We start from the raw sequence: 111,048 nt of genomic DNA, 5'->3' as shown, positions 1-111,048 counted from the left end.
AGCAAGTGATCCGCCACTGGAACCAAGGAGCTGCCCGATGACCGGTCCACGCCTGCTCCGTCTCAACCTCGAGGTCCAGCAGATCGGCCATGCGATGGACTTCTACGCCGAGGGCCCTCGGGACAACCCGCTCTGGTTCGTCGAGGAAGGGACGATCTACACGCCGCCGGAAGGGTAGGCGGCAGGCAGCGGAGAGGATGCCTCTTCCAAAATTGGAATTCGTCTGCTTGGCTCGCGGTCATGCACGCGCGCCTCTCCATCGTAGCCGCTTCGTTTCGCAGCCTTCGCTCGCGGAACGATGCCTGCCACGTGCGACGGGTCGTGACTCTTGTGACTTTTGGCACCGGATTCGTCGCAACGGGTCGTGACTCTTGTGACTTTTGGATATCCGCTGGGCCCTTTGCGGAACGGGATGCGATCCCATGAGCGACGGGACTGATCCAAACGACGTCGCAGGAGAGACGATCGCCTATCGCCGCTGGGCAGCGCCGATTGCCGAGGCGGCGGCGGTGCTGCTGCCGCTCTGCCGCGCCGCGTTCGGCGAGTTCGACGACGCCTATCTCACCGATCGCCTGCGCGGGCTCGAGGATCCTGACCTGTGGCTCGCCGAGAGCGCGGGCGGCGCGGTGGGGTTCAAGCTCGGCTATCGGCGGGGCGCCGCGCTGCTCTATTCCTGGCTCGGCGGGGTCGCCCCGGAAGCGCGCCGCCACGGTGTCGCCTCGGCGCTCATGAAACGCCAGCACGCCGGCGCGCTCGCGCAAGGCTTTCGCTTTGTCGAGACGCGCACCCGGTCCGCCAACAATGCGATGCTGATCCTCAACCTCCGCCACGGCTTCCGCGTCGTCGGCCACGAGATCGACGCGCGGGGCATCCCCGTCGTCACGCTGCGCAAGGACTTACAATGAACGACATCGACGCCCGCTTCGTCACGCGCGCCTATGAGCTCGCGCTCGAATCCTTCGAGGAGGGCGGCTGCCCGATCGGATCGGTGATCGCGCGCGGCGATACGATGCTCGGCGAGGGCCACAACCAGCGCGTCCAGCAGGGAGACCCGATCGCGCATGGCGAGATGGATGCGCTGCGCAACGCCGGGCGGCAGAAAAGCTATGCCGGCACCACGCTCTACACCTCGCTCAGCCCCTGCATGATGTGCGCGGGCACGATCGTCCAGTTCAAGATCCCGCGCGTGGTGATCGCCGAGAACACGAGCTTCGGCGGCAACGAGGCGTTCCTGCGCGACCATGGCGTCGAAGTGGTGATCCTCGGCGACGCGCGCTGCATCGAGCTGATGCGCCGCTTCGTCGCCGAGCGGCCCGAGCTGTGGAACGAGGACATCGCCGAGGATTGATGCTAGCGACCGGGGGCAATCGAGGAGAGATGTTGATGCGCGGACTTGCACTGCTCGGCCTGTTCCTCGCGCCCGCGCCGGCGCTCGCCCAGGCCGAGATGCCGCCGTTCGAGGAATGGCAGCAGAATGGCTGGGACGTCTACCGGATGGACGACGACCCCGTCGACTGCTGGATGGCGCGCGACTTCGGCGACGGGCGCGACCTCACCTTCTCGGTCGACCAGACCAACAACCAGATCTACGTCACCGTGAGCAATTCGGCCTGGGGCGAGTTCGCCAAGGACAAGCAGTTCGCGATGCAGGTGGCGTTCGGCACCTATTCGGGCAGCGACAAGGTGCTCGGCACCGACGAGCCGCGGCTTGCCTATTTCGCCGAGGATGCGCTCGCGACCTTCCCCAAGCTGATCGCCGCCAGCGCGATCGCCGTCACGATCGAAGGCGGCAAGACGCTGAACACGCCGCTCGATCCCGAGGCGCTGCGGCAGTTCCAGGCCTGTGCGGCGAGCATGGGCGGGATCAACAGCAAGCCCGAGGCGGAGTGAGGGATTGGCCCGACGGCTCCGACCAAATAATCACGTTTAAAGTTCAAGCCCGGAGTGAATCCCGCTCCGCCACGTGCGCGCGCCAGTCGCCGCCTGGGACGGCAGGGCCGGGGGAGGGGTTGGAATAGACCCACACGCGGTGCCCTCCGCGCGTAACTGTCTCGACGCGGGGGTATTCCTCGCCTTCGAAGTCGTCGAGCAGCGCGAGCAGTTCGGGATCGCTCGCTTCGAAGACCTCGCCGAGGATCCAGTCCGAGCCGCCGAGCACCGCGCCGGGATAGTCGCCGAGGTCGACCAGCGTCCCCGCCACCGCATCCTCGCCGAGGAAGCGCGCGCGGCCCTCGACCAGGCCGTGGTTGCTCTGGCCCCGCACCAGCGAGCCGTAGAAGAACAACAAGGTCATGCGCGTTTGCGGGCGAGCAGTGCGTCGAGGCTCCAACTGCCGCCGCCGGCTGCCGCCAGGTAGAGGAAGATGAAGCAGAACAGAACCGCGCCTTCGCCGCCGTTGGCGAGCGGATAGGGGCCCGCCTGGGCATGGACCCACCAATAGGCCACCGCCATCTCGCCCGAGAGCAGGAAGGCGAGCGGGCGAGTGAGCAGGCCGGCCACCAGCATCGCCCCGCCGATCGTCTCGAGCAGGCCGAGCGGCAGCGTCAGCGCGTCGGGCGAACCGAGTGCCTTGGGGAAGTGCCATAGCTTGGACGTGCCATGCTCCATGAAGGTGAGCCCGGCGGCGATGCGGAGCAGGCTGAGCAGTACGCCCGACCAGCTCGGGGGGATAGGCATGGAAAAGCCTCCTCTCCTGGGGGTAGGGAGAGGAGGCTTCCACGCCTCGGCAGGCGGGTCAAGCTGGGGGGAGGAGGCTTGACCTCAGTCCGTGGTTGCCGGGGCCTTGCCGCGCAGGGCGTCGAGGCTCCAGGCACCCGGTCCCGCCGCGGCGAAGTAGAGGAAGATGAAGGCGTAGAGCATCGCCGCCTCGCCGCCGTTGTTGGCGGGGAAGAAGCCTTGCGGCGCATGGAACATGAAGTACGCCACCGCCATCTGGCCCGACAGGATGAACGCCACCGGCCGAGTGAACAGGCCGAGCAGGATCAGCGTACCGCCGACGACTTCGAGCCAGGCTGCGACGATCAGCAGCGTCGGCAGCGGCCCCGGCATCGGGAAGGCGGGGAAGCCGAGCAGCTTGGAAGTACCGTGCTCGATAAAGCCGAGCGCGACGATGATGCGCAGCAGGCTGCGGAGATGCGTGGTCCAGGTCGAAGGAATGGGCATGTCGTGTCTCCCTTTCGTGTTGGGCGGAAGGTCGTTCGTTTCGTGCCCGCTATCAACCCGCCACGGCGAAACCCATGGTTTCCGCTGCTTGCCCGATCGGATGCGATCGTTTCCCGTCGCGCGTCAGGCGACCGCGGTCAGCCTTTTGGTGAAGCCCTTGCCGGGGTCGCCATTGTCCGGAAGCGTCGAGACATTCTCGACGCGGGCCAGAGCCGGCCCCTCGCGGCAGGCGTCGACGAGCGCGCCCAGCGCCTCCTCGTCGCCGTCCGCGAGGATCTCGACGCGCCCGTCGTTGAGGTTCCGCACCCAGCCCCTGAGGCCCAGCCCCTTGGCGGTGCGTACGGTCCAGTCGCGATAGCCTACTCGCTGCACGCGACCCGACACGAGGATACGCTGTGTCGTCATTGCCCGCTCTCTCACTCGGAAAAACGCCCCTGTCGCCGTGCAGGATAGCATTGCATGCAGATGACGCATCCCGGCCTAGGCGTCGGTTCGCCGCGCTTCAAGGGTAAGTGATCGCAATCACTTCATAGTCGCGCTCGCCCGCCGGCAGGGCGACGCGGCGGATGTCCCCGATCCCCGCGCCCCGCAGCGCGCGGGCGAGCGGCGCGTTCCAGCCGACCATGCCCTTCGCCGCATCGGCCTCGTCGTCGCCGACGAGGGTGAGCGTGCGGTGGTTGTCGTCCTCGTCGGCGATGGTGATGGTCGCGCCGAAATAGACGCGGTTGCGGTCCTCCTGCCGCGTCGGATCGACGACCTTGGCGGCCTTCATCCGCTTCGAGAGCCAGCCGAGCCGCCGGTCGATTTCGCGCAGCCGCTTGCGGCCGTAGATATAGTCGCCGTTCTCCGACCGGTCACCGTTGCCCGCGGCCCAGGAAATCGTCTCGACCAGCGCGGGGCGCTCGGTGCCGAACAGCGCGTCATACTCTGCTTTGAGCGCGGCATAGCCGGCGGGAGTGATATAGTTGGGGCGGTCCATTGGGTTAGCCTCTACCCCTAATCGTCATCCCGGCGAAAGCCGGGACCCAGGGCTGCAAGCGATGTCCTTCGCAACCCTGGGACCCGGCTTTCGCCGGGATGACGGCTATGGCGTAGTGTAAGTGATCAGCCTGCCGCCAGCACGCGATCGTCGAACAGGCCGAACATCAGCGTCGAGGCATAGAAGGCGACGGCGCGGTCGCGGGGCATGGTGTTGGCCCATTTGCGCATGTCGAAGGCGGCGTTCTGCAGCGCCATCAGTGCCTGCGACGCGACCAGCGGGTCGATCGCGCGGATCGAGCCCTCGGCGATGCCGTCCGACAGCATGCCGGCGAAGCGCCGCGCGATGCGGTTCGAGCGATCGATCATCGTCGAGCGGACGAAAGGCGGCAGGCCGGACAGCGCAGTGGTGCGCAGCAGCGGCCCGCGCTCGGAGAATTGCACGTCGAGCAAGGTCGCCACCGTGCTCGCCAGCTGGTGCCAATGGCCGCCGGACAGCTCGAGCGCGAGGCGCTGGGCATCGGCGAGGATGTCGAAGCTGCGCTTGTAGCAGGCGATCACCAGCTCGTCCTTGGCGTCGAGATGGTGGTAGAAGCTGCCCTTGGTGACGTTGAGCTCGCTCGCGATCTTCTGGACCGAAGCGCCGCGATAGCCGAGCTCGTTGATCAGCCGCGTCGCGGCGAGCAGGAAGGCCTCGCGGCCCGGCTCGGGCTCGTCATGCTCGAGGTCGAGCAGGGTCGGCGCCCAGGCGTCGCCGGGGACCGCGATGCCGTGCGCGAACACGTCCATCAGCCGCGCCTCGACGCGCGGATATTCGTCGATCTCGTAGCGGGTCAGCCAGGCCGGCAGCCAGAAGGCGTTCTCGAGCAGCACGTGCGCGCGGGCCCCATGGAGGTCGGTCTCGGCGCGGCCGGCGGGTTCGCCCCAGAGCGCTCGGGTCTTGCGGAAGATCTCGCGCCAATGGGTGAGCAGGCTGGTGCGGATCGGCCCTTCCATCGCGCGCAGGTCCGAGAGGATCGCGAAGTCGCGCTCCTCGCCGCGGCGGATGCGCGCGAGCCGCGCCATGTTGCTCGACAGGAAGCGCTCGACCCGCGCCTGCGGCGTCGCTTCCTCGTGCGCGGCGTCGAGCATCGCGTCGAGCCGGCCGAGCGTATGTTCGAAGGCGGCGGCGGCAAGGTCTTCCTTGCGCTTGAAATAATAAGTGACGCTGGTGGTGTTGAGCCCGACGCGCCGCGCGACGTCGGCGAAGGTCATGCCCTTCGCGCTCTGTTCGTTGATCGCGTCCGCGGCCGCGGCGAGGATTGCGTCGCGCTTGGCCCGGAACCGCTTTGTCGAACGATCGGATTCAATCTGGCCGGGCAAATTCATGGATGACAGCTTACCCATTTCGGTTTGATCCCAAAGCAGTTTTTTACCGATTTTCGGGACAGTCCGGCACAAGCGAAAAGGGCGGCCATGCCCCTTTACCGAAAAACCGGTACGCTCTAAGCCGCGAGTCCGAAGCGAGCAGGAGAGGCATTGTCATGGACTTCACGCTGACCGAGCGCGAGACCTATTTCCGCGACCGCGTGAAGGCCTTCATCGACACCCGAATCCGCCCGCGCGAAGCCGATTTCCGCGCCGAGGCCGAGAGCGGCGAGCGCTGGAAAGTCAACCGAGTGCTCGAGGAGGTGAAGGCCGAAGCCAAGGCGGCCGGGCTGTGGAATTTCTTCATGCCGCCGCATTCGGGGCAGGCTCATGTCGACGACAGCTTCGAGTTCGAAGGGACGCAGCTCAGCAACCTCGAATATGCGCTCTGCGCCGAGGAGATGGGGCGGATCGGCTGGGCCTCCGAGGTGTTCAACTGCTCGGCGCCCGATACGGGCAACATGGAAGTCTTTCATCGCTACGGTACGCTGGCGCAGAAGGAGGCCTGGCTGCGCCCGCTGATGGAAGGCGAGATCCGCTCGGCGTTCCTGATGACCGAGCCGGCAGTCGCGAGCTCGGACGCGACCAACATCGAGACGCGGATCGAGCGGGACGGCGACGATTATGTCATCAATGGCCGCAAATGGTGGTCCTCGGGCACCGGCGATCCGCGCTGCAAGATCGCGATCCTGATGGGCAAGACCAATTTCGAAGCCGCGAAACACGCCCAGCAGAGCATGATCCTGGTGCCGCTCGATGCGCACGGCGTCACGATCAAGCGGATGCTTTCGGTTTTCGGGTATGATCATGCGCCGCACGGGCACGGCGAAGTGATCCTTGAGGATGTCCGCGTGCCGGTGGAGAATCTGCTGCTCGGCGAAGGGCGCGGGTTCGAGATCGCGCAGGGGCGGCTCGGGCCGGGGCGCATCCACCATTGCATGCGCACGATCGGCGTGGCGGAAGAGGCGATCGAAGCAATGGCCAAGCGGCTCGTCAGCCGCGTCGCCTTCGGCAAGCGCATCTCGGACCATTCGATCTGGGAGCAGCGCATCGCCCGCGCGCGGATCGACATCGAGATGACGCGGCTGCTGTGCCTCAAGGCCGCCGACATGATGGACAAGGCGGGCAACAAGGCGGCGCAGCTCGAGATCGCGATGATCAAGGTGCAGGCGCCGACGATGGCGCTGCAGATCATCGACGATGCGATCCAGGCGCACGGCGGCGCGGGCGTGTCGAGCGACTTCCACCTCGCGCACGACTGGGCGGGGATCCGGACGCTGCGGTTGGCGGACGGGCCCGACGAGGTACACAACCGCGCGATCGCTCGGGCGGAGTTCGGGAAGTACGCGGACTTCAAGGCGGACCGGGTGAGCAGCGGGGATGTAGGCGTCTCTCGTTAGGGCGTCATCCCGGCGAAAGCCGGGACCCAGAACCACAAGCGATGCCCTCTGCAACCCTGGGTCCCGGCTTCCGCCGGGATGACGTAGAAGAGGTAGGATGAAAGCAGCAGTTCTCCACGAAGCCGGCAAGCCGCTCTCGATCGAAGAAGTGGCGGTCTCCGCCCCCGGCCCGCGCGAAGTGCTGATCCGCACCGCGGCGGTGGGGGTGTGCCGATCGGACCTGCACTTCGTCGACGGCGCCTTCCCGCACCCCATGCCCACCGTCCCCGGACACGAAGCCGCGGGCGTGGTCGAGGCAGTGGGCGAGGGCGTCGCGCACATCCGCCCCGGCGACCATGTCATCACCTTCTTCACCGTCTTCTGCGGCGCGTGCGAGATGTGCGTCAGCGGCCGGCCATCGCTGTGCATCGATCCCTCGACCCGCCGTCCCAAGGACGCCGCGCCGCGCCTCAGCCTCGCCGACGGCACGCCGCTGGCACCGTTCCTCAACCTCTCCGCCTTCGCCGAGCAGATGCTGGTGCACGAGAACGCCTGCGTCGCGATCAGCAAGGACATGCCGCTCGACCGCGCGGCGCTGCTCGGCTGCGCGGTGATCACCGGCGCGGGGGCGATCTTCAACGACAGCCGCGTGCGCCCCGGCGAAAGCGTCGCGGTGATCGGCGCCGGCGGGATCGGGCTCGCCGCGATCAACGCGGCGAAGATTGCCGGCGCGGGGATGATTCTGGCGATCGATCCGGTGCCGGAGAAGCGCGCGCTGGCGATGAAGATGGGCGCGACGCACGCGCTCGACGCCGGCGCCGAGACGCTGGCCAAGGACGTGCTCAAGCTCACCGGCGGCGGCGTCCATTATGCGATCGAAGCGGTGGGCCGGCCGAACACCGCCGAGCTCGCCTGGACGATCCTGCGCCGCGGCGGCACCGCGACGATCCTCGGCATGATCGCGCCGGGCGGCAACGTCAGCCTGCCCGGTCCGACCTTCCTGACCGGCAAGAAGATCCAGGGCTCGCTGCTCGGCTCCACCCGCTTCCCGATCGACATGCCGCGGCTGGTGCAGATGTACCTCGACGGGCTGCTCGACCTCGACACGCTGGTCGCCGAGCGGATCGCGCTCGAGCAGGTCAACGACGCGTTCGACAAGCTGCGCCAGGGGGACAGTGTGCGTTCGGTGATCGTCTTCCCATGAGCGACCTCGACGAGGCCCGGCTCGCCGCCTGGATGGACGCGCATGTCGAGGGGTTCTCGGGGCTCTCCGCGGTCGAGAAATTCTCCGGCGGGCAGAGCAACCCAACCTATCGGATCGACGCGGCGAGCGGGTCCTATGTGCTCCGCCGCAAGCCGTTCGGGCCGATCCTGCCCTCGGCGCATGCGGTGGAGCGCGAGCATCGGCTGATCGCGGCGCTGCATCCGATCGGCTTCCCGGTCGCACGACCCTATGGACTCTGCGAGGATCCGGAGGTGATCGGCGCGCCCTTCTACATCATGGAGATGGTCGAGGGCCGCACGCTGTGGGACGGCGCGCTGCCGGGCATGATGCCAGCCGAGCGCACCGCGCATTACAATGCGATCGTCGACACGCTCGCGGCGCTGCATGCGGTGGATTACGAGGCGGTGGGGCTGGGCGATTACGGCAAGCCGGGCAATTATTTCGCGCGCCAGGTCGAGCGCTGGTCGAAGCAATATCGCGCGAGCCAGACCGACGACTTGCCCGAGGTCGACAGGCTCATCGAGTTCCTGCCGCAAACGCTCCCCGAGCAGACGCGCACCTCGATCGTTCATGGCGACTTCCGGATCGACAACATGATCTTCGCGGCCGAGGGTCCCAGGGTGCTCGCGGTGCTCGACTGGGAGCTGTCGACGCTCGGCGATCCGCTCGCCGACTTCTCCTATTTCCTGATGAGCTGGGCGACCGAGCCCGAGGGCCGCTCGGGCGTGAAGGGGCTCGCCGGGCCCCAGACGGGCATCCCGACGCTCGAGGCGATGGTCGAGCGCTATTGCGCCGCCACCGGCCGCGACGGCGTGCCGCAGCTCGACTGGTATTTCGCCTACAACCTCTTCCGGCTCGTGGGGATCGTCCAGGGGATCAAGAAGCGGTTGATCGACGGCAACGCTTCCTCGGCGCAGGCGGCGAAGACGGTCGAGCGGTTGCCGGGGCTGGTTGCGGCGGCGTGGGGGTTTGCACAGAAAGCGGGAGCGGAATGATGCGCTTTTCGGGCAAGTCGATCATCGTCACCGGCGCGGGCTCGGGGATCGGGCGGGCGAGCGCGCGGCTGTTCGCGGGCGAGGGCGGGTCGGTGCTCTGCGCCGACAAGTCCGACGCGGTGCACGAGACCGCCGAGCTGATCGCCATGACCGGCGGCACCGCGCAGGCGCTCCAGATGGACGCGGGCAGCGAAGCCGATGTCGAAGCCGCGGTTGCGCGCGCCTGCGCGGCGTTCGGCGGGCTCGACGTGTTCTTCGCCAATGCCGGGATCGCCGGGGGGATCGACAGCATCTTCGAGCAGAGCGTCGAACTCTGGACCGACGTGCTCCGCGTCAACCTGATCGGCCCCTTCCTCGCGATCAAGCACGGTGCGCCCAGGATGGTCGAGCGCGGCAGGGGCGCGGTGATCTGCACCGCGAGCGTCGCCGGGCTGCGCTCGGGCGCGGGCGGGGCAGCCTATTCGGCATCGAAGGCGGGCGTGATCAACCTCGTCCAGACCGCGGCGCAGCAGCTCTCGGGCTCGAACGTGCGGGTCAATGCGATCTGTCCCGGGCTGATCGAGACCGGCATGACCCAGCGCGCGTTCGACTATGCGCGCGAGAAGGGCGTCGAGGAAAAGATCGGCCGGCTCAACCCGCTGCGCCGCGCAGGCGTGCCCGACGAGATCGCGCAGGTCGCTGCTTTCCTCGCCTCGGATGAAGCGAGCTACGTCAACGGCCAGGCCTGGGTGGTCGACGGCGGGCTTTCCTCGAGCCATCCGGTGACGCGGCAGGAGTTCGGCAAGACCGCGGTTTGATTGACTTGGGCACGATGGTGCCGGATCATCCCCCTCGATCAGCTGGGGAGAGGATCATGAAGACGTTCCATCGCATCATCATCGGCGCCTTGTCGCTGCTGCCCGTGCCGGCGCTCGCGCAGGACCTCAACGACGCCGAGATCGTCGTGACCGGCGCGCGGCGCCAGATGGACGGGTTCGACGAGAGCCGGCCGGTGGTCGGCCTGCGCCGCGCTGCCGATTTCGCGATCGTCGACGTCCGCATCGTCGGCGACACGCGCGACGGCGACAAGCGCCGCGCCGAAATCCTGAACACCGTGAAGAGCGCGATCGAGCTCGCCGCCAAGTCGGGCATCGACCTGGCGACCGCGAACGACGAGATCGTCGAGCCGCTGACGCTCGCCAATTACCGCAACCTGCCGATGAGCAACGACAACCGGCCCGACACCAATGCGACCAGCTTCCTCGCCAAGGTGCGGCTGGGCAACGGCGTCGACGGGGCGGCGGCGCGCGACCGGATCAGGAAGTTTCTCAAGGCGATTCCGCTCGACGGCCGCGCCGAGGTCCGCGGCGACGAGGACGATCTGACGCTGTCGATCGTGGGGCCCGACAAGTTCCGCGGCGAGATCCTCGACATCATCGCCACCGACGCCAAGGCGATCGCGGCGCGGCTGGGGCCGGACTATGGCGTCGAGGTGCGGGGGCTCGACCGGCCGGTGGAATGGTCGCGCGCGGGGCTGACCGACGTGTTCCTCTACGTGCCGTACAACATGGTGGTGCGGCCCAAGTAACTCAGCTGGACGGCTCGCGCAGGCGGATCAGCCCCTCCTGCGCGGTGCTTGCGACGAGGCGGCCGTCGCGCGTGTAGATGCGGCCGCGGTTGAAGCCGCGCGAATGGCCCGACCAGGGGCTGTCCGTGGTGTAGAGCAGCCAGTCGTCGAAGCGAAAGGGCTCGTGCAGCCACACGGCATGGTCGAGGCTCGCGGTCTGGACATTGCCGGTCATCCAGGTGACGCCGTGCGGCAGCATGCAGGTGCCGAGCAGCATCATGTCGCTGGCATAGGCGAGCATCGCGCGGTGGAGCGCCGGCTCGTCGGGGAGCGCTGCGGCGACCTTGAACCAGCCGTGCTGGACGGGCGCCTGCTTCTCGGGCGCGAACCAGCTGCGCGGGGCGCAGGGACGGATCTCGATCGGCCGCGCGCGCAGGAAGAAGCGGCGGAGCTTCTCGGGCACCTGCTCGCGGATCTCCTCGCGCAGGTCGCGGTCCGAGCGGAGGTCCTCGGGCGGCGGCACCTCGGGCATGTCGGCCTGGTGGTGCAGCCCCTCGGCCTCGCGCTGGAACGAAGCGGCCATGTTGAGGATCGGCTGGCCCTTCTGCATCGCGATGATGCGGCGCGTGGCGAAGCTCCGCCCCTCGAAGTCGCGGACGACGCGGTAGATGATCGGATGATCCTCGTCGCCCGGCCGCATGAAATAGGCATGGAGCGAATGCGCCGCCTTGCCGTCCTCCACCGAGCGCTGCGCCGCCTGGAGCGCCTGGGCGATCACCTGCCCGCCGAACACGCGCCCCACTCCGCCGGGCTGGCGCGGGCCGCGGTAGAGGTCGGTGTCGAGCTCCTCGACCGTGAGCAGGGCGATGAGCTGGGCGACCAGCCCCTCGGGCGTCTCGGCGCGCTCGGGCGGATTGTCGGCAGCCATCAGTATCCCGCCGACCTCGCCAGGCTGTCGGCGAGGAAATTGCTGTCGCCAAACAGTTCGGCGAGGACTCGGGCGCGTTTCATATAGAAACCGATATCATATTCGTCGGTCATGCCGATACCGCCGTGCATCTGGATGCCTTCCTGCACCGCGAGCGTGGTGGCGAGCCCGGTCATCGCCTTGGCGACCGCGACGGCTTCCTCGGCGTCCTCGCCGGCGTCGAGCAGCTGCTGCGCCTTGAGCGTGGCGGCGCGGGCGATCTCCATCTCCGAATAGAGGTGCGCGGCGCGGTGCTGGAGCGCCTGGAACGAGCCGATCGCGACACCGAACTGCTTGCGTTCCTTGAGATAGCTGACCGTCATGCTCATCGCGCCCGAGCCGACCCCGAGCAGCTCGGCCGATGCGCCGGTGCGCCCCGCGGCGAGGATGCGGGCGAGGACCGCGCCGCCGTGGTCGACTTCGCCGATCACGGCATCGGCGTCGAGTTGGACGTTGGCGAAGGCGATGCGCGAGGCAATGCTCGAATCGGCGAGGCGCTCGGGGGTGACGTCGACGCCATTGGCCTTGGGGTCGACCGCGAAGATCGTGGCGCCGCCCGCAGTCCTCGCGGAGACCAGCAGCAGGTCGGCGACATGCGCGTGGTGGACGAACTGCTTGGCGCCCGAGAGGGTGAAGCCGTTGCCCGAGCGCGTGGCGACGGTGGTCTCGGGCGCGGCGGTGAACTTGCGGCCCTCGTCGAGCGCGATCGCGGCGACGCTCTCGCCGGCGAGGATGCCCGGGTACCAGCGCTCGCGCGCGGCGCTGCGGTCGAGCGCGGCGACGGCGGCGACGGCAGTGGCGAGGAAGGGCGAGGGGGAGAGGTTGCGCCCGATCTCCTCGAGGACGACGCCCGCCTCGACATGGCCGAGCCCGAGGCCGCCCTCGGCCTCGGGGATGAGGATGCCGGTGAAGCCCATCGCTGCGAACTCGCGCCAGAGGTCGCGCGAGAAGCCGGTCGCGTCGTTCGCGTCGCGCAAGTGGCGGAGGTGGGCGACGGGCGCGTTCTCGGCGACGAACTCGCGCGCGGTGTCGCGGAGGAGCGATTGGTCTTCGGTGAGGTAGAGGGGCATGGCCGCTTCTCGCTTCGTCAGGAGGGCAGATCCAGGATCCGCTTGGCGATGATGTTGAGCTGCACTTCGCTCGTGCCGCCCTCGATCGAATTGGCCTTGGTCCGCAGCCAGGCGCGCGGGGCGGCGCCGTGGCTCGAGCGGTCGGACTCCCATTCGAGCAGGTCCGATCCGCCCGCGGCCATCAGCAGCTCGTGGCGGGTCTTGTTGAGCTCGGTGCCGTAATATTTCATCATCGAGGGCTGGGCCGGGTGCGCCTTGCCGGCCTTGAGCTCGTCGATGAACTTCTCCGAGCACGCCGCGAACGCTCGCGTGCGCACCTGGAACAGCGCGATCTGCGCGCGGAGCACCGGGTCGACCCCAGCGCGCGCCGCCTCGACCAGCGGATCGGCCCCCGCCGCCAAACCGAAGCCCGAGATCATCTCGCGCTCGTGCCCGAGGAGGTATTTCGCGACGTCCCAGCCCTTGTTGAGCTGGTGGACGAGGTTGCCCTTGGGCACCTTCACATTGTCGAAGAAGGTCTCGCAGAAGGGCGAATAGCCGCTGATCAGCAGGATCGGCCTGGTCGAGACGCCTTCGCTCGCCATGTCGAACAGGAGGAAGCTGATACCTGCCTGCTTGGTGGTCTTGTCGGTGCGGACGAGGCAGAAGATCCAGTCGGCCTCGTCGGCATAGCTGGTCCAGACCTTCTGGCCGTTGACGAGGAAATGGTCGCCCATGTCCTCGGCCGAGGTCTGGAGTCCTGCGAGGTCCGAGCCGGCGTTGGGCTCGCTATAGCCCTGGCACCAGCGGATCTCGCCGCGCGCGATCTTCGGGAGATGCTCGAGCTTCTGTTCCTCGGAGCCGTATTTGAGCAGCGCAGGCCCGAGCATCGAGATGCCGAAGCTGTTGAGCGGGTTGCGCGCGTTGATGCGCTTCAATTCCTCGCGGAGGATCTTGGTCTCGGCCGGGCTGAGCCCGCCGCCGCCGTATTCCTTCGGCCAGTCGGGCACGGTCCAGCCGCGTGTGCCCATCCGCTCCATCCATTGCCGCTGCTCGGACGAGGCGAAGACGAAGTTGCGCCCGCCCCAGCAGGCGTCCTTCTCGCTGCGCATCGGCTCGCGCATCGCGGGCGGGCAGTTGGCTTCCAGCCAGGCGCGGGCTTCGGCGCGGAATTGGTCGAGGTCTTCGGTCATTGATCAACCTCCGTCATCCCGGCGAAAGCCGGGACCCAGAGTTGTAGGGGACACCGCTTGTGACTCCTGGGTCCCGGCTTCCGCCGGGATGACGAGTGAAGGGAGGCGCGATCAGCCATTTTTCGCTTGCGGTTACGACGTGAACCGCTCGCCCTTCTCGGCCTTTTCGCGGAGCAGGTCGGCGACCTTGAAGCCGTGCTTCTCCAGCCCCGCGACGATCTTCTTCAAGCCCACCGTATCGGCCCAGAACATCGGACCGCCGCGGTACGGCGGCCAGCCGTAGCCGTAGATCCACACCACATCGATGTCCGACGCGCGCTGCGCCATGCCCTCGGCGAGGATCAGCGCGCCTTCGTTGACCATCGTGTAGAGCGTCCGCTCGACGATCTCCTCCTCGGTCACCTCGTGCTGGGTGGCGCCGCTCTTCTTGCGGAACTCGTCGATGATCTCGGCCACGCGCGCGGAGGGCGTCGGGTTGCGCTTCTCGTCGTAATCATACCAGCCCTTGCCGGTCTTCTGGCCCCAGCGGCCTTCGGCGGCGAGCGCGTCGCGGATGTTCTCGATGCGCGTCGGATCGCGGTGCCAGCCGATGTCGACGCCGGCGAGGTCCGACATCTGGAACGGCCCCATCGGCATGCCGAAGTCGACATGGACCTTGTCGACCTGCGCCGGGGTCGCGCCTTCCATCAGCAGCTTCATCGCCTCGACCTGGCGCGGCTCAAGCATGCGGTTGCCGATGAAGCCGTGGCACACGCCCGCGACCACGGCGACCTTCTTGATCTTCTTCGACAGGTCCATGACCGTTGCGAGCACGTCCGGCGCGGTCTTGGCGCCGCGGACGACCTCGAGCAGCTTCATCACGTTCGCCGGCGAGAAGAAGTGCATGCCGAGCACGTCCTGCGGCCGCGAGGTGGTCGCGGCGATCTCGTCGACGTTGAGGTAGCTGGTGTTCGACGCGAGGATCGCGCCCGGCTTGGCCAGCCCGTCGAGCCTGGTGAAGATCTCCTTCTTCACGTCCATGTTCTCATAGACCGCCTCGATGATCAGGTCGCAGTCGGCGAGCGCCGAGAAGTCGAGCGTGGGCGAAAGCAGGCCGATCGCCTTCTCGACCTGCTCGCCGGTGAGGCGGCCCTTGGCGGCGGTCGCTTCATAGTTCTTGCGGATGATGCCGGTGCCGCGGTCGAGCGCTTCCTGCGCCATCTCGACGATGGTGACGGGGATGCCCGCCGACAGGAAGTTCATCGAGATGCCGCCGCCCATCGTGCCCGCGCCGATCACCCCGACCCTGGCGATCGGGCGCAGCGCGATGTCGTCGGCGATGCCGTCGATCTTCGAAGCCTTGCGCTCGGCGAAGAAGATGTGGCGCTGCGCCGCCGACTGGACGCCCATGACGAGCTTCATGAAGCCCTGGCGCTCGAGGATCACGCCGTCGGCATAGGGCAGCGTCGCGGTCTTCTCGAGCAGGTCGATGATCGCCGCGGGGGCCTCATAGCCGCGGAAGCGCTTGGCGTTGGCCTTGCGGAAGGCTTCGAAGTCCTCGGGCGTGGCGGCGACATTGCCCTGGCTCGCGCGCGGCAGCGGGCGCTTGTCGGCGACTTCCTGCGCGAAGGCGATCGCATCGGCGAGCAGCTCGCCCTCGGCGATGCGATCGACCAGGCCCGCTTGCTTGGCCTGCGCGGCCGAGATCGGATCGCCCTTGGTGGTCATCTCGAGCGCGAGCGCGATGCCGGCGACGCGCGGCAGCCGCTGGGTGCCGCCCGCGCCGGGGAGGATGCCGAGCTTGACTTCGGGCAGGCCGATCTTCGCCGAGGACACGGCGATGCGATAGTGCGAGGCGAGCGCGACTTCGCAGCCGCCGCCCAGCGCGGTGCCGTGGATCGCGGCGACGACCGGCTTGTCGAGCGCCTCGATCTGGTCGACGAGCATCGGCAGCGGCGGATCGATCATCGGCTTGCCGAACTCGGTGATGTCGGCGCCGGCGAAGAAGGTCCGGCCCTTGCAGGCGATCACCACGGCCTTGACGCTGTCGTCGCCCGCGGCTTCCTGGATGCCGGCCTGGAGCCCCTGGCGCACCGCCGCGCCGAGCGCGTTCACCGGCGGATTGTCCGAGAGGATGACGAGCACGTCGCCATGGCGTTCGGTGGTGATGGGGGACGTCATTGGGTCTCTCCTGGTCTCGAATTCATCCGTCATTCCGGCGAAAGCCGGGACCCAGGGCCACGCAGGACATCGCCCGCGACTCCCGGGCCCCGGCTTTCGCCGGGGTGACGGCTAAGTGGATAGGGCCGAATAGATCAGCGTCTTCAATTCGCGCCGGATCGTGAAGGCGGTCGAGGGGCTCACCTGGGTCATGAACACCATGGTGATCCGCTCGACCGGATCGACGAAGAAGGCGGTCGAGAACATGCCGCCCCAGTAGAATTCGCCGACCGAGCCGGGGATCATCGTCTTCGCCGAATCGGTGGTCACGGCGAAACCCAGCCCGAAGCCGACGCCGGCGTTGGTCGTCTCGCTGAACAGCGAGGTCGACATCGAGGCGAGATCGCCGCCGCCGGGCAGATGGTTGGCGGTCATGAGGTCGATCGTCTTGCGCGAGACGAGGCGGACGCCGCCCAGGCTGCCCTTGTTCAGCAGCATCGTGCAGAAGCGGTGATAGTCGAGCGCAGTCGAGACCAGCCCGCCGCCGCCCGATATGTTGCGCGGGGGCAGCCGCCACAGCGACTCCTCGGCGCGATCGAACATCACGCGGCCCTTGCCCGGCACCAGCGTCCAGCAGTCGGCGAGGCGATGGACCTTGTCCTCAGGGACCACGAAGAAGGTGTCGTCCATGCCGAGCGGCGCGAAGATGCGCTCGCGGAAGAAGTCGCCAAGCCCCTGGCCCGAGACGCGCTGGACCACCGCGCCGAGGATGTCGGTGGAGACCGAATAGTTCCAGGCGGTGCCGGGCGAGAATTCGAGCGGCAGCTTGCCCACCGCAGCGACGAACTCGTCGAGCGTGAGATTGTCGTACCAGTTCTCGAGCTTGCCCTCGCGATGGGCGGCATCGATGTTGCTGCGCTGCTGGAAGCTGTAGGTCAGCCCCGAGGTGTGGCGCAGCAGGTCGATCATCCGCATCGGCTCGGCCGGAGCCTTGGTGAGGAAGGGCACCCCCGCGCCGCCGCCGTTGAACACGCCGACGTCCTTGAACTCGGGGAGCACCTGCTCGACCGGGGTATCGAGCCCGACCTTGCATTCCTCGACGAGCATCATGAACGCCAGGCTGGTGACCGGCTTGGTCATCGAGGCGATGCGGAACAGCGTCGTCTCGTCGACCTTCATGTCCGAATCGGCGCGCGCCAGGCCCTGGTGCGAGAAATGGACGACCTCGCCCTCATGCGCGACGAGCAGCTGGGTGTGCGGCAGCCGGCCGGTGTCGAGGTAGCGCGCCTTCAGATAGGCATCGATCCGCGCGAGGCGGGCAGCGTCGAATCCATGGTCCTCGGGACGGGCTGGCAACATCGGAGACACATACCCCATTTTCGAATCGTTCGGCCACAAGTGCCGGCGCGCGGCGCCTTTCCTATTGCCTTGAGCGCGCCATGAATCAACATTAGTTCGAAAGCAACCGAGGAAGCCGGGGGCAAACCCGAGTTTCGACAACGGAGAGCGAGACCCAGTGCCGACAGCGACTCCCGAACCGATCGTCCCCATCGATCCGGCGTGGCCGGCCATGTCGCATGACCAGGTGAAGGCGCTGCTCACGGCACCGGGTGCCAGGTTCGAGACCGAGACGGTGGAGATCCGCGGCGTGCCGACGCGGGTGTGGAAACAGGCGCCGCCCAGCCTCCGCGTGCTCACCCAGCTGGTGCGGGCGTACGGCGAGCGCGATTTCACCGTCTACAAGGACGAGCGCGTCACCTACGAGGCGCATTACCGCGCGGTCTGCCATTTCGCGGCGAAGCTGCGCGAGGCAGGGGTGGGGAAGGGCGACCGCGTCGCGCTGGCGATGCGCAACCTGCCCGAATGGCCGGTGGCGTTCTTCGCGATCGTGAGCATCGGCGCGATCGCGGTGCCGCTCAACGCCTGGTGGACCGGCAGCGAGCTCCAATATGCGATGCTCGATTCGGGCGCGAAGCTGCTCGTCGTCGACGGCGAGCGGCACGACCGGCTCAAGCAATGCTATGACAAGCTGCCCGCGCTCGAGAAGGTGGTGGTCGCGCGCGGCCGCGGCGAGATCGAGGGCGCGAGCCGGCTCGAGGTGCTGATCGGCACCTCGAAGGACTGGGGCTCGCTTCCCGACATCGGCCTGCCCGACGTCGAGGTGCTGCCCGACGACGAAGCGACGATCTTCTACACCAGCGGCACCACCGGCCACCCCAAGGGTGCGCTCGGCACGCACCGCAACTTCGTCACCAACATATTGTCGAGCGGCTATACCGCGGCGCGCGCGATGCTGCGCCGGGGCGAGATCCCGCCCGAGATGCCGCCGCACAAGGTGGTGCTGCTCGTGATCCCGCTGTTCCACGTCACCGCCTGCAGCGCCGCGATGATGACGGTGATCGCGGCGGGCAGCACGATGGTGTTCATGCACAAATGGGATCCCGTCCTCGCGATGGAGATCATCCAGCGCGAGAAGGTCAACCAGACCGGCGGCGTGCCGACGATCGCCTGGCAGCTGCTCGAGCATCCCGAGCGCGGCAACTACGACCTCTCGACCCTCGACACGATCGCCTATGGGGGAGCGCCCTCGGCGCCCGAGCTGGTCAAGCGCATCTACGAGGAGTTCGGCGCGCTCCCCGGCAACGGCTGGGGGATGACCGAGACCACCGCGACCGTCACCCAGCATTCGGCCGAGGACTATCTGACGCGCCCCAACAGCGCCGGCCAGCCGGTCGCGCCAGCGGACATCAAGGTGATGGACGTCGATGCGACGCGCGAGCTCGGCGTCGGCGAGGTCGGCGAGCTCTGGGCGCGCGGGCCGATGATCGTGAAGGGCTATTGGAACAAGCCCGAGGCGACCGCCGAGACGTTCGTCGACGGCTGGGTGCGCACCGGCGACCTCGCGCGGATCGACGAGGAGGGGTTCCTCTACATCGTCGACCGGGCGAAGGACATCGTGATCCGCGGCGGCGAGAACATCTATTCGAGCGAAGTCGAGGACGTGCTCTACGCGCACCCGGCAGTGACCGACGCGGCGCTGATCGGCGTGCCGCACAAGACGCTGGGCGAGGAGCCCGCCGCGGTGGTGCACCTCGCGCCGGGGAGCGAGGCGAGCGAGGCCGAGCTCCAGGCCTGGGTGCGCGAGCGGCTCGCGGGGTTCAAGGTACCGGTGTCGATCAAGTTCGTCCCCGAGACGCTGCCCAGGAACGCCAACGGCAAGATCCTGAAGCGCGAGCTGAAGGCGATGTTCGCAGGCGAGGGGGTCGCTTAGCTCAACCCATCTCAAAGCCGTCATCCCGGCGAAAGCCGGGACCCAGGGCAGCAAGCCACATCGCCCGTGGCCCTGGGTCCCGGCTTTCGCCGGGATGACGACCGAGGAGCCAAACCCTAGAACCCTCCCTTGATGGACTATGCAGCGATTCTCGGCGCGATCGAGCGCGCGATGGGCCCGGCGCCGCGCCGGATCGGCTGGTTGCGACGGAGCTGGCGGATGCGCCCGCCCGCGTGGCTCGCGCAGGACAGCGATATGCAGGCGCTGTTCGAGAGCCAGGATGCGCTGCTCAGCGAGGGCCGGCTGGCGTGGGGCGTGATCGTCCAGGCCAACCGCATCCTGTTCAGCACCGAGGGCGCCGGCGGCAAGCTCAACGCGCCGGCCGACGCGCTCTATTCGCTCGACCCGGCGAGCCTCGCCGATCCCGAGCCGATGTTCGAGACCGCGCACGCGCTCTACAGCTTCAAGGAACGCTATCCCTACGACCCCGAGCTCGTCGCCTTCGGCGCGCTGCTCGCGGACGAGATGCTGCGGAAGCGCGGCATCGCGATCCCCGAGCGGCTGAGCCCGGCGTACCCCACGCTGATGACGTCGATCTTCGTCGACCGGAAGCATTTGCCCGACGGTATCCTCAAGTCGGCGCCGCTGCCGTTGCTGGTGCTCCCGGAAGTGACCGACCAGATCATGATCGCGCCGTGCCGCTTCTGGCCGGGGGAATTCCGGGAGATGTGGGGCTAGGGGCACCCACGGCCATGACGCGGTAACAGTACCGTTACGGCACGAGACGCCGCGTCGCTCGCCCGCTATGCTCGCGCAGGGCAAGGCGGGGGAATCGATGAGCCAGGACGATGCGCTGCGGGGCGTTTCGGCGGTGGAGCGGGCCGAGATCGAAGCGATGCTCTCGCATCACGCAGAGGACGAGGGCGAGGCCGGGACGCCCTATCCGCGCTCCGGGCCCGTCAAGCGGCTGCTGCGCGCGCTCGCCTGGCTGATCTGCCTCGGCGCGATCGGCGTGATCGGCTGGCACTGGGCCGCGCTCGGCACCATCCCCGACACGCCCAACGACGGCGTCCACGCCCCGCTGGTCCTCACGCTTGCGCTGGGAGGGGGCGGGGTGCTGCTGCTCCTCCTGTTCAACGGCAAGTGGCAGCGCGGCCTCCTGTTCCTGGTCGGGCTGGGGCTGCTCGGGCTGTGCGGGCTCTCGATGCGCTGGATCGATTCGTCGCGCGCGGGCGTGCGCGAGCATTGGGCGGGGCTGGAGCGTCAGGTGGTCAAGCTGCCTGGCGACCTCTGCTACCGGCTCGGCGTCGACGCCTTCGAGCTGCGCGGCGCCGGCCCCGCTCGCTTCGTCTACAAGCGCGGGACCTGGCCGAGCGCGTTCAGCGACCTCGAGTTCCGCCGCTATTTCTTCTCCGACGCGCCGCTGCGCACCACCGCCGACGGCTGGAATTGCCCGGCGCGCGATTGATCCCGCGCGCCGGGCTCGACCTCATTTGGGTGCGAGCGCAAAGTCGACGTTTACGCTCACCTGCTGCGTGCTCGTCCCCGCCATCACCGGCGGCGCGACCGGAGCCGCCGCCACGCGCGCCTGATCCATGGCTTCATACGCCGCCATCGGCGGGAGCGGCACCGTGACGCCGCCGACATCGCTGATCCGCAGCACGCGCGCGACCTTCATCCCCGCCGCCTGGGCATAGGCCTCCGCCCGGGCGCGCGCGGCCTTGTAGGCGGCGGCATAGGCGCTGCGCCCGCTCGCCTCGGGATCGGCGATGCTGAGGTTCGGGCCCCACATCACATTGACGCCCGCCTGCGTCGCCGCGGCGATCGCGGGGCCGGCCTTGGCGACGTCGCGCACGCGCACCTCGACGACGTTGTTCGCTTCGAACTTGCCCTTGTTGGGACCCCAGTCCTGGCGCGCGACGGTGAGCTGGCGCGTCTGGACATCGGCATCGGTGACGCCCAGCGCCTTGAGCGCGGCCATCACCGCCTGCATCTTGGCATTGTTCGCCGCAGTCGCGGCCTGGGCGTCGGCGCCGATCGAGGAGACGCCGATCTGGAAGCGCGCCTGGTCCGGCGTGGTATCGGCCTGGCCGGTGGCGCTGACCTGGAGCAGCACTTCCTCGGGCCGCACCCCGCGCGGATCGGGCCGCGGCGGCGCGCAGGCCGCGAGCACCACCAGCGGCGCAAGCGCGAGCCAGGGCTTGAGCAAATGACGCATCCTCTCCTCCTCGGGTTGTTTCGAGAGAGATGATACATTGTATCGGAAGGATGTCACTGTCCAACCACCGACCGAACCCCCCGCGACCATCCTTCGAGCCGCGTCTCGCGAACCCGCGCGTCCATCCCCGGCTCGAACGTCGTCCCCGCGCCGCGCATCGCCGAAGCCGCCTCCAGGTCCGCGAACCACCCGCAGCCCACCCCCGCGAGCATCGCCGCGCCCAGCGCGGTCGTCTCGGCGAACGCCGGCCGGTCCACCGGGATCCCCAGGATGTCGGCCAGGTCCTGCGCGATCCAGTCGTTGGTCACCATCCCGCCGTCGACGCGCAGCCGCCCCCAGTCCGCCCCATCGGCGGCGAAGGCAGTCTTCAAATCGTGACTCTGGTGCGCCTGTGCCTCGAGCGCCGCGCGGACGATATGCGCCCGCCCGGTCGCGAAGCTCAACCCGGTGATCGCCGCGCGCGCCTCGGGCTCCCACCAGGGCGCGCCCAGCCCCGAGAGCGCCGGCACCAGATAGACCCCGCCGTTATCGGCCACCGAGCGCGCGATCGCCTCGGTCTCCTGCGAGGTCGCGATCAGCTTCACCGAATCGCGCAGCCATTGCACCAGGCTGCCCGCGACGAACACCGAGCCTTCGAGCGCATAGGTCCGCCGTCCGCCGAGCTGCCAGAGCACGGTGGCGAGCAGCCGGTTCGACGAGCGCGGCTGGCGGTTGCCGGCATTGGTGAGCACGAAGGCGCCGGTGCCATAGGTGCCCTTGGTGTCGCCGGGCGAAAGGCACGCCTGGCCGACCGTCGCTGCCTGCTGGTCGCCGGCGAGCCCGCAGATCGGGATCGGCGCGCCGAACAGCCGCGTCTCGCCGAAGCGGCCCGCGCAGTCGACGATCTCGGGCAGCGCCTCGCGCGGCGCGCCGAACAGCTCGATGAGGCCATCGCTCCACGCGCCCGAGCCCAGGCCCATCAGCAAGGTGCGGCTGGCGTTGGTCGCGTCGGTGATATGAAGCCCGCCCCGGTTTTCGTTGGCCGTCAGCTTCCACACCAGCCAGCTCTCGATCGTGCCCACGGCGAGCCGGTCGCCCGCTTCGGCAAGCTGCGGCCAGTTCGCCATCGCCCAGCCGATCTTGGTGCCGCTGAAATAGGGGTCGAGCAGCAGCCCGGTGCGTGCCTGGACGCCGGGCTCCTCGCCCTGGTCCTTGAAGTCGCGGCAGATCGCGGCGGTGCGGCGGTCCTGCCACACGATCGCGGGTGCGAGCGGCTCGCCGGTGGTGCGGTCCCAGAACACCACCGTTTCGCGCTGGTTGGTGATGCCGATCGCGGCGATCCGCTCGGCGCCGCCCGCGCGCTCGACCATCGCGGCGGCGCAGGCGAGGGTGCGCTCCCAGATCTCGGCGGCGTCATGCTCGACGAGGCCGGGGGCGGGATAATGCTGGGTCAGCTCGCGCTGTTCGGTGGCGAGGCAGCGGCCGTCGGGCGCGAACAGCATCGCGCGCGTGGACGTGGTGCCTTCGTCGATGACGAGCAATGCCTCTCCCATGCGCGCGAGGCTAGCGCGCGCGATGCGGTTGGGGAAGCGGGCGCGGAGTCTGTTTGGGAATGCGCCTCATGGCGCATGGCGGTGCCGGCCCACTCCCCCGCCCGGCCACCCAACGCCAGGGTATTCTATGGGTGGCCGGGCGGGGGAGTGGGCCGGCACCGCCTCGAAACGCGCTCTTTCGCGCGTTTCGCGAACAGGCGTTCAGGGTTGTGAAAATTTCCAACAGTTCCCCTCTTGTTCCGTGAGAACATTTCACGTACACGCTGTTCACGGCATTGAACGAACAGTGGACATCCACTAGCGGCGAGGGCATCGACATGGCGGCTTCTCTCAAGGTGATCGACAACAAGATGGCAGCTCCGAACAACGATCGTCAGAAGGCGCTCGACGCCGCGCTCGCGCAGATCGACCGCGCCTTCGGCAAGGGCAGCGCGATGCGGCTGGGCTCGAAGGAGGCGATGCAGGTCGAGGCGATCTCGACCGGGTCGCTGGGACTCGACATCGCGCTGGGCGTCGGCGGGCTGCCGCGCGGGCGCGTGATCGAAGTCTATGGGCCGGAGAGCTCGGGCAAGACGACGCTCGCGCTCCACGTCATCGCCGAGGCGCAGAAGAACGGCGGCACCGCGGCCTTCGTCGACGCCGAGCATGCGCTCGATCCGGTCTATGCCAAGAAGCTGGGCGTCAACATCGACGAGCTGATCGTGTCGCAGCCCGACACCGGCGAGCAGGCGCTCGAGATCACCGACACGCTGGTGCGCTCGAACGCGATCGACGTGCTGGTGGTCGATTCGGTCGCGGCGCTGGTGCCGCGGGCGGAAATCGAGGGCGAGATGGGCGACAGCCATGTCGGCCTGCAGGCGCGCCTCATGTCGCAGTCGCTGCGCAAGCTCACCGGCTCGATCAGCCGCTCGCGCTGCATGGTGATCTTCATCAACCAGCTGCGCATGAAGATCGGCGTGATGTACGGCAATCCCGAGACCACCACGGGCGGCAATGCGCTGAAGTTCTACGCCTCGGTGCGCCTCGACATCCGCCGCACCGGCCAGATCAAGGACCGCGAGGACATCATCGGCAACACCACCCGCGTGAAGGTGGTGAAGAACAAGGTGGCGCCGCCGTTCAAGCAGGTCGAGTTCGACATCATGTACGGCGAGGGCATCTCGAAGATCGGCGAGATCCTCGATCTCGGGGTCAAGGCCGGGCTGGTCGAAAAGTCGGGCTCGTGGTTCAGCTACGACAGCGTCCGCATCGGCCAGGGCCGCGAGAACGCCAAGACCTTCCTCAAGGAGAATGCCGACGTCTGCAACCGGCTCGAGGCTGCGATCCGCGGCCGCACCGCGCAGGTCGCCGAGGAGATGATGGTCGGCGGCAGCGAAGGCGACGACGACGAGCTTTGAGGCGCGAGCCGCTGCTGCCCCTCGGGGTGGTGTGCGGCTTGTGATGACCGCCGGGCAGGGCCCCGGGTGAACGATGTTCGCAACGTTCGAGCTCAAGACTTTCGGCCGCGCGCGCCGTTCGCGATGCGGTCACGGGACCAGCTCCCATCGGGAGGCCCGGCGCGCTTTGTCGCCGGGGCCTTTCCGGCGTTCGCGGGAGGGCGGCGGGGCGGAAAGGATAGCGGAGGCTGCGGCCTTTGGGACGTCTTTGCCTTTCTAGCCGTCATCCCGGCGAAAGCCGGGACCCAGGGTTACGAAGCGCACCGCTCGCGGCCCTGGGTCCCGGCTTTCGTCGGGATGACGGCGGGAGTGGGCGCTCGCGCCAGACTGGAGAGATAGCCGTTCGGCCGTATGTCGCGTCGACAGGAACCGGGAAACCTCCCCCGGAAACCGCGCAAAGCGACCGCTTTTCCGCTTGCAGCCCGGGCCGACTTGTTCGACTCCCACCCTGGGAGAGCGGCATGAGCGGCGACGATAGCGAAGCCCGGGTCGAGCGTTTCATCGCGCGGTTTGAGCCCGGGCTGGCCGATCGTGTTCGCGCCGCCCGAGCCCGGCTCCGCAGCCGTTTCCCGGGCGCGTTCGAGCTGGTCTACGACAATTACAACGCACTCGCGATCGGCTTCGCCTCGACGCCGAAGACCGCCGACGTCGCGATCTCGCTCGCGGTCTATCCGCGCCGGGTGCTGCTCTATTTCTATTACGGCGCCTCGCTCGCCGACCCGCACGGGCCGCTCGAGGGCGAGGGGCGGCAGGGCCGCTACCTCTGCCTCAAGGACGTCACCCAGTTCGACGACCCCCGCGTGCACGAGCTGCTCGTCGCGGCCGAGGCGCACGGCCGCTCGCCGACGCCCGAGGGCGCAGGCGGAGGCGCGGGCCACGTCATCATCAAGTCGGTAGCAGCGCGCCAGCGCTCGCGCCGCCCGCAAGGAGAAGCCGCATGATCACCGTCCACCATCTCGAGAATTCGCGCTCGCAGCGCGTACTCTGGCTGCTCGAGGAGCTCGGGCTCGACTATGAGATCGTCACCTACAAGCGCGATCCCAAGACGATGCTCGCCCCGCCCGAGCTGCGCCGCGTCCACCCGCTCGGCAAGTCGCCGGTGATCGAGGACGGCGGGATCGCGATCTCGGAGACCGGCGCGATCGTCGAATATCTGGTCGAGAAGGCCGACGGCCGCTTCGGCCCGGCGGCGCATCGCGACGCGGTGCTGCGCTACCGCCATTTCCTCCATTATGCCGAGGGTTCGCTGATGCCGCCGCTGTTCGTCACGCTGGTGCTCAGCCGCGTGCCGCTGTTCGGCAAGGCGGCGCAGAAGCGCTTCCGCCCGATGGTCGACGTCCATCTCGACTATGTCGAGGGCGAGCTTGCCCAGCGCCCCTGGTTCGCGGGCGACGAGATCAGCGCGGCGGATGTGATGATGAGCTTCCCGCTCGAAGCCGCGGTCGCCCGCGCCGGCGCCACCGAAGGCCGCCCGCACATCGCCCGCTGGCTCGAAACGATCCACGCCCGCCCCGCCTATCAGGCCGCGCTCGCGAAAGGTGGGCCCTATGCCTATGCGTGAGTGGGCTTGAGTTCGTTCTGCAAGGACGATGTCGATCCGGCCTGGGAGCCGGTCCCCTGGGATTGTGCCGAGGCGGAAGCGGACCGGCAGGCGCTCGGCTTCGGCCGGCGCGCGGGGCTGGCGATCGACTGGCGCCGCGTACCCTGGAGCGACTTGCCGCCCGAAGGCGTCTTCGGGCTCGACCGCGAGCGATTGTCGCGCGCCGACGTCCAGTATTTCGCGAGCCTAGCGGGGGAGGAACTGCTGCTCATCGAGAATGTCTGGTCGGGCTGGCCCGATCCGCCGCCCTGGGGGCTGATGTCGCGCCAGATGGATGGGGCCGCTGGCGCCTGGTCGCATTGGGGGCATTTCCGCGACTTGCCCGCGGCGTGGCGGCTGCCCGCCGCGGACGAAATTGGTTGGCGCGGAGACGCGGAGACGCAGAAGGGTTGAACTCGCTCGGCGCGAATGCGCCGCTCGATCAGCGGCATCCGCTCGGCCGGAAGGATCGAAGCCGCTGACGCGGAGACCCCCTCTCTGCGTCTCCGCGCGATCAAATCCCTTCAACCTTCGCGCGGAACTCCTTCAATCCTTCCCCGCATAGCCCGCGAAGCTCTCGGCATCGTCCGCGGGCCCTTCGGGCATCGGCGCAACCGCCGGCTCCGCTTCCTGCGGCGCGTCCAGCTTGCCCTCCCAGCGCGCCACCACCACGCTTGCCACCGCATTGCCGATCACGTTGGTCGCGGTACGTCCCATGTCGAGGAAGTGATCCACCGCGAGGATCAGCAGCACCCCCGCCTCGGGGATGTTGAAGTGCGAGAGCGTGCCGGTGATCACCACCAGGCTTGCGCGCGGCACGCCGGCGATGCCCTTGCTGGTGATCATCAGGATCAGCAGCATCTGGATCATCGTCGCGAGGTCGAGGTGGATGTTGTACGCCTGCGCGATGAAGATCGACGCGAAGGTCATGTACATCATGCTGCCGTCGAGGTTGAACGAATAGCCGAGCGGCAGCACGAAGCTCGCGATCCGCGGCGGCACGCCGAACCGGTCGAGCGCGTCGAGCGTGCGCGGATAGGCGGCTTCGGACGAGGCGGTCGAGAAGCCGAGCAGGATCGGGTCGCGCAGGTAGCGCAGCAGCTGGCCGGTCCGCCCGCCGACAACGAAGAAGCAGGCGAGCAGCAGCACCGCCCAGAGCGCGAAGAGGCCGAGATAGAAGCTCGCCATGAAGAAGGCGAGGTCGCCGACCACGCCGATGCCCTTGGTCGCGAGCACCTTGGCGACGGCGCACATCACCGCGACCGGTGCGAACAGCATCACATAGCCGGTGACGGTGAGCATCACCGCCACCAGCGACTCGAGCCCGCGGACCAGCGGCGCGCCCTTCTCGCCGACCGCGGCGAGCGCGCCGCCGAAGAAGAGCGAGAAGATGACGAGCTGAATAATGTCGTTGTTGGCCATCGCGTCGATCGCGCTGGTCGGCACGAGGTGGACGAAGAATTTCGCGGCGTCGAAGGCCTCGACGCCCGCGCTCTCGCCGGCAGGCGGCGGCGGCAGGTTGAGACCGACGCCGGGGTGGAGCAGGTTCACGAAGACGAGGCCGAGCGTCAGCGACACGAGGCTCGCGCAGACGAACCAGCCGAACGCCTTGAGCCCGACCCGCCCGACCGCGCCGCCGCCGCCCATGTGCGCGATCCCGCACACCAGGGTGGAGACGACCAGCGGCGCGATGATCATCTTGATCAGGTGGAGGAACATTTGGGTGGGGATGTCGAGCCAGTAGCCGATGTCGGCGAGCGCCTTGGTGCCAGCGCCGCCGCCGTCGTCGAAATGCGCATGCAACGCCCAGCCGCCGAACCCGCCGACCAGCAGCCCGGCGAGAATGAACCACGTCAGTCGCTTGCCCAACCCACATCCCCCAATGCTTATCTCGAAACAGCCAAGGGGATTGTGCGCGCGCGGTCAAGGACCGTATCGATGAACCGGGCGGCGCGACGCTGCCGCGGGGAGGGGATCATGATGCTATCCATGGCATTGGCGCTGGCGGCGGCGCAGCAGGCGCCCGAGATCGCGATCACGCCGGTCTCGAAGGACCGCTACGCCGCCGTCATCGGCGACTATCCGGTCGAACAGCGCGACGCGGTGACCGCGCGGATGATCGCGGCGGGGGCCGAACGCTGCGGCAAGCTCCAGGTCCGCTGGGGGCGCTTCAGCTTCGACACCGGCTACACTCCGGACGGCAAGCAAGTGATGCACAATTACCGTCAGGCGTTCAGCTGCATCGATCCGGCGACCGATCCCTACAAGCCGGTAGCGGCGGACTGGAAGGCGAGCGACAAGGACAATGCCGACGCGCTCGCCTTCGCCCAGCGCTACATGGCGGTGTTCGATGCCGCGGACGCGGCCAAGGGCATCCCGATGATGGAAGCGATGCTCGAAGTCGACAAGCCGACCTGGCTGGCGCAGCCGATGCAGCTCAAGGGCAAGATCGGCACCGGCTCGCGGAGCTTCAAGGGGCCCTTCTGGCGGCTGAACCCCCAGGGCGCGTCGCATCCCGGCGCCTATGCGGTGTTCGTCTTCAGCGGTACCTATTCGGCGCTCGCCGCGCATTGCGGCGCGCTCGTGCTCTATCGCGACGGGCCGGGGGTCTATCACGTCTCGCAACAGAATGTGGTGGCGATCAGCAAGGCGAGCATCGCCGCGGGACAAAACACCGAGGCGACCGCGGCCAAGGCCTGCGAAGGCTATTGATCGCACGCGCCTGACAGGGGAGGGACACGCCATGATCATCGCCTTGCTCGCGCTCGCGCTGCAGGACGCGGCGCCGATGCCGATCACCGTCACGCAGCAGCCCGGCGGTGACTGGGCGATCGGGCTCGCGCCCTTCGACGAACGGCTGCTGCCGCTCGCCAGGCTGGTGGTCGAGCGCAAGGCGGCGGAAGTCTGCGGGAGCCAGTCGGTGATCTGGGGGCACCTCGGCTACACCGGCAACATCCGCACCCAGCCGACGCAAGTCATGGACTATCGCCAGCTGATGCGCTGCGCCCCGATGAACGCTGCCGCCTTTCCGCCGGCGCCCGAGGGCTGGCAGCCGAGCAAGGCCGACGTGGCGGGCGCGACCAAGGCGTTCGAGGCCTTCTACGTCGCGCTCGACGCCGGGCAGTATGAGCGCGCCGCGGCGATGTTCGAGGCGCAGACCGCGGCGCACCTCGATCCCTGGATCGCCGAGGAACGCAACAAACATTGGTCGCTCGGCAACGGCAGCCGCAAGGTGACCGGCATCCAATGGGTGCCCAATCCGACGGGTGCCCCGCATCCGGGCGTCTATGTGCGGCTCACCTTCGCCGGGGACTTCGAAGGCGCGCCGGTCTATTGCGGGGCGATGACGCTGTACCGCACGCCCGGCGGCGCCTTCGCCGTCGCGGGCAACCGCGAGCATGTGCTCCCCGTCGGCGAGCATCCCGATGCGGCGCGGATCGCCGAATATCGCGCCAATTATTGTGAATAGGACCGCCCCGATGCCCAGCCTTTCCCGCCGCGGACTGATCGGCGCCGCCGCGACCGCGCCGCTGCTTTTCGCCGGCGCCGCGCGGGCTGCCGATCCCGAGCTGCCGAACCTCGCCGCCGGCACGCAGCCGATCGGCGCCGAGGAGCGCAAGGCCCGGCTCGCGCGGGCGCAGGCGCTGATGGCGAAGCACGGGATCGGCGCGGTGCTGATCGAACCGGGCTCGTCGCTGGTCTATTTCACTGGGGTAGAATGGTGGCGCAGCGAACGGCTGACCGCAGCGATCCTGCCGGTCGAGGGCGATCCGTGCATCGTCACGCCCTTCTTCGAGGAGCCCTCGGTGCGCGAAACGCTGGGCGTGCCCGCCGAGGTGCGCGTGTGGCAGGAGGACCAGGACCCGCTGGCGATCACCGCGGGGTTCCTGAGGGATCGCAAGCTTGCGGGCAAGCCGGTGGGCGTCGAGGAGACGGTGCGCTGGTTCGCGGTCGAGGGGCTGCAGCGCGCGCTGCCGGGCGTGAGGATCGTCTCGGCGAACCCGGTGGTGCGCGGCTGCCGGATGGCGAAGACCGCGCCCGAGCTCGCGCTGATGCAATGCGCGACCGACATCACCATCGCCGCTTATCGCTGGACCGCGCCGCAGATCGCCGCGGGGATGACGCCGGCCGAGATCGATGCGCTGATGACTGCGGCGACGCGCAAGCTGGGCGGCGAAGTGGAGTTCAACCTGATCCTGCTCGGCGAGGCCTCGGCCTATCCGCACGGATCGCACCAGCCGCAGCGGGTGACGCCGGGGCAGGTCGTACTGATGGACTGCGGCTGCACCGTCCACGGCTACCAGTCCGACGTGTCGCGCAGCTTCGTCTTCGGCGAGGCGAGCGCGGAGCAGCGCAAGGTATGGCACACCGTCCGCCAGGGCCAGCAGGTCGCGATCGAGGCGGCGCAGCTCGGCGTGGCGGCGGGACATGTCGACGATGCGGTGCGGCGCTATTACGTCAGCCAGGGGTTCGGGCCCGACTACAGGCTGCCCGGGCTTTCACACCGCACCGGCCATGGCATCGGGCTCGACGGGCACGAGCCGGTGAACCTCGTGCGCGGCGAGAAGACCTCGCTGGCGGAGGGGATGTGCTTCTCGAACGAGCCGGGGATCTACCTGCCGGGCAAGTTCGGCATTCGGCTGGAGGATTGCTTCCACATGACGGCGGCGGGGCCGACGTGGTTCTCGACGCCGCCGTCGTCGATCGATGCGCCGTTCGGGTGAGGTTCGTCCGACCCAGCCGTTATCCCAACTAGCCGTCACCCCAGCGAAAGCCGGGGCCCAGGGCAGCGAGCGCCGTCCTCCATAACGCTGGGTCCCGGCTTTCGCCGGGATGATGGTCGAAGTTTGCTAACCCGCCAGTCGATTCAGCGATGCCGTCGAACCAACCCATCCTCGCCGCGCCGCCGCGCCATCCGACCGAGCCGCCTTCGCGTCCCCTAGCTTCGCCTGCACCTGCGCTCGGATCGTGAGCGCCACGGGGTCATTCGGGCGGTACGCGAGCGACTCGTCGATCGCGGTCAGCGCTTCCGCCGCCTTGCCCTCGGCCAGCAGCGCCGCGGCCAGGTCGCGGCGGACGGGGTACCACCAGATCGGCGGATCGGAGAAAGTCGAGAGCGGCTTGGCCTCCTCGATCGCCGCGGCCCGGCCGAACAGTTCGGCGGCGCGCGCCGGCTTGCCCTTGAGCATCGCGAGCCGCCCCGCGATCGTCAGCCGCGCGACCTTGGAGAGCGGCGCGCCGAGCTTGAACAGGCTGTCCCCGGGCAGCCGCGCGATCAGCCTGCCCTCGCGCCTGGTGCCCTCGACGTCGCCCAGCGCGGCATGAGCCTCGGCACGGGCATAGTGCCAGAGCGCCTGCGCACCCTGGTTCTTCGGCCCCGGATCGGCGAGCGCGAGCAATTCGTTCGGCGCGAAGCGAGCGAGCGCGACATAGGATTCGCCGAGCACCACCTGGCGGAACGGATCGAGTTCGCCGGTGCGGCCCGCCATCGCCACCACCGGCCGGGCGAGTGCGAGCGCCGCGGGCCCGTCGCCCGACATCAGCGCGCCGCCGAGCCCGAAATGGACGTTGTGTGCGTGATAGGTGAGCTGCCACACGCCGTCCTCGCCGGTGAGCTTTAGCCGCTTGGCATTCTCCAGTCCGATCGCGACTGCGCGAACGTTCGAATTGGCGGCGTCCTGGTAGCGGCCGATCCAGTAATAGGTGTGCGAGGGCATGTGGACGAGGTGGCTCGCCGCGGGAGCGAGGATCGCCAGCCGGTCGGCATAGGGTTCGGCGCGCTTGGGATAGCCGGCGCCTTCGGTGGCGTGGATGTAGAAGTGGATCGCAGGGGTATAGTCCGGGTTGCGCTTCAGCACCGCCTCGAGCAGCGCGACCGGATGGGCCATGCTGACCGCATCCCAGCTGTCGCCCGCCGCGACCATCAGCGCGTCGGCGGCGATCACCTGGATCGCGTCTTCTCCGGTATATTTCGCCGCGAGCCGGTCCATCGCATCGGCGAAGGCGCGGTTGCCTTCGCCGGGCTTGCCGACGTAGCGGAGCACCAGCGCGGCAGTGAGGTCCTGCTCGAGCTGCGGTCCGCCGGCGGCGAGCTTCTGCGCTTCGGCGGCGGTCTCGGCGAGCTTCTTCTGGACGTCGGGCTCGATCCCATAGTTGATCGTTGGGCCCGAGGCCCAGGCTTCGCCCCAGGCGCACATCGCGCAGTTCGGATCCCGCCGCCGCGCTTCGCCGAAGGCGGCGATCGACGCCTTGTGCGCGAAGGCGTGGGCGAGTTGCATGCCGTTGGTGAAGAAGGCCTGTGCCTCGGGGTGCACCGTCCGCACGGCGAAGCCACCCGCGCCATAGCCGGGAAGGATTGCCGGCCGTTCCTCCGCCGTCGAGTCGTCGCCGCAGAGGTGCGCGGCGACCAGCGCGGCGATCGAGACGCCGGGCGCCGAGGGCAGCGGCCCGGCCGAGGCGAGGAGAATGGCGGCAGGAACGGCAACGAGGCTGCGCATGTCGATAACCCCCCAAGGTCCTGCCGCTCTAGCGCCGTGCCGCCTGGGACACCAGTTCGATCGGCTTGATCGAAGTGTTTCGCTTGAGTGTGGCAGCCTCCACAACTAAGTCGGCGCGATGACATCGACCAACGACATCCGCCGCTCGTTCCTCGACTATTTCGAAGGCCAGGGACATGCGCGCGTGCCGTCGGCGCCGCTGGTGCCGCACAACGATCCCACGCTGATGTTCGTCAACGCCGGCATGGTGCCGTTCAAGAACGTGTTCACCGGCCTCGAGACGCGCCCCTATTCGACCGCGGCGAGCTCGCAGAAGTGCGTCCGCGCGGGCGGCAAGCACAACGACCTCGACAATGTCGGCTACACCGCGCGGCACCACACCTTCTTCGAGATGCTCGGCAATTTCTCGTTCGGCGACTATTTCAAGGAACAGGCGATCACCCACGCCTGGACGCTGCTGACCAAGGAATGGGGCATTCCGGCGTCGAGGCTGACCGCGACGGTCTATCACACCGACGACCAGGCCTTCGACCTCTGGAAGAAGATCGCCGGCCTGCCCGAGGAGCGGATCATCCGCATCGCCACCAAGGACAATTTCTGGGCGATGGGCTCGGACGGTCCGTGCGGGCCGTGCTCGGAGATCTTCTACGATCACGGCGACCACATCTACGGCGGCCCGCCGGGCTCTCCGCAGGAGGATGGCGACCGCTTCGTCGAGATCTGGAACCTCGTGTTCATGCAGTTCGTGCAGGAAGCCGACGAGATCATCGGCGACCTGCCGCGACCGAGCATCGACACGGGCATGGGGCTCGAGCGCGTCGCCGCGGTGCTCCAGGGCGTCCACGACAATTATGATACGGACACGTTCAAGGCGCTGATCGCCCAGTCGGGCTCGCTCACCGGCACCGCGACCGACGGCGACCACAAGGCGAGCCATCGCGTGATCGCGGATCACCTGCGCGCCTCGGGTTTCCTGGTGGCGGACGGCGTGCTGCCCGCGAACGAGGGCCGCGGCTATGTGCTCCGCCGGATCATGCGCCGCGCGATGCGCCACGCGCATCTGCTCGGCGCCAGGGAGCCGCTGATGCACCGGCTGGTGCCGAGCCTCGTCTCCGAGATGGGCCAGGCCTTCCCCGAGCTCCAGCGCGCCCAGCCGCTGATCGAGGCGACCTTGCTCCAGGAGGAGACGCGCTTCCGCCAGACGCTGTCGAATGGTCTCCGCCTACTCGACGAAGCCACCGCCGGCATGGCCGAGGGCGACACGCTCCCAGGCGCTACGGCGTTCAAGCTCTACGACACCTTCGGCTTTCCCTATGACCTGACCGAGGATGCCCTGCGCACCCGCGGACTGCAGGTCGACCGCGCCGGCTTCGACGCGGCGATGGCCGAGCAGAAGGCCAACGCCCGCGCCGCCTGGAAGGGATCGGGCGCCAAGGCGAGCGAGGAAGTCTGGTTCGACATCGCCGAGGAATTCGGTGGCACCGAGTTCACCGGCTATGTCTCGACCGAAGGCGAGGGCCAGGTGCTCGCGCTGGTCAAGGACGGCGCGCGCGTCGCGAAGGCGGCGGCGGGCGACGAGGTGGTGATCCTCACCAACCAGACGCCCTTCTACGGCGAGAGCGGCGGCCAGATGGGCGACGCGGGGACGATCACCACGGAGAAGGGGTTGCTCGCGGTGGTGAGCGACACGTCGAAGCCGCTCGGCCGGCTGCATGCGCACCATGCGGCGATCGAGACGGGCGAGATCGCGGTGGGCGATCCGGTGCACCTCACCGTCGACGCCGAGCGCCGCGACCGCATTCGCGCCAACCACAGTGCGACGCACCTCGTCCATGCGGCGCTGCGCGCGCGGCTGGGCGGGCATGTGACGCAAAAGGGCAGCCTCGTCGCCGCCGACCGCTTTCGCTTCGATTTCTCGCATCCCTCGGCGCTCAGCCCTGAGGAGATCGCCGACGTCGAGGTCGCGGTGAACGCGCAGATCCGCCACAATGAGATCGTGACCACGCGGCTGATGGCACCCGACGACGCCGTCGCCGCGGGGGCGATGGCGCTGTTCGGCGAGAAATATGGCGACGAGGTCCGCGTGCTCTCGATGGGTGTCGGCGAGGATGCATCCTATTCGGTCGAGCTCTGCGGCGGCACGCATGTCGAGGCGACGGGCGACATCGCGCTGTTCAAGATCGTTTCGGAATCGGCGGTATCCTCGGGCGTGCGCCGGATCGAGGCATTGACCGGCGAGGCCGCGCGCCTCTGGCTGGTCGCGCGTGACGAGCGGCTGCGCGAAGCGGCAGCGGCGCTCAAGGCCTCGCCCGACGAGGTCCCCACGCGCGTCGCGGCGCTGGTCGAGGAGCGGCGCCGGCTCGAGCGCGAGCTGGCCGACGCGAAGAAGGCGTTGGCGATGGGCGGCGGTGCAGGTGCCGCGGCCACGGGCCCCGCGCAGGTCGCGGGGGTGAACTTCCTGGGGCAGGTGCTGGACGGACTCGAGGCCAAGGCACTGCGCGGCGCGGTCGACGAGGCCAAGGCGCGGATCGGCTCGGGTGTCGTGGCGCTGGTCGCGGTCAACGAAGGCCGCGCTTCGGTCGCGGTCGGCGTGACCGACGATCTGGTCGGCGAGCGAAGCGCGGTCGAGCTGGTCAAGACGGCGGTGGCAGCGCTCGGCGGCCAGGGCGGCGGCGGCCGGCCCGACATGGCGCAGGGCGGCGGCCCCGAGGGCGAGAAGGCGCAGGACGCGCTGGCGGCGATCCGCCAGGCGCTCGAAGCGCAACCGGCCGCGGCTTGAACCTACCCATAGCCGGGGTTCAGAACCACGAGCGACGTCCGCCTTGACCCTGGGTCCCGGCTTTCGCCGGTATGACGGCGCGGGCGTGGGGACTTATCGCCCGTTTGGAAACTCGCTCGTTCGCGAGTTTCCAAACGGGCTCTTAGCCCGCCGGAACCGGCGTCGGCCTGGGGCTGGGTGCGGGCGTCGGCAGCTTGCCGCCGAGTTCCTTGAGTCCCACCGACGGCATCGATGGCGCGGGATCGCCCTTGCGGCGGACGCCGGCGAGCGGGCTCGGTTCCGAATCGGCCAGCGGCTTGGGCGCGTCGGCGAGGCGCGGAGGCAACTGGGCGTCGGCGAGCGGCTGGGCGCGCATGCACTGGACCGGGCTCGGGCGCGGGAAAAGCGCGCAGTTCCACAGCGCCTTGGCGAAGCCCTGGTTCTGGTCGCGCAGATAGCTGAACGACATCGTCGCGACCTGGTAGCTGTTGAGCGGCAGCTTGTTGGGCGTGTTGGCGCTCTCGGTCCAGGCCATGAACTTGCAGCGCACGCGCTCGCCGCAGGTGCGCACCGCGAGGCTGGCGAAGCTCTCGGCGTTCATTCCCTTGGGCAGCGTGACGAGGAAGCTGTCGTCGTCGGCACCGGTCGCCTTGGGTACGACGCTGTCGGGGATCGATTCGGGATCGATAGCGGTCGCTGCAGCACCAGCGGCGAGCAGGGCCTCGGGATCGCCGCTATGGCTCGGCGAAAGCTTGGCCATCAGCGGGACGTTGGGCTCCTCGCCGGTGTAGGCGCGGGTGAAGGCGGGGGGCGTGCCCCACCAGCCGGTCCAGCGAAAGAAGAGATGCGTGTGCACCGCGCTGATCTTCTCGAGGCTCGCGCTCCAATAGGGCACCACCCAGTCGGTGTGGTAGTGCGTCGCGAGACCGACGACCTTGTCGACCGAACCGTTGAGCGCGAGCCGGGCGACCGCGCGGGCGCGTTCCCAGGCGGCCTGCGAGGGGCTGTAGCGCAGCATCGAGCCGTCGCAGCTGAAGGTGAACTGGCAGCCGGTGGTGCGCTCGGAGCCCTGGAAGACGACGCCGCACACGGTCTTGGGGAAGGCGGGGTGGCGGGTGCGGTTGAGCACGACCTGCGCGACCGCGCGCTGGCCTTCGGCATCGTCGCCCGCCTCGTAATAGACCGCGGCGGCGAGGCAATCGGTGGCGCGCGCCTGGCTGTCGGCCTCGCCGAAGATCTTGAAGGCGCGCGCCGGAAGGTTCGGCTCGGTCGAGAAGGGGATCGAGGCGTTGATCGCGCGCGCGTCGTCGGGGTCGACCGCCTGGAGCTGGACGGGCTCGACCGTGGGGATCTCGGTCTTGGGCACGACGCGGGTCGGGAGGACGATGCGCGACCGGTATCTGGCCGGGGGCGGGGCACGGTTGACCAGCACGACCGGCAGCGCGATCGCGAGCACGGCGATGAGCGCGAGCGCAACCTGCACGCCGCGCGGCAGCCGGCGTACGGCGTCGAGGCCGCGGCGGAACTGCTGCGGGACCTGCGCCAGATAGGCGGCCAGTCGGGCGGGAGGCGTGGTCGAGGCGTTCATCGGAGGGCGCCGCCCATAACGCAGAACGGCGCGGGTGGGAACCATGGTGGTTCGCGGCGTGTGGGACAGGTGTGATTAACTACAGGCGACACCAACCTGGCCCTCTCGCGCCTTCGCGGGAGAGGAGGGGCCCGCCGCCGGAGGCGGTGGGAAGTGAGGGTCTTCTTCTTTCTGGCTAAGCCCGAAGAAAGAAGAAGATCCTCACCCAACCCTCTCCCGCGAAAAAGCGGGAGGGCCAGGAGAAGTAAGAGAAGTAGAGCCTACTTGTCCGGCCAGAACCCCGTGGCTTCGCACAGGTCCCAATTGTCCGAGCTCTTCAACCGGCACGTCGCGCTCGACGTGCCGCTGCACAGCTTCACTTCGCGCTGGTAGCGCTTGTAGCAGCTCTCCACCGCGACCGTGCCCGCGGGCACCGCCGCCTGGACCGCCTGCAGCATCTGCTGCTTGGCCGGTACGGTGGCCGTGGCTGCCTTGGCCCCGGACTTGCTCTCGATGTTGCCGCTGTTCGAGCCGCCGCCAAACGCCAGCGGCCACCCAAGAAAGATCGCCAGCATCACGCTGACGCAAATCATCGCATTGCGCACCTGAGTTCCCCCCGGAAAGCTCGGTGAATTTCCCCGACTCGCGAAGTCTAACCCGAATCAGGAACGCGCGCCAGCGATTCAGCTCTCCGGAAGGAAGTCCGGAACCGACAAATAGCGCTCGCCTGTATCATAATTGAACCCGAGCACGCGCGAGCCCTCGGGAAGCTCGGGAAGCTTCTGCGAAATCGCCTGCAGGGTAGCGCCCGAGCTGATCCCGATCAGCATGCCTTCCTCGCGCGCGGCGCGGCGCGCCATCTCCTTGGCCGCGCCGGCATCGACGCGGATTACCCCGTCGATCGCGTCGGTGTGGAGGTTGCGCGGCACGAAGCCTGCGCCGATGCCCTGGATCGGGTGCGGCGAGGGCTGGCCGCCCGAGATCACCGGCGACGCCTCGGGCTCGACCGCATAGACCTTGAGCCCCGGCCAGACCTTCTTGAGCGTCTCCGCCACGCCGGTGATGTGCCCGCCGGTGCCGACGCCGGTGATGATCGCGTCGATCGGCGTGCCGGCGAAGTCGGCGAGGATCTCCTGCGCGGTGGTTCGGACATGGACGTCGATGTTCGCGGGATTGTCGAACTGCTGCGGCATCCAGGCGCCGGGGGTGGAGGCGACGATCTCCATCGCGCGCTCGATCGCGCCCTTCATCCCCTTCTCGCGCGGCGTGAGGTCGAAGGTGGCGCCATAGGCGAGCATCAGCCGGCGGCGCTCGATCGACATGCTCTCGGGCATCACCAGAATGAGCCGGTAGCCCTTGACCGCCGCGACCATCGCGAGGCCCACGCCGGTGTTGCCGCTGGTCGGCTCGACGATGCAGCCGCCGGGCTTCAAGTCGCCCGACTTCTCCGCCGCCTCGATCATCGACAGCGCGATGCGGTCCTTGATCGAGCCGCCGGGATTGGAGCGCTCGGACTTGATCCACACCTCGGCGTCGGGGAAGATCTTGCCGATGCGGATGTGGGGCGTGTTGCCGATCGTCTCCAGAATCGTGTTCGCCTTCATCACGCAGCCTCCTTCTCGTGGGTTGGGCCCGGTTCCTCGGGCAGCATGGGGGGATCGAATGTCTTCGCCCGGCGGATCACCGGGAAGAGGAAGGTCCAGAGGACCGTGACCAGGATCGCGCCGCCGCCGCCGATCAGCACCGCGCCGACCAGGCCCGCGGCCGAGGCGAGGAAGCCCGATTCGGCTTCGCCCAGCTCGTTCGAGGCGGAGATGGTGAGCTGCGACACCGCGCCGACGCGGCCGCGCATGGCATCGGGGGTATAGAGCTGGACGAGCGACTGGCGGATATAGACCGAGAACATGTCCGCCGCGCCCGCCACCGCGAGCGCGGCGAGGCTGAGCGGCATCCAGCTGGAGAGACCGAAGGTCACCGTCGCGGCGCCGTAGACCAGCACCGCGGCGAGCATCTTGGGTCCCACCTGGGTCTTGATCGGGCGGAAGGAGAAGAACAGCGCCACAATGCCCGCGCCAACCCCGGGTGCGGCGGTGAGCATGCCGAACTCCGAGGGCCCCACCTTCAGGATGTCATGCGCGTAAACTGGAAGCAGCGCGCTGGTGCCAGCGAGGAAAACAGCGAACAAGTCGAGCGTGATCGTGCCGAGTACCATCTTGTTTTGCCACACGTAGATGAGCCCGTCGACAATCTGGCGCAGTGGGTGCCGCGTGTCGGCATTATGAGTGCGGGGCACTGGGCCGATCAGGACCAATGCAACGAGCGCGATCCCAAACAGCCCTGTCGCGACGAAATAGGGAGTGGCCGGCGCCAGAGCGTAGATGGTACCCGCGGCCGATTGGCCGACGATCGAGCCGACCTGCCAAGAAATGGCGCTGAGCGCGATCGCGGCGGGAAGGCTCTCCCGAGGCACGAGATTGGGGGCGAGCGCGCCGAACGCAGGGCCGGCAAAGGCACGGCCGATGCCGAGGAGGACCGCAACGCCGAACAGCACCGGCAGCGACATCGCACCCGCTTGCGTCACCAGTGCGAGGATCAGCGCGCAGGCAAGCTGGAGCGACACGGTGACGCGCGTGATCCAGCGCCGGTCGAACCGGTCGGCGACATAGCCGGTGATCGGCGTGGTGAGGAACAGCGGGATGAACTGGAGCAGCCCGATCAGCCCGAGCTGCGCCGCGGCGAGGTGCGGCGGCATCGTCTGGCGCGCGATCGTGTAGGTCTGCCAGCCGATCACGATGATCATGCCGTTCTGCGCCAGCGTCATCGCGAGACGCGCCGTCCAATAGGCGCGGAAATTGGCGATGCGGAACGGGTGGATCGACGTGTCGGACATGTCCGGGGCGCTCTAGGCGCTCCGCTTCGTCCCACGCAATGGCGGAAGCGCTTTGGCGCAATAAACTTTCGTGCAATTCACGAGGCATTCGACTCGGGAGTGAGAGGAATGCGTAGGCTTCTGCTGATGGGTGCGGCGCTGGTGGCGCTGGCGGGATGTTCGGGCGGCGGCGGCAGCGGCCCGCAAGACAAATGGTCGGTGTTCCGCGACCATGCGATCGAAGGCTGGTTCCAGGTCGACCCGCAGTTCGCGGTCTACCAGGGCCGTCACGACTTCGACGGCAAGCTGCCCGACTTTACCGAGGTCGGGCTCAAGACCCGCGCGACCTTCCTCCACAACCTCGTCACCAAGGCCAAGGCGTTCAACGGCCTCAGCGCCGACGATGCCTTCGAGCGCGACTATCTGGTGAAGGTGGCGGAAGGGCAGCTCTTCTGGCTCGAGGAAGCCGACCAGCCGCACAACAACCCGGCCTTCTACCTCGGCTCGCTCGATCCCAACACCTATCTCACGCGCGAATATGCCGCGCCCGAGGTGCGGGCGAAGGCGCTCACGGCCTTCTTCCGCGCGGTGCCCCAGGCCGCCGCGGCGATCCGCGCGAACCTGAAGAGCCCGCTGCCCGCGAGCTTCATCAAGCGCGGCACGATCGGCTTCGATGGCTATGCCGACTTCTACAAGGGCGACGCCGTGAAGGTGTTCGCCGGAGTGAAGGACGAGGCGCTCCAGAAGGACCTCAGGGCCGCCGCCGATGCCGCCGCCAAGGCGATGGCCGACCTCTCGGCCTGGCTGAAGTCGCAGGAGAAGACCGCCACCCAGGGCTTCGCGCTGGGGCCGGCGAAATTCTCGCGGATGCTGCTCGCGACCGAAGGCGTCGATACGCCGCTCGACCAACTCGAGGCGGTCGGCAAGGCCGATCTCAAGCGCAACCAGGACGCGCTCGCCGCCGAATGCGCCAAGTTCGCGCGGGGCAAGACGATCGTCCAGTGCACCGACCAGGTGAACGCGCTCAAGCCCAAGGGCGGGCCCGTCGCCGCGGCGACCCAGCAGATCCCCGAGCTGCGCGACTTCGTGACCAAGCACGACCTCGTCTCGATCCCCGGCACCGAGCAGGCGCTGGTGCGCGAGAGCCCGCCGTTCAACTGGTCGAACGGCGCCTACATCGATCCGCCCGGACCCTTCGACAAGGGCATCCCCTCGATCTACTATATCGCGCCGCCGGATCCGAGCTGGGATGCGGCGAAGCAGCTCGCCTATATCCCCTCCGAACCCAGCCTGCTCTTCACCACCGTGCACGAAGTGATGCCGGGGCATTTCCTCCAGTTCCTCCATTCGAACCGTTCGAAGTTCCCGATCGGCCGCATCTTCGTCGGCTATGCCTATGCCGAGGGCTGGGCGCATTACAGCGAGGAGATGATGTGGGAGGCCGGGCTCGACGCAGGCAATCCGGCGATGCACATCGGCCAGATCTCCGAGGCGCTGCTGCGCGACTGCCGCTTCCTCTCGGCGATCGGGCTGCACACCCAGGGCATGACGCTCGAGCAATCGGTGAAGATGTTCCGCGAGCAATGTTATCAGGACGAGGGCAATGCCGAGCAACAGGCCGGGCGCGGCACCTATGATCCGGCCTATCTCAACTATACGATGGGCAAGCTGATGATCCGCAAACTGCGCGAGGACTGGACCGCGCAGCACGGCGGGCGCCAGGGCTGGAAGGCGTTCCACGACCAGTTCCTGAGCTATGGCGGCCCGCCGATCCCGCTGGTCCGCCAGCAGATGATGCGGGAGGCGACGCCCAAGGCGGTGTTCTAGGGAAGCCCGGCTCCTTCGATTGATCGCATTCAAGGAACCCGCGGGCGCGCTCGCGGGTTTCTTTCGGGTACGAAATCAACCGTATGGAGAGTGTGTCATGGGTAAGGGAATCCTGCTTTGGCTGATCGGCGTGCCGATCCCGCTGATCATCCTGCTCCTGATCTTCTGGCATTGATCAAGGCGTTGCGGCCGGCTTTTCGACCCGAAAGGGGAAAGGAAAAGCCGGTCAACGCCCTTGCTGCACCGCACCATGCATCCTATGATCGGATCATGTACCGCAGTGATCCGACGACCGAGACCATGACCGCACCGACCGGCCCCGCGCCCTTGCTCTTCGAGGCCATCGCCACGAAGCGTTGCGTGGAGGCGACCTACAATGGCGGGCATGTCGTGCTCGCGCCGCACGTCGCCTTCGTGCGCCATGGCGACCTGTTCGCCGGCGCGATCACGATCGAGCGCGACGGCAATCCCCCGCGCGAGGAGAAGATCGGCATCTTCAAGCTCGATGGCCTCGTCGACCTCAAGATCTCCGAGCGGATCTTCGGCCGCAGCCCGTTGTTCGACCCGCGCGACCCGCGCTTCGCCGACTCCACGCTGATCGCCGCCGAGGCCTGAAAAAGCGAAACGCCGCGCGGGTTTCCCCGCGCGGCGCTCCCGTGTTCCGGCCCGTTTAGCGGCAGCGGACCTGGTTCTGGTTCTGCTCGACCGACTTGCCGACCACCGCGCCGATCGCCGCGCCGAGGATCGTGCCGACCGCCCGCGAATGGCCGCCGTCGATGACGTTGCCGAGCACCGCGCCGGTCGCGCCGCCGACGATCAGGCCGGTGGTGCCGTCCGAGCGCTTGCAATAATATTGGCCGTCGCGGCCGCGGTAGACGCGATCGTCGGCGCCGAGCACGCGCTCCTGGTACTGTGGGCCGGTGCGATAGTAGCGGCTGGGGTCGTAGCTGCCTTCGTCGCGGTCGTCGTAATAGCCGCCGGGGCCGCCGTTATAGCCGCCGGGACCCTGGTAGCCGCCCGGACCAGGATAGCCGGGGCGCGGGCCGGGGTTCTGCGCACGCCAGGCGCGGTAGCGGTCGAACTCCTGCTGGAAGATCTCGTACTCGCGCTCGAACCGCGCCTGCGCGTCGTAGAAGCGCTGTTCCTCGGGCGCGACGTAGCGATAGTCGCCGCGCTGGGCAGCGGCAGGCGTCGCGGCCACGAGCGCACTCGCGGCAGCCAGCGCCGCGGCGGTGAGGGCGGGGAAGCGTTTCATTGGAGTTCTCCTCTTTGGGTTCGGCACAGGATGACGCGCCGGGGTGTGCCCCGGTTCCGTCATTGTTGCTGAAGCGTTTCTGAATGACCGGATGACGACGGGTCAATTGACCCTTTGGAGGGATTACGCGATGGAATGTAGACTGGCCCGGAATGGATCGGCTTGAAGGCTGTTGCGGCCTCGGTTCCTTGAACCGTTTCGGAGGTTTCCCTAGTCTGGAGTATCTTCACGGGAGCATCTCATGGGCGAATTCAAGCGGCTGAGCATCGAATTGCCGGATGAAATGGCCGAGGCTGTGCAGGTGCGGGTGGCTTCGGGGCGCTATGCCAACGAGAGCGAAGTGATCCTGGCCGGGCTTATGGCGCTGGCCGTGGAGGAGGCGGATGCTGCGCTCGACGAAGATATCCATGAAGATGTCGAGCATTGGCTACGGACCAAGGTCGCGGCAGTCTATGACGAGTGGAAGGCAAATCCTTCGGGCGGGATTACGATAGAGGAAGTGCGCGAAACCCTCCGGCAAGGACGTGAACGCGGCCAAGCCAAAGCGTGAAACAATATCGCGTGACCTCCGCTCAGCGGCGGTCGATGATCTTGAATCAATCGAAGCCTATATTGCGGAGCAGTCGTCGGCAGATATCGCCGAAAGCTTCGCTGAGGCAATCGTCGAGCGATGCTTCGAGCTCGACTATTTCCCGCTTCGTGGAGCGCCCCGCGACGATATCCGGGCGGGCGTCCGAACTATCCCTTTTCGCCGATCGGTGACGATCGTCTATGTCGTGCAGGAACCGGACGTTGCCATCCTTGGCATATTCTATGGCGGTCGGGACATCGGCGCGCTGATGGTGGAACGCGACGTATAGCTAAGTCTCCACCGTCACAAAACTGTCCATCACCCGCTTCCGCCCGGCCGTCTCGAACTCGATCTCCAGCTTGTTGCCTTCGATCTCGACGATCTCGCCATAGCCGAACTTCTGGTGGAACACGCGCATGCCGAGCGACAGGTCGCTCCGCGGCTTGGCGCCGAAGCTCACCGCACTCGCGCGGCTCTCCAGCACTCGCGCCGGCTCGCGCGAGAAGGTCCGCGCCGTATAGCCGCCGCCCGGGTTGCTCAGGTCCACTCCCGCCGCGCGTTGCCAGCCCGGGCCGCGGCCCGTTCCGCGCGACACGTCCGCGAACGGGTCCGCCCGTTCGGACCAGTTCGCGCGCCACAGGCTCTCGCCGCCCGACATCGTCGACTCTTCCTCGATGTGTGCGCCCGGCAATTCGGCAATGAAGCGCGAGGGGAGCGACGAGGTCCATTGCCCGTAGATGCGCCGGTTGGCGGCGTGGAGGATCACCGCCTGCCGCCGCGCGCGAGTGATCGCGACATAGGCGAGGCGACGCTCCTCCTCGAGGCTCGCGAGTCCGCCCTCGTCGAGCGCACGCTGCGAGGGGAAGATGCCTTCCTCCCATCCCGCTAGGAACACCGTGTCGAACTCCAGCCCCTTGGCGGCGTGGATCGTCATGATCGTCACCTTGGGCTCGTCGGCGTTGGCGTCGTTGTCCATCACCAGGCTGACGTGCTCGAGGAACGCGCCGAGCGTCTCATATTCCTCCATTGCGCGGACGAGTTCGCTGAGGTTCTCGAGCCGGCCCGCGGCCTCAGCGGTGCGATCGGCCTGCCACATCGCGGTATAGCCGCTCTCGTCGAGGATCTGGCGCGCGAGCTCGGGATGGGGGAGGTTCTCGCCCATGTCGCGCCAGCGCGCGATGTCGATCACGAGGTTGCCGAGCGAACGCCGCGCCTGGGGCGTCAGCTCGTCGGTGTCGAGGATGCGCGCGCTCGCGGTGGTGAGCGGCACGCCCTCGGCGCGCGCAAGCTGGTGGACCTTCGCCAGCGCCTTGTCGCCGAGCCCGCGCTTGGGGACGTTGACGATCCGCTCGAAGGCGAGGTCGTCCGCCGGCTGGGCGACGACGCGGAGATAGGCGAGCGCATCGCGGATCTCCTGACGCTCGTAGAAGCGGAAGCCCCCGACGATGCGATAGGGCAGGCCGATCGCGATGAACCGGTCCTCGAACTCGCGCGTCTGGTGCTGCGCGCGCACGAGGATCGCGAACCTGTCGAGCTTCATCCCGCCGCGCTGGAGTCCCTCGATCTCCTCGCCGACGCGACGCGCTTCCTCGGGGCCGTCCCACACGCCGAGCACGCGGACCTTCTCACCCCGGTCGTGCTGGGTCCACAGCGTCTTGCCGAGCCGACCGGCGTTGTTGGCGATCACCCCAGAGGCGGCGGCGAGGATGTGCGGGGTCGAGCGGTAATTCTGCTCGAGCCGGATCACCTTGGCGCCGGGGAAGTCCTTCTCGAACTTGAGGATATTCTCCACCTGCGCGCCGCGCCACGAGTAGATCGACTGGTCGTCGTCGCCGACGCAGCAGATGTTCTTGCGCTCCTGCGCGAGCAGGCGGAGCCAGAGATACTGGACGCTGTTGGTGTCCTGATACTCGTCCACCATGATGTACCGGAAGCGCTGCTGGTAGGTCTGGAGGACGTCGCGATTGCCCTTCAGGATCGTGAGGACATGGAGGAGAAGGTCGCCGAAGTCGCAGGCGTTGAGCGCCTTCAGTCGCTCCTGATAGGCCGCGTAGAGCGCGCGGCCCTTGCCGTTGGCGAAGCTCTCATTGTCGCCGGCGTCGAGGTCGGCGGGAGTCTGGCCCTTGTTCTTCCAGCCGTCGATGAGGCCGCCCAGCTGGCGCGCGGGCCAGCGCTTCTCGTCGAGGTCGGCGGCGGTGATCACCTGCTTGAGCAGCCGCAGCTGGTCGTCGGTGTCGAGTATGGTGAAGTTCGACTGCAGCCCGACGAGCTCGGCATGGCGGCGGAGCATCTTGGCGCCGATCGCGTGGAAGGTGCCGAGCCAGGGCATGCCTTCCACCGCATCGCCGACGAGCCGACCGACGCGCTCGCGCATCTCGCGCGCGGCCTTGTTGGTGAACGTGACCGCTAGGATCTCGCTCGGATAGGCGCGGCGCGTCCACAGCAGGTGGGCGAGGCGCGCGGTGAGCGCGGCGGTCTTGCCCGTGCCGGCGCCGGCGAGGACGAGCACCGGGCCGTCGACGGTGAGCACGGCGTCGCGCTGGGGGGCGTTGAGGCCCTGGAGATAGGGGGCGTCGGAGACGGGGACTTCGGGCTCGGACATCTGCGAACAGTTAGGGAACGTGCGCGTCAGGGGCAAGCGCCAAGGCCGGTTGCCCGGCGGCGGCGTTCTGGGCATGGTCCCGTGCGGCAACAGGGGAGTGGGCGATGCGGATGCGGGCGATGGGGTTGGCGGGCGCGGCGGCACTGCTGTGCGCGGCGGGGCCCGACAAGGTCGACATGGCGGCGCGCATCCTACCGGCACCGGCCACGCCCGGCGAGGCGGTGAAGCCCTTCGTCAAGGTGGATCACCGCAGCGTCGCCATCCTTCACGTGCGCGTGATCGACGGAACCGGCGCCGCGCCGCTCGAGGACCGGACGGTGCTGATCGCCGCGGGCAGGATCGCCGCGGTGGGCGGCGCCGAAGTGCCGCTGCCGCATGACGTCCAGGCGATCAACGGCACGGGCATGACGCTGATGCCCGGCATCGTCGGCATGCACGACCACCAATATTACATCGCCCGGCCCAACCTCGACGCCGCGGGGCACAGCGAGCCGCCGCTGATGGTGCCGCAGATGGCGTTCAGCTCGCCGCGGCTCTATCTCGCCGGCGGCGTTACGACCTTGCGCACCACCGGCAGCGTCGAGCCCTATACCGACCTCAACATGAAGGCGGCGATCGACCGCGGCGAGCTTCCCGGCCCGCACATGGACGTCACCGGTCCCTATCTCGAAGGCTCGGGCAGCCCCTTCCTCCAGATGCATCCGCTCAAGGACGCCGAGGACGCGCGGCGCACGGTCGACTTCTGGGCGGACCAGGGCGTGACGTCGTTCAAGGCCTATATGAACATCACCCGCGCCCAGCTGAAGGCCGCGATCGATGCGGCGCATGTGCGCGGGATCAAGGTGACCGGCCACCTCTGCTCGGTGACCTATCCCGAGGCGGCGGCGCTGGGGATCGACAATCTCGAGCACGGCTTCTGGGTCAACACCAGCCTCGACCCCGGCAAGCAGCCCGATGTCTGCCCGGAGAGCGACGGCGGGCCGACGCTCAAGGCGATGACACCCGGGAGCGACGCGGCCAAGGAACTGATCGCCATATTGGTGGCGCACAAGGTGGCGGTGACCTCGACGCTGCCGGTGTTCGAGACGAGCTCGCCTAACTACCGGACGCTGCCGCCGCAGCAGCTCGCCTTGATGTCGCCCGAGGCGCGTGCCGACTATTTCTACGTCCGCACGCTCCAGATGAACGCGTCGCCTGTGCGCAAGGCCGAGCGCGCGGCGCTCTGGGCCAACGAGCTGGCGATGGAGCGCGCCTTCGTCGATGCCGGCGGCCTGCTGATCGCCGGGCCGGACCCCACCGGCGCGGGCAACGTCCTCCCCGGCTTCGGCGACCAGCGCGCGATCATCCTGCTTGTCGAGGCGGGTTTCACGCCGCTGGAGGCGATCCGCATCGGCACGCTCAACGGCGCGACCTATTTAGGGCTCGATGCGCGGATCGGCTCGATCGCGCCGGGCAAGGATGCCGATCTGGTGCTCGTGCGCGGCGACCCCTCGAAGCAGATCGGCGATATCGCCAATGTCGTCACGGTGTTCAAGGACGGCGTCGGCTACGACCCTGCAGCGTTGCTCGCGAGCGTCAGCGGGCGCTACGGACAATATTGACCGACGATCGATGACGATGAGATCGCGACCGTAATGGAAATGTCATCAACCTGTCACACCTGACGGGCAGGTGCGGCGATGTCATGGCGACCCTAGCACTGGACCAGGCGCCGTCGGGAGAACCGACGAGCAGCCCCCGCTTCGAATATCGGACTCATCCTCTCGCAAAACTGCTCTTCGCGCTGATCCTGATCGGCGGGCTGGCGTTCGCCGGCTGGAGCGTGATGACCGACACCGCAGGGGTCGGCGAGCAGCTGGCGGTGGGTGTCTTCGCCTTCCTCGCGCTCGCGCTGATGATCGCGCTGGGCTTCGAGTTCGTGAACGGCTTCCACGACACCGCCAATGCCGTGGCGACGGTGATCTACACCAATTCGATGCCCGCGCATTTCGCCGTGGTCTGGTCGGGCTTCTTCAACTTCCTCGGCGTGATGGTGTCGAGTGGCGCGGTCGCCTATTCGATCATCACGCTGCTGCCGGTGGACCTGATCCTCAACGTCGGCTCGGGCGCCGGCTTCGCGATGATCTTCGCGCTGCTCCTCGCGGCAGTGCTTTGGAACCTCGCGACCTGGTACGTCGGCCTGCCCAACAGCTCTAGCCACACGCTGATCGGCTCGGTGCTGGGCGTCGGCTTCGCCAACCAGCTGCTAACCGCAGGATCGCGCGGCGGCACCGCGGGCGTCGACTGGAGCCAGGCGACCAAGATCCTCACCGGCCTCTGGATGGCGCCGCTGATCGGCTTCTTCGCTGCGCTGCTCCTGCTGTTGGTGATGCGCGTCGTGCTGCGCAATCCCAGGCTTTACCAGGCGCCGATGCCCAACACGCCGCCGCCGACCGGCATCCGTTCGCTCTTGATCTTCACCTGCACCGCCGTTTCGTTCAGCCACGGCTCGAACGACGGACAGAAGGGCATGGGGCTGATCATGCTGATCCTGATCGGCTGCGCGCCGACCGCCTATGCGCTCAACCGCACGCTGCCCGCGAGCGCCACGCCGGCCTTCGTTGCAAGCGCGAGCAGCGCCAACGCCGCCTTCCAGGCGCATGCGCCGGGCGTGACGATGACGCCCGATGCCGCGCGGACCGTGCTCAAGGGCGCCCTGCAGCAGCGCAAGGCCGAAAGCGCGCAGGCGATCGGTGCGATGGGGGCGCTGTCGGCCGATCTGTCGAAGCGCGTCGAAGGCTATGGCTCGCTCAGGGCAGTGCCGGCCGAGGCGACTTCGAACGTGCGCAACGACATGTACCTCGTGCTCGACACGATGCGGCTCGCCACCAAGAACCCGGGCACCTTCGACGACGCCGAGAGCGCGGCGCTCAAGGATTACCAGGGCAAGCTCGAGGCGGGCACGCGCTTCATCCCGCAATGGGTGAAGATCGTGGTGGCGCTGGCGCTGGGGCTGGGCACGATGATCGGCTGGAAGCGGATCGTCGTCACGGTCGGCGAGCGGATCGGCAAGCAGCACATGACCTATGGCATGGGCGCTTCGGCCGAGCTGGTCGCGGCGGGGACCATCCTGGCGGCCGACCAGTTCGGCCTGCCGGTGTCGACCACGCACATCCTCTCCTCGGGCGTCGCGGGCGCCTCCGTCGCGAGTGGCGCGGGACTGCAGGGTCGAACCGTGCTCCAGCTCGCCGCGGCCTGGCTGCTCACGCTGCCGGTGGCGATGGCGCTCTCGGGCGGGCTCTACTGGCTGATGCTCACGCTGGTGCAGCTCAGCGGGCACTGAGGCCTATTCGGCCACAGCATAGCCATCAGTGGGCGAGACCCAGGCGACGCTCTGCTTCATCTCCGGGTGCAACAGCCCGTTGACCGTCACGTTCGCCGTGACGCCGGGGCCTTCGGTCCCATCGATGAAGCAGCGGCGTTTGCCCGAGAGCTCGCTCAGCCGCGTGACCAGCCGCCCGCGGATGGCGTTGGCCTCTAGCGCGGTGGCGGGTTTGTCCTCGACATAGAGCTTGCCCGCAAGGAAGTCGTCGACCCGCACGATCGAGCAGACCGCATTGCCCTGTACCTCGCCGCTGATCTTGTAGACGATCATCACGCGCGGCTCGATGATCCCCGAGACGGTCGCCTCGAAGCGGCCGTCGTCCTGCACCCTGAAGCGGACGATCGAGCTGCAATTGTGCCGCGCGACATCGGGATCGATGCAGCGGACCCTCCCCGCGCGCGCGGGGGCGAGCGGGTCGTCCGTCGGCGCGTCGGCGGTCTGGAGCGCGGCGGCGGCGAGCATTGCGAACGCTTCGAACATCACATCATCCCCTCGCTCAACGGCTTACATCCCCAGCGTATAGCCGTCCTCGGGTTTCACCCAGATCAGCGGCTGGTTGAGCTGCTCCATCGGGGCGCCGTCCATCGTCACCTGGCTGAGCAAATGGTCGCCCTCGGGCACCAGCAGGCTGCACGCCTTCTTGCCGAACAGCGGCGCGACGAAGCCGTTGAGCTGCGGCCGGATCGCGCCCTCGACATCGGCGGGGGCGGGATTGCCGTCGAGCTTGAACACCGCGTTGTCGAAGGTCTCTGCCTTCACGACCGAGCAGAGCGCCTTGCCTTCGAAGCTCTCGTCGTCGGTGATCTCCATCGTGATCAGCGGCTGGGGCGCGATCATCTGGGTCGAGACGCTCGTCACCTTGCCGCCCGCGCCGAAGCTGTAGCGGGTCATCGCCGCGCAGGTCTTCTTCTCGACATTGGGGCGGACGCACTGGAGCTGGCCGGCGCGGGCAGGGGCGTAGGGATCGTCGGCGGGCGCGGCGGCACCGGCGGCGAGCAGCAGCAGGGCTTCGATCATGGGGTCTCTCCTTCGGCGATCGGCTCTGCCTGACGAACACGGCGGAATCGCGGCTCGCGCTCGAGATTCGCGGCTTCCTTGATCGTCTTGCGCATCGCGTCGCGCTCTTCATGGATCGAGGCGATCACCGGACCCACCGCGATTCCGAGGTCCACGAGCAGCGCCTCGGAGAGCTGGAGCGCGCTCTCCAGCGTCTCGGGCACCGCATCGGTCGCGCCGGCCTTGTAGAGCTCGGCGGCATGGGCGGTATCGCGCGCGCGGGCGATGATCGGGATGTGCGGCACCCAGCCGCGCACGCGCCGCGTCAGCCGCACGGTTAGCACGGGATCGTCCATCGTCAGGATCAGCGCCTTGGCATGGCCGAGGTTGAGCCGGTCGACAAGTTCGCTGCGCGTCACGTCGCCGAACAGCACGCTATAGCCTTCGCGCCGCGCGGCGTTGACGTTGTCGATATCGGCGTCGACGCCGAGATAGGGCAGGCCATGGCGCTTGAGCATGTCGGCGACGGTGCGGCCGACGCGGCCGAAGCCGATGACGACGGTGCCCAGGCTCTCGCGGCCTGGCTCGGTCTCGCCAGGCTGTTCGCCCTCGTTTCGCTCGATCCGGCGCGAGATCAGCCGGCCCGCGGTGGCGAGCAGCGGCGTGGCGGTGAGCCCGATCGCCGTCACCGTGGTCCAGAAAGCGACGGTGCCGGGCACGATCAGCCCCACCGCGCCCGCGACGCCAAGCACGATCAGCGTGGTCTCCGACGGGCTCGCCATCAGCACGCCCGTCTCCGCCGCTGTGCCGGCGCGTGCACCGGAGAGGCGGAGCAGCGTCATCGTCACGCCCGCCTTCACCGCCATCACCAGCACCGTGGCGCCGAGCAGCGCCCCCCATTCCTTGAGCACCATGTTGAGGTCGAGCCGCATGCCCACGGTGATGAGGAACACGCCGAGCGCGAGTCCCTGGAAGGGCTTGGTGATCACGTCGACTTCGCTGTGGTACTCGGTCTCGGCGATCAGCAGCCCGGCAATCAGCGCGCCGACGATCGGCGAGAGGCCCGCGGCGCTCGTTGCCAGGCTCGCGACGATCACGGCGAGCAGGCTGGCGGCGAGGAACAGCTCGGGGCTCTTGGTGCGCGCCGCCTGGGCGAACATCTTCGGCAGCAGGAAGCGCCCGCCGACGTAGAGCACCGCCACCGTCGCGATCCCCGTCAGCGCGGTCAGGCCCAGTTGGCCGAACCCGCCGTTGCTGCCGGGTCCCATCGCGCCGAGCACGAAGATGATCGGCACCAGTGCGAGGTCCTCGAACAGCAGCATCGAGAAGGCGGCGCGGCCGACCGGGCTCTCGGTCCCGGCGATCGGCACCACCAACGCAGTCGAGGAGAGTGCCAGCGCGATGCCGAGCCCGAACGCCCCGCCGGCGCTCAGGCCGGTGAGGTAGAGCGTCGCGGCTAGGATCAGCCCCGCGCCGAACAGTTCCGCCGCGCCGACCCCGAACACCAGCGTTCGCATCGACCAGAGCCGCTTGAACGACAGCTCGAGCCCGATCGAAAAGAGCAGCAGGATGATGCCGAATTCGGCGAAGGGCTCGATCGAATGCGGGTCCGAGATGGTGACGTAATAGAGCCAGGGCGCGTGGCTCACCAGCGACCCCAGCCCGGCGGGCCCGACCAGCGCGCCGACCAGGATGAACCCGATCACCGGGCTGATCCGGAAGCGTGCGAAGGCCGGGATGACGATTCCCGCGGCGCCCAGAATCACCAGGGCGTCGCTGAATCCACTGTTTGCTAGTGTCGGCATGACGGCATTAAAGCGGCTCGGGACGCGAATGTCATGGGGTAGATGTGACAAAGACCCAAGTTTGCATCGTCGCCGGCCGGCCGGCGCGAGGCTTGGACGCCATCCGCTCGAGCGCGGCAATGCAGCGGACCTAAGATGGCGCGCGGTTTCGGTCGCTGAGCGGCGGGTGATCGCTACCCCCGAACCGGCACCCTGCAAAAGCCGGGAAGCAAAGCTGCGGAGGACGTCGCCCGCAGCCCTGGGTCCGGACTCTCGCCGGGATGACGGGATGGATTGGTTCAAGAGGCTGTCGCCCTGACGCCCGAGCAGCGCGTCCGCCCCGAGGTACAGCTCGAGTTCGGGTCAGCAGCCGCCAGCGCCTTCTGGCCTTGGCGGGATGCAACCGCCCGTCCGGCCGATCGAGCCGGCTCGTCGCAAGCCGTGCATCGGCCTTGGCGAGCATCGCGCGCCCGTCGCCACCGGGATCGGCGTTTCGGAATAGAGCTGGTACCGCCCGATCGCGGCCTGATGGCGAAAGGCCGGCAGCCGGGGCGTGTAGAGACGTTGGCGACGCAGGCGACGGCTCCGAGCAGGGCCGCCGAGCCGATGCGCCGCCAGCGCGACGTCATTACTGCCAGCTGCCCATCGCGGTCTCGAGGTTCTCGCGGATCGCCTCGAAGAACTGCTCGGTGGTCATCCAGGCCTGTTCGGGCCCGATCAGCAGCGCGAGATCCTTGGTCATCTTGCCGCTCTCGACGGTCTCGACGCAGACCTTCTCCAGCGTCTCGGCGAAGCGCGTCACGTCGGGCGTGCCGTCGAACTTGCCGCGATACTTGAGGCCGCCGGTCCAGGCGAAGATCGACGCGATCGGATTGGTCGAGGTCGCCTTGCCCTGCTGGTGCTGGCGATAGTGGCGCGTGACGGTGCCGTGCGCCGCCTCCGCCTCGATCGTCTTGCCGTCGGGCGACATCAGCACCGAGGTCATCAGGCCGAGGCTGCCGAAGCCCTGCGCCACCTGATCCGACTGGACGTCGCCGTCATAGTTCTTGCAGGCCCAGACGAACTCGCCGTGCCACTTGAGCGCCGAGGCGACCATGTCGTCGATCAGGCGGTGCTCGTAGACGATGCCGGCTTCCTTGAACTGGTCCTTGAACTCGGTCTGGTAGACCTCCTCGAAGATGTCCTTGAAACGGCCGTCATAGGCCTTGAGGATCGTGTTCTTGGTCGAGAGATACACCGGCCAGCCGAGGTTGAGGCCGTAGTTCATACTCGAGCGCGCGAAGTCGCGGATCGACTCGTCGAGGTTGTACATCGCGAGCGCCACGCCGGCGTCCTTGAACTTGTAGACTTCGCGGTCGATCGTCTCGCCGTTGTCGCCTTCCCAGACGAGGCGGAGCTTGCCCGCGCCGGGCACCTTGAAGTCGGTCGCGCGATACTGGTCGCCGAATGCGTGGCGGCCGACGACGATCGGCTTGGTCCAGCCCGGGATCAGCCGGGGCACGTTCGAGATCACGATCGGCTCGCGGAAGATCGTGCCGCCCAGGATGTTGCGGATCGTGCCGTTGGGCGACTTCCACATCTCCTTGAGCCCGAATTCCTCGACGCGCGCCTCGTCGGGCGTGATCGTCGCGCACTTCACGCCGACGCCATATTCCTTGATCGCGTTCGCCGAATCGATCGTGATCTGGTCGTTGGTCTCGTCGCGCTTCTCGATGCCGAGGTCGTAATATTTGAGGTCGATGTCGAGATAGGGGAGGATCAGGCGTTCGCGAATCCATTCCCAGATGATCCGGGTCATCTCGTCGCCGTCGATTTCGACGACCGGGGTCGCTACCTTGATCTTCGCCATATGCTCGCTTCCGTGAGAGGGGAGGGGTTTGCCGGTGCCTCTAGGGGCAAGGGGCGAGGGGGGTCAACAGGGTGAAGCGGCAATGACGAACGCAATTGCACGTGCCGACAGCTGGAAGACGCTTCCCTTCGGCGAGCTGGTGCCGATCGACTGGCGGCGCAGCTTCACCGCGGCCGAGCGCGTGCGGCTCGAAACGGGGCTGGTGCCCGAGGCGATGGAGGATAAATGGTTCATCTATTGGGACGCGCCGAGCCTGTTCCTCCACCGCAGCTGGACCGGGCTCGGGGTGTTCCGCGTCGACCTGGCGCCGGTGGGCGATGGCGCCGAAGTGGTCGCGGCCTGGCGCATGGCCGATCCGCCGGCCGAGGACCTGGCCTATGAGGCGCGGCTGCTCGACTTCCTGATCGCCAACCTGCTGCTGCGCGAGGGCAAGCCCTTTCCAAAGCCCGAGGGGCTGAGCGAGCCGATGCCGGGCGTCTATCAGCATGTCGTCTCGGGCACCGGCTACCCCGAGGCGCCGCCGCCCGCGCGCGCCCGGCGCCCGTGGTGGCGATGGTGGCGCTGAGCGGTCAGAGAGCTTTGCGGAAATAGACGACGCGCTCGGTCTCCTCGAAGCCGGCGGCGGCGTGGAAGCGGTGGCTTTCGACATCCTCGACCAGCGCGTCCGAGGCGAATTCGATGCAGCCCTGCGCACGGCCCCAGACAGCGACCCCGTCGACCAGCGCGGAGGCGAGGCCCTGGCGGCGATGCGCGGGCTCGACATGGATGCCTTCGAGGAAGGCGACCGGCGAGGTGTCGCAGCCGTTGACATAGTCGCGGCGGATCGCGGCTTCGGCGAAGCCGGCCGCGCTGCCGTCCGCGGCGCGAGCGATCAGCACCAGCGTGTCGGGCGCACCGAGCGCTTCCGCCGCTTCGTCGCGAAGGTCCTCGGCCGAGGCTTCGTCGCCCCAGAGCGCGTGGCGCATACGCGCCCAGTCGTCGAGGTCTGCGGGTGTGGCGGGGGCGATGTCCATGCGCCGACGTCTAGGAAGGCGAAGGCGCCATGGCTAGACGAGTAAGGCGGCGCGGGAGGGAATCGTGCGGAAGCGGTGGTACGGGTTCGGCGCGTTGGGGCTGGCGGCATTGGTGCTCGCGGGTGCCTGGGCGTTCGGCGAGATGACCGTGCGGCCGACGATGGCCGAAGTCGCCCCGGCCGACCCGCCGGCGCGCGACTTCAAGCTGACCGCGTCGGACGGCGTCTCGATCGCCGCGACCTATCGGCCCGGGCGGCGGCCCGACGCGCCGGGGGTGCTGATCCTCCACGGCAATGGCGCATCGCGCGGCTCGGTGGCGCGGAACGCCGAGTGGCTTGCGAGGCAGGGCTATGCCGTGCTGACGATCGACTTCCGCGGCCACGGCCAGTCGAGCCCGCATCGGAAGAGCTTCGGTCTGTTCGAGAGCCGCGATGCCGCGGCTGCCTTCGCCTGGCTCAAGCAGCGCCAGCGTGGCGCGAAGGTCGCGGTGATCGGCATCTCGCTCGGCGGCGCGGCGAGCCTGCTGGGCGACGCGGGCCCGCTTCCCGCCGACGCGCTGGTGCTCCAGGCGGTCTATCCGGACATCCGCCATGCGATCCGCAACCGCATCGCCGCGATCGCCGGCGGGTTCGCGGGCTGGGCGGGCGAGCCGCTGCTCAGCTACCAGTCGCTGCCGCGCTATGGCGTATGGCCGGCGCGGATCTCGCCGCTCGAGGCGCTACGGCGGTACCACGGGCCGGTGCTGGTTATTGGCGGCGGGGCGGATCGCTACACCCTGCCGGAAGAGACGCGCGCGATGCTCGACGCCGCGCCGGGCCCCAAGTCGCTGTGGCTGGTGCCGGGGCTGGACCATCGCGGTATCTCGGCGACCGGCACGCCCGACTATGGCGCGCGGCTGCTGCGCTTCCTGTCGGGCACGATCGGAGTGGCTTAGGGGTCGAATCGCATCGACCGCGTTTTTTCCGCTCTGCCGCCAGCATAGCCCGTCATGCTGAACTTGGGCGTGCCATCAAGTGCCGAACGGGTTTCGCTGCTTCCTGCGGCTGTCATCCCGGCGAAAGCCGGGACCCAGGGTTACGAAGGACGTCGCTTGCGGCTCTGGGTCCCGGCTTTCGCCGGGGTGACGATTCAGGAGGCGCTCCTCCCTCGCGGCCCGCTTTTCAGAGAGCGTCCCTGATGACACGCCCTTGCTTCAGCATCCAACCTTTCCTCCGGGCGATGTCGCCCGCGGCGAGTTGGAGCCTGAAACAAGTTCGGGGTGGAGGTTCCTCGAGTTGCGCGCGCCTTCAACCCGAAGATCGCCACGCCAAAGCAGCCGGCTTTCGCCGTTGAAAGTCCGACAGGCCCTATTCGCCGATGCGGAACACGACTTGCTCCCCGTCGCCCACGTCTTGCAACTGCTGGTGGATCGAACCGGTCATCCCCAGCCATTCGCGCGACGGCGCTACCCAGAGATTGTCGACGTCATAGGTGCCGCCCTCGAACACCGGCAGGATCGTCGCGGCATAGCATTGCCCGGGCCCCGGCCGCTTGCCGGCGGCGTCTCGTCGAGCTCGAACGCCAGGTCCGCCCATCGCAATGCCATGCCTTCGTCCTCGCCTCGATTGCGGACTCGATCATCGGCCCGGTCCAATTGTGTTGCAAGCAGGACACGGCTAGAGCCGCGCGATGGCATCGATCGACAAGCCCCCCGTCGGCACTTCGACGGTCAAGTGGCGCTTCCCCGAAGTGCACACCGAAGGGCGCAAATACGTCATGATCGCTGCAGCGATCGCCCTGGCCAGCCTGTTCGTGTGGGATTTCATCACCTGGCCGCTGATCGGGCTGACGATCTGGGTCGCCGCCTTCTTCCGCGATCCGGTGCGCGTGACGCCGACGGGCGAGGGGCTGATCATCGCGCCCGCCGACGGGCTCGTGACGATGATCGAGCGCGTCGCACTGCCGCGCGAGCTCGCCGGCGACCATGCATTGGGCGATAAGCCGCGCGTGCGCGTTTCGATCTTCATGAGCGTGTTCGACGTCCACATCAACCGCACCCCGATCAGCGGCACGATCCGCCATGTGATCTACGTCTCGGGCAAGTTCCTCAACGCCGATCTGGACAAGGCGAGCGAGGAGAATGAGCGGCAATATTTCGTCGTCGAGGACAAGAACGGCCTCCGTATCGGCTTCACCCAGATCGCAGGGCTGGTCGCGCGGCGAATCCTGAGCTTCGTCAAGGCGGGCGACATGGTGGTGCGCGGCCAGCGCATCGGCCTGATCCGCTTCGGCAGCCGGCTCGATGTCTATCTGCCCGAAGGCTATGGCTGCCAGGTCGCGCTCGGCCAGCGCACACTCGCTGGCGAGACGGTGATCGCCGCCAAGGGCGCGGCGAACGTCGGCGGCGTCGCGCAGTGAGGTGCGGAATGCGGGGCCTTGGGTGAGACGACCTCGATGAGACGCCCAAGCCCTGTCGACCGCCGCCGCCGGTTCAGGCGCCGCGGCGAGCGCGGGATCCCGCTGCGCGCGATCGCGCCCAACCTCGTGACCGCGCTCGCGCTCTGCGCCGGGCTCACCGCGATCCGCTTCGCCATCGCCGGCGAGTGGCAGACCGCGGTGCTGATGATCCTCATCGCCGGCGTGCTCGACGGGATCGACGGCCGCATCGCGCGGATGATGCACGGCGAGAGCCGCTTCGGCGCCGAGCTGGACAGCCTGTCCGACGCGATCGCCTTCGGCGTGGCCCCCGCGATGGTGCTCTACCTCTGGTCGCTCGAGAGCGTGCCGCGGCTCGGCTGGCTGCTTGCGCTCGTCCATGCGCTATTCTGCGCGCTCCGCCTCGCGCGCTTCAACGCCCAGATCGACCTCGATCACCAGCCGCACAAGTCGGCGGGCTTCCTCACCGGAGTTCCCGCACCGCTCGGCGCGCTGACCGCGATGACGCCGATCTACTTCTGGATCTGGACCGGCCGGCCCGAGTTCCGCGATCCGCTGCTCGTCGCGCCGTGGATCGCCTTCACGGCGATCCTGATGATCTCGAGCTTCGCGACCTGGTCCGCCGCGTCGCTTCGCCTCCGCCAGCGCATCCGCTTCGAGGCAGTCGCGGTGCTGGTGGTGGTCGCCGCCGCGATCGTCTCGGCGCCCTGGCCGACGCTCGCGGTCGCTTCGCTGCTCTACCTCGCGACGATCCCGCTCAGCGTCCGCGCCTATCGCCGCGTCAGGCGGCAATCCGGAGCGACGGGCGACCCTGGCCCGCCGCCGGAGTAGGAACGCTCCGCGCGCCGGCGCGGGGCCTGGGCGGCAGCTCGGCACCGATCGCCGAGTCATAGCCGAGCAGGAAGGCGATCCGCCCGAGCCTCGGCCGGATCGTTGCGAACATCGTCCAGAGCGCGAAGCCCAGCACCGTGAGGAAGAACATCGTTCCCGCAATCGCCGCCATCGCCCTGGCTCCATCAAATCCAACAGACGTCGATCGTCCGCCGATGGACCGTTTATGTTCCGTTCATGTTCCAACTGTCAAGACAGAAGCGGAACAAAAAACGAATATTCCGCCATCACCGCGATTTCGCAGTCCTTGAACCGCGGTCGTCCCCACGCCACATCCCGCATCACGGGCTCTTGCCTTTTGCGTCGACCGGCGCTAACGGCGCGCCCTCAACCCGCATGGGAAGCATCATAACCCGGTGTTCCGGCCGCTGAGCGGCGCACGGAATTCCCGCTTCCCAAAGGCACAACCGGAAGGAGTTATCCCTATGGCGGCACCCGTCGTCACCATGCAGCAGCTGCTCGAATCGGGCGCGCACTTCGGTCACCAGACCCATCGCTGGAACCCGAAGATGAAGCCCTACATCTTCGGCGACCGCAACGGCGTCCACATCATCGACCTGTCGCAGACCGTGCCGCTGTTCGCGCGCGCGCTCCAGTTCGTCAGCGACACCGTCGCCGCGGGCGGCAAGGTGCTGTTCGTCGGCACCAAGCGCCAGGCGCAGGAAGCGATCGCCGAGGCCGCGTCGCGCGCGGGCCAGCACTATGTCAACCACCGCTGGCTGGGCGGCATGCTCACCAACTGGAAGACGATCTCGCAGTCGATCAAGCGCCTCAAGGCGCTAGAGGAGCAGCTCTCGGGCGACACGCACGGCCTTACCAAGAAGGAAGTGCTGAACCTCACCCGCGAACTGGACAAGCTCAAGCTCTCGCTGGGCGGCATCCGCGACATGGGCGGCGTGCCCGACATCATGTTCGTGATCGACGCGAACAAGGAAGAGCTGGCGATCAAGGAAGCCAACACGCTGGGAATCCCCGTCGTCGCGATCCTCGATTCGAACGTGTCGCCGGACGGCATCGCCTTCCCGGTCCCCGCGAACGACGACGCGAGCCGCGCGATCCGCCTCTATTGCGAAGCCATCGCGATCGCCGCGACCCGCGGCGGCAACGAAGCGCGCTACATGAGCGGCGCGGACTTCGGCGCGGCCGAGCAGCCGCCGGTCGAGGAAGCGTTCGAGGCTCCGGCTCCTGTCGCCGAAGCCCCGGCTCCGGCCGCGGCTGCGGAGCCTGAGGCGCCGGCCGCGGCGACCGAGCCCGAGACGGCCGAGGAAGGCGAGCGCCAGCTCGACGCCTGATTCCGTCACGAACTCGTAATCGGGGCGGGGCAGGGCAAATCGCACTGCTCCGCCCGACCTTTTGACTGAGGAATAGAGAAATGGCCGAGATCACTGCATCCGCCGTGAAGGAACTGCGCGAGCGCTCCGGCGCGGGCATGATGGACTGCAAGAAGGCGCTGATCGAGACCGACGGCGAGATGGAAGCGGCGGTCGACTGGCTGCGCACCAAGGGCCTCGCCGCCGCCGCCAAGAAGTCGAGCCGCACCGCCGCCGAGGGCCTGGTCGGCGTCGCCGTCGCGGGCACCAAGGGCGTCGCGGTCGAAGTCAACTCGCAGACCGACTTCGTCGCCAAGAACGAGCAGTTCCAGTCGTTCGTCCGCGACGTGACCGCGCTGGCGCTCGAGAAGGGCGACGACATCGACGCGCTCAAGGCGACCCCGATGGCGCAGGGCGGCACGGTGGAAGAGGTGCTGACTTCGAACATCGCGACGATCGGCGAGAACCAGGTGCTCCGCCGCGCCAAGGCCGTCTCGGTCGCGAACGGCGCGGTGATCCCTTATGTCCATAACGCCGCGGCCCCCGGCCTCGGCAAGATCGGCGTGCTCGTCGCGCTCGAATCGGACGCGGGCGTCGACGTGCTCGAGCCGCTGGGCAAGCAGATCGCGATGCACATCGCCGCGCAGTTCCCGCTGGCGCTCGACGAGACCGGCCTCGACCCGCAGGTGCTCGAGCGCGAGCGCGCGATCGCCACCGAGAAGGCGGCCGAGAGCGGCAAGCCGGCCGAGATCATCGAGAAGATGGTCGACGGCGCGGTGAAGAAGTTCGCCAAGGAGAATGCGCTGCTGAGCCAGCCCTTCGTGATCGACGGCAAGACCCCGGTCGCCGACGTCGTCGCCAAAGCGGGCAAGGACGCGGGTTCGCCGATCGTGATCAAGGACTATGTCCGCTTCCAGCTCGGCGAAGGCATCGAGAAGGAAGAGAGCGACTTCGCGGCGGAAGTCGCTGCGACGGCGGGGCTGAAGAAGTAAGCTTCGGTTCCTTCGGGATATAAGACGGGCGCGGTCGCTTCGGTGGCCGCGCCCGTTTTCGTTCTCGGGTAAACCTCGACCACCTATCAGCCGCCATCCCGGCTTTCGCCGGGATGGCGGCTGAGGGGAGCAGGCGAGGGCCTGTGCCCTCAATGCAGCTCGGTCCGCTCGGGCCCGTCGATATCGATCGTCCCGAACGGATCGCGCTCGACCAGTTCGGCGACATGGTCGTACACCTTGGCATTGTCGCGCATCTGCTCGCCGAGCGCGGGGTTCTGTTCGGCGACGTTGCGGAAGAAGGTCGCGGCATCATGGAGCAGGCGGGCGGCGAGTTCGACATTGCTGGTCATGCCGACATACTGCCGTCCCCTTCCGTTCATGCAACCGTGAGGATCGGCGCCGAAGTGCCGCGGCGGTACGATCCTGCCGTGCGAAACCGCGGGACTGCATCGAAAAACCACCGGCACTTCGAAGCTTCCGCGCTTGGCATCGCAGTGCCGCGCCTCTAAGGTCCCGGCCGCTTCCCCACACCCGCAAGTTGGCTCGATGACTTTCCCAAGCTTCAAACGCATTCTCCTCAAGCTCTCGGGCGAGGTCCTGATGGGGCAGGGCCAGTTCGGCATCGACCTCGACACGTGCGAGCGCATCGCCGGCGAGATCAAGGCGGCGCATGACGGCGGCCTCGAGATCTGCATGGTCGTGGGCGGGGGCAACATCTTCCGCGGGCTCGCCGGCGCGGCGCAGGGAATCGAGCGCGCCTCGGCCGATTACATGGGCATGCTCGCCACCGTGATGAACGCGATCGCGATGCAGAACGTGCTCGAGAAGATCGGCGTGCAGACGCGCGTCCAGTCGGCGATCCCGATGGCGAGCGTGTGCGAGCCTTATGTCCGCCGCCGGGCGATGCGGCACATGGAGAAGGGCCGCGTGGTGATCTTCGCCGCCGGCACGGGGCTCCCGTTCTTCACCACGGACACCACGGCTGCATTGCGGGCGGCCGAGATGAATTGCGACGCGCTGTTCAAGGGCACCTCGGTCGACGGCGTCTATGATGCCGATCCCAAGAAGGTGGCGAGCGCGAAACGCTACGACACGCTGAGCTTCGATCGCGTGCTTGCCGACAACCTCAAGGTGATGGACGCCTCCGCGGTCGCCCTCTGCCGCGACAACGACATTCCGATCGTCGTGTTCAACATCCGCGAGCCCGGCAACCTCCAGTCGGTGCTGCGCGGCGAAGGCACGTCCACGATCGTCCAGAACGAACTCGAACACGCCTGACCAACGGGCGAACGCAGGAAGAGAAAGGAGAGCCGGAAAATGGCCGCCCCTACCTATGACAAGGCCGACCTCGAGCGCCGCATGCACGGTGCGGTCGAGGCATTGAAGCACGATCTCGGCGGCCTGCGCACCGGCCGCGCCAACATCTCGCTGCTCGATCCGGTGACGGTCGAGGTCTATGGCTCGCAGATGCCGATCAACCAGGTCGCGACCGTGTCGGCGCCCGAGCCGCGGATGCTCTCGGTGCAGGTGTGGGACAAGTCGAACGTCGGTTCGGTCGACAAGGCGATCCGCTCGGCGGGCCTCGGGCTCAACCCGATCATGGACGGCCAGACGCTGCGCCTGCCGATCCCCGACCTGACCGAGGAGCGCCGCAAGGAGCTGGCGAAGCTCGCGAGCCAATATGCCGAGAAGGCGCGGATCGCGGTGCGCAACGTGCGCCGCGACGGCAACGACAATCTCAAGACCGACGAGAAGAAGCACCTGATCAGCGAGGACGAGCGCAAGCGCGCCGAGACCGAGGTGCAGAAGCTCACCGATTCGACGATCGCCGAGATCGATGCGGCGGCGTCGGCGAAGGAAAAGGAAATCCTCGGCAAGTGACGCATGCGTCGCCCTTCAATCCTGCCCGTCACCCCGGCGAAAGCCGGGGCCCAGGGCCACGGGCGACGCAGCTTGCTGCCCTGGATCCCGGCTTTCGCCGGGATGACGACTGGTTTTTGATGCGCGCCAGGGGAGCCTGCTGACCATGGCGGCCAAGGCCAAGCCCGTGCCGGTGCCCAGCGTGGTGCCGCGCCACGTCGCGATCATCATGGACGGCAACGGCCGCTGGGCGAAGGCTCGCTTCCTGCCGCGGATCGCCGGGCACAGGCAGGGTGTCGAGGCGGTGCGGCGCATCAGCCGCGCGGCGCGCAGCTTCGGGATCGAAGTGCTGACGCTCTACGCCTTCTCCTCGGAGAATTGGCGGCGGCCTGAGGAAGAGGTCCGCGACCTGATGGGCCTGCTCCGCCACTTCCTCGCCGCCGAGCTCGACGAGCTGGTGTCCGAAGGGGTGAAGCTCAAGATCATCGGCGGGTGGCGGATGCTTTCGCCCGACATCGTCGCGCAGCTCGAGGGCGCGATGGCGCGGACAGCGGACAATCCGGGGCCGACCCTGGTGATCGCGCTCAACTATGGCGGCCAGGCCGAGATCATCGCCGCGACGCAGGCGCTCGCCGAACAGGCGCGCAGGGGCGAGATCGACCCCGCCGACATCGACGAGGCTCGCTTCGAGGCTGCGCTCGAGACGCAGGGCCTGCCGCCGCTCGACCTGCTGATCCGCACCTCGGGCGAGCAGCGCCTCTCCAACTTCCTGCTCTGGCAGGCCGCCTATGCCGAGCTGCTGTTCGTCGACGCGCTCTGGCCCGATTTCGACGAGGCCAAGCTGGGCGAGGCGCTCGAGCAATATGCCCGCCGCCAGCGCCGCTTCGGAGGGTTGTGAGCAAGAAGCCGTCGGACCTCGCGACGCGTCTCGGAGTCGCCTTCGCGCTGATCGCGCTGGCCTTTGCCGCGCTCTGGTTCGGCGGGTGGATCTTCTGGGGGCTGATCTCGGCGGTCGGCATCCTGATGCTCGTCGAATGGGGCGACATCGTCGGCGCCGACCAGGCGCAGCGGCAGATCGCGCAATATGCGGTGACCGTGCCCTTCGCGCTGCTCGCGCCCGCGGCGGCGGGGCCGAGCTTCTTCGTGCTCGGGCTGCTCGGCGCGGCAGTGGCGTTCACCGGCGCGGTGACACGGCGCGGGCGGCTCGCCTGGGGCGTCGCCTATGTCGGGCTGCCGGTGATCGCGCTGGTGCTGCTGCGCAGCCATCCCAATGGGCTGCTGCTCACCTTCTGGGCGATGGCGCTGGTCTGGGCGTGCGACAGCGGCGCCTATTTCGCCGGCCGCGCGATCGGCGGAGCCAAGCTCGCGCCGCAGATCAGCCCGAACAAGACCTGGGCGGGATTCATCGGCGGCGTGGTCTCGGCGACGGTGTTCGCCTTCGCGCTGGTGCTGCTCTTCGCGCTGCCGGTGGCGCTCGCGGTCGCGACGCCCTTCCTCGCAGTGCTCGCCCAGCTCGGCGACCTCTACGAGAGCCATCTGAAGCGCCTCGCGGGCGTCAAGGACAGCGGCAACCTCCTCCCCGGCCATGGCGGGCTGATGGACCGGCTCGACGGGCTCGTCGCAGTCGCGCCGGCGGCGGCACTTCTGGTATTGGTGTTCGCGTGAAACGCGTGACGATTCTCGGAGCGACGGGCTCGGTCGGCAGCTCGACGCTCGACCTGGTCGAGCGCCGGCCCGAAGCGTTCGACGTGATCGCGCTCACCGCGAACTGCGACGTCGACAAGCTCGCCGCCGCGGCGATCCGCACCAACGCCCGGCTCGCGGTGGTCGCCGACCCGACCTGCCATGCCGCGCTGAGCGAGCGGCTGGCGGGGACGGGGATCAAGACCGCCGCAGGTCCCGACGCGGTGTGCGAGGCGGCGCGGCTCGGCGCCGACTGGACGATGGCGGCGATCGTCGGCACCGCCGGGCTCGAGCCGGTGATGGCCGCGCTCGAATGCGGCGGAACGGTGGCGCTGGCCAACAAGGAAGCGCTGGTCTCGGCCGGCGCGGTGATGACCGCCGCCGCGCGCGAGCACGGTACGACGCTGCTCCCGGTCGATTCGGAACACAATGCCGTGTTCCAATGCCTCGACCGCACCGCTCCGAAAGGCGTGCGGAGGATCATCCTCACTGCGAGCGGCGGCCCGTTCCGCGAGACTCCCCTCGACGCGATGCGCACCATCACGCCGGCGCAGGCGGTGGCGCATCCGAACTGGTCGATGGGCGCCAAGATCTCGGTCGATTCGGCGACGATGATGAACAAGGGGCTCGAGCTGATCGAGGCGCTGCACCTGTTCGCGGTGCGCCCCGACCAGCTCGACGTGCTGGTCCATCGCCAGTCGGTGATCCATTCGATGGTCGAATATATCGACGGCTCGGTGCTCGCCCAGCTTGGCACGCCCGACATGCGCACCCCGATCGCGCACACGCTTGCCTGGCCCGAGCGGATGGCGACGCCGTGCGAGCCGCTCGACCTCGTGGCGGTGGGCCGGCTCGACTTCGAGGCGCCCGACTTCGTCCGCTTCCCGGCGCTCGCGCTCGCGAAGGACGCGCTGGCGGCGGGCGGGGCGCGCCCGGCGATCCTCAACGCCGCGAACGAGGTGGCCGTCGCAGCCTTCCTTTCGGGCCGGCTCAACTTTCTTGAAATTGCCGCAATCGTTGCCGATACGCTGGCTCGCTATGACCCGGCCGCTCCGGAAAGCCTCGATGCAGTGCTGGCGATCGACGCGGAAACCCGGCGGATCGCAGGCGAGCGAGTGAAGGACTGCGTAGTTTGAGCAATTCCCCCGGCCTTTTCCTCACGATCCTGGCGTTCGCGCTGGTGATCGGGCCGCTCGTCTTCGTCCATGAGCTGGGCCATTACCTCGCCGGCCGGCTGTTCGGCGTGAAGGCAGACGAATTCTCGATCGGCTTCGGCCGCGAGGTGGCGGGCATCACCGACAAGCGCGGCACGCGCTGGAAGTTCGCCTGGCTGCCGCTCGGCGGCTATGTGAAGTTCGCCGGCGACATGAACCCCGCGGGCCAGCCCTCGGCCGAATGGATGGCGCTGCCCGCCGAGGAGCGGGCGAAGACCTTCCAGGCCAAGCCGCTCTGGCAGCGCGCGATCATCGTCGCGGCGGGGCCGGTCACCAACTTCCTCGTCGCGATCCTGATCCTCGCGGGCTTCGCCTTCGCTTATGGCATCAACGGCACGCCCTCGATGGTCGGCAAGATCGAGCCGGGCAGCGGCGCGGCGGCGGCCGGGCTCAAGCCGGGCGATCAGATCACCGCGCTCGGCGGGCGCGGGGTCGAGACTTATGGCGACATGGTCCGCTTCACCCAGCTGCGCCCCGGCGAGACGGTGACGGTCGACCTGGTGCGGGGCGGCGCGCCGATGCAGCTCCAGGCGACGATCGGCACGCGCGTCGAGCGCGACAATTTCGGCAACGTCTACAAGATCGGCCAGCTGGGCATCCACGCCTCCAGGCCGGTGCTCAGGCAGGTGAGCCTGATCGAGGCGCCGCTGGTCGGTCTGCGCCAGACCGGCGAGATCGTCCGCATGACGATCGACGGGCTCGGCCAGATCCTCACCGGGCGCCGCTCGGTGAGCGAGCTCGGCGGCCCGCTCAAGATCGCGCAGGTTTCGGGACAGAGTCTCGCGATGGGACCCGAGCAGTTCGTGTTCCTGATTGCGCTCATTTCGATTAATCTGGGATTCATCAACCTATTGCCAGTCCCCGTGCTGGATGGCGGCCATCTGCTGTTCTATGCGATCGAGGCAGTGCGGCGCCGGCCGGTGGAGCCGCAGGTGATGGAGTGGGCGTTCCGCGGCGGGCTCGCGGCGATACTGGCGTTGATGCTGTTCGTGACGCTCAACGATCTTGGCGCGTTCGGCGTATGGAAAAATCTGGCCGGGTTGATCGGCTGATGCGGTTGAGGCAGGGCGTTTCGGCGCCGAGGCACGCAACCGAGAATGATGGCTTCCGACTGGGGTGGGATGGTGACTGCGAAGAATAGCAATTTGGGCGCGCGCGCCACGGCAACCCTGCTCGCGGGAACCGTTCTCTCCGCGGGGATCGCCGCGCCGGTGATGGCGCAGCAGGCCGCTCCGGCGCCTGCCGCCACGCCGACTCCGGCCGCACCGTCGACGACGACGGTCGTGCCCGTGCCGGTCGCGCAGCAGACGCGCGTGGTGAAGACGCTGCGCGTCGAGGGCTCGCAGCGCATCGAGCCCGAGACGGTGCTGAGCTACACCAAGCTCCGCGTCGGCGACACCTACACCAACGAGAGCGTCGACCAGGCGATCAAGGACCTCTACGCCTCCGACCTGCTGGCCGACGTGGAGATCACCGGCGTCGAGGACGGCAACCTCGTCATCAAGATCCGCGAGAACCCGGTGATCAACCGGGTGATCTTCGAGGGCAACAAGCGCCTCAAGCAGGACAAGATCGACAAGGAGGTCAAGCTCCGGCCCCGCCAGATCTTCACGCGCACCGCGGTCCGCGCCGATGTCGCGCGCATCATCGAGCTCTATCGCCGCCAGGGCCGTTTCGCCGCCACGGTCGAGCCCAAGATGGTCAGCCTCGACCAGAACCGCGTCGACGTGATCTTCGAGATCCACGAGGGCGCGAAGTCCAAGGTCCGCCAGATCAACATCATCGGCAACGAGGTGTTCTCCGACGGCAAGCTGCGCGGCGAGATGGCGACCAAGGAAGCGCGCCTCACCACGATCTTCAGTTCGAATACCAGCTACGACCAGGATCGTCTGGCCTATGACCAGCAGAAGCTGCGCCAATTCTACCTGACCGAGGGCTATGCGGACTTCCGCGTCGTCTCGGCGGTGGCCGAGCTGACGCCGGACAAGAAGGACTTCATCATCACCTACAAGGTGGAGGAAGGCCCCCGCTACAAGTTCGGCGACATCACCGTCGACAGCGCGATCCGCGACTTCGACGACAAGAAGCTCGCCGAGCGGCTGATGATCAAGAAGGGCGACTGGTACAATGCCAAGCTGGCCGAGGATGCGATCGATTCGCTGAGCGAAACCGCAGGCCTCTACGGCTATGCCTTCGCCGACGTGCGCCCCGAGTACCAGCGCGACAAGGAAGCGCTGACGATGGGGATCAACTTCCACATCGCCGAAGCGAACCGCACCTACGTCGAGCGGATCGAGATCACCGGCAACACGCAGACGCAGGAAAAGGTGATCCGCCGCGAGATGCGCGTGGCCGAAGGCGACGCCTTCAACACCTTCCTGGTCAAGCGCTCGCAGGACCGCATCAACAGCCTCGACTTCTTCCAGGACAAGTTCGAGATCGAGCGCAAGGAAGGCTCGTCGCCCGACCGCATCGTGCTCGCCGCCAACGTGGAGGAGAAGCCGACCGGCTCGCTCTCGCTTTCGGCGGGCTTCTCGAGCCTTGAGCGCTTCATCATCCAGACCTCGATCCAGCAGCGCAATTTCCGCGGCAAGGGGCAGGTGCTCTCGGCCTCGGTCGATTATTCGACCTATTCCAAGTCGGTCGAGCTGGGTTTCACCGAGCCCTATCTGTTCGACAAGAACATCGCGCTCGGCGGGACGATCTTCCGGCGCGACTTGAATTCGTTCAACTATCTCGGCCAGGATCGCCAGACGACCTACAGCCAGGTCTCGACCGGCTTCCAGCTCGTCACCGGCATCCCGCTGACCGAATATTGGACCTTCTCGGGCCGCTACACGCTCTCCGAAGACGATGTCTCGCTCGACCAGGCGACCTTCTATACCGGCGGCCAGTGCGATCCGCTCAAGGCCGGTCGCTATTATTGCGAGGCGGTGGGCAACCGCCTGACTTCGGCGGTGGGCCTGTCGCTGATCTACGACAGCCTCAACAGCCGCCTGCGCCCGACGCGCGGCCAGCGCCTGGTCGCGGGCGTGGACGTCGCGGGCCTCGGCGGTGACGTGCGCTACGTCCGCACGCGCATTGATGCCGACAAATATTGGCGCGTGCTCGGCGGCTTCATCTTCTCGCTCTCGGCCGAGGGCGGCGCGATCAAGTCGCTCGAATCGTCGCGTGGCGCGGGCGTCGACACGGTGCGCATCACCGACCGTTTCTACCTGGGCGAACCGCAGTTCCGCGGCTTCGACATCCGCGGCATCGGCCCGCGCGTCCAGCGCTATTCCTTCTCGGGCGACGTGGCGAGCGGCACCCAGGCGCTGATCACCGGCAAGGACCAGTTCCTCGACGATTCGCTGGGCGGCAAATATTACTATCTCGGCAAGGCCGAGCTCGAGATCCCGCTGGGCGCGGGGGCGGCCGAACTGGGCCTGCGTCCGTCGATCTTCGTCCAGATGGGCGCGCTCTGGGGCATCGCCAAGCCGGCGAAGACAATGACCTTCGATCAGGCCAAGGACGGCAGCGGCAACCTGTTGTTCAACGCCGACGGCTCGCCTTCGCTGCTCGCGAAGGACAATTTCATCAAGGACGCGAACGGCAACCAATATTATGTCGTGAGCGCCAGCGACGGGGTCAACGCCGGTTCGCTGACCACTTGCGCGATCGGCTTTTCGTCGAGCACCGCCAGCCCGTGCTCGGGCACGTCGATCAACGCGCCGTACAACGTTCCCACCCAGCCGTTCATCGAGCGTTTCGTGGGCGATACGCCCAAGCCGCGCATCGCGGTCGGCTTCGGCGTGAACTGGAACTCGCCCTTCGGGCCGCTCCGCCTCGACATTTCGAAAGCCCTCATCACTGCCAAGGGCGACGATCCTAAGCTCTTCACTTTCAACGTAGGGACCGCATTCTGATGATCACCAAGAAGCTCATCCTCGCCGCGGCGTTCGCAGGCGCCGCGACGATGGGATTCGCCGCGCCCGCGATGGCGCAGGCCGCCGGCGGCATCGCCACGGCAGACCCCACCGTCGTCGTCGCCAATTCGAAGGCGCTCGCCGCCGCGAACGACCAGATCCGCACGACCTTCAAGGACGCGCTGGCGAAGATCGAAGCCAACCAGACCGAGCGCCAGAAGGTACTGGCCCAGCTCGACAAGAATGGCGACAAGCAGGTCGACGACGCCGAGCTCGCCGCGGCCGAGCAGCAGAAGAACCCGGCGCTCGCCCAGCTCAACCAGCTCGAATCGGACGGCAACAAGCTGACCGCGCCGGTGCTGCGCGCCCAGGCCTTTGCGGTCGAGATGATCCTGCAGCGCTATTCGGACGCGCAGAAGTCGGTCGTCGCGGCCAAGAAGATCAGCGTGATCCTTTCGCCCGACGCCTTCGTCTATGCGCCCGAGGGTGCCGACGTGACCGGTGCGATCACCACCGCGCTCGACACGCTGGTGCCGAGCGTGCCGATCACCGCGCCGCAGAACTGGAACCCGACCGACGAGACGCTCCAGGTCCTGCAGCGCGTCCAGCGCATCCAGCAGTACAAGCTCGCCATCGCCGCCGCCCAGGCCCGCCAGGCGGGTGGCGCGGCGCCGGCTCCGGCAGGTGCGGCGCCTGCGCCGGCCGCCGCGGCCGCCAAGCCCGCGGCGAAGCCGCAGAGCCGGTGAGCGAGACGGTGACGGAGGGGACCGAGATCGGTCCCCTCGACATCGGCCGGGTGATGGCGGCGCTGCCGCATCGCTATCCGATCCTGCTGGTCGACCGCGTCGAATCGCTGATCGTCGGCCAGTCGATCACCGGCATCAAGGCGGTGACGTTCAACGAGGGCTTCTTCCAGGGGCATTTCCCCGGTCGCCCGATCATGCCCGGCGTGCTGATCGTCGAGGCGCTGGCGCAGGCGGCGGGCGTGCTCGCGGTCGAGACGCTCGGCCTCGCGGGCTCGGGCAAGCTCGTCTATTTCATGAGCATCGACGGCGTGAAGTTCCGCAAGCCGGTCGAGCCCGGCGTGCTGCTCCGCCTCGAAGTCGAGTTCGTGCAAAAGCGCGCGCGCGTCTGCAAGTTCGCCGGCAAGGCGAAGATCGGCGACGAACTCGCGGCCGAATGCGAGTTCACCGCGATGATCGCGGACCCGCCCGCCGCCTGAGAGCCTGTTTGGAAACTTGCAAAAGAGCGAATTTCAAGGCGCCGTCAGGCGCATTTCCAAACGGCCTCTGAGCAAGCCCGAGGTTGCACTCCCGGGGCCGCTCTGCTAGGCGCGCCCGTCCGCTGCTGGTCGGAAACCAGCGGCCTTTCCCAAGGAATTCGCCGTGAAGAAAGAAACGCACCCCGATTATCACACCATCAAGGTGCAGATGACCGACGGCACCGTGTACGAGACCCGCTCCACCTGGGGCAAGGAAGGCGACACGATGACGCTCGAGATCGACCCGCTGTCGCATCCGGCCTGGACCGGCGGCCGCGGCCAGCTTCTCGACGCCGGCGGCCAGGTCGCGCGCTTCAACAAGCGCTTCGGCGGCCTCACGCTCGGCAAGAAGTAAGCGCGTTCGGGGCCTGGCACTGCGCCGGGCCCGTTCGCTGCCCGCAGCAGCATCGGCCACGGACGGTGCCGTTAACGCGGCGCTGACCATCGATGCCTAGCCTCGGCGCATGGCCCAGGCAAAAGGCGCGCTCGCTGCCGAATATGAACCCGCGGCCGCACTCGGCCGGCGGCGTTCGGTTCGTGCGCCGGTGTCGCTCGACGCGCGCGTGGGCAGGGGCGGGCTCGACCGCGCGCTCTGCCGCATCGTCGACCTTTCGCTCCACGGCGCACGCCTCCGGAGCTATTCGGAGCTCGTCGGCGGCAGCCACATCTGGCTCTCAATTCCCAAATTAGGACAGCGCGCGGCGCGCGTGGCCTGGGCCGATGGCTTCGAGGCCGGGCTCGAATTCGTGATGCCGCTCCGCGAAGACGAATTCGAGATGCTCACCTCGGATTGACTTGCCTGCGATTGATAGCAGCCATTGCGTTAACCATCGAGATCGGCCACCTTCCTTACCTTCGCTGGGGGGCGGGGATGATGGAGAGGCTCTTCCTTTGTTTGATGGCGCTGGCGGCGGCGACGCCCGCGGTCGCTCGCGACGGCGATCGCGATACCGGACCCGCTGCCGCTGTCCTTGACGCCGACGGGCTGGCCTTGCTGCTGGACGATGCGCGGATCACTTATCGCACCGCGCCTGCCGCCCCGTCGATCGTCACCGTGCGCTACGACATGCGCGATCGCTCTGTCGGCGAACTCGGCCGCCCCGGTCCTGTCGATCTCGCCGGCTTCGACGACCTGGACGTTGCGCTGATCGCGTCGGTCGCAAGGTCCCCGACACCCGCGGCCGGCGCCGGTGCCGACGCACGGCCGGGCTTCAGCCTTTACGCCGCCTGGGAGCGTGCGCCGCAATCGCGGCGGACCGGCGACAACGACGGCGGCCGCGCGGTGGTCGGCCAGGCCGTCAACGGCTGGCGCGTGCGCCGCGAGCGGCTGCTCGATGCCGGACTGGTCCTGCGGCTCGACGGACGCAGCGACAGCCCCGCGCTCAGCGTCGGCGGGGGCGTCGCCGGCCCGATCTGGCGAGCGATTCCCAAAGGCGAATGAGGCGGCTGCCTCAGCGGATACCGGCGGCCAGATAGTCCCGCATGCGCGCAAGCCCGTCGTCGCTCAGCGAGACGTGGATGCGCCGACGGTCCTTGGTGTCCGGGTTGCGCACCACCAGGCCTTCGCTCTCGAGGATCTCCAGCCAGCGCAGCGCCGTGGTCGCGGGCACCGCCGACGCGATGCACAGCGCCGAGACCGTCACCTTGGCCTCCTCGAGATGCGTCGCGTAGAGGTCGAGCAGCATGTCCCACGCCGGATCCGGAAACAGGCCCGCGGGGAAGAATTCGTCGCGCATCCGCCGCGCGCGCAGGATGGCGCGGACGTCCGCCGCGGTCGCCGGCGGGCCGGCCGGGCCGCCGCGCTCGTGTGCGAGCCCGGCAAGCGTCTCCGAGATCCGTCGCAGGTCCTGGCCGACCTGGCGCAGCCGCCCCTCGCGGCTGGTGTCGTGCACGCGTGAAAGCTCGCGCTGCGAGGCCTCGAGGATCGCCGTCGCGCGCTCGTCGAGGCTGGGCTGGCAAAGCAGCCGCGAGCTCACGCCGAGGTGGTCCGAGGCGAGGTCGAGCTGCTTGAGCGAGACCGTGGTGATGATCACCGCGTCGCCCGAGGCGATCAGCCCCGCGGCTTCGCGGAGCAGCGGATCGAGCAGCGGCGAAGGCGTATCGCTGCACTCGAGCAGCAGCAGGTCGGTATAGGCAAGCGAATCGAGCCGTCCGATCGCATCCTCGATCGACACCACGCTGGCCACGGACACGCCTGCGAGCCGCAGCGCCTCCTCGAGCTCAGGATCCTGGGCGCTGTCCGACACGATCAGCGCGCGAAGGCTCCGCTGATAGGTTGTATCGGAATCGGTACCGAACATTTCCACCACCTTGGCGCTTGGATAAGCGGGCGCGGCAGTCATGGGAAGGGTTAGTTCGCGGTTAATTGGTCCAATCATGTTACAATAATCCAAGCGCTCGCATGCTGCTGTGACCCGAAGGCGAAAGCACGAGATGATCGTGCAAAACAATGTCGAAGATACGGCATTGGCGGGACATCGTACGCGTGACTTCGATGTCCTGCTTGCTCGGCTGTGCATCACCCGACGGATGATTATGTGCCAAAATGACGCCACTGGCATCGAGTTCGAGCGCACGTTTGATGATTTCCCGCGGCCAGAAGCTGGTTTCTTCGACCGTTCCTGCCGAGATCATCTCATCCTTGAGCAGCCGATTGCGTGCATTGAGGAAGAGCACGGTGCCGATCTCGATCCCCGAATGCGCATGGCGCGCGCGGAGATAGGCGATCACGGCACTCGACGAGCCGAGCAGCATCGCGTCCTCGGCTTCCTCGCGCACCACGCACAGGATCGCCTCTCCGACGACGCTGAGCTGGTCGGCCGCGGCGCGCGACCCACAGGCGCGCGTGCGTGCCTCGGGCGAGGCGGCGAGGACACGGCCCAGCGAGCCGAACTCGCCGACCAGCCGCTCGGCCGACATGCGCGCCGCGCCTAGGCCGAGGGGCGCAAGGAGGCGTTCCAGGACGGATCGATCCCGCTCTCGTTCAGGCGCCGCCGGTGCCGCCAGGTCCCGATCGCAAGCAGCGCCAGGATCGGGAAGGCCGAGAGCGCCGCCGCGACCGAGTAGATCATCGGCAAAAGCGACGGCACCGCGATCTTGGCACCGTGCACGGCGACGGCAATCGTGTGAATGGCGGTCATCCATATCGGCCAATACCGGTTTGCCTGCAGTGCCACGGCGACGAGACCCGCGAGGAGGAGCGCGTCCACGACGAGCGTGCCGACCTCCGTATCCTCGAACTGCGCATGCATCTGCTGGACCACCACGGTGGCCACCGCGCTGCCGAAGAGCAGCGCCGCGACGATGCGTTCGGGAGCGCCGCCGCGGAGCCCGGCGTAGCCGCAGACTCCAAGCAGAAGCAGATTGAAGAAGATCACCCACAAGACCATGGCCAACCGGACCACCGGAAGGCGGTCCGGTCAAGTCCATGGCTCAGGCGACGACGGAAAGCCCCTGCTGCTCGCCGGAGACGCCCGGCATCACCTCGGTGGGGCAGGGGCTCTCGCAGCCGAAGCCACGCGTCGGCAGCCCGTGCCGGTCGCGAAGCTCGACGATGCCGCTGTGCGTGACGCAGATCGCGCCGCGCCCCTCGATCAACGTCGCGATCCCCTTCGCGGTGTTGCGGAGCATGTCCTGGATCTCGGTTGCGGGAAGCTGCGCTTCCTTGCGCCCGTTGATAAGTGCGATCATCAGCGCCGCATTCTGCAGGATCGCGTCGTCGATCGAATTTTCAGCGGGGAACAGCCGTTCCGCGACCCGCTGGCCAGCCTTGATCTTCCGGTTCATTGCCTCACTCCATCATCACGCAGAGCGCACGTGATGTCAGCGAGACTGGGATTGCTCCGTTCTCGCCTGGCCGTGGAACGAACCGAGGCCCATCGCCAATATCCCGAACGCGGCCATGAAAACCGTGGCCAAGAAGAGGATGTGGAACACGCGGTGCCACAAGCTCAGATCGTTCCGGATACTCCCCGGTTCGCGGAGCGGAAGCCTGGGATCCGGGCTTGGCGCATAGTCGAAGACGAACTCCGCTCGCGCTTCCCTGAACCCACTCGGCTGCCGCTCCTGGCGCTCTGCCGGAATGACGAATGGCACTGGTTCGGCGGGGCCGGGCAGGGTGGATTCCTGCCCGGGTGAATCGTTCACCCCCCCTTGCTCAGCCTGGACAAGGAGTTGCGCGGCGAGTCTGCGGCTGCTGACTCCCAGCTTTTCCATCGCGGCCTGGATGTGCTTGCCGGCGCGGAGCGGGCTGATCCCCAGTTCGCGCGCGACTTCCTTGGTCTGGTAGCCGCGCGCGACGAGGCGCAGGCAGGCCCTTTGCGTATCGCTGAGCGGCGAGACGGCGCGGCGTGCGCGTTCCACCGCGGGATCGGCCTCAGCCATGTCGGAAGGCCCGTCGGGAAGCGGACACGATCAGGGACCGGAGTTCAAAGGCTTCCGGCACGCGGCGCACACGCCGCATCGGTCGGCGATCGATCGAATGCTTCACCATCATGACTCGGGTTAGTTACTGGCCCCGAGATAATGCTCGCCCATTTTGGCACGAAAATCCATCGCAGATATGAGCGCCCGTGTTTAACGCACGGCAGAAGCAAAGAGTGCCGCTTTGGCGCAAGTCGGCGGCGGCGCGCCTGCCGCGTGGGCCGAAAGGATGGCGGAGAGGGTGGGATTCGAACCCACGGTGAGCGTGAACCCACGGCGGTTTTCAAGACCGCTGCCTTAAACCACTCGGCCACCTCTCCGGATCGCGCCTGCGCTAGCGTGGCCCGGCCGCCGAGCGCAAGGGGAGGGAAAGCCTCGCCTCGTCCGAAAGTCCCGAAATTCCCCGGGGTTCGTCGTGAATCGGCCGCTTGGGGTTTGTCCGCCCGCCTGCCTTGTGGCACATTCGCGGCATGTGGGGACTGGGTAAGGCGTTGCGCTGGGGAGGCGCGGTGACGGTGGCGTTGGCGGCGGCCTCGCCGGTGAGCGCCCCCTTGCTCGCGCAGGATGCGCAGGGCTTCCAATCCTATCTCGAGATCCTCAGCCGCCAGGCCGCCGAGGCGGGCGTGCGCCGCGAGACGATCGCCGCGGTGATCCCGTCGCTCACCTACAACCCGCGCGTGATCGAGCTCGACCGGCAGCAGCCCGAAGCCTCGCCCAACGCGCCGATCCCTGCCTTCGAGCCCTATCGCCGCGACCATGTCGACGCGCAGCGCATCGCGCGCGGCCGCGCCGCCTATCAGCGCGAGCGCTGGCGGCTGCAGAAGATCGAGGCGCAGACCGGCGTGCCCGAATCGATCATGGTCGCGATCTGGGGCCATGAGACCAACTACGGCACCGTGATGGGCGGGTTCGACCTGCCGCGCAGCCTCGCCACGCTCGCCTATGAGGGGCGGCGGCGCGACCTGTTCGCGAGCGAGTTCATCGCGACGCTCAAGATGATCGACCGCGGCGTGCCGCGCGAGAAGCTGGTGGGGAGCTGGGCGGGAGCGTTCGGCGGGCCGCAGTTCCTTCCCTCGGTCTATCTCCGCCTCGCGCGCGACGGCGACGGCGACGGCGTCGCCGACATCTGGAGCAGCGAGGCCGACACGCTGACTTCGATCGCCGCCTATTTCGTCGATGCCGGCTGGCGCCCGGGCCAGCCCTGGGGCTTTGCGGTGAGCGTGCCGACGAGCCTAGACCGCAATGCGATCGCCAGCCGCACCACCGCGCCGCGCTGCCCGCGCGTCTACGGCCGGCACAGCCAGTGGAAGTCGATGGCCGAGTGGCGCGCGCTCGGGCTCGTGCCGCAGACACGTGCCTGGCCGGGCGACAACATCCAGGCGACGCTGCTAGAGCCCGACGGCCCGGGGAAGACCGGCTACCTCCTCACGAGCAATTATCGCGTGATCCTCGATTATAATTGCTCAAATTTTTACGCTTTGTCGGTAGGCCTGCTCGCCGATGAGGTGGAACGCCAGCCTTAGTGCCGCATTGCTGCTGCTCACCGGATGCGTGAGCGGCCACCACGGCTATTCGGAACTCGGAACGAGCGCCGCGCCCGTCGCCGGCATGCGCGACATGGGATCCGATCCCTATAGCGCTCCCGAGTCGCGTCAGCAGCCGCCGCGCCTTGCTTATGGTGGCGGCGCGCAGGACGCCTATTCGGCGCCCCAGCCCGAGGATTCGGCGCCGGGGGCGAGCTATTCACCCCCCGGGGAACGCACTTCACCCCCTGCGCCGATCGCGCTGGATGATCCCAGCGCCGGGGTGCAGGGCCCGCGCGGCTCGTCACAGCCGGGTGCGGGCGAAGCGCGCTACGACGAGGTCGGCTATGCCGGCGTCCGCGGCGTCGACGGGGCGGAGAACGGCGGCGCGGTGGTCGCGGTCGCGCGCACCGCGGCGCCGGGCAGTGTGCTCGAAGTCACGTCGCTCGAGACCGGGCGGACGATCCTCGTGCTCGTCACCGGCGCGATGGAAGCCGACGCAGACCATCCGCTCGACCTCTCGCCCGCCGCCGCGCGCCAGCTCGAAGCGACGAGCAGCGCGATTCCCGTCCGAGTCCGCACCGTGAACCCCTCGGCGCAGGACCTCGCGGCGCTGCGTGCCGGCCAGGCCGCCCAGCCGCGCGCCGACACCCCGCCGGTGCTGCTCAACGCACTGCGCCGCCATCTGCCCGGCGCACCCGCCACGGCCGACACCGATCCGGCACCGCGCCCCAGCTACACCGCGCCTTCGCGCCCGACGCGGCCGGCGCCGACACGCCCCGCGGCGACGGGGCCCGGCTATGTCGTGCAGGTCGCCGCGCTCTCGAACGCCGCCAATGCCCAGTCGCTCGCGCGCAGCCTCGGCGGGTTCGTCAAGGCCGGCGGCGGCTTCTACCGCGTCCAGATGGGTCCGTATCGCTCGGCGGGCGAAGCCCAGGCGGCGCGTGCCAAGGCGGCTGCACATGGCTATGGAGATGCTAGAGTCCTGTCGAACTGATTCGACGAACCTCAGCGCATCCAGGGAAGTCATGAAGAAGCTGCCAGCCGCCACGCTCATCGCCGCACTGCTCGCCACGCCCGCCACCGCCGCCGCGCCGACCTTCGACGGCACCGCGCCGATCGCTTACATGGAGGACATGAACACCGGCGCCGTGCTGTTCCAGCGCGACGCCGATAGGCGGATGCCGCCCGCCTCGATGGCGAAGATGATGACGGTCTACGTCGCCTTCACGCTGATCAGGCAGGGCAAGATCAAGCTCGACACCATGTACACGGTGAGCCCTGACACGTGGCGCAAATGGCATGGCACCGAAGCGGGTTCGCTGATGTTCCTCGAAGTCAATTCGAGCGTGAGCGTCGAGAACCTGCTGAAGGGCATCGTCACCCTCTCGGGGAACGACGCCTGCGTGGTGCTCGCCGAGGGGATCGCGGGGACCGAACAGGCCTTCACGTCGCTGATGAACCAGCAGGCGGCGAAGCTCGGGCTCAGCAACAGCCATTTCGGCACCTCGAACGGCTGGCCGGACAATGGCGTGACCTATGTCACCGCGCGCGACCTCGCCAAGCTCGCCGCCGCGACGATCCGCGACTATCCGGACCTCTACAAGAAGTTCTACTCGCTGCCGAGCTTCACCTGGGGCAAGCAGATCGGCAGCGGCGACGCCATCACGCAGAACAACCGCGATCCGCTGCTCGGCCGCGTCGCGGGCGCCGACGGGCTCAAGACCGGCCATACCGACGAAGCGAAATATGGCTTCACCGGCTCGGCCGAGCAGAACGGCCGCCGACTGGTGATGGTGGTCGCGGGGCTCGAGACCTACAACCTCCGCGCCGATGAATCGGTCAAGTTCATGAACTGGGGCTTCCGCGCCTGGACGCTCGAGCCCCTGGTCAAGAAGGGCCGCCGCGTCGGCGAGGCCGATGTGCAGAACGGCAGCGTGAGCCGCGTCGGCCTGGTCGCGCCGACCGACCTGGGAATCACCGTGCCTTCGGGCACGACGCCGTCAAAGCAGGCCAAGATCGTCTACAACGGCCCGATCGATCCGGGCGCCAACGGCATCAAGGCCGGCGACCATATCGCCGACCTCATCGTCCAGACCCCGGATGCCGGCGTGCAGACGCTGCCGCTGGTGGCCGAGACCGACGTCGCGCCGGCGGGCTTCTTCCGGCGGATCTGGCTGGGCTTCTGGTCGCTGTTCGGGATGTGATCGGGGGCTGGTCTCCAATCCGCACGACCTCATCCCAATGCCTACAACCGTCATCCCGGCGAAAGCCGGGACCCAGGGTTACAGAGGACATCGCTCGCGGCCCTGGGTCCCGGCTTTCGCCGGGATGACGGTCGGAGTTTAAGTCCCTAGGACTAGTCGCATGCCCGACCTCCTCGGCAACGAACCCGCACGCGCCGCGCTGCTCGCCGCCATGGCGAGCGGCACGATGCACCATGCCTGGCTGCTCGCCGGGCCCGAGGGGGTGGGGAAGGGCCGCTTCGCCCGCGCCGCCGCCGCGCGCATGCTCGCCGAGGCCGCGGGCGAGCCGCTACGGCCCGGCCTCGAGCTCCCCGAGGAGTCGCGTACCCGCCATCTGATCGCCGCCGGCGCGCATCCCGATTACCGCGAGCTCGCGCGCCTCCCCAAGGACCCCGACAAGCCCGAGGAGAATCTCGCGCGCTCGATTACGATCGCGCAGGTCCGAGCGCTTGGCCCCCTGTTCGCGACCAAGCCCTCGCTCTCGCCGCGCCGCCTCGTCGTGATCGACGCGATCGACGACCTCGAGCGCGCCGGCGCCAATGCGCTGCTCAAGAGCCTCGAGGAGCCGCCCGCGGGTACGATCTTCCTGCTCGTCAGCCATACCCCCGGCCGGCTGCTCCCCACGATCCGCTCGCGCTGCCGGCTGCTCCGCTTCGACCCGCTGAGCGACGCGCAGGTCGCGACCGTGCTCCGCGAGGAACTGCCCGACACCACCGCGAGCGAGATCGACGCGCTGGTGCGGGCAGGCGAGGGCTCGCCGGGCCGCGCGCTCGGCTTCGCCGGGCTCGACATCGCCGCGCTCGAAGCCGACATGGCTGCGATCGCCGAGGATGGCGACGCTTCCAACGCGATCCGCTCGCGCCTCGCCAGGCTGCTCGGCGCCAAGGCCGCCCAGCCGCGCTACGAGGCGTTCCTCGAGCGTGCGCCCAGCTTCATCGCCAGCCGCGCCCGCACGCTCTCGGGCGAGCCGCTCCGCATCGCGCTCGACGCGCACACCGCCGCGCGCGAGCTCGCCACCGCCGCGCTCGGCCTGACGCTCGACGCCAGCGCGACGGTGTTCGAGATGGGCGGCCTGATCGCGCGGCTCTCGGCGCGCTGACGATTGCAATGTAGGATTTGGCCTGCTTGGCTGGCGCGGCTGGATTTGTCCGGCCGCTCTTTGAACCTGGTGAAGCCCGAAGGTCCAATTCGCCGCGACGCGTCGTGACTCTTGTGACTCTTCGGTATCTCGATACCGGCGACTCGGCGGCCCTTCACGCTCCGGCGAAATCCCCCTAAAGGCCGCGCATGTCCGAGCCTTTCTACATCACCACCGCGATCCACTACCCCAATGGCCGGCCGCACATCGGCCATGCCTATGAGATGATCGCGGCCGATGCGATCGCGCGGTTCCAGCGGCAGCAGGGGCGCGACGTCTTCTTCCAGACCGGCACCGACGAGCACGGCCTCAAGATGGTGCAGACCGCGCGCGCCCGCGGCATCACCGCGCGCGAGCTGGCGGACGAAATGTCCTCCCATTTCAGCGAGCTGGCCGAGCTTCTCGACATCTCGTGCGACCGCTTCATCCGCACCAGCGAGCCTGCGCACCACGCTGCCAGCCAGGCGATCTGGAAGGCGATGGAAGCCGCCGGCGACTTGTACCTCGATCGCTACGAGGGCTGGTATTCGGTCCGCGACGAAGCCTTTTACGAGGAGAAGGAACTGACCGAAGGCGAGGGGGGTGAGAAGTTTTCCCCCCAGGGTACGCCGGTCGAATGGACCAAGGAGGAGACCTGGTTCTTCCGCCTCTCCAGATATCAGCAGCCGCTGCTCGACCTCTATGCCGCCAACCCCGAGTTCATCCGCCCCGAGGCGCGGCGCAACGAGATCCTGCGCTTCGTCGAGGGCGGGCTGGTCGACCTCTCGGTCAGCCGCACCAGCTTCGACTGGGGCGTGCCCGTGCCCGGATCGCCCGGCCATGTGATGTACGTCTGGGTCGACGCGCTGACCAACTATATCACCGGAGCCGGCTATCCCGACGACGCCGAGCGCTTCGCGCGCTACTGGCCCGCCGACATCCACCTGATCGGCAAGGACATCGTCCGCTTCCACGCGGTCTATTGGCCGGCCTTCCTGATGTCGGCGGGGATCGCGCTGCCGAAGCAGGTGTTCGGCCACGGCTTCCTGCTCAACCGCGGGGAGAAGATGTCCAAGTCGGTCGGCAATGTCGTCGATCCGGTGGCGCTCGCCGGGCTCTACGGCGTCGATGCGCTGCGCTATTTCCTGCTGCGCGATGTGAGCTTCGGCCAGGACGGCACGTTCAGCGACGAAGCGATCGTAACGCGCGCCAATGCCGACCTCGCCAACAGCTTCGGCAATCTCGCCCAGCGCACGCTCGCGCAGATCTTCAAGAATTGCGACGCCGCGCTCCCCGCGATCCAGGGCCATGACGCCAGCGACGACGCGCTGTTCGAGCTGGTCGGCAAGACCGTGCGAGAGACGATGCCCCGCGCCTTCGAGGAGCTGGCGCTGTCGCAGGCGGTCGAGGCGTGGATGCAGGCCGTGTTCGCGTGCAACGCCTATATCGACGAGCAGGCGCCCTGGGCGCTGCGCAAGACCGATCCCGTGCGGATGAACACCGTGCTCGCGACGCTCTACATCTGCATCGCCCAGCTCGCGGTCGGCATCCTGCCGGTGGTGCCGGGCAGCGCGACCAAGCTGCTCGACCGGATGGGTGTCGCGCCCGAGCTGCGCACGCCTGCGGGGATCGGCTCGCACTGGTATTCGCCGCTCGCCGAGAGCGACTTCCGGATCGATCAGCCGGTCGCGCTGTTCCCGCGGCTCGAGCTTTCCGCCGAGGAGAGCCCGGCATGAGGCTCGCCGACAGCCATTGCCACCTGAACTACAAGGGGCTGGCCGAGGACCAGCCGCAAGTGCTTGCGCGCGCTCGCGAGACCGGCGTGGTGGCGATGCTCAACATCGCGACGCGGCAGAGCGAGTGGGACGACGTCCTCGCCGTCGCCGAGCGCGAAAGCGACGTCTGGGCCTCGGTCGGCATCCACCCGCATGAGGCGGACGAACACCCCGACGTCGGCACCTCGCTGCTGATCGATCGCGCGCGGCATCCCCGCGTCGTGGGAATCGGCGAGACCGGGCTCGACTATTATTACGACCATTCGGACCGCGACCGCCAGCGCGCGAGCTTCCGCGCGCATATCGCCGCCTCGCGCGCGACCGGCCTGCCGCTGATCGTCCACACCCGCGACGCCGAGGATGATACTGCCGAAATCCTGCGCGACGAGATGGGGAAGGGGGCCTTCCCCGGCGTGATCCATTGCTTCACCGCGAGCGAAGACTTCGCCCACAAGGCCCTGGAACTGGGCTTCTATATCTCGATCTCGGGGATCGTGACCTTCAAGAACGCGCACGACCTGCAGGCGACGGCGTCGAAGCTTCCGCTCGACCGGCTGCTGATCGAGACCGACGCGCCCTTCCTCGCTCCCGTCCCCCATCGCGGCAGAACCGGCGAGCCGGCGTTCGTCGCGGACACCTGCAGGTTTCTCGCCGGGCTGCGCGGGCAGGAACCCGAGGCGCTGGCGGAAGCGACGCGCGCCAATTTCCATACGCTGTTCGCCAAGACGGTAAGCGCGTGAAGGTCCGCATCCTCGGTTCGGGGACGTCCTCGGGCGTGCCGCGGATCGGGAACGACTGGGGCGACTGCGATCCCGCCGAGCCGCGCAACCGCCGCACGCGCGCCTCGATCCTGGTGTGGACCGAGACGACGCGCATCCTCGTCGACACCAGCCCGGACATGCGCGAGCAGCTGCTCGCCGCTGGGGTGGACGATGTCGACGCAGTGATCTGGACGCACGACCACGCCGATCATTGCCACGGCATCGACGATCTCCGCCAGATCATGCACGTCCGCGGCGCGCCGGTCCGCGGGCTCGCGCGGCCGTTCGCGCTCGAGCAGCTCCAGCAGCGCTTCGCCTATGCCTTCTACGGCCGCGCGGGCTATCACCCCACCGTCGCCGGCGAGGAATTGCCCAACGCGCTGACGATCGGCGACATCACGATCCGCACCGTCGACCAGCCGCACGGCGGCATCACCTCGGCCGGATTGCGCTTCGAACATAACGGAAAATCAATAGCTTATTCGACAGACTTCCATGAAATGACGAACGCGATGCGTGCGCTCTTCGCTGGCGTCGACCTGTGGATCGTCGATGCGCTGCGCCGTGCGCCGCATCCGACGCACCCCAACCTCGCCTCGACGCTCGGCTGGATCGCCGAGCTGGAGGTGGGGAGGGCGGCGCTGGTCCATATGGACAATTCGATGGACTATGCGACCCTCGCCGCCGAACTTCCGGAGGGAATCAAGCCGGGCCATGACGGGTTGGAGATCGCGCCGTGAGCGGTGACGCGCTGGCGAACCTCGCGTGGCTCAGCGTCGCGCTGGTGCTCGCGGCCGCGTCGTTGCGCGGGCGCGACATCGGGCTGAAGACGGTGGTGCGCGGCGTTCTCGGCTGGGCGGCCGTGGCGCTGGTCGTGACGCTGATCGTCGTGCACCGCTACGAGATCGGCGCGGCGTTCGGGCGCGCCACCGCGATGCTCGGGCTCGACGAGCAGCAGTCGGCCGGCGGCACGATGCGCATCCGTCAGAGTCCCGACGGGCATTTCTGGGCGCGCGTCTCGATCAATGGTGTCGAGCGGCCGATGCTGATCGACAGCGGCGCGACGACGACGGCGCTTTCGGAGGAAACCGCGCGGCTCGCGGGGATCCAGACCGGCGGAATGCCGACGATGCTCGACACCGCGAACGGCACGATCTTCGCCAAGCGCGGCAGCGCCCGTGCGGTGGCGCTCGGCTCGATCCGCACGCAGGACCTCGACGTCGTCGTCGCGCCGAACTTCGGCGACGGCGATGCGCTGGGCATGAACTTCCTGTCGCGGCTCAAATCCTGGCGCGTCGAGCAGAATGTCCTGGTGCTCGAGCCTCAGGACGGGCCGAATTGAAGGGATGCCGCCTGCGAGGGGCCCCGGCGGGGCGCCCGCAACCAAGAATGTTTTTTACATAATGTATATTATCGTTCTCAAGGATCGGTGAGGCGTGGCGAGGGTCCCGGCTTCCCCTGACGGGATGCAGCGGGGCTGATGCGGCTGCTCGGCTTCCTCGCGCCGCGGGCGCGCAGCGGTGCGGTGGTGCTGCTGCCCGATCGCATGATCGTCTCGTCGCATGACGACGTCCGCCGCGGCCCATCGATCGAGCGGCGCGCCTGGCGGATCGAGGACCCTGGCGATCCGATTGCGATCGGCGCCGCGCTGCATCGTGCGCTGAGCGAGTCGCGCAACGGTGTGCGGCTTTCCGAGGACGAGCGTCGGCACCCCACGCGCTTTCCGACGCTGGCGATCTCGGGGTTGCGATCGTTCCGCGCGTTCATGGCGGCGGCGCAGACCGTCTCGGTGTATCAGCGCGGGCAGCGGATCACCCTGACCCCGACCGACAACCAGGGCGCGCGCGGCTTCGCGCATCTGCCGGACCAGGCGCGCGAGCTCCGTGCCCCCGGCGATGCCGAGCTCGGCGCGGCCGTGCTGGCGGCCTTCGCCGATTGCACCTAAGGCTGGGCTGCCCTTGCCAGCAAAGGACTCGCCTGCGTGACCATTCCCATCGACCGGCTCGTGACGATCATGGCGCGGCTGCGCGATCCCAGGACCGGCTGCGAATGGGACACGGTCCAGACCTTCGAGACGATCGCGCCCTATACGATCGAGGAAGCCTATGAAGTCGCCGATGCGATCGCGCGCGGCGACATGGCCGACCTCAAGGACGAGCTCGGCGACTTGCTGCTCCAGGTCGTCTTCCATTCGCGCATGGCCGAGGAGGCCGGCGATTTCGCGCTCGCCGACGTGATCCACGCAATCAGCGACAAGATGGAGCGCCGCCACCCGCACATCTTCCTCGGCGCCGAGGCCGGCGGGCATCACCTCTGGGAGCAGATCAAGTCCGAGGAGCGCGGCGCCAAGGGGCATGCGAGCGCGATGGACGGCGTCGCGCTGGGCCTCCCTGCCCTGCTCCGCGCCGAAAAGCTCCAGAAGCGCGCCGCCCGCACCGGCTTCGACTGGCCCGATCCGAGCGGCGCGCGGGCGAAGATCGACGAGGAGCTGCTCGAGGTGGAAAGCGCGCCGGAACAGGAAGTTGAGGAGGAAATCGGAGACTTGCTCTTCTCCGTGGCCAATTGGGCGCGCAAGCTGGGGATCGATCCTGAGGCGGCGCTGCGGCGGGCGAATGCGAAGTTCGAGCGACGATTTCGGGCGATGGAAGCGGCGGACGAGAATTTCGCGTCGCTCGACCTTGAGGCGCAGGAGGCGCTTTGGCAGCGGGTGAAAGCCGCCGCGGCGGAAGCTTGAAGAACATCCTCTTCGTCTGCAGCCAGAATCGCCTTCGCAGCCCGACGGCGGAGCAGGTCTTCGCCGATCATCCGGGCATCGAGGTCGGCTCTGCCGGAACCAATCATGACGCCGACAATCCGCTCAGCCACGAACTGATCGAATGGGCCGACCTGATCTTTGCGATGGAGCGCACGCACCGCAACAAGCTGCAGAAGCGCTTTCGATCGGCGCTCAACGGCAAGCGAATCGTCGTGCTCGATATTCCGGACGACTATGCGTTCATGGATCCGGACCTGGTCGCGCTGCTAAAGGCCCGGATGGCGCGGTACCTGCCGCCTGCGGAAGCAACGAGTTAGCCGCCCGCCCTCACCTCGAACCGCTCATAATCCCGAGGCGCCATCCGCACTTCGTACACCACCTCGTCCCCCTCCACGCGCTGGTCGAGCACTTCGCCGTGCTGGTGGAGCCACGCCGCCCCTGCGCCGTCGGCCGGATCGAGCGCGATCGTGTAGCGCCGGTGCCCCGCGGTGAGCTGCGCCGCCACCGCGTCGACCAGCGCCTCCACGCCCTCCCCCGTCACCGCGGACACCGGCATGACGTCCGCGCGTTCGGCGGCCACCGCCAACACGGCCTCGCGGCGCTCCTCGTCGAGCAGGTCGAGCTTGTTCCACGCCTCGAAGCGCGGCGTCTCCACTGCGACGCCGATCTCGCCGAGCACCTTTTCGACATCGGCGCGCTGCGCTTCGCTGTCGGGATGCGCGATGTCGCGGACGTGGATCAGCAGGTCGGCCGAGATCACTTCCTCGAGCGTCGCCTTGAACGCCGCGACGAGCTGGGTCGGCAGTTCGGAGACGAAGCCCACCGTGTCCGAGAGGATCGCCTTGTCGATCCCCGGCAGCGAGACCTGGCGCAGGGTCGGGTCGAGCGTCGCGAAGAGGAGGTTCTCCGCCATGACGTCAGCGCCAGTCAAACGATTGAAAAGCGTCGACTTTCCTGCGTTGGTATAGCCGACCAGCGCGATCACCGGCCAAGGCGCGCGCTGGCGCCGCTCGCGGTGGAGGCCGCGGGTGCGGCTGACCTGGTCGAGCTCGCGCTTGAGGCGCGCCATCCGGTCGCGGATCAGCCGGCGGTCGGCTTCGATTTGGGTCTCGCCCGGGCCGCCGAGGAAGCCGAAGCCGCCGCGCTGGCGCTCGAGGTGGGTCCAGCTGCGCACCAGCCGCCCGGCCTGGTAATCGAGGTGCGCGAGCTCGACCTGGAGCCGGCCCTCGGCGGTGCGCGCGCGCTCGCCGAAAATCTCGAGGATCAGCCCGGTGCGGTCGATCACCTTGCATTCCAGCGCCTTCTCGAGGTTGCGCTGCTGCACGGGGGTGAGCGCCGCGTCGAACACGGCGAGCTGGAGCTCCTTGTCGCGCACCGTCTCGGCCAGCGCCTCGACCTGGCCCGAGCCGATCAGCGTGCCGGGCTTGGGCTGACGGAGTCGGAAGCTGACCTTCTCGACCACGTCGACGCCGATCGCCAGCGCGAGGCCCGCGGTCTCCTCCAGCCGGGCCTCGGCATCGCGGGTGCTGCCGCCGAGGTCCGGATAGACGATAGCCGCCCTCGCCCCGCGTGCGAAATCGTCGGGGTCGCGCTCGAAGCCGGTGGTCACGTACGGATCACTCGTCGCCGGTGCCGGTCGTTTCCTCGGCGAGGTTGAGCGGATGCGCGGGCTGGATCGTCGAGACGGCGTGCTTGTAGACGAGCTGCGACATGCCCTCGCGCTGGAGCAGCATGCAGAACAGGTCGAACGCAGCGATCTGGCCCTGAAGCATCACGCCGTTCACGAGGAACATCGTGACATTCTCCTGCTGGCGGCGCACCGCGCTGAGGAAGATCTCCTGAAGCACCGGGTTGCGCGGGCCGGCATCGCCCATCGTCGCGAGGATCGACGCGAGGTCGACCGGGCCCGAGGGCATGATCGTCGAGATCGCATGCTTGTAGATCAGCTGCGACTGGCCATCGCGGCGCAGAAGGACCGAGAAATTATCGAACCAGGTGACGATGCCCTGCAGCTTGACGCCCTTGACCAGGAACATCGTGACGGGGACTTTGGACCGGCGAAGCGAGTTCAGGAACAGGTCCTGAAGCGACGTCTGTTTGTCGGCCATGCTTGGGCTCCTTTGTTCTTGGCGGGGTCTGTCCCGCGTCGCGCCGTTCCCGGCGTCGGCGTACCGCGCCCACATGGCGCGATTGTTTCCGATCTAAGGGTTTCGAACCGGAACGTAAATATCCCTGTCCCAACTCGATTGGGGGATTCACGTCGTTCCCGTTATCCCCTTCGCCCCCCCTTCCCGTCATCCCGGCGAAAGCCGGGACCGGAGTCACGGGCGATGTCGCTTGCTGCCCTGGATCCCGGCTTCCGCAGGAATGACGGTTGAGGGGGTTTGGAGGAAGGCTCCTCCCCCTATTCGTCGCGCGTCTCGGTGATGCCGAGCAGCTTCAATTTCCGGTGCAGCGCCGATCGCTCCATCCCGATGAAGTGCGCCGTGCGCGAGATGTTGCCCGAGAAGCGGCGGATCTGGATGCGGAGATATTCGCGCTCGAACGTCTCCCGGGCCTCCTTGAGCGGAGAACCCATGATCGCGCTCGCTCCCATGCCGTTGCTCATCTCGCCGGGCTTGCCGAGCACCTCGGGCGGGAGCAGATCGAGGTCGATCCGCCCGATCCGGTCGCCCGGCGCGAGGATCACGGTGCGCTCGACGACGTTGCGCAGCTGGCGGACGTTGCCCGGCCATTCATAGCTCTGCAGCGCGACCATCGCGTCCGAGGCGACCTCGGGCGTCGGCACCCGGCGCTCCGAGGCGTAATGCGCCACGAAATGCTCGACGAGCACCGGGATGTCCTCGCGCCGCTCGGTGAGCCCGGGGATCGCGACGGGGACGACGTTGAGCCGGTAGTAGAGATCCTCGCGGAAGCGCCCTGCGGCGATCTCGGCCTGAAGGTCGCGCGCGGTGGCGGAGACGACGCGGACATCGACCTTGACGATCCGCGTGCCGCCGACGCGGCTGAAGCTCTGGTCGGTGAGCACGCGCAGGATGCGGGCCTGCGTCGCGATCGGCATGTCGGCGATCTCGTCGAGGAACAAGGTGCCGCCATGCGCCTGCTCGAGCAGCCCGGGGCGGACGAGATCGCCGCCTTCCTCGATCCCGAAGAGCTCCTCGTCCACCCGCTCGGGCGTCATCCGCGCGGCGCTGACGATGACGAAGGGCGCCTGGGCGCGCTGGCTCCAGCCGTGGAGCAGCCGCGCCGCGACTTCCTTGCCCACGCCCGGCCCGCCGGTGACGAGCACGCGGCTGCCGGTCGACGCCACCCGCTTCAGGGTCGCGCGCACGCCGTTGATCGCGCCCGAGGTACCGGTGAGGTCGGTCTCGCGGCCGACCGAGGCGCGCAGCGACGCCACTTCGCGCTTCAGCCGCTCGGTCTCGGTCGCGCGGGCGACCATCAGCAGCAGCCGCTCGGCCTCGAAGGGCTTTTCGATGAAGTCGGCGGCGCCGCGGCGGATCGCCGCCACGGCCGTGTCGATGTTGCCGTGGCCCGAGAAGACGATGACCGGCAGCGTGGAATCACGCCGCTTGATCTCCTCGAGCAGGTCGAGCCCGTCGAGCCGCGAGCCTTGCAGCCAGACGTCGAGCAGCACCAGGCTGGGCCGGCGCTCGGCGATCGCTTCGAGCGCGGCATCGCTGTCCGCCGCATCGCGGGTCACATAGCCTTCGTCCTCGAGCACGCCCGCGACCAGTTCGCGGATGTCGCGCTCGTCGTCGACGACCAGGATATCGAGTGTCATGCCTTCAGTCCGGTTCGAGTAAGGGCGGCCGGCCGGGGCTCGGCGCCATCGGTGTCGGGGCTCTCGCCCGCACCGGCGAGTGCGGCGAGCTGCTCTGCGTCGAAGCAGATCGTCACGATCGTGCCGCCGCCGGGGCGGTCGCCGAACGCGATCGAGCCGAAATGCTCCTCGACGATCTTCTTGACGATCGCGAGCCCCAGGCCGGTGCCGCGGGCGCGCGTGGTCATATAGGGCTCTGCGATGCGGTCGCGCTCGACGGGCAGGCCGATGCCGTTGTCGGCGACGGTGAGCAGGATGCGGCGGTCGCCCTCGGGCGCGAGGGTCAGGACCACTTCGCCCTGGGGCAGCGGTTCGTCGAGGCTGGCAGGCCGGGCCTCGATCGCCTCGACGGCGTTCTTGACGACGTTGGTGAGCGCCTGGCCGAGCTGGCGGCGATCGCAGACCAGCGGCACCGGCCCGTCGGGCACCTGCATCGCGAAGCGGATCGCGGGGTGCGCGACTTCGTGGAGGAACATCGACTGGCGCGCGATGTCGAGCAGCGATTCGGCGCGGAACAGCGGCTTGGGCATGCGCGCGAAGGAGGAGAATTCGTCGACCATCCGCCGGAGGTCGCCCACCTGGCGCACGATCGTGCTGGTGAGCTGCGAGAAGACGCCGTCCTCATTCTTGCCGTAGCGCCGCTGGAGCCGCTCGGCGGCGAGCTGGATCGGGGTGAGCGGGTTCTTGATCTCGTGCGCGATTCGGCGCGCGACGTCGGACCAGGCGGCGCGGCGCTGGTCGAGCTGCTGCTGGGTGATGTCGTCGAAGGTGAGCACCTGTCCGTCCTCGCCGCTCGTCACCTTTACCGCGAGCGTGCGCGCCTCGGCGCCGTCGACGGGCGTCTGCACCACGGCCTCGGTCTCGCCGCTGTCGAGCAGCGCGTCGAGCTCGGGCGCGACGTCATGCAGGGGCTTACCGACCGGATCCTGCTCGCCCTGGCGCAGCAGCGCGGCGGCCGAGGCGTTGATCAGGCGTATCGTGCGTTCGCGATCGATCGAAATGACGCCCGCGGTGACGCCCGACATCACGGCCTCGATCAGCGCGCGACGGCTCTCGAGCTGGACGTTGGCGGTGACGAGGGCATTGGTCTGGATCTGAAGCCGCTCGGTCATGGTGTTGAAGGCGCGGCCCAGCGTTGCAATCTCGTCGTCGCTCGCCGGCGGCGTCACGCGTGCGGAGAAATCGCCCTCGGAGACGCGCCGCGAAGCGATCACCAGCCGGTCGACGGGCTGGACGAGCCGGTCGGCGACGATGATCGCGATCCACATCGCGAGGCCGATGATGAACAGCGCGACGCCATAGAGCGCGGCATTGAAGGTGATCTGCAGCGTTCGCGCGCGTGCCTGCAGCGCCTGATATTCGCTCAGGATCTCGCGCGCCGAATCGGTCTGGCGGACGAGGAAGTCGGCGTTCACCGGCGTGCCGACATAGAGGAAGATGTTGCGCCCGCGATCGACCGGGGTCACCACCCAAACCACCTTCTCGTTGAAGTTGATGAAGGTCTTCCCGTTGACGGTGAGGATGTTGAGCACCTCGCCGGTGACGCGTGTCCTGAATTCCTGCTCGGTCGGAGGCTCATAGGCGTAGAGCGGCTCGATCGTCTTCCCGTCGACCACTTCGAACAGCACCGACTGATAGAGGTTGCGCTGGTAGGTCTGCTCGAGGAGCAGCCGCTCGAGCTCGGGAGAGCGGCGGGGCAGATCGGGGAAGAAACGCAGCAGGTCGCGGGCCATCGTGCGCGCCTCGCCGGTCCAGCGATCGGTGACGACCTTCTGGCCTTCCTTGGCGATCGCGATCGTCGATTCGAACGCCGCCTGCGAACGCTTCGACCCCCAGAGCTGCACGCCCGACTGGAAGAGCACCGAAGCCGCGATCACCGTGAGGATGATCGGCACGCTGGCGACGAGCGAGAACAGCGCCACCAGCCGCACGTGCATCCGCCCGCCCCCGGCGAGCGCGGCCTTGGCGGCGCGGTGGCGCGCGATCCGGCGGCCCAGCAACACGATCAGGATGACCGCCGGCAGCAGGTTCGCGAGCAGCAGCGAGGCAGCGAGCACCGGGCTGAGCAGTTCGCCCTGCGCACCCTCCCCGCTCATGTAGCTGTAGGTCGAGAACAGCGTGGCGGCAGTGATGCCGAGCACGCCGAGCTCTACCGCGGGCGTGACCGCGAACCTCCGCCGGCGCGGCGGCGGCGCGGTCGCGTCCAGAGCGGTCACGGCATCCATCGTTGCCGGGATACAACGCCGGCGTTGCCCGGAAAACACAGAATCCGCATCAACCTGTCGCTATTCGGTACCATCCTGTCGCCCGCCGGCAACATCGATGCCGCTCACATTGATACGGAGCGTGTCGAGCCGTTTCCTGAGCGTGTTGCGGTTGATCCCCATCGCCCGCGCGGCGCGGAGCTGGTTGCCGCCGTGGCGGGCGAGCATCGCCTCGATCAGCGGGCGCTCCACTTCGCCGATGATCCGGTCGTAGAGCGTGCCGTCGTCGAGCGCGCGCGGCTCCTCGATCGCGATCCGTTCGAGCCGCGCGCGCACCGCCGCTTCGATCCCCGCGTCGCGCGCGGCCGGCGCGGGCGCGCTGGTGTCGCCCAGCGCGCGGCGGAGGTTGTCGGCGTCGATCCACTCGTCGCGGCTGAGCGCGGCGATGCGGCGCATGAGGTTCTCGAGCTCGCGGACGTTGCCCGGCCAGTCATAGGCCTCGAGCACTTCGATCGCGCTCTTGTCGAGCTGCTTGCGCGGCAGACCATCCTCGGCGGCGCGGTCAAGGAAGTGGCGTGCGAGCAGCGACACGTCCTGGCGGCGTTCCCTGAGCGCCGGGAGCGCGATCGGCACGACGTTCAATCGGTAGTAGAGGTCCTCGCGGAACTGCCCGCCGGCGACGAGGCTCGGCAGCTCCTTGTTGGTCGCCGCGACGATGCGGACGTCGGCCTTGATCGTCCGCGCGCCGCCGACGGTGGTGAACTCGCCCGACTGGAGCACGCGCAGCAGCCGCGTCTGCGCGTCCATCGGCATGTCGCCGATCTCGTCGAGGAACAGCGTGCCCCCCGCCGCCTGCTCGAACTTGCCCGCGACGCGCGCGGCCGCGCCGGTGAAGGCGCCGCGTTCGTGGCCGAACAGCTCGGCCTCGATCAGCTCGCGCGGGATCGCCGCCATGTTGAGCGCGACGAAGGGCGCCTGGCGCCGGGGACCCAGATCGTGGATCGCCTTGGCGACCAGCTCCTTGCCGGTGCCCGATTCGCCGGTGATCAGCACGGTGAGGTCGTTCGAGACGACGCGCGCGATCACCCGATAGACTTCCTGCATCGCCGGCGACCGGCCGATCAGCGACGGCCCCGCCCCGCCGTCGCTGTCGGGCGAATCGGTGGGGCGGCGGCGCCCCTTGGCGATCGCGCCGCGGACAGCCTGGCCCAGCACGTCGAGGTCGAAGGGCTTGGGGAGATAGTCGAACGCCCCCACCTCGGTCGCGCGAACCGCGGTCGCCAGCGTGTTCTGCGCCGAGAAGACGATCACCGGCAGCTCGGGGTGCTCGCCCGCCAGCCCCGCGACGAAGTCGAGCCCGTTGCCGTCGGGCAGCACCACGTCGGTCACCAGCACGTCGGGCAGGCCGAGCCTGAGCTCGCGGCGCAGCTCGGCGAGGCTTGCCGCGGTGGTGACGCGATGCCCCTCGCGCTTGAGCGCCGCGGCGACCACGGTGCGGATCGCGCTGTCGTCGTCGACGACGAGGACGTTGCCCGGCGCGGTCATGCCGCCGCTCGCGGGAGGAGCAGGCGGAAGACGGTGACGTCGGGGTGCCGCTCGCGGGCATATTGGACGATCCCGCCCATGTCGCGGACCAGCTTCTCGACCAGCGGCAGGCCGAGGCCCTTGCCCTCGGGCTTGCCCGAGACGAAGGGCTCGAACAGGTGCTCGGCGATGTCCTCGGGCGCGCCGGGGCCGTTGTCGATCACGCAGATCTCGATCGGCAGGGGCCGGCGCGGGCGCCCTGCCCCGGTGCTCATCGACATGCCGTGCTTATAGGCGGTCGTCAGCACGATGCGCGGCTGGGCAAGCCCGCCGAGCGCTTCGGCGGCATTCTTGATGAGGTTCATCAGCACCTGCTGGAAGGCATCGGGATCGACGAGCACGGGCGGCAGCGAGGGATCGAACCGTTCCTCGATCACCATCCCGCGCGCGAACCCCGCGAGCGCGACGCGCCGGGCATGGTCGAGCAGCGGGTAGACGTTGGTCGGCTCGAGCTTCAGCGGCCGCGTGTCGGTGAAGTCCTGCATCCGGTCGATCAGCGCGGCGATGCGGTCGACTTCGGTGGTGATCAGCGTGGTGAGCGCCGGGTCGACGGTCTCGCCGGTGCCGAGCAGCTGCGCCGCGCCGCGGATGCCAGAGAGCGGGTTCTTGATCTCGTGCGCGAGCATCGCCGCCGCGCCCACCGCCGCGCGCGCGCCTGCCGAGCGCTCGCCCTGGTTCATCCGCTTGGCGTGCGGGGCATGGTGGAGCGTGACGATCCGCCAGCCGGGGTGGTCGGGCACCTGCGTCTCGAGGAAGTCGACGCGGATGCGCTGGCCGCGCACGGCTTCGATCTCGGTGTCGAACGCGGCGAAGCCATGGCCGTCGCGGCGCTCGGCATAGTCGTCGGGCGGCAGCAGCACCGCGTCGTACGGCTGGCCGATCATCGAGGTCTCGCTGTGGTTGAGCAGCAGCTCGCAGGCGGCGTTGGCATGCGCGACGCGGCCGTCGGGATCGAGCACGAGCACCGCGACCGGCAGCGTGGCGAAGGTCTCGGCAAAGCCGGGTCCGCTCGCCGGCACCGGCTTGGCGCGCTTCACGCCGCCGCGCGCGAGAGCCATGGCGCGTAGAAGGCGGCGAGCATCGCCAGTGCCTCGTCGGGATCGGCGACGCGGTTGAAGCTGTTGCGGAACTCGGCCGAGCCGTGCAGCCCGCGCGTGTACCAGCCGATATGCTTGCGCATCATGTTGACGCCGGTCTCGTTGCCATAGTGGCTGAGCGACTCGGTGTAATGATCGACGATCACGCGATATTGTTCGTCGATCCCCGGATCGGCGCGCACCGCCCCACCCGTCAGCGCGTCCATCACCTGGCGGAGCACCCACGGCCGGCCATAGGCGCCGCGGCCGATCATCACCCCGTCGGCGCCCGACTGGCCGAGCGCCTCGCGCGCGTCGTCGATCGTGCAGATGTCGCCGTTGACGATGACGGGCACCGACACCGCGTCCTTCACCCTGCGGACGAAGCCCCAGTCGGCGCTGCCCTTGTACATCTGGTTGCGCGTGCGGCCGTGGACGGTGACCATCTTGACGCCGATGTCCTCGGCGATGCGCGCGAGTTCGGGGGCGTTGAGGCTCGAATGGTCCCAGCCCATGCGCATCTTGAGCGTGACCGGCACCTGGACGGCCTTCACGCACGCCTCGATGATCGCGGCGGCGTTCTTGAGGTCGCGCATCAGCGCCGAGCCGGCGTCGCCGTTGGTGACCTTGCGGACCGGGCAGCCCATGTTGATGTCGATGATCGCGGCGCCGCGGTCCTCGTTGAGCTTGGCCGCCTCGCCCATCTCATAGGGCGTGCAGCCGACGAGCTGCATCGACACGGGCTCCTCGATCGGGTCCCACGCCGCCTTCTGGATCGACTGGCGCGTCTCGCGGATCGCCGCCTGGCTCGCGATCATCTCGGTGACGTTGAGCCCCGAGCCGTAGCGGCGCACCGCGCGGCGGAACGGCAGGTCGGTCACGCCCGTCATCGGCGCGAGCAGCACGGGCTGCTCGACGGTGACGTTGCCGATGCGGATGGGCGCGAGTATCGTCATATCCTGCCGAAAAAATAGGCAGGCGCCCGTAGCTTCACAAGCGGAGAATGGCAAGTCGGGGATCTCGCTCGCCTCTCGTCCTCCATTGTCACCCTGAACTCGGGCGTGTCATCAATGGCGGGCGACCCTCGCCCCTCAGCCGTCATCCCGGCGAAAGCCGGGACCCAGGGCCACGGGCCACGTCCTATGCTGCCCTGGGTCCCGGCTTTCGCCGGGATGACGGTTGGAGAGTGCCCAATCCCGTCTCGCAAAGTGATGACACGTCCAAGTTCAGCATGACGGCTATTCTCAGGCGGTGGTCGACAAAGGCAGAGAGGCTTTCCGTCATCGCCCCCTACCCTCCCCCCGCGACTTGAGCTAGGGCGCCGCGCGATGGGGGACATTCGAACCGTCGCGCTGATCGTCGCCGCCGGCAGCGGCACACGGATCGGCGGGACGCCCAAGCAATATCTGCCGCTCGGCGGGCGGCCGGTGCTGTGGCACAGCCACCGCGCGCTCTCGGCGCATGCGCGGATCGATCGCGTGCTCACCGTGATCGGCGAAGGCCAGCAAACGCGCTTCGTCGAGGCGCTGGGTGACGCGCCCTTCGTCACCGGCGGTGCGGCAAGGCGCGACTCGGTGCTCGCCGGGCTCGAGCGACTCGCCGCCGAGGGCGGCGTCGACCGGGTGTTGATCCATGACGCCGCGCGCCCCTTCGTTCCCGCCGCGGTGGTCGACCGGCTGCTCGCCGCGCTCGACACTGCACCCGGAGCCGTCCCGGTCGAGATGGTCGCCGACACGCTCGCCCATGGCCACATCGCCGGCGAAGGCGCTGCGACGCTCGGCGACACGGTCGACCGGTCGCAGCTCGTGCGCGTCCAGACGCCCCAGGTGTTCGACTTCGCCGCGATCCTCGCCGCGCACCGCGCCTGGCCTGCCAGCCTCGAAGCGACCGACGACGCCCAGGTGCTGCGTCGCGCGGGACAAAGCGTGGCGATGGTCGTCGGCGATGCGCTGCTCGACAAGATCACATGGCCGGGCGATCTGCCGCTCGCCGAAGCCAGGCTGGGGGCCCGCATGCACGTCCGCACTGCCATGGGGTTCGACGTCCACCGCTTCGCTACGGGCGAGGAATTGTGGCTGGGCGGCGTGCGCATCCCCCACGATCGCGGGCTCTCGGGCCACAGCGACGCCGATGTCGCGCTCCATGCGATCACCGATGCGCTGCTCGGCACGATCGGCGCGGGCGACATCGGCATGCACTTCCCGCCGAGCGATCCGCAGTGGCGCGGCGCCGCTTCGGCACAGTTCCTACAGCATGCCGCAAGCCTCGTCGCGGCGGCCGGCGGCACGATCGACTTCATCGACCTCACCTTGATCTGCGAGGCTCCCAAGATCGGGCCGCACCGCGCCGCGATCCGCGCCAGCATCGCCGGCTTGTTGCGGCTGCCCGAGTCGAGGATTAGCATCAAGGCGACCACCACCGAACGGCTTGGCTTCACCGGACGCGGCGAAGGCATGGCAGCGCAAGCCGTCGCGACGATCAGGATAGCGGAGACCGAAGCATGAGGGGCACCAGCGTTCGCACCGTGGGAGCGTTTTGCGCGCTGCTCGCTTCGTACAGCGCCCAGGCGCAGACGGCCGCGCAGAGCGCCGCGCCCCCCTGCGTCTCGGCCGACGTCGCCAAAGCCGGGCTACTCGCCGCCGCGCCCGCGGTGTTCCACGTCGTCGAGCAGAGCTGCCGGCCGATGCTCAAGGACGACGCCTTCCTGCTCAGCGCCAGGGGCAAGGCGATGATCGAGCGCTACGAGGACGCCGGCGCCAAGGCGTTCGAACAATCTCCCGACGCCTTCGCCAAGGCGACGCAGGCGCCCGGCACCTTCACCAGGCAATCGGACATCGAAGCGATCATCGAGCCGATGCTCGGCTCGAAGCTGGGCAAGGTCGATGCCAAGACCTGCACCTTCATCGACCGGCTGCTCGGCCTGCTCGAGCCGCTGCCGCCCGAGAATTTCGTCGGCATCTTCACGCTGATCTTCGAAGCGATGGGCAGCGAAAAGAACAAGACTCCGGTCGCGATCTGCAAGCCCGACGGGAACTAGGCGCATGGACACCATACTTCCTCCCCAGCTCGTCGACGCCGCGCGCAAGGTCGTCGACGCCAATCGCGCGCTCAACCGCCGCATCGCCGTCGCCGAGAGCTGCACCGGAGGACTCGTTTCCGCCGCGCTCACCGAGATCCCGGGCTCGTCCGACGTGTTCGAATGCGGATTCGTGACCTATTCGAACGAAGCCAAGGTGAGCGCGCTCGGCGTGAGCCAGGAAGTGCTCGAGACCTTCGGCGCCGTCTCGATCGCGGTCGCCTGGAGCATGGCGCAGCGCACGATCGAGCGCTCGGACGCCGATGTCTCGGTGGCGATCACGGGAATCGCCGGCCCCGGTGGCGGGACCGAGAAGAAGCCGGTAGGCACGGTGGTCTTCGCGCGCTGCGAGCGCGGCGGCGATCCGCAGGACGTCGATGCCGATGCGCGCCACTTCCCTGATACCGGGCGCGGCGGAATCCGGCTTCAGGCGGCGCTCTGGGCGCTCGAGCTGCTGATGCCGCGCGACGAGGAGGCCCCCGCCCCCGTCGAGGAATCGCCGTAGAGCCGCGCCGCGCGCTCCTCGAAGGCATTGACCATCTTGCGCACCGCGCGATCGAACACCTGGCCGGCGAGCATCTCGAACATCCGGTTCTTGAACGCGAAGTCGACGCAGAACTCGATCCGGCAGCCGCCTTCGGGTGCCGGCGCGAACTTCCAGTCGTTGTTGAGATGCTTGAGCGGCCCGTCGAGATAGTCGACGCGGATATGCTCGGGCCGGGTCTTGGACACACGCGAGCTGAAGGTCTCGCTGAGCCCCTTGAACCCCACGATCACGTCGGCGACCATCTCGGTCTCGCCGTTCGAGCGCACCCGCGTCGCAGTGACCCAGGGCAGGAACTCCGGATAGCGGCCCACGTCCGCCACCAGCTCGAACATCTGCTCGGGCGTGTACGGCAGCGTGCGGACTTCGTGGTGGCGGGGCATCCAGCTATTCCATCATCCCAGCAACATTAAGCCGTCGCCTTCGCCAGCTTCGCCTCGCGCGCAGCCTTCATCTTCGCGAAGTCGTCGCCCGCATGGTAGCTCGAGCGGGTGAGCGGCGAGGATGCGACGAGCAGGAAGCCCTTGGCCCGCGCGATCGCGCCATAGGCCTGGAACGCCTGCGGCGTGACGAACTCGGCGACCTTGGCGTGCTTGGGGGTCGGCTGGAGATATTGGCCCATGGTCAGGAAATCGATGTCGGCCGAGCGCATGTCGTCCATCACCTGGTGGACCTCGAGCCGCTCCTCGCCGAGCCCGAGCATGATGCCCGACTTGGTGAAGATCGTCGGATCGAGCTTCTTCACCGTCTCGAGCAGCCGCAGCGAGGCATAATAGCGCGCGCCCGGGCGGATCGTCGGGTAGAGCCTCGGGACGGTCTCGAGATTATGGTTGTAGACGTCGGGCCGCGCCGCGACGATCGCTTCGACCGCCGCCTCGTGCTTGTTGCGGAAGTCGGGCGTGAGGATCTCGATCGTCGTGCTCGGCGTGTTCCGCCGGAGCGCCTCGATCACCTTGACGAACTGCGAGGCGCCGCCGTCGGGCAGATCGTCACGGTCCACCGAGGTGATGACGATATGCTCGAGCCCCATCTCGGCCGCGGCGGTGGCGACATGCTCGGGCTCAAGCGGATCGACCTTGCGCGGCATGCCGGTCTTGACGTTGCAGAAGGCGCAGGCGCGCGTGCAGACGTCGCCCAGGATCATCACCGTCGCGTGCTTCTTGGTCCAGCACTCGCCGATGTTGGGGCACGCCGCTTCCTCGCAGACGGTGGCGAGGTTGAGGCGGCGCATCAGCTGGCGCGTTTCGGCGAAGCCGGCGGAGGTCGGCGCCTTGACGCGGATCCAGTCGGGCTTGCGCTGGCGTTCCGGGCGGACCGGGGAAAGCTCGTTCATGCTGGGCAAATAGAGCGGCGGGGCCGGACGCGCCAGCCCCGCCGGATGCATTTCTCGCAATCGGTCAGGCTGTAGCGAGCAAGCCCTGCCCGCGGCGCCGGCTGCGCAGCGTGCCGCCGACCATCGCGAAGCCGCCGATCAGCATCACCCAGGTCGCCGGCTCGGGCACCGCCAGTGCGATGAACTTGAAGTTCGCGCCCAGCCAGGGGCCCGGAAGGTGGTCCGTCTGGTAGGGATATTCCGCCCTTCCGCTGTTGTTGTACTGGTCCTGGATGAAGTTGATCAGCGGATCGATCGTGCCGATGCCGCCCTGCCCGTTGTTGAACGACGTCCCAGCCTCGAGCGAATAGGAAGCGATCACGTAGATCCGTCCGGGCGTCATCAGGTAGGGCTGGATGCTCCTGTAGCGGAAATGGTTGTCCAGCGTGCCGGCGCCCGCCGCAATATGCTGATAGAGCAGTTGATCGCTGTTGTGCGCGTTCCACAGGCCGATCGCAGCCTCGCCGTAAAGACCATCGTCGCCGTCGTCGAACACGCCGAGCGCGGTGATCAGCAGCGGCTTTGCCACGGTGAAGCTGAAGCCCAGCATCAGCGGCGCCGAGAAGAATGCGCCCGGCGTGGCCAGCTCGATCGCGGTGGTCGCGCTGGCGGGCGCTGCATGGAAGGCAGCCGCCAGAGCCAGAGCGCAAAGAGCGCCACGCGTCGTCTTTCGAAGCGATTTCATTTCTTCCCCCCGTTACTTGAGCGATATCGATTTGATTTGCAGCATCCAGTAACCTCGAAGCCTATGCCCCCTTGGCCGCGGATCAACCCAAGGTCGCCGTTTCATCTGTTTCACGTTGATTCCGCATCGGACTCATCCGTGCCGGGATTGCCCTCGCCCGTCCGGCCTCCTAGTGGGAGGCATGACCGATTTCGCCGACCTGCTCGACGGCTACCAGCGCTTCCGCACCAGCGAATACCGCCGTCACCGCGACCGCTGGGCCGAGCTCAGCGAGGGCCAGAACCCCAGGGTGATGGTGATCGCCTGCTCGGACAGCCGCGTCGATCCCGCGCAGATCTTCGACACCACGCCCGGCGAGATCTTCGTGGTGCGCAACGTCGCCAACCTGGTACCGCCCTTCGAGCTCGGCGGCGGCCGCCACGGCGTCTCGGCGGCGCTCGAATTCGCGGTGACGCAGCTCGAAGTGCCCGAGATCGTGGTGATGGGGCACGGCGCGTGCGGCGGCGTCCATGCCGCGCTGTCGCGCCGCTTCGAGCATGCGCCGCCGGGTGCCGGCGGGTTCATCGCGCATTGGGTCGACATGCTCGACGAGGCGCGCGACCGCATCGTCGCCGAGCATGGCACAGGCGAGGAAGCCATCCGCGCGCTCGAGCTCGAGACGGTGCGGGTGTCGCTCGCCAACCTGCGCACCTTCCCCTGTATCCCGGAGCGCGAAGCGGCGGGCACGCTCAAGCTCCACGGCGCCTATTTCGCGATCGCCGACGGGGTGCTCCATGTGCTGGGCGACGACGGCGAGTTCGCACCGGCCTGACGCGAAAAGGCCGGCGCCCGCCAAGGTGCGGACGCCGGCCCCTCGAAACCGCGGGCCTCAGGCGGCGAGCTTGAAGCTCACCTTGCGCGAGCGGACGCGCATCGCGCCGCCGGCCAGCGCGAAGCCGCCGATCATCATCGCCCAGGTCGCGGGCTCGGGCACCGCCGGGGCGGGCGCGTTGGTGATGGTGACCTGGCTGCCGCCCTGGAGGAAGATCGGGCCGCCCGGCGCGAAGGTCGGTGCGCTCGTCGATCCGCCGAAGAGCACTGCGCCATAGGGATCGGCGACCGGGGTAGGACCGACGTAGAGCGATACGCCGCCGCCATAGAGCGACGTCCAGAAACGCGCGAAGCTGTAGGGCGAATTGCTGACGTTCACGTCGAAGCTGCCGAAGGTGACGTTGAACGGCGTCGGGTTCGAATCGAGTTCGAACGAGCCGGTGATCGACCCGGTGAAGGTGAACAGCAGCGTGGTCGCCTGCGCCGGCGCGGCGATGGCGAGCGCGGCGGTGGCGGTCAGCAGGCCGACAAACTTCTTCATGGAATTCCCCCCAAAGACGATTCGTGCGCGGCATGATTGGCCCGCGCCTTCACATATTGCTAACCTTTAATGCAGGTTAGCGTGCCGCTTTGGGATGAATCGCTCAAATGCGGACCGTTCAATCCTTCAGCCCCAGCGCCTTGCGAGCGACCTTCACCACTTCGGGATCGAGCGGCGGCGGCGTCATCGGGACATGCTCCTCCAGCCGGTCGGCGATCGCCTCGAGCGCGGCGATGCGCGCGGCCTTCTTGTCGTTGCCGTCGATCACGATCCAGGGCGCGCGCTTGGTGTCGGTGCGCTCGAACATCTCGTGCATCGCGTCGAGGTAATCCGCGCGCCGCGCCCGGTTGCGATAATCGTCGAGCCCGGTCTTCCAGCGCTTCCACGGATGCTGAAGCCGGTCGCGCAGGCGCTTGTCCTGCGTGTCCTGCGTCACATGGACGAACACCTTCACCAGCGTCGTGCCGCTATCCGCCTGCTGCTCCTCGAAGGCGTTGATCTCGTCATAGCCGCGCTTCCACTCGTCCTTGCTGGCATAGCCTTCGACGCGCTCGACGAGCACGCGGCCGTACCAGCTGCGGTCGAACACCGAGATGTTGTGCACCGGCGGCAACCGGCGCCAGAAGCGCCAGAGGAAGTGATGCGCCTTCTCCTCGTCGGTGGGGGCGGCGATCGGCCAGACCTCGAAATAGCGCGGGTCCCATTCGGCGGTGAGCCGCTTGATGATCCCGCCCTTGCCCGCGCCGTCCCAGCCCTCGAACAACACCACCGCGCGGCGCTTGTGGACGATGTGCGCGACATGGATGTGGCTCAGCCGCTTCTGCAGCTTGGCGAGCTTCTTGTCGTAATCGCCCTTCAGGGGCTTGCCGGCTTCATAGTCCGAAAGATCGATGCTCATGGCGCCGAGGTTCGGCCCGGACGCGCGATCCGTCAACAGGCGACGACGTTGACCGCCAGCCCGCCCTGCGCGGTCTCCTTGTACTTGGACCGCATGTCCTCGCCGGTCTGGCGCATCGTCTCGATCACCGCGTCGAGGCTGACGATGTGGCTGCCGTCGCCGTGCATCGCGAGATAGGCGGCGTTGATCGCCTTGATCGCGCCCATGGTGTTGCGCTCGATGCAGGGAATCTGGACGAGCCCGCCGATCGGATCGCAGGTGAGCCCGAGATTGTGCTCCATGCCGATCTCGGCGGCATTCTCGATCTGGGCGTTGGTGGCGCCGAGCGCCGCCGCGAGTCCGGCCGCCGCCATCGAGCAGGCCACGCCGACTTCGCCCTGGCAGCCCATCTCGGCCGCCGAGATCGAGGCGCGCTTCTTGTAGAGGAAGCCGATCGCCGCGGCGGTGAGCAGGAAGGTGCGCGAGCCAGCGGGCGTCGGGCTGGCGCAGAACGCTTCGTAATAGCGCAGCACCGCGGGGATCACCCCCGCCGCGCCGTTGGTCGGCGCGGTGACGACGCGCCCGCCGGCGGCATTCTCCTCGTTCACCGCGAGCGCCCAGAGGCTCACCCAGTCGAACACCAGCGACGGATCGGTGCGCGGGCCCCTCGCGAGCAGCCGGTTGTGGAGGTCGCGCGCCCGGCGCTTTACCTTGAGCCCGCCGGGCAACTCGCCCTCGCCGCGGCAGCCGCGGTCGATGCAGGCGAACATCGCCGCGCGCAGCGTGTCGAGGAAAGCGTCGGTCTCGGCATCGTCGCGCCACGCGGCTTCGTTGGCGCGGACGATGTCGGCGATCGACACGCCCTGCGCCTCGGCGACCGCGAGCAGCTCGGCGCCCGAGGCGAAGGGCAAGGGCAGCTTGACGTTCGACTGCGGCGGCTCGCAGCTCCCCTGCACCACCGCGCCGCCGCCGATCGAATAATAGAAGGTCTCCCAGGGCTCGCCCTCGGCATAATGCGCGACGAAGCGCATGCCGTTGGGGTGCGAGGGCAGGAACCTGTCCTCGCGGAAGACGAGGTGGCGGCCCTCGACGAAGGGCACCGGGACATGGCCTCCGAGCGAGAGCTTCTGCTCGGCGCGGATCGTGGCGACGATCGTCGCGACCGCATCGGGGTCGACGCGCTCGACGCAGTGGCCGGCGAGGCCGAGCATCACTGCGGTGTCGGTGGCGTGGCCGCGCCCGGTGAGCGCGAGCGAGCCGAACAGCTCGCAGGAGACGGAAGTGGGCGTGCCCCGGTCGAGCGCCTGCTCGGCGAAGGCGTGCGCGGCGCGCATCGGCCCGACGGTGTGCGAGCTCGATGGGCCGATGCCGATGGTGAACAGGTCGGCGAGCCCGATCGTCGCTTCCGCCCGGGCGCGGGCTTGCGCGTTCGTCTGGTCCAACATGGCCACTCCTGCCTTGCCCATGATCGTCACCCCGGCGAAAGCCGGGGCCCAGGGTCGCACAGGACGTCGCTCGTGGCCCTGGGTCCCGGCTTTCGCCGGGATGACGGTTGAGATGGGATCAACCCGCCGCCGGGTCCACCACGGCCGCGGTCTCCTTCTTCGCCAGGTCGGCCGCGACTTGCGGCGCCAGGCGGATGTGGAGCTCCTTGAGCTGCTTCTCGGTGACGAGGCTCGGCGCCTGCATCATCAGGTCCTCGGCCTTCTGCGTCATCGGGAAGACGATCACTTCGCGGATGTTGGGCTCGTCCGCCAGCAGCATCACGATGCGGTCGACACCCGGCGCCGAGCCGCCGTGCGGCGGCGCCCCGAACTTGAACGCGTTGATCATGCCCGCGAAATTGGTGTCGACCATCTCCTGGCTGTAGCCGGCGATCTCGAACGCCTTGTACATGATGTCGGGCCGATGGTTCCGCACCGCGCCCGAGCTCAGCTCCACGCCGTTGCAGACGATGTCGTACTGATAGGCGAGGATATCGAGCGGGTGCCTGGTCTCGAGCGCCTCCAGCTCCCCCTGCGGCATGCTGAAGGGGTTGTGGCTGAAGTCGATCTTGCCGGTCTCCTCGTCTTCCTCGAACATCGGGAAGTCGACGATCCAGCAGAATTCGAAGCGCTTCCTGTCGATCAGGTCGAGCTGCTCGGCCGCGCGGGTTCGCGCCAGGCCGGCGAGCTTGGCGGCGACCGCTTCCTTGCCCGCGGCGAAGAAGATGCCGTCGTTGGGGCCGAGGCCCATCGCCTCCGCGATCGCCTTCATGCCGTCCTGGCCATGGTTGTTGGCGATCGGGCCGCCGAACACGCCGTCCTTCTGCGTCGCATAGCCGAGGCCGGGGAAGCCCTCGGTCTGCGCCCAGCTGTTCATGTCGTCGAAGAACTTGCGGCTCTTCTCGTGCGTGTTCGGCGCAGGGATCGCGCGGACGACGTCGCCGCCCTCGACGATCGAGGCGAAGCGGCCGAAGCCCGAGCCCTTGAAGAAGTCGGAGACGTCGGTGATGAGCAGCGGGTTGCGCAGGTCGGGCTTGTCGTTACCGTACTTGAGCATCGACTCGCGATAGGGGATGCGCGTGAAGGGTAGCGGCGAGACCGAGCGGCCCTTGCCCTCCCAGTCGGCGAATTCCTCGAACACGCCGTGGAGCACCGGCTCGATCGCGGCGAACACGTCGTCCTGCGTCACGTAGCTCATCTCGAAGTCGAGCTGGTAGAACTCACCCGGCGAGCGGTCGGCGCGGGCGTCCTCGTCGCGGAAGCAGGGGGCGATCTGGAAATAGCGGTCGAACCCGGCGACCATCAGCAGCTGCTTGAACATCTGCGGCGCCTGCGGGAGCGCGTAGAACTTGCCCGGATGGACGCGGCTGGGCACCAGATAGTCGCGCGCGCCTTCGGGGCTCGACGCGGTGAGGATCGGCGTCTGGAACTCGGTGAAGCCCTGGTCGATCATCCGCCGGCGCAGCGACGCGATGACGTGGCTGCGGAGGAGAATATTCTTGTGCAGCCGCTCGCGGCGCAGGTCGAGGAAACGGTACTTCAGCCGGATCTCCTCGGGATATTCGGCATCGCCGAACACCGGCAGCGGCAGCTCTGCCGCCGACGACTGGACCATGGCCGAAGTCACGCGGATCTCGACTTCGCCGGTCGGGAGGTTCGGGTTCACCGCCTCGGCCGCGCGGGCGACGACCTTGCCGGTCATGGTGACGACCGATTCGCTGCGGAGCGATTCGATCACCGCGAAGGCGGGGCCGTCGACTTCGGTGACGATCTGGGTGATGCCATAATGGTCGCGCAGGTCGATGAAGACGAGGTCGCCGTGGTCGCGCTTGCGGTGCACCCAGCCCGAGAGGCGGACCTCCTCGCCGACGTGGCTGGCGCGCAGGTCTCCGCAGGTGTGCGTGCGATAGGGATGCATCGTCTCTTCTTCCGAATGACGCCCATATTGGCCCGGGATCGCTCCGGGGCCACGGGCGTTGGGTGTCGATTATGAAACAGGCGCGAGCGCATCCCCGTCACGCACTCTTTTGTCAACCCGAAGACACGTCTATGGCGCCGCGATGCATATTCACGGACTGATCGAAGACAGCGCTGCCCTCGCCAACCTCTGCGCCCGCCTCTCCCAGAAACCCTATGTCGTCGTCGACACGGAATTCATGCGGGAGAACAGCTACTGGCCAGAGCTCTGCCTGATCCAGATCGCCGACGACGAGGAGGCGGCGGCGATCGATCCCAAGGCGCCCGGCATCGACCTGCAACCCCTGCTCGACCTGCTGGTCGACAATGAGGAGGTGCTCAAGGTCTTCCACGCCGGCGGCCAGGACATCGAGATCGTCTACAACCTTACCGGCAAGACGCCGCACCCGCTGTTCGACACCCAGATCGCGGCGATGGCGCTGGGGCAAGGCGAGCAGATCGGCTATTCGAACCTCGTCGACAGCTACCTCGGCATCCAGGTCGACAAGGGCGCGCGCTTCACCGACTGGGGACGGCGGCCACTCGACAAGCGCCAGATCGACTATGCGATCGCCGACGTCACCCACCTCTCGAAGATCTTCCCGCGCATGCTCGAGAAGCTCCGCAAGACCGGCCGCGGCGTGTGGCTCGACGAGGAGATGGAGCGGATCGCCGACCCGAAGAACTACCACAACGACCCCGACGAGGCGTGGCAGCGCGTGCGCGTGGCGACACGCAAGGCCGATGTGCTCGGCCGGCTGAAGGCGCTCGGCCGCTGGCGCGAGCTCGAGGCGCAGGGCAAGGACCTGCCGCGCGGCCGCATCGTCAAGGACGAGACGCTCGCCGATCTCGCCTCCAACCCGCCGAAGAAGCAGGCCGACCTCGGCCGCGTGCGCGGGCTGTCGGCGGCCTGGGCCGGGAACGACATCGGCGGGCGGATGATGGCCGCGCTCGCCGAAGCCAAGCCGCTGAGCCACGACGAGATGCCCTCGCGCGACGAGCGCAAGCCCGCGCTGGGCAAGGACGGTGCGCTGGTCGCGGACCTGCTGAAGCTGCTGCTCAAGATCCGCGCCAAGGAGATCAACGTCGCGGCGCGGCTGCTCGCGCGCTCGGATGAGCTCGAGGCGCTGGCGGCGGGGCAGCGCGAGGGGCTGCCGATCCTCGACGGGTGGCGCTACGAGCAGTTCGGGCGCGACGCGCTGGCGCTGGTCGAGGGTCAGCTTGGGTTCACCGTGCGCGGTGGAAAGCTCAAGATGACCCGAACCGAGGTGCCGTCATGATCCGACTGCTGCTGCCTGCCCTGTCCCTGTTCGCGCTGACCGGCTGCATTCCGCCGGCGCCGCCCGAGGCTGCGCCGGCACCGCTGCCCCCGGGCAAGTGCGATGCGACGGGCGTGCAGGCCCATGTCGGCGCGAACATCTCGACGCACGGGCTGGTCGATTCGATCGTCCGCCAGAGCGGCTCGCGCAACGCTCGCGTGATCCACCCAGGCCAGATGGTGACGATGGACTTCCGCGAGGACCGGGTGAACGTCCGCGTCGACGGCGACGGCAAGATCCTGTCGATCAACTGCGGCTGAGTCGATCGTTTCACGACCATATTACCGTCATCCCGGCGAAAGCCGGGACCCGGGGCCACGAGCGCGTCTTCTGCAACCCTGGGTCCCGGCTTTCGCGGAGATGACGATTTAGGGGAGCATCAGGCCAGCCGCGCTTCCAGCCCGAAGGCTTCGGCGAGCACCTTGTGCCGCCGCTCGACCGATTCGCCGTAGAGCGCCGTGTCCGCGGCATCGAGGCAGAGCAGCAGCGCCTTCCCCTCCACGCGCACCGTCGAGCGCTTGAGCGGACCGGCAACGCCGCCGCTCAGCCGCTGCGCCAGCCGGATCGCCATCCCCCAGCGCCGCGCGCGATCGAGCGACTCGGCGTTGGCCAGTTCGCCGAGCGGCACCGAAGCTTCGCTGCCGCCACCCAAAGCGGTGAACAGCGCCTGGGCGAGCAGCGCGCGCCCGGCGGCGTCGATCGCCACCCAATTGCCGTGCAGCGCGGTCTCGATCCCGCGTTCCGCGCGGAAATCGGGGTTGGCGCGCCAGCCGACGTCGGCGAGCAGGCAGGCGGCGTGGCGCAGCCGCTCGAGTTCGGGCGGCTCGTCGGCGAACAGCGGCGCGACCCAGTCGTTGAGCAGGTCGCCATGCTCGGGGAAGCGGCCGAGCGCCTGTCCCTCCTCGCGCGCCGCGGCGATCAGCGGGTCCTCGCGGCGCTGCGCCGGGCTCAGCCGCGAGAAGAGCAGTCCCTCGCGCAGGCCATAGGCCGAGACGACGGTTTCCTCGCTGCCGAGGTGGCGCAGCACGCTGGCGAGCAGCGCCGCTGCGTCGCTCATCGTCGGCAGCCGGTCCTTGGAGAGCCGCGGGATCGTGCGCAGCTTGGCCTTGTCGGTGCCGCCGAGCGTGCGCACGAGCCGCCCGACGCGCTCGCGCGTCATCGAATATTGGTGGACCACCGGCAGCGGATAGCCGGTGAAATGCATGTCGAGCCGCGCGAGGCTGCGCCACGAGCCGCCGACCATGTAGAAGGGCAGCCCCTCGCCACGCCCTTCCCAGCCGGCCTCGCCCATCAGCTTCGCCACCGCGCGATCGAGCGCATGCGTGCCCTTGGCGCGGATCTTGGCGATGCGCAGCACGCCGAGCGGGAAGGAGACGCGGTCGGTCACCGTGCCCGCGACGACGCGGACCAGCTCGAGGCTGCCGCCGCCCAGGTCGCCGACGATCCCGTCGGCATCGGGGATCGCCGAGAGCACTCCCATCCCTGCCGCGGTCGCTTCCTCGACGCCCGAGAGCAGTTCGACTTCGAGCCCCAGCTTGCGCGCCGCGGCGAGCAGCTCGCTGCCGTTCGAGGCCTCGCGCACCGCCGCGGTGGCCACCACGCGCAGGTCGTCGACCCCGAGCTCGCGCGCCAGCCCTGCGAAGCGCGCCAGCGCCAGAACCGCGGCCTTCATGCTCGCCGCGTCGATCGCGCCCGTCTCACCCAGCGAGCGGCCGAGCCCGGCCATCACCTTCTCGTTGAGCAGGATCGCCGGCAGCCGCGCCGCGCCCTGGTAGACGACGAGGCGGACCGAGTTGGAGCCGATGTCGATGATCGCGACGCGCTGCGAGACGGCGGCGGCTTCGTGGCGCGGCTTGCGGAAGAGGAGCGTGGACATGACCCGTTACTCGATCGCTGTTTCTTCCTGGCGAAGCGTCTCCGGCTCGGCCTCGAGCGCCGCCTTCTTCTTTTTCTTCTTCCGCTTGAACGACAGCTTGGGCACTTCGCGGCTGGCATGCAGCGCCGCGCCGCGCCCCGAGAGCGACGGGTTGGTCATGAAATAGCGGTGGAGGTTGAACGGCGGCGAATCGCCCGGCTCGGTGCGGACATAGCGGCCGTCGGGCCGGAGCTCCCAGCTCTGCTCATTGTCGATCAGATTGGCCACCATCACCTGGTCGAGCACCTGGTCGTGCACGGTCTTGTTGCGGATCGGCAGCATGAACTCGACGCGGCGATCGAAGTTGCGCGGCATCCAGTCGGCCGAGGAGATGAACAGCTTGGCGCCGTCGTTGGGCAGCTCGCGGCCGTTGCCGAAGCACCAGATGCGGCTGTGCTCAAGGAAGCGGCCGACGATCGACTTGACCTTGATCCGCTCGGACAATCCCTCGATCCCGGGGCGCAGGCAGCAGATGCCGCGGATCACCAGCTCGATCTCGACGCCGGCACTGCTCGCTTCGTAGAGCTTCTCGATCACGCCGGGATCGACGAGCGAGTTCATCTTCGCCCAGAGCATCGCGGGCCTGCCGGCGCGGGCATGCTCGATCTCGTCGTCGATCAGCGCCATCAGCCGGTTGCGAAGGTCGCGCGGCGAGATGGCCAGCAGCTCGAGCTTCTCGGGTTCCACATAGCCGGTGACATAGTTGAAGATCTGAGCGGCATCGCGGCCGATCTTCTGATCCGCCGTGAAGAAGCTCAGATCGGTGTAGATGCGCGCGGTGATCGGGTGGTAGTTGCCCGTGCCGAAGTGGCAATAGGTGCGGAACTGCCCGCCCTCGCGCCGCACGACCATCGAGACCTTGGCGTGGGTCTTCCAGTCGATGAAGCCGTAGACGACCTGCACCCCGGCGCGCTCCAGGGCGGTTGCCCAGTAAAGGTTCTGCTCCTCGTCGAAGCGGGCCTTCAGCTCGACCACGGCGGTGACCGACTTGCCCGCTTCGGCGGCCTGGATCAGCGCGTTGATGACCGCGGGCTGCTTGCCGGCGCGGTAAAGCGTCTGCTTGATCGCCACCACATCGGGGTCCGCCGCGGCCTGGCCGAGGAAGGCGAGGACGACGTCGAAGCTCTCATAGGGGTGGTGGACGACGATGTCCTTGGCGCGGATCGCCGCGAAGCAATCGCCGCCATATTCGCGGATCCGCTCGGGGAAGCGCGCGGCGAAGGGCGGGAACTTGAGGTCGGGCCGGTCCTCGTCGACCAGCTTGGCGAGGTCGCCGATGCCGATGAAGCCGCCGGTCTCGGTGAGCACCGCTTCGCTGCCGCCCAGCTCCTCGAGCAACACGTCCTCGATCGCCGGGTCGATCCCCTCCTCCATCTCGAGGCGGATCACTCGGCCTCGCCGCCGGCGCTTGATCGCGCTGCGGAAGGTCATCACCAGGTCCTCGGCCTCTTCCTCGATCTCGATGTCGCTGTCGCGCAGCACGCGGAAGGCGGCCGAGCCGAGCACGTCATAGCCGGGGAAGAGCAGGTAGGAGAAATGCTTGAGCAGCGTCTCGACCGCGACATAGCGCGCGACCTTGCCCGGCAGGCGGACGAAGCGCGGCATCGTCGTCGGGAGCAGCACCAGCTCGCGGATCGGCGTCTTGTCAGACCGGCGGACGAGATCGAAGATCACGCTCGCCCCCTGGTTGGGGATGAACGGGAAGGGATGCGCCGGGTCGAGCGCCTGCGGCGTCAGGATCGGGAAGATCTGGTCGCGGAAATGCTCCTCGAGCCATTCCTCGGTCTTGCCGCCGATCGCGCCGCTGTCGAGCACCTCGATTCCCGCGTCGGCCAGATCGGTGCGGATGTCGGTCCACACCTGTTGCTGGCTGTCGGCAAGATCGCCCGCCTCTTCGGTGATCGCCTCGAGCTGCTGGCCGGGCGTGAGCCCGTCGGCCGAGCGCGTATCGATCTGCTGGAGCTCCTGCCCCTTGAGGCCCGCGACGCGGACCATGAAGAACTCGTCGAAGTTCGACCCCGAGATCGACAGGAAGCGCAGCCGCTCGAGCAGCGGGTGCGCGCGATTGCACGCTTCCTCGAGCACGCGGCGGTTGAAGGCGAGCCACGAGAGCTCGCGGTTGAAATAGCGCTCGGTCGCCGGGTCGGCGGCGAACGGGTCGTTGTCGGCTTGCGCATTCGCGGGTCGAGTCGTCATGCCTCGCTCTCGGAATCGGGCAGCAGGCCCGCCTTGACCAATGTGGCCCGCGCCGGCCTGATCGACAAGCTCGGCGCGCGCCGCTCCAGGGCGTCCGCTTCGATCGCATCCACGACTCGGACGAGCGCGAGATGGCTGCGTTCGATCCGCGCCGCAAGCCACTCGATGAGGTTGGGCGGCGCGACGAGCAAGCGGCGTTCGAAGAGGCGCGCGAGCAGCATGCGGATCAGCGCATCGTCGGGCGCCTCGAGCGTCAGCACCGGCGTCGCCGCGAGCCGCGAGCGCAGGTCGGGGAGCTTGACCGTCCAGGCGGGCGGCGCGGCATCGGCGACGATCAGGATCGGCTTGTGCTCGGCTTGCGCACGGTTCCAGGCGTGGAAGATCTCGGCCTCGCTCGCCAGCTCGGCATCGTCGACCATCGTCCCGCC

Annotated in this window: 114 protein-coding genes and 1 tRNA gene (2 of these 115 only partly in view); 63 read left to right on the top strand and 52 right to left on the bottom strand. The window is 68.2% G+C overall.

The window, feature by feature from the left end; translation table 11 throughout:
- The 5 genes from J7495_RS03665 to J7495_RS03645 all read left to right on the top strand — a co-directional run.
- On the top strand, positions 1-41 hold the 3' portion of the coding sequence (locus tag J7495_RS03665) for a M28 family peptidase (RefSeq protein ID WP_294054724.1). Its footprint begins 979 nt before the window's first position; only the last 41 of its 1,020 coding nucleotides appear in the window; its start codon lies beyond the left edge, outside the window; its stop codon occupies positions 39-41.
- Positions 38-178, top strand: coding sequence for a hypothetical protein (locus J7495_RS03660; RefSeq protein ID WP_294054723.1), 141 nt, complete (start codon positions 38-40; stop codon positions 176-178). Before J7495_RS03665 ends, J7495_RS03660 begins: the two co-directional genes overlap by 4 nt.
- Positions 179-422: 244 nt before the next feature.
- A complete protein-coding gene (locus J7495_RS03655) occupies positions 423-905 on the top strand; it encodes a GNAT family N-acetyltransferase (protein WP_294054722.1) in 483 nt (160 codons plus the stop codon).
- Positions 902-1,348 (top strand): nucleoside deaminase, encoded by a 447-nt coding sequence (locus J7495_RS03650; protein ID WP_294054721.1) that lies wholly within the window; start codon positions 902-904, stop codon positions 1,346-1,348. The genes J7495_RS03655 and J7495_RS03650 overlap by 4 nt, the downstream gene beginning before the upstream one ends.
- 35 nt (positions 1,349-1,383) lie before the next feature.
- A complete protein-coding gene (locus J7495_RS03645; RefSeq protein WP_294054720.1) occupies positions 1,384-1,890 on the top strand; it encodes a hypothetical protein in 507 nt (168 codons plus the stop codon).
- 43 nt (positions 1,891-1,933) lie between these two features.
- Here the strand turns inward: J7495_RS03645 and J7495_RS03640 are convergent, their stop codons facing one another.
- The 6 genes from J7495_RS03640 to J7495_RS03615 form a co-directional block, all read right to left on the bottom strand.
- The gene (locus tag J7495_RS03640; RefSeq protein WP_294054719.1) at positions 1,934-2,293 is read right to left on the bottom strand and encodes a gamma-glutamylcyclotransferase family protein; all 360 of its coding nucleotides are present in this window, start codon (positions 2,291-2,293) and stop codon (positions 1,934-1,936) included.
- Positions 2,290-2,676: a DoxX family protein gene (locus tag J7495_RS03635; RefSeq protein ID WP_294054718.1), complete on the bottom strand. Its 387-nt coding sequence runs from the start codon at positions 2,674-2,676 to the stop codon at positions 2,290-2,292. The genes J7495_RS03640 and J7495_RS03635 overlap by 4 nt, the downstream gene beginning before the upstream one ends.
- 84 nt (positions 2,677-2,760) lie before the next feature.
- Positions 2,761-3,162 (bottom strand): DoxX family protein, encoded by a 402-nt coding sequence (locus J7495_RS03630; RefSeq protein WP_294054717.1) that lies wholly within the window; start codon positions 3,160-3,162, stop codon positions 2,761-2,763.
- A gap of 123 nt (positions 3,163-3,285) precedes the next feature.
- Positions 3,286-3,567: an acylphosphatase gene (locus tag J7495_RS03625; RefSeq protein ID WP_294054716.1), complete on the bottom strand. Its 282-nt coding sequence runs from the start codon at positions 3,565-3,567 to the stop codon at positions 3,286-3,288.
- A gap of 97 nt (positions 3,568-3,664) precedes the next feature.
- The gene (greB, locus tag J7495_RS03620; RefSeq protein WP_294054715.1) at positions 3,665-4,141 is read right to left on the bottom strand and encodes a transcription elongation factor GreB; all 477 of its coding nucleotides are present in this window, start codon (positions 4,139-4,141) and stop codon (positions 3,665-3,667) included.
- Between the two features lie 125 nt (positions 4,142-4,266).
- Positions 4,267-5,508, bottom strand: a complete 1,242-nt coding sequence (locus tag J7495_RS03615; protein ID WP_294054714.1) for a TetR/AcrR family transcriptional regulator — start codon at positions 5,506-5,508, stop codon at positions 4,267-4,269.
- Between the two features lie 155 nt (positions 5,509-5,663).
- On the opposite strand from J7495_RS03615, the gene J7495_RS03610 reads away from it, so the two are divergent.
- The 5 genes from J7495_RS03610 to J7495_RS03590 all read left to right on the top strand — a co-directional run bounded on the left by J7495_RS03610 (position 5,664) and on the right by J7495_RS03590 (position 10,713).
- Entirely contained in the window at positions 5,664-6,947 is a 1,284-nt protein-coding gene (locus tag J7495_RS03610; RefSeq protein ID WP_294054713.1) for an acyl-CoA dehydrogenase family protein, read from the top strand.
- Between the two features lie 97 nt (positions 6,948-7,044).
- Positions 7,045-8,130, top strand: a complete 1,086-nt coding sequence (locus tag J7495_RS03605; protein ID WP_294054712.1) for a Zn-dependent alcohol dehydrogenase — start codon at positions 7,045-7,047, stop codon at positions 8,128-8,130.
- Positions 8,127-9,146 carry a phosphotransferase family protein gene (locus tag J7495_RS03600; protein WP_294054711.1) on the top strand — a complete coding sequence of 340 codons (1,020 nt, stop codon included), beginning with the start codon at positions 8,127-8,129 and terminating at the stop codon, positions 9,144-9,146. The genes J7495_RS03605 and J7495_RS03600 overlap by 4 nt, the downstream gene beginning before the upstream one ends.
- A complete protein-coding gene (locus tag J7495_RS03595; protein ID WP_294054710.1) occupies positions 9,143-9,943 on the top strand; it encodes an SDR family NAD(P)-dependent oxidoreductase in 801 nt (266 codons plus the stop codon). Before J7495_RS03600 ends, J7495_RS03595 begins: the two co-directional genes overlap by 4 nt.
- A gap of 56 nt (positions 9,944-9,999) precedes the next feature.
- A complete protein-coding gene (locus tag J7495_RS03590; RefSeq protein ID WP_294054709.1) occupies positions 10,000-10,713 on the top strand; it encodes a TonB-dependent receptor in 714 nt (237 codons plus the stop codon).
- Position 10,714: 1 nt separating this feature from the next.
- Here J7495_RS03590 and J7495_RS03585 read toward each other — a convergent pair whose 3' ends face one another.
- From J7495_RS03585 to J7495_RS03565, 5 genes are all read right to left on the bottom strand, one after another.
- A complete protein-coding gene (locus J7495_RS03585) occupies positions 10,715-11,620 on the bottom strand; it encodes an acyl-CoA thioesterase II (protein WP_294054708.1) in 906 nt (301 codons plus the stop codon).
- A complete protein-coding gene (locus J7495_RS03580; protein WP_294054707.1) occupies positions 11,620-12,729 on the bottom strand; it encodes an acyl-CoA dehydrogenase family protein in 1,110 nt (369 codons plus the stop codon). The genes J7495_RS03585 and J7495_RS03580 overlap by 1 nt, the downstream gene beginning before the upstream one ends.
- A gap of 17 nt (positions 12,730-12,746) precedes the next feature.
- Positions 12,747-13,901, bottom strand: coding sequence for an acyl-CoA dehydrogenase family protein (locus J7495_RS03575; protein ID WP_294054706.1), 1,155 nt, complete (start codon positions 13,899-13,901; stop codon positions 12,747-12,749).
- 132 nt (positions 13,902-14,033) lie between these two features.
- Complete coding sequence (locus J7495_RS03570) at positions 14,034-16,061, bottom strand: 3-hydroxyacyl-CoA dehydrogenase NAD-binding domain-containing protein (RefSeq protein WP_294054705.1); 2,028 nt, start codon at positions 16,059-16,061, stop codon at positions 14,034-14,036.
- A gap of 111 nt (positions 16,062-16,172) precedes the next feature.
- The gene (locus J7495_RS03565) at positions 16,173-17,399 is read right to left on the bottom strand and encodes a serine hydrolase domain-containing protein (protein ID WP_294054704.1); all 1,227 of its coding nucleotides are present in this window, start codon (positions 17,397-17,399) and stop codon (positions 16,173-16,175) included.
- 211 nt (positions 17,400-17,610) lie between these two features.
- On the opposite strand from J7495_RS03565, the gene J7495_RS03560 reads away from it, so the two are divergent.
- The 3 genes from J7495_RS03560 (at position 17,611) to J7495_RS03550 (ending at position 20,779) form a co-directional block, all read left to right on the top strand.
- Positions 17,611-19,311 carry a class I adenylate-forming enzyme family protein gene (locus J7495_RS03560; protein ID WP_294054703.1) on the top strand — a complete coding sequence of 567 codons (1,701 nt, stop codon included), beginning with the start codon at positions 17,611-17,613 and terminating at the stop codon, positions 19,309-19,311.
- A 132-nt stretch (positions 19,312-19,443) separates the two neighbouring features.
- Positions 19,444-20,049: a hypothetical protein gene (locus tag J7495_RS03555; RefSeq protein ID WP_294054702.1), complete on the top strand. Its 606-nt coding sequence runs from the start codon at positions 19,444-19,446 to the stop codon at positions 20,047-20,049.
- 97 nt (positions 20,050-20,146) lie between these two features.
- Positions 20,147-20,779 (top strand): hypothetical protein, encoded by a 633-nt coding sequence (locus J7495_RS03550; protein ID WP_294054701.1) that lies wholly within the window; start codon positions 20,147-20,149, stop codon positions 20,777-20,779.
- Positions 20,780-20,800: 21 nt separating this feature from the next.
- Here J7495_RS03550 and J7495_RS03545 read toward each other — a convergent pair whose 3' ends face one another.
- Positions 20,801-21,529: an SIMPL domain-containing protein gene (locus tag J7495_RS03545; RefSeq protein WP_294054700.1), complete on the bottom strand. Its 729-nt coding sequence runs from the start codon at positions 21,527-21,529 to the stop codon at positions 20,801-20,803.
- Between the two features lie 53 nt (positions 21,530-21,582).
- The gene (locus tag J7495_RS03540; protein WP_294054699.1) at positions 21,583-23,061 is read right to left on the bottom strand and encodes a glycerol kinase; all 1,479 of its coding nucleotides are present in this window, start codon (positions 23,059-23,061) and stop codon (positions 21,583-21,585) included.
- A gap of 317 nt (positions 23,062-23,378) precedes the next feature.
- On the opposite strand from J7495_RS03540, the gene recA reads away from it, so the two are divergent.
- The 4 genes from recA (at position 23,379) to J7495_RS03520 (ending at position 26,490) form a co-directional block, all read left to right on the top strand.
- Positions 23,379-24,458, top strand: coding sequence for a recombinase RecA (recA, locus tag J7495_RS03535; RefSeq protein ID WP_294054698.1), 1,080 nt, complete (start codon positions 23,379-23,381; stop codon positions 24,456-24,458).
- Positions 24,459-24,958: 500 nt separating this feature from the next.
- Positions 24,959-25,438: a hypothetical protein gene (locus J7495_RS03530; RefSeq protein WP_294054697.1), complete on the top strand. Its 480-nt coding sequence runs from the start codon at positions 24,959-24,961 to the stop codon at positions 25,436-25,438.
- Positions 25,435-26,058 (top strand): glutathione S-transferase, encoded by a 624-nt coding sequence (locus tag J7495_RS03525; RefSeq protein ID WP_294054696.1) that lies wholly within the window; start codon positions 25,435-25,437, stop codon positions 26,056-26,058. The genes J7495_RS03530 and J7495_RS03525 overlap by 4 nt, the downstream gene beginning before the upstream one ends.
- Before the next feature lie 6 nt (positions 26,059-26,064).
- On the top strand, positions 26,065-26,490 hold the full coding sequence (locus J7495_RS03520; protein ID WP_294054695.1) for a hypothetical protein: 426 nt from the start codon (positions 26,065-26,067) through the stop codon (positions 26,488-26,490).
- 132 nt (positions 26,491-26,622) lie between these two features.
- On the opposite strand, the gene J7495_RS03515 is transcribed toward J7495_RS03520, so the two are convergent.
- On the bottom strand, positions 26,623-27,945 hold the full coding sequence (locus J7495_RS03515; RefSeq protein ID WP_294054694.1) for a dicarboxylate/amino acid:cation symporter: 1,323 nt from the start codon (positions 27,943-27,945) through the stop codon (positions 26,623-26,625).
- Positions 27,946-28,053: 108 nt separating this feature from the next.
- Between J7495_RS03515 and J7495_RS03510 the strand changes: the two genes are divergently transcribed.
- The 3 genes from J7495_RS03510 to J7495_RS03500 are packed head-to-tail and all read left to right on the top strand — an operon-like array spanning position 28,054 to position 30,800.
- On the top strand, positions 28,054-28,788 hold the full coding sequence (locus J7495_RS03510; protein WP_294054693.1) for a hypothetical protein: 735 nt from the start codon (positions 28,054-28,056) through the stop codon (positions 28,786-28,788).
- Positions 28,789-28,819: 31 nt separating this feature from the next.
- On the top strand, positions 28,820-29,545 hold the full coding sequence (locus J7495_RS03505) for a DUF4019 domain-containing protein (protein ID WP_294054692.1): 726 nt from the start codon (positions 28,820-28,822) through the stop codon (positions 29,543-29,545).
- Between the two features lie 10 nt (positions 29,546-29,555).
- Positions 29,556-30,800 carry a Xaa-Pro peptidase family protein gene (locus J7495_RS03500; RefSeq protein ID WP_294054691.1) on the top strand — a complete coding sequence of 415 codons (1,245 nt, stop codon included), beginning with the start codon at positions 29,556-29,558 and terminating at the stop codon, positions 30,798-30,800.
- Between the two features lie 126 nt (positions 30,801-30,926).
- Here the strand turns inward: J7495_RS03500 and J7495_RS03495 are convergent, their stop codons facing one another.
- A complete protein-coding gene (locus J7495_RS03495) occupies positions 30,927-32,573 on the bottom strand; it encodes a hypothetical protein (protein WP_294054690.1) in 1,647 nt (548 codons plus the stop codon).
- A gap of 118 nt (positions 32,574-32,691) precedes the next feature.
- Between J7495_RS03495 and alaS the strand changes: the two genes are divergently transcribed.
- Positions 32,692-35,352, top strand: coding sequence for an alanine--tRNA ligase (gene alaS, locus J7495_RS03490; protein WP_294054689.1), 2,661 nt, complete (start codon positions 32,692-32,694; stop codon positions 35,350-35,352).
- Positions 35,353-35,494: 142 nt separating this feature from the next.
- On the opposite strand, the gene J7495_RS03485 is transcribed toward alaS, so the two are convergent.
- From J7495_RS03485 to J7495_RS03470, 4 genes are all read right to left on the bottom strand, one after another.
- Positions 35,495-36,919 carry a cell wall hydrolase gene (locus J7495_RS03485; protein ID WP_294054688.1) on the bottom strand — a complete coding sequence of 475 codons (1,425 nt, stop codon included), beginning with the start codon at positions 36,917-36,919 and terminating at the stop codon, positions 35,495-35,497.
- A 260-nt stretch (positions 36,920-37,179) separates the two neighbouring features.
- Positions 37,180-37,473 carry a hypothetical protein gene (locus tag J7495_RS03480; RefSeq protein WP_294054687.1) on the bottom strand — a complete coding sequence of 98 codons (294 nt, stop codon included), beginning with the start codon at positions 37,471-37,473 and terminating at the stop codon, positions 37,180-37,182.
- Between the two features lie 108 nt (positions 37,474-37,581).
- The gene (cysK, locus tag J7495_RS03475; protein WP_294054686.1) at positions 37,582-38,502 is read right to left on the bottom strand and encodes a cysteine synthase A; all 921 of its coding nucleotides are present in this window, start codon (positions 38,500-38,502) and stop codon (positions 37,582-37,584) included.
- A complete protein-coding gene (locus tag J7495_RS03470; protein ID WP_294054685.1) occupies positions 38,502-39,788 on the bottom strand; it encodes an MFS transporter in 1,287 nt (428 codons plus the stop codon). The genes cysK and J7495_RS03470 overlap by 1 nt, the downstream gene beginning before the upstream one ends.
- A gap of 108 nt (positions 39,789-39,896) precedes the next feature.
- On the opposite strand from J7495_RS03470, the gene J7495_RS03465 reads away from it, so the two are divergent.
- The 3 genes from J7495_RS03465 (at position 39,897) to J7495_RS03455 (ending at position 42,209) form a co-directional block, all read left to right on the top strand.
- A complete protein-coding gene (locus J7495_RS03465; protein ID WP_294054684.1) occupies positions 39,897-41,594 on the top strand; it encodes a DUF885 domain-containing protein in 1,698 nt (565 codons plus the stop codon).
- A 19-nt stretch (positions 41,595-41,613) separates the two neighbouring features.
- Positions 41,614-41,769 (top strand): hypothetical protein, encoded by a 156-nt coding sequence (locus J7495_RS03460; RefSeq protein WP_294054683.1) that lies wholly within the window; start codon positions 41,614-41,616, stop codon positions 41,767-41,769.
- A 95-nt stretch (positions 41,770-41,864) separates the two neighbouring features.
- The gene (locus tag J7495_RS03455; protein ID WP_294054682.1) at positions 41,865-42,209 is read left to right on the top strand and encodes a hypothetical protein; all 345 of its coding nucleotides are present in this window, start codon (positions 41,865-41,867) and stop codon (positions 42,207-42,209) included.
- A gap of 55 nt (positions 42,210-42,264) precedes the next feature.
- Here J7495_RS03455 and J7495_RS03450 read toward each other — a convergent pair whose 3' ends face one another.
- Entirely contained in the window at positions 42,265-42,849 is a 585-nt protein-coding gene (locus tag J7495_RS03450) for a glycine zipper 2TM domain-containing protein (RefSeq protein ID WP_294054681.1), read from the bottom strand.
- Positions 42,850-43,090: 241 nt separating this feature from the next.
- On the opposite strand from J7495_RS03450, the gene J7495_RS03445 reads away from it, so the two are divergent.
- Positions 43,091-43,399: a type II toxin-antitoxin system ParD family antitoxin gene (locus tag J7495_RS03445; protein ID WP_294054680.1), complete on the top strand. Its 309-nt coding sequence runs from the start codon at positions 43,091-43,093 to the stop codon at positions 43,397-43,399.
- On the top strand, positions 43,374-43,709 hold the full coding sequence (locus J7495_RS03440; protein WP_294054679.1) for a type II toxin-antitoxin system RelE/ParE family toxin: 336 nt from the start codon (positions 43,374-43,376) through the stop codon (positions 43,707-43,709). The genes J7495_RS03445 and J7495_RS03440 overlap by 26 nt, the downstream gene beginning before the upstream one ends.
- Here the strand turns inward: J7495_RS03440 and J7495_RS03435 are convergent, their stop codons facing one another.
- Positions 43,710-46,022, bottom strand: coding sequence for an ATP-dependent helicase (locus J7495_RS03435; RefSeq protein WP_294054678.1), 2,313 nt, complete (start codon positions 46,020-46,022; stop codon positions 43,710-43,712).
- 104 nt (positions 46,023-46,126) lie between these two features.
- Here J7495_RS03435 and J7495_RS03430 point away from each other — a divergent pair, with 104 nt between their 5' ends.
- Positions 46,127-47,623 carry an amidohydrolase family protein gene (locus J7495_RS03430; protein WP_294054677.1) on the top strand — a complete coding sequence of 499 codons (1,497 nt, stop codon included), beginning with the start codon at positions 46,127-46,129 and terminating at the stop codon, positions 47,621-47,623.
- 83 nt (positions 47,624-47,706) lie between these two features.
- Positions 47,707-49,344, top strand: a complete 1,638-nt coding sequence (locus J7495_RS03425) for an inorganic phosphate transporter (RefSeq protein ID WP_294054676.1) — start codon at positions 47,707-47,709, stop codon at positions 49,342-49,344.
- Between the two features lie 3 nt (positions 49,345-49,347).
- On the opposite strand, the gene J7495_RS03420 is transcribed toward J7495_RS03425, so the two are convergent.
- From J7495_RS03420 to J7495_RS03405, 4 genes are all read right to left on the bottom strand, one after another.
- Entirely contained in the window at positions 49,348-49,866 is a 519-nt protein-coding gene (locus J7495_RS03420) for a hypothetical protein (protein ID WP_294054675.1), read from the bottom strand.
- 24 nt (positions 49,867-49,890) lie between these two features.
- Positions 49,891-50,403 (bottom strand): hypothetical protein, encoded by a 513-nt coding sequence (locus tag J7495_RS03415; protein WP_294054674.1) that lies wholly within the window; start codon positions 50,401-50,403, stop codon positions 49,891-49,893.
- The gene (locus J7495_RS03410) at positions 50,400-52,187 is read right to left on the bottom strand and encodes a cation:proton antiporter (protein ID WP_294054673.1); all 1,788 of its coding nucleotides are present in this window, start codon (positions 52,185-52,187) and stop codon (positions 50,400-50,402) included. The genes J7495_RS03415 and J7495_RS03410 overlap by 4 nt, the downstream gene beginning before the upstream one ends.
- Positions 52,188-52,794: 607 nt before the next feature.
- Positions 52,795-54,015 (bottom strand): NADP-dependent isocitrate dehydrogenase, encoded by a 1,221-nt coding sequence (locus J7495_RS03405; protein WP_294054672.1) that lies wholly within the window; start codon positions 54,013-54,015, stop codon positions 52,795-52,797.
- An 82-nt stretch (positions 54,016-54,097) separates the two neighbouring features.
- On the opposite strand from J7495_RS03405, the gene J7495_RS03400 reads away from it, so the two are divergent.
- On the top strand, positions 54,098-54,580 hold the full coding sequence (locus J7495_RS03400) for a hypothetical protein (protein ID WP_294054671.1): 483 nt from the start codon (positions 54,098-54,100) through the stop codon (positions 54,578-54,580).
- A gap of 4 nt (positions 54,581-54,584) precedes the next feature.
- Here the strand turns inward: J7495_RS03400 and aac(6') are convergent, their stop codons facing one another.
- Positions 54,585-55,028, bottom strand: coding sequence for an aminoglycoside 6'-N-acetyltransferase (gene aac(6'), locus J7495_RS03395; RefSeq protein WP_294054670.1), 444 nt, complete (start codon positions 55,026-55,028; stop codon positions 54,585-54,587).
- Between the two features lie 64 nt (positions 55,029-55,092).
- Between aac(6') and J7495_RS03390 the strand changes: the two genes are divergently transcribed.
- A complete protein-coding gene (locus J7495_RS03390; protein ID WP_294054669.1) occupies positions 55,093-55,962 on the top strand; it encodes an alpha/beta fold hydrolase in 870 nt (289 codons plus the stop codon).
- A gap of 412 nt (positions 55,963-56,374) precedes the next feature.
- Here J7495_RS03390 and J7495_RS03385 read toward each other — a convergent pair whose 3' ends face one another.
- The gene (locus tag J7495_RS03385; protein WP_294054668.1) at positions 56,375-56,602 is read right to left on the bottom strand and encodes a hypothetical protein; all 228 of its coding nucleotides are present in this window, start codon (positions 56,600-56,602) and stop codon (positions 56,375-56,377) included.
- Between the two features lie 94 nt (positions 56,603-56,696).
- On the opposite strand from J7495_RS03385, the gene J7495_RS03380 reads away from it, so the two are divergent.
- Together J7495_RS03380 and J7495_RS03375 are read left to right on the top strand one after the other, a co-directional pair.
- Positions 56,697-57,425 (top strand): phosphatidylserine decarboxylase, encoded by a 729-nt coding sequence (locus J7495_RS03380; protein WP_294054667.1) that lies wholly within the window; start codon positions 56,697-56,699, stop codon positions 57,423-57,425.
- Between the two features lie 36 nt (positions 57,426-57,461).
- Entirely contained in the window at positions 57,462-58,274 is an 813-nt protein-coding gene (locus J7495_RS03375) for a phosphatidylcholine/phosphatidylserine synthase (protein WP_294054666.1), read from the top strand.
- Here J7495_RS03375 and J7495_RS03370 read toward each other — a convergent pair.
- Positions 58,225-58,446, bottom strand: coding sequence for a hypothetical protein (locus tag J7495_RS03370; protein ID WP_294054665.1), 222 nt, complete (start codon positions 58,444-58,446; stop codon positions 58,225-58,227). The genes J7495_RS03375 and J7495_RS03370 overlap by 50 nt on opposite strands.
- A 313-nt stretch (positions 58,447-58,759) precedes the next feature.
- On the opposite strand from J7495_RS03370, the gene rpsB reads away from it, so the two are divergent.
- Together rpsB and tsf are read left to right on the top strand one after the other, a co-directional pair.
- Positions 58,760-59,626 (top strand): 30S ribosomal protein S2, encoded by an 867-nt coding sequence (gene rpsB, locus J7495_RS03365; protein ID WP_294054664.1) that lies wholly within the window; start codon positions 58,760-58,762, stop codon positions 59,624-59,626.
- Positions 59,627-59,706: 80 nt separating this feature from the next.
- Complete coding sequence (tsf, locus tag J7495_RS03360; protein ID WP_294054663.1) at positions 59,707-60,636, top strand: translation elongation factor Ts; 930 nt, start codon at positions 59,707-59,709, stop codon at positions 60,634-60,636.
- Between the two features lie 149 nt (positions 60,637-60,785).
- On the opposite strand, the gene J7495_RS03355 is transcribed toward tsf, so the two are convergent.
- Complete coding sequence (locus J7495_RS03355; protein ID WP_294054662.1) at positions 60,786-60,986, bottom strand: hypothetical protein; 201 nt, start codon at positions 60,984-60,986, stop codon at positions 60,786-60,788.
- Between the two features lie 196 nt (positions 60,987-61,182).
- Here J7495_RS03355 and pyrH point away from each other — a divergent pair, with 196 nt between their 5' ends.
- The 12 genes from pyrH to J7495_RS03295 all read left to right on the top strand — a co-directional run bounded on the left by pyrH (position 61,183) and on the right by J7495_RS03295 (position 72,000).
- Complete coding sequence (gene pyrH / locus J7495_RS03350; protein WP_294054661.1) at positions 61,183-61,914, top strand: UMP kinase; 732 nt, start codon at positions 61,183-61,185, stop codon at positions 61,912-61,914.
- Positions 61,915-61,953: 39 nt separating this feature from the next.
- Complete coding sequence (gene frr, locus J7495_RS03345; RefSeq protein ID WP_294054660.1) at positions 61,954-62,517, top strand: ribosome recycling factor; 564 nt, start codon at positions 61,954-61,956, stop codon at positions 62,515-62,517.
- A gap of 145 nt (positions 62,518-62,662) precedes the next feature.
- Positions 62,663-63,394: an isoprenyl transferase gene (locus J7495_RS03340; RefSeq protein ID WP_294054659.1), complete on the top strand. Its 732-nt coding sequence runs from the start codon at positions 62,663-62,665 to the stop codon at positions 63,392-63,394.
- Complete coding sequence (locus J7495_RS03335; RefSeq protein ID WP_294054658.1) at positions 63,391-64,161, top strand: phosphatidate cytidylyltransferase; 771 nt, start codon at positions 63,391-63,393, stop codon at positions 64,159-64,161. Before J7495_RS03340 ends, J7495_RS03335 begins: the two co-directional genes overlap by 4 nt.
- A complete protein-coding gene (locus J7495_RS03330) occupies positions 64,158-65,315 on the top strand; it encodes a 1-deoxy-D-xylulose-5-phosphate reductoisomerase (RefSeq protein WP_294054657.1) in 1,158 nt (385 codons plus the stop codon). Before J7495_RS03335 ends, J7495_RS03330 begins: the two co-directional genes overlap by 4 nt.
- Complete coding sequence (locus tag J7495_RS03325) at positions 65,312-66,445, top strand: RIP metalloprotease (RefSeq protein ID WP_294054656.1); 1,134 nt, start codon at positions 65,312-65,314, stop codon at positions 66,443-66,445. Before J7495_RS03330 ends, J7495_RS03325 begins: the two co-directional genes overlap by 4 nt.
- Positions 66,446-66,514: 69 nt before the next feature.
- Complete coding sequence (gene bamA / locus J7495_RS03320) at positions 66,515-69,298, top strand: outer membrane protein assembly factor BamA (protein WP_294054774.1); 2,784 nt, start codon at positions 66,515-66,517, stop codon at positions 69,296-69,298.
- On the top strand, positions 69,298-70,044 hold the full coding sequence (locus J7495_RS03315) for an OmpH family outer membrane protein (protein WP_294054655.1): 747 nt from the start codon (positions 69,298-69,300) through the stop codon (positions 70,042-70,044). The genes bamA and J7495_RS03315 overlap by 1 nt, the downstream gene beginning before the upstream one ends.
- A gap of 8 nt (positions 70,045-70,052) precedes the next feature.
- Entirely contained in the window at positions 70,053-70,520 is a 468-nt protein-coding gene (gene fabZ / locus J7495_RS03310; protein WP_294054654.1) for a 3-hydroxyacyl-ACP dehydratase FabZ, read from the top strand.
- A 163-nt stretch (positions 70,521-70,683) separates the two neighbouring features.
- Positions 70,684-70,914 (top strand): 50S ribosomal protein L31, encoded by a 231-nt coding sequence (rpmE, locus tag J7495_RS03305; RefSeq protein ID WP_294054653.1) that lies wholly within the window; start codon positions 70,684-70,686, stop codon positions 70,912-70,914.
- A 109-nt stretch (positions 70,915-71,023) separates the two neighbouring features.
- Complete coding sequence (locus J7495_RS03300) at positions 71,024-71,353, top strand: PilZ domain-containing protein (protein WP_294054652.1); 330 nt, start codon at positions 71,024-71,026, stop codon at positions 71,351-71,353.
- 104 nt (positions 71,354-71,457) lie between these two features.
- Positions 71,458-72,000 carry a hypothetical protein gene (locus tag J7495_RS03295; RefSeq protein WP_294054651.1) on the top strand — a complete coding sequence of 181 codons (543 nt, stop codon included), beginning with the start codon at positions 71,458-71,460 and terminating at the stop codon, positions 71,998-72,000.
- A 10-nt stretch (positions 72,001-72,010) separates the two neighbouring features.
- On the opposite strand, the gene J7495_RS03290 is transcribed toward J7495_RS03295, so the two are convergent.
- The 6 genes from J7495_RS03290 to J7495_RS03265 form a co-directional block, all read right to left on the bottom strand.
- Complete coding sequence (locus J7495_RS03290; protein ID WP_294054650.1) at positions 72,011-72,859, bottom strand: winged helix DNA-binding protein; 849 nt, start codon at positions 72,857-72,859, stop codon at positions 72,011-72,013.
- 79 nt (positions 72,860-72,938) lie between these two features.
- Complete coding sequence (radC, locus tag J7495_RS03285; RefSeq protein WP_294054649.1) at positions 72,939-73,478, bottom strand: RadC family protein; 540 nt, start codon at positions 73,476-73,478, stop codon at positions 72,939-72,941.
- Between the two features lie 11 nt (positions 73,479-73,489).
- A complete protein-coding gene (locus J7495_RS03280) occupies positions 73,490-73,948 on the bottom strand; it encodes a hypothetical protein (RefSeq protein WP_294054648.1) in 459 nt (152 codons plus the stop codon).
- A gap of 43 nt (positions 73,949-73,991) precedes the next feature.
- A complete protein-coding gene (locus tag J7495_RS03275) occupies positions 73,992-74,345 on the bottom strand; it encodes a hypothetical protein (protein WP_294054647.1) in 354 nt (117 codons plus the stop codon).
- A 36-nt stretch (positions 74,346-74,381) separates the two neighbouring features.
- Entirely contained in the window at positions 74,382-74,942 is a 561-nt protein-coding gene (locus J7495_RS03270) for a helix-turn-helix transcriptional regulator (protein ID WP_294054646.1), read from the bottom strand.
- A gap of 269 nt (positions 74,943-75,211) precedes the next feature.
- Positions 75,212-75,301, bottom strand: a tRNA-Ser gene (locus J7495_RS03265).
- 150 nt (positions 75,302-75,451) lie between these two features.
- Between J7495_RS03265 and J7495_RS03260 the strand changes: the two genes are divergently transcribed.
- From J7495_RS03260 to J7495_RS03210, 11 genes are all read left to right on the top strand, one after another.
- Positions 75,452-76,504 carry a lytic transglycosylase domain-containing protein gene (locus J7495_RS03260; protein WP_294054645.1) on the top strand — a complete coding sequence of 351 codons (1,053 nt, stop codon included), beginning with the start codon at positions 75,452-75,454 and terminating at the stop codon, positions 76,502-76,504.
- Positions 76,482-77,501, top strand: a complete 1,020-nt coding sequence (locus J7495_RS03255) for an SPOR domain-containing protein (protein ID WP_294054644.1) — start codon at positions 76,482-76,484, stop codon at positions 77,499-77,501. The genes J7495_RS03260 and J7495_RS03255 overlap by 23 nt, the downstream gene beginning before the upstream one ends.
- A gap of 31 nt (positions 77,502-77,532) precedes the next feature.
- Positions 77,533-78,711, top strand: coding sequence for a D-alanyl-D-alanine carboxypeptidase family protein (locus J7495_RS03250; protein ID WP_294054643.1), 1,179 nt, complete (start codon positions 77,533-77,535; stop codon positions 78,709-78,711).
- A 160-nt stretch (positions 78,712-78,871) separates the two neighbouring features.
- Positions 78,872-79,849 (top strand): DNA polymerase III subunit delta', encoded by a 978-nt coding sequence (locus J7495_RS03245; protein ID WP_294054642.1) that lies wholly within the window; start codon positions 78,872-78,874, stop codon positions 79,847-79,849.
- Between the two features lie 188 nt (positions 79,850-80,037).
- Positions 80,038-81,603, top strand: a complete 1,566-nt coding sequence (gene metG / locus J7495_RS03240) for a methionine--tRNA ligase (RefSeq protein WP_294054641.1) — start codon at positions 80,038-80,040, stop codon at positions 81,601-81,603.
- Complete coding sequence (locus J7495_RS03235; protein ID WP_294054640.1) at positions 81,600-82,382, top strand: TatD family hydrolase; 783 nt, start codon at positions 81,600-81,602, stop codon at positions 82,380-82,382. Before metG ends, J7495_RS03235 begins: the two co-directional genes overlap by 4 nt.
- Positions 82,379-83,143, top strand: a complete 765-nt coding sequence (locus J7495_RS03230; RefSeq protein ID WP_294054639.1) for an MBL fold metallo-hydrolase — start codon at positions 82,379-82,381, stop codon at positions 83,141-83,143. Before J7495_RS03235 ends, J7495_RS03230 begins: the two co-directional genes overlap by 4 nt.
- A complete protein-coding gene (locus tag J7495_RS03225; protein WP_294054638.1) occupies positions 83,140-83,745 on the top strand; it encodes a TIGR02281 family clan AA aspartic protease in 606 nt (201 codons plus the stop codon). The genes J7495_RS03230 and J7495_RS03225 overlap by 4 nt, the downstream gene beginning before the upstream one ends.
- Before the next feature lie 138 nt (positions 83,746-83,883).
- Complete coding sequence (locus J7495_RS03220) at positions 83,884-84,348, top strand: hypothetical protein (protein WP_294054637.1); 465 nt, start codon at positions 83,884-83,886, stop codon at positions 84,346-84,348.
- 36 nt (positions 84,349-84,384) lie between these two features.
- A complete protein-coding gene (gene mazG / locus J7495_RS03215; protein WP_294054636.1) occupies positions 84,385-85,137 on the top strand; it encodes a nucleoside triphosphate pyrophosphohydrolase in 753 nt (250 codons plus the stop codon).
- Positions 85,134-85,475: a low molecular weight protein tyrosine phosphatase family protein gene (locus J7495_RS03210; protein ID WP_294054635.1), complete on the top strand. Its 342-nt coding sequence runs from the start codon at positions 85,134-85,136 to the stop codon at positions 85,473-85,475. The genes mazG and J7495_RS03210 overlap by 4 nt, the downstream gene beginning before the upstream one ends.
- Here J7495_RS03210 and hflX read toward each other — a convergent pair.
- From hflX to dusB, 7 genes are all read right to left on the bottom strand, one after another.
- Positions 85,472-86,767, bottom strand: a complete 1,296-nt coding sequence (gene hflX / locus J7495_RS03205; RefSeq protein WP_294054634.1) for a GTPase HflX — start codon at positions 86,765-86,767, stop codon at positions 85,472-85,474. The two genes, J7495_RS03210 and hflX, sit on opposite strands and share 4 nt — an antisense overlap.
- Positions 86,768-86,774: 7 nt before the next feature.
- Positions 86,775-87,341 (bottom strand): RNA chaperone Hfq, encoded by a 567-nt coding sequence (hfq, locus tag J7495_RS03200; RefSeq protein ID WP_294054633.1) that lies wholly within the window; start codon positions 87,339-87,341, stop codon positions 86,775-86,777.
- Between the two features lie 221 nt (positions 87,342-87,562).
- Positions 87,563-88,942 (bottom strand): sigma-54 dependent transcriptional regulator, encoded by a 1,380-nt coding sequence (locus J7495_RS03195; protein WP_294054632.1) that lies wholly within the window; start codon positions 88,940-88,942, stop codon positions 87,563-87,565.
- Positions 88,939-91,206, bottom strand: coding sequence for an ATP-binding protein (locus tag J7495_RS03190; protein WP_294054631.1), 2,268 nt, complete (start codon positions 91,204-91,206; stop codon positions 88,939-88,941). The genes J7495_RS03195 and J7495_RS03190 overlap by 4 nt, the downstream gene beginning before the upstream one ends.
- Positions 91,207-91,266: 60 nt before the next feature.
- Positions 91,267-92,730: a nitrogen regulation protein NR(I) gene (gene ntrC / locus J7495_RS03185; RefSeq protein ID WP_294054630.1), complete on the bottom strand. Its 1,464-nt coding sequence runs from the start codon at positions 92,728-92,730 to the stop codon at positions 91,267-91,269.
- Positions 92,727-93,827 carry an ATP-binding protein gene (locus tag J7495_RS03180; protein ID WP_294054629.1) on the bottom strand — a complete coding sequence of 367 codons (1,101 nt, stop codon included), beginning with the start codon at positions 93,825-93,827 and terminating at the stop codon, positions 92,727-92,729. The genes ntrC and J7495_RS03180 overlap by 4 nt, the downstream gene beginning before the upstream one ends.
- A complete protein-coding gene (gene dusB, locus J7495_RS03175) occupies positions 93,803-94,801 on the bottom strand; it encodes a tRNA dihydrouridine synthase DusB (RefSeq protein WP_294054628.1) in 999 nt (332 codons plus the stop codon). Before dusB ends, J7495_RS03180 begins: the two co-directional genes overlap by 25 nt.
- A 372-nt stretch (positions 94,802-95,173) precedes the next feature.
- Here dusB and J7495_RS03170 point away from each other — a divergent pair, with 372 nt between their 5' ends.
- From J7495_RS03170 to J7495_RS03160, 3 genes are read left to right on the top strand one after another with little or no spacing between them, the layout of a single operon-like run.
- Positions 95,174-96,349 (top strand): bifunctional 2-C-methyl-D-erythritol 4-phosphate cytidylyltransferase/2-C-methyl-D-erythritol 2,4-cyclodiphosphate synthase, encoded by a 1,176-nt coding sequence (locus J7495_RS03170; protein WP_294054627.1) that lies wholly within the window; start codon positions 95,174-95,176, stop codon positions 96,347-96,349.
- Positions 96,346-96,882, top strand: coding sequence for a hypothetical protein (locus tag J7495_RS03165; RefSeq protein WP_294054626.1), 537 nt, complete (start codon positions 96,346-96,348; stop codon positions 96,880-96,882). The genes J7495_RS03170 and J7495_RS03165 overlap by 4 nt, the downstream gene beginning before the upstream one ends.
- 4 nt (positions 96,883-96,886) lie before the next feature.
- The gene (locus J7495_RS03160; protein ID WP_294054625.1) at positions 96,887-97,426 is read left to right on the top strand and encodes a CinA family protein; all 540 of its coding nucleotides are present in this window, start codon (positions 96,887-96,889) and stop codon (positions 97,424-97,426) included.
- On the opposite strand, the gene J7495_RS03155 is transcribed toward J7495_RS03160, so the two are convergent.
- The 3 genes from J7495_RS03155 to J7495_RS03145 all read right to left on the bottom strand — a co-directional run bounded on the left by J7495_RS03155 (position 97,348) and on the right by J7495_RS03145 (position 99,522).
- The gene (locus J7495_RS03155) at positions 97,348-97,848 is read right to left on the bottom strand and encodes a type II toxin-antitoxin system RatA family toxin (RefSeq protein WP_294054624.1); all 501 of its coding nucleotides are present in this window, start codon (positions 97,846-97,848) and stop codon (positions 97,348-97,350) included. The genes J7495_RS03160 and J7495_RS03155 overlap by 79 nt on opposite strands.
- 26 nt (positions 97,849-97,874) lie before the next feature.
- A complete protein-coding gene (gene lipA, locus J7495_RS03150; protein WP_294054623.1) occupies positions 97,875-98,798 on the bottom strand; it encodes a lipoyl synthase in 924 nt (307 codons plus the stop codon).
- Positions 98,799-98,862: 64 nt separating this feature from the next.
- Entirely contained in the window at positions 98,863-99,522 is a 660-nt protein-coding gene (locus J7495_RS03145; protein ID WP_294054622.1) for a PEPxxWA-CTERM sorting domain-containing protein, read from the bottom strand.
- A gap of 181 nt (positions 99,523-99,703) precedes the next feature.
- Between J7495_RS03145 and J7495_RS03140 the strand changes: the two genes are divergently transcribed.
- A complete protein-coding gene (locus J7495_RS03140) occupies positions 99,704-100,333 on the top strand; it encodes a carbonic anhydrase (RefSeq protein WP_294054621.1) in 630 nt (209 codons plus the stop codon).
- Between the two features lie 57 nt (positions 100,334-100,390).
- Here J7495_RS03140 and J7495_RS03135 read toward each other — a convergent pair whose 3' ends face one another.
- The 4 genes from J7495_RS03135 to aspS all read right to left on the bottom strand — a co-directional run bounded on the left by J7495_RS03135 (position 100,391) and on the right by aspS (position 105,152).
- Complete coding sequence (locus J7495_RS03135; RefSeq protein WP_294054620.1) at positions 100,391-100,873, bottom strand: PEPxxWA-CTERM sorting domain-containing protein; 483 nt, start codon at positions 100,871-100,873, stop codon at positions 100,391-100,393.
- Positions 100,874-100,991: 118 nt separating this feature from the next.
- Positions 100,992-101,771, bottom strand: a complete 780-nt coding sequence (locus J7495_RS03130; protein WP_294054619.1) for a polyphosphate kinase — start codon at positions 101,769-101,771, stop codon at positions 100,992-100,994.
- A gap of 32 nt (positions 101,772-101,803) precedes the next feature.
- On the bottom strand, positions 101,804-103,195 hold the full coding sequence (locus tag J7495_RS03125; RefSeq protein ID WP_294054618.1) for an L-serine ammonia-lyase: 1,392 nt from the start codon (positions 103,193-103,195) through the stop codon (positions 101,804-101,806).
- 118 nt (positions 103,196-103,313) lie between these two features.
- Positions 103,314-105,152: an aspartate--tRNA ligase gene (aspS, locus tag J7495_RS03120; protein WP_294054617.1), complete on the bottom strand. Its 1,839-nt coding sequence runs from the start codon at positions 105,150-105,152 to the stop codon at positions 103,314-103,316.
- Positions 105,153-105,294: 142 nt separating this feature from the next.
- On the opposite strand from aspS, the gene rnd reads away from it, so the two are divergent.
- Positions 105,295-106,470: a ribonuclease D gene (gene rnd / locus J7495_RS03115; RefSeq protein ID WP_294054616.1), complete on the top strand. Its 1,176-nt coding sequence runs from the start codon at positions 105,295-105,297 to the stop codon at positions 106,468-106,470.
- Positions 106,467-106,769, top strand: a complete 303-nt coding sequence (locus tag J7495_RS03110; RefSeq protein ID WP_294054615.1) for an I78 family peptidase inhibitor — start codon at positions 106,467-106,469, stop codon at positions 106,767-106,769. The genes rnd and J7495_RS03110 overlap by 4 nt, the downstream gene beginning before the upstream one ends.
- Positions 106,770-106,888: 119 nt before the next feature.
- Here J7495_RS03110 and J7495_RS03105 read toward each other — a convergent pair whose 3' ends face one another.
- The 3 genes in view from J7495_RS03105 to J7495_RS03095 are tightly spaced (at most 6 nt apart) and all read right to left on the bottom strand, a layout consistent with a single transcriptional unit that may run on beyond the window.
- The gene (locus tag J7495_RS03105; RefSeq protein ID WP_294054614.1) at positions 106,889-108,385 is read right to left on the bottom strand and encodes a Ppx/GppA family phosphatase; all 1,497 of its coding nucleotides are present in this window, start codon (positions 108,383-108,385) and stop codon (positions 106,889-106,891) included.
- A gap of 6 nt (positions 108,386-108,391) precedes the next feature.
- Entirely contained in the window at positions 108,392-110,620 is a 2,229-nt protein-coding gene (locus tag J7495_RS03100) for an RNA degradosome polyphosphate kinase (protein WP_294054613.1), read from the bottom strand.
- Positions 110,617-111,048 carry the 3' portion of a chromosomal replication initiator DnaA gene (locus tag J7495_RS03095; RefSeq protein ID WP_294054612.1) on the bottom strand. It continues 189 nt past the right edge of the window, so the window shows 432 of its 621 coding nt (coding positions 190-621); its start codon lies off the right edge, out of view; it ends in the stop codon at positions 110,617-110,619. Before J7495_RS03095 ends, J7495_RS03100 begins: the two co-directional genes overlap by 4 nt.

The sequence above is a fragment of the Sphingomonas sp. genome (assembly GCF_017745215.1).
Lineage (GTDB): Bacteria > Pseudomonadota > Alphaproteobacteria > Sphingomonadales > Sphingomonadaceae > Sphingomonas.
Note: the sequence above shows the minus strand (reverse complement) of the source record. Positions and strands in the feature narration are given on the sequence as shown.

Bases quoted from the DNA above. Each gene is read 5' to 3' on its own strand.
- J7495_RS03505 (WP_294054692.1), top strand. From the start codon at position 28,820: ATGATCATCGCCTTGCTCGCGCTCGCGCTGCAGGACGCGGCGCCGATG.
- cysK (WP_294054686.1), bottom strand. From the start codon at position 38,502: ATGAAGGCGAACACGATTCTGGAGACGATCGGCAACACGCCCCACATC.
- J7495_RS03430 (WP_294054677.1), top strand. From the start codon at position 46,127: ATGCGGATGCGGGCGATGGGGTTGGCGGGCGCGGCGGCACTGCTGTGC.
- J7495_RS03610 (WP_294054713.1), top strand. From the start codon at position 5,664: ATGGACTTCACGCTGACCGAGCGCGAGACCTATTTCCGCGACCGCGTG.
- J7495_RS03575 (WP_294054706.1), bottom strand. From the start codon at position 13,901: ATGACCGAAGACCTCGACCAATTCCGCGCCGAAGCCCGCGCCTGGCTG.
- J7495_RS03550 (WP_294054701.1), top strand. From the start codon at position 20,147: ATGAGCCAGGACGATGCGCTGCGGGGCGTTTCGGCGGTGGAGCGGGCC.
- J7495_RS03420 (WP_294054675.1), bottom strand. From the start codon at position 49,866: ATGTTCGAAGCGTTCGCAATGCTCGCCGCCGCCGCGCTCCAGACCGCC.
- J7495_RS03645 (WP_294054720.1), top strand. From the start codon at position 1,384: ATGCGCGGACTTGCACTGCTCGGCCTGTTCCTCGCGCCCGCGCCGGCG.
- J7495_RS03340 (WP_294054659.1), top strand. From the start codon at position 62,663: ATGGCGGCCAAGGCCAAGCCCGTGCCGGTGCCCAGCGTGGTGCCGCGC.
- J7495_RS03160 (WP_294054625.1), top strand. From the start codon at position 96,887: ATGGACACCATACTTCCTCCCCAGCTCGTCGACGCCGCGCGCAAGGTC.
- J7495_RS03260 (WP_294054645.1), top strand. From the start codon at position 75,452: ATGTGGGGACTGGGTAAGGCGTTGCGCTGGGGAGGCGCGGTGACGGTG.
- J7495_RS03355 (WP_294054662.1), bottom strand. From the start codon at position 60,986: ATGACCAGCAATGTCGAACTCGCCGCCCGCCTGCTCCATGATGCCGCG.
- hfq (WP_294054633.1), bottom strand. From the start codon at position 87,341: ATGTGGGCGCGGTACGCCGACGCCGGGAACGGCGCGACGCGGGACAGA.
- frr (WP_294054660.1), top strand. From the start codon at position 61,954: ATGGCCGCCCCTACCTATGACAAGGCCGACCTCGAGCGCCGCATGCAC.
- bamA (WP_294054774.1), top strand. From the start codon at position 66,515: ATGGTGACTGCGAAGAATAGCAATTTGGGCGCGCGCGCCACGGCAACC.
- J7495_RS03465 (WP_294054684.1), top strand. From the start codon at position 39,897: ATGCGTAGGCTTCTGCTGATGGGTGCGGCGCTGGTGGCGCTGGCGGGA.
- J7495_RS03110 (WP_294054615.1), top strand. From the start codon at position 106,467: ATGATCCGACTGCTGCTGCCTGCCCTGTCCCTGTTCGCGCTGACCGGC.
- alaS (WP_294054689.1), top strand. From the start codon at position 32,692: ATGACATCGACCAACGACATCCGCCGCTCGTTCCTCGACTATTTCGAA.
- J7495_RS03290 (WP_294054650.1), bottom strand. From the start codon at position 72,859: ATGTTCGGTACCGATTCCGATACAACCTATCAGCGGAGCCTTCGCGCG.
- J7495_RS03450 (WP_294054681.1), bottom strand. From the start codon at position 42,849: ATGAAACGCTTCCCCGCCCTCACCGCCGCGGCGCTGGCTGCCGCGAGT.
- J7495_RS03600 (WP_294054711.1), top strand. From the start codon at position 8,127: ATGAGCGACCTCGACGAGGCCCGGCTCGCCGCCTGGATGGACGCGCAT.
- J7495_RS03530 (WP_294054697.1), top strand. From the start codon at position 24,959: ATGAGCGGCGACGATAGCGAAGCCCGGGTCGAGCGTTTCATCGCGCGG.
- J7495_RS03605 (WP_294054712.1), top strand. From the start codon at position 7,045: ATGAAAGCAGCAGTTCTCCACGAAGCCGGCAAGCCGCTCTCGATCGAA.
- J7495_RS03370 (WP_294054665.1), bottom strand. From the start codon at position 58,446: ATGGCGGCGATTGCGGGAACGATGTTCTTCCTCACGGTGCTGGGCTTC.
- lipA (WP_294054623.1), bottom strand. From the start codon at position 98,798: ATGAACGAGCTTTCCCCGGTCCGCCCGGAACGCCAGCGCAAGCCCGAC.
- J7495_RS03495 (WP_294054690.1), bottom strand. From the start codon at position 32,573: ATGCGCAGCCTCGTTGCCGTTCCTGCCGCCATTCTCCTCGCCTCGGCC.
- J7495_RS03155 (WP_294054624.1), bottom strand. From the start codon at position 97,848: ATGCCCCGCCACCACGAAGTCCGCACGCTGCCGTACACGCCCGAGCAG.
- J7495_RS03415 (WP_294054674.1), bottom strand. From the start codon at position 50,403: ATGATCGAAGCCCTGCTGCTGCTCGCCGCCGGTGCCGCCGCGCCCGCC.
- J7495_RS03590 (WP_294054709.1), top strand. From the start codon at position 10,000: ATGAAGACGTTCCATCGCATCATCATCGGCGCCTTGTCGCTGCTGCCC.
- J7495_RS03375 (WP_294054666.1), top strand. From the start codon at position 57,462: ATGAGACGCCCAAGCCCTGTCGACCGCCGCCGCCGGTTCAGGCGCCGC.
- recA (WP_294054698.1), top strand. From the start codon at position 23,379: ATGGCGGCTTCTCTCAAGGTGATCGACAACAAGATGGCAGCTCCGAAC.
- J7495_RS03295 (WP_294054651.1), top strand. From the start codon at position 71,458: ATGGCGCTGGCGGCGGCGACGCCCGCGGTCGCTCGCGACGGCGATCGC.
- J7495_RS03300 (WP_294054652.1), top strand. From the start codon at position 71,024: ATGGCCCAGGCAAAAGGCGCGCTCGCTGCCGAATATGAACCCGCGGCC.
- J7495_RS03570 (WP_294054705.1), bottom strand. From the start codon at position 16,061: ATGACGTCCCCCATCACCACCGAACGCCATGGCGACGTGCTCGTCATC.
- J7495_RS03245 (WP_294054642.1), top strand. From the start codon at position 78,872: ATGCCCGACCTCCTCGGCAACGAACCCGCACGCGCCGCGCTGCTCGCC.
- J7495_RS03410 (WP_294054673.1), bottom strand. From the start codon at position 52,187: ATGCCGACACTAGCAAACAGTGGATTCAGCGACGCCCTGGTGATTCTG.
- J7495_RS03255 (WP_294054644.1), top strand. From the start codon at position 76,482: ATGAGGTGGAACGCCAGCCTTAGTGCCGCATTGCTGCTGCTCACCGGA.
- pyrH (WP_294054661.1), top strand. From the start codon at position 61,183: ATGACTTTCCCAAGCTTCAAACGCATTCTCCTCAAGCTCTCGGGCGAG.
- J7495_RS03435 (WP_294054678.1), bottom strand. From the start codon at position 46,022: ATGTCCGAGCCCGAAGTCCCCGTCTCCGACGCCCCCTATCTCCAGGGC.
- J7495_RS03135 (WP_294054620.1), bottom strand. From the start codon at position 100,873: ATGAAGAAGTTTGTCGGCCTGCTGACCGCCACCGCCGCGCTCGCCATC.
- J7495_RS03130 (WP_294054619.1), bottom strand. From the start codon at position 101,771: ATGAGCATCGATCTTTCGGACTATGAAGCCGGCAAGCCCCTGAAGGGC.
- radC (WP_294054649.1), bottom strand. From the start codon at position 73,478: ATGTCGGCCGAGCGGCTGGTCGGCGAGTTCGGCTCGCTGGGCCGTGTC.
- J7495_RS03660 (WP_294054723.1), top strand. From the start codon at position 38: ATGACCGGTCCACGCCTGCTCCGTCTCAACCTCGAGGTCCAGCAGATC.
- J7495_RS03220 (WP_294054637.1), top strand. From the start codon at position 83,884: ATGCGGCTGCTCGGCTTCCTCGCGCCGCGGGCGCGCAGCGGTGCGGTG.
- J7495_RS03445 (WP_294054680.1), top strand. From the start codon at position 43,091: ATGGGCGAATTCAAGCGGCTGAGCATCGAATTGCCGGATGAAATGGCC.
- J7495_RS03540 (WP_294054699.1), bottom strand. From the start codon at position 23,061: ATGGGAGAGGCATTGCTCGTCATCGACGAAGGCACCACGTCCACGCGC.
- J7495_RS03630 (WP_294054717.1), bottom strand. From the start codon at position 3,162: ATGCCCATTCCTTCGACCTGGACCACGCATCTCCGCAGCCTGCTGCGC.
- greB (WP_294054715.1), bottom strand. From the start codon at position 4,141: ATGGACCGCCCCAACTATATCACTCCCGCCGGCTATGCCGCGCTCAAA.
- J7495_RS03595 (WP_294054710.1), top strand. From the start codon at position 9,143: ATGATGCGCTTTTCGGGCAAGTCGATCATCGTCACCGGCGCGGGCTCG.
- J7495_RS03485 (WP_294054688.1), bottom strand. From the start codon at position 36,919: ATGAACGCCTCGACCACGCCTCCCGCCCGACTGGCCGCCTATCTGGCG.
- J7495_RS03585 (WP_294054708.1), bottom strand. From the start codon at position 11,620: ATGGCTGCCGACAATCCGCCCGAGCGCGCCGAGACGCCCGAGGGGCTG.
- J7495_RS03280 (WP_294054648.1), bottom strand. From the start codon at position 73,948: ATGGTCTTGTGGGTGATCTTCTTCAATCTGCTTCTGCTTGGAGTCTGC.
- J7495_RS03145 (WP_294054622.1), bottom strand. From the start codon at position 99,522: ATGAAATCGCTTCGAAAGACGACGCGTGGCGCTCTTTGCGCTCTGGCT.
- J7495_RS03170 (WP_294054627.1), top strand. From the start codon at position 95,174: ATGGGGGACATTCGAACCGTCGCGCTGATCGTCGCCGCCGGCAGCGGC.
- tsf (WP_294054663.1), top strand. From the start codon at position 59,707: ATGGCCGAGATCACTGCATCCGCCGTGAAGGAACTGCGCGAGCGCTCC.
- J7495_RS03250 (WP_294054643.1), top strand. From the start codon at position 77,533: ATGAAGAAGCTGCCAGCCGCCACGCTCATCGCCGCACTGCTCGCCACG.
- metG (WP_294054641.1), top strand. From the start codon at position 80,038: ATGTCCGAGCCTTTCTACATCACCACCGCGATCCACTACCCCAATGGC.
- J7495_RS03105 (WP_294054614.1), bottom strand. From the start codon at position 108,385: ATGTCCACGCTCCTCTTCCGCAAGCCGCGCCACGAAGCCGCCGCCGTC.
- J7495_RS03470 (WP_294054685.1), bottom strand. From the start codon at position 39,788: ATGTCCGACACGTCGATCCACCCGTTCCGCATCGCCAATTTCCGCGCC.
- J7495_RS03650 (WP_294054721.1), top strand. From the start codon at position 902: ATGAACGACATCGACGCCCGCTTCGTCACGCGCGCCTATGAGCTCGCG.
- J7495_RS03165 (WP_294054626.1), top strand. From the start codon at position 96,346: ATGAGGGGCACCAGCGTTCGCACCGTGGGAGCGTTTTGCGCGCTGCTC.
- J7495_RS03140 (WP_294054621.1), top strand. From the start codon at position 99,704: ATGACCGATTTCGCCGACCTGCTCGACGGCTACCAGCGCTTCCGCACC.
- J7495_RS03640 (WP_294054719.1), bottom strand. From the start codon at position 2,293: ATGACCTTGTTGTTCTTCTACGGCTCGCTGGTGCGGGGCCAGAGCAAC.
- J7495_RS03615 (WP_294054714.1), bottom strand. From the start codon at position 5,508: ATGAATTTGCCCGGCCAGATTGAATCCGATCGTTCGACAAAGCGGTTC.
- J7495_RS03525 (WP_294054696.1), top strand. From the start codon at position 25,435: ATGATCACCGTCCACCATCTCGAGAATTCGCGCTCGCAGCGCGTACTC.
- J7495_RS03625 (WP_294054716.1), bottom strand. From the start codon at position 3,567: ATGACGACACAGCGTATCCTCGTGTCGGGTCGCGTGCAGCGAGTAGGC.
- J7495_RS03315 (WP_294054655.1), top strand. From the start codon at position 69,298: ATGATCACCAAGAAGCTCATCCTCGCCGCGGCGTTCGCAGGCGCCGCG.
- J7495_RS03125 (WP_294054618.1), bottom strand. From the start codon at position 103,195: ATGTTGGACCAGACGAACGCGCAAGCCCGCGCCCGGGCGGAAGCGACG.
- rpsB (WP_294054664.1), top strand. From the start codon at position 58,760: ATGGCGGCACCCGTCGTCACCATGCAGCAGCTGCTCGAATCGGGCGCG.
- J7495_RS03400 (WP_294054671.1), top strand. From the start codon at position 54,098: ATGACGAACGCAATTGCACGTGCCGACAGCTGGAAGACGCTTCCCTTC.
- J7495_RS03545 (WP_294054700.1), bottom strand. From the start codon at position 21,529: ATGCGTCATTTGCTCAAGCCCTGGCTCGCGCTTGCGCCGCTGGTGGTG.
- J7495_RS03480 (WP_294054687.1), bottom strand. From the start codon at position 37,473: ATGCTGGCGATCTTTCTTGGGTGGCCGCTGGCGTTTGGCGGCGGCTCG.
- J7495_RS03580 (WP_294054707.1), bottom strand. From the start codon at position 12,729: ATGCCCCTCTACCTCACCGAAGACCAATCGCTCCTCCGCGACACCGCG.
- J7495_RS03500 (WP_294054691.1), top strand. From the start codon at position 29,556: ATGCCCAGCCTTTCCCGCCGCGGACTGATCGGCGCCGCCGCGACCGCG.
- J7495_RS03510 (WP_294054693.1), top strand. From the start codon at position 28,054: ATGATGCTATCCATGGCATTGGCGCTGGCGGCGGCGCAGCAGGCGCCC.
- J7495_RS03635 (WP_294054718.1), bottom strand. From the start codon at position 2,676: ATGCCTATCCCCCCGAGCTGGTCGGGCGTACTGCTCAGCCTGCTCCGC.
- J7495_RS03235 (WP_294054640.1), top strand. From the start codon at position 81,600: ATGAGGCTCGCCGACAGCCATTGCCACCTGAACTACAAGGGGCTGGCC.
- J7495_RS03180 (WP_294054629.1), bottom strand. From the start codon at position 93,827: ATGGCTCTCGCGCGCGGCGGCGTGAAGCGCGCCAAGCCGGTGCCGGCG.
- J7495_RS03100 (WP_294054613.1), bottom strand. From the start codon at position 110,620: ATGACGACTCGACCCGCGAATGCGCAAGCCGACAACGACCCGTTCGCC.
- J7495_RS03565 (WP_294054704.1), bottom strand. From the start codon at position 17,399: ATGTTGCCAGCCCGTCCCGAGGACCATGGATTCGACGCTGCCCGCCTC.
- J7495_RS03380 (WP_294054667.1), top strand. From the start codon at position 56,697: ATGGCATCGATCGACAAGCCCCCCGTCGGCACTTCGACGGTCAAGTGG.
- J7495_RS03455 (WP_294054682.1), top strand. From the start codon at position 41,865: ATGTACCGCAGTGATCCGACGACCGAGACCATGACCGCACCGACCGGC.
- J7495_RS03655 (WP_294054722.1), top strand. From the start codon at position 423: ATGAGCGACGGGACTGATCCAAACGACGTCGCAGGAGAGACGATCGCC.
- J7495_RS03195 (WP_294054632.1), bottom strand. From the start codon at position 88,942: ATGACACTCGATATCCTGGTCGTCGACGACGAGCGCGACATCCGCGAA.
- J7495_RS03270 (WP_294054646.1), bottom strand. From the start codon at position 74,942: ATGGCTGAGGCCGATCCCGCGGTGGAACGCGCACGCCGCGCCGTCTCG.
- J7495_RS03405 (WP_294054672.1), bottom strand. From the start codon at position 54,015: ATGGCGAAGATCAAGGTAGCGACCCCGGTCGTCGAAATCGACGGCGAC.
- dusB (WP_294054628.1), bottom strand. From the start codon at position 94,801: ATGACGATACTCGCGCCCATCCGCATCGGCAACGTCACCGTCGAGCAG.
- J7495_RS03275 (WP_294054647.1), bottom strand. From the start codon at position 74,345: ATGAACCGGAAGATCAAGGCTGGCCAGCGGGTCGCGGAACGGCTGTTC.
- rnd (WP_294054616.1), top strand. From the start codon at position 105,295: ATGCATATTCACGGACTGATCGAAGACAGCGCTGCCCTCGCCAACCTC.
- J7495_RS03190 (WP_294054631.1), bottom strand. From the start codon at position 91,206: ATGGATGCCGTGACCGCTCTGGACGCGACCGCGCCGCCGCCGCGCCGG.
- aspS (WP_294054617.1), bottom strand. From the start codon at position 105,152: ATGCATCCCTATCGCACGCACACCTGCGGAGACCTGCGCGCCAGCCAC.
- J7495_RS03425 (WP_294054676.1), top strand. From the start codon at position 47,707: ATGGCGACCCTAGCACTGGACCAGGCGCCGTCGGGAGAACCGACGAGC.
- J7495_RS03385 (WP_294054668.1), bottom strand. From the start codon at position 56,602: ATGGGCGGACCTGGCGTTCGAGCTCGACGAGACGCCGCCGGCAAGCGG.
- J7495_RS03555 (WP_294054702.1), top strand. From the start codon at position 19,444: ATGGACTATGCAGCGATTCTCGGCGCGATCGAGCGCGCGATGGGCCCG.
- ntrC (WP_294054630.1), bottom strand. From the start codon at position 92,730: ATGACCGCGCCGGGCAACGTCCTCGTCGTCGACGACGACAGCGCGATC.
- J7495_RS03560 (WP_294054703.1), top strand. From the start codon at position 17,611: ATGTCGCATGACCAGGTGAAGGCGCTGCTCACGGCACCGGGTGCCAGG.